The 108,657-nt window shown below is 70.9% G+C and carries 114 protein-coding genes, 1 pseudogene and 1 riboswitch (1 of these 116 only partly in view); of the genes and pseudogenes, 65 read left to right on the top strand and 50 right to left on the bottom strand.

Features of this window, described 5'->3' with window-relative positions; all coding sequences use genetic code 11:
- The 7 genes from H976_RS29880 to H976_RS0108215 all read right to left on the bottom strand — a co-directional run.
- A partial coding sequence (locus H976_RS29880; RefSeq protein ID WP_155918072.1) for an FAD-dependent oxidoreductase occupies positions 1-147 on the bottom strand: 147 nt, incomplete at its 3' end.
- 88 nt (positions 148-235) lie between these two features.
- Positions 236-1,063, bottom strand: coding sequence for a transglutaminase family protein (locus H976_RS0108240; RefSeq protein ID WP_051276464.1), 828 nt, complete (start codon positions 1,061-1,063; stop codon positions 236-238).
- Between the two features lie 10 nt (positions 1,064-1,073).
- The gene (locus H976_RS0108235) at positions 1,074-1,835 is read right to left on the bottom strand and encodes a hypothetical protein (RefSeq protein WP_027861154.1); all 762 of its coding nucleotides are present in this window, start codon (positions 1,833-1,835) and stop codon (positions 1,074-1,076) included.
- Positions 1,832-2,560 (bottom strand): RNA polymerase sigma factor SigM, encoded by a 729-nt coding sequence (gene sigM / locus H976_RS25250; RefSeq protein WP_036225257.1) that lies wholly within the window; start codon positions 2,558-2,560, stop codon positions 1,832-1,834. The genes H976_RS0108235 and sigM overlap by 4 nt, the downstream gene beginning before the upstream one ends.
- Positions 2,557-4,482, bottom strand: coding sequence for a protein kinase family protein (locus H976_RS0108225; protein WP_027861153.1), 1,926 nt, complete (start codon positions 4,480-4,482; stop codon positions 2,557-2,559). The genes sigM and H976_RS0108225 overlap by 4 nt, the downstream gene beginning before the upstream one ends.
- A gap of 101 nt (positions 4,483-4,583) precedes the next feature.
- Positions 4,584-6,293: a murein biosynthesis integral membrane protein MurJ gene (gene murJ, locus H976_RS0108220; RefSeq protein ID WP_027861152.1), complete on the bottom strand. Its 1,710-nt coding sequence runs from the start codon at positions 6,291-6,293 to the stop codon at positions 4,584-4,586.
- On the bottom strand, positions 6,290-8,449 hold the full coding sequence (locus H976_RS0108215; protein WP_027861151.1) for a DUF6049 family protein: 2,160 nt from the start codon (positions 8,447-8,449) through the stop codon (positions 6,290-6,292). The genes murJ and H976_RS0108215 overlap by 4 nt, the downstream gene beginning before the upstream one ends.
- 96 nt (positions 8,450-8,545) lie before the next feature.
- Here H976_RS0108215 and H976_RS0108210 point away from each other — a divergent pair, with 96 nt between their 5' ends.
- On the top strand, positions 8,546-9,982 hold the full coding sequence (locus H976_RS0108210) for a CCA tRNA nucleotidyltransferase (RefSeq protein ID WP_036225253.1): 1,437 nt from the start codon (positions 8,546-8,548) through the stop codon (positions 9,980-9,982).
- A gap of 103 nt (positions 9,983-10,085) precedes the next feature.
- On the opposite strand, the gene H976_RS0108205 is transcribed toward H976_RS0108210, so the two are convergent.
- Together H976_RS0108205 and H976_RS0108200 are read right to left on the bottom strand one after the other, a co-directional pair.
- Positions 10,086-10,784, bottom strand: coding sequence for a Type 1 glutamine amidotransferase-like domain-containing protein (locus H976_RS0108205; protein WP_036225249.1), 699 nt, complete (start codon positions 10,782-10,784; stop codon positions 10,086-10,088).
- Positions 10,785-10,804: 20 nt separating this feature from the next.
- Positions 10,805-14,200 (bottom strand): BREX system ATP-binding domain-containing protein, encoded by a 3,396-nt coding sequence (locus tag H976_RS0108200; RefSeq protein WP_027861148.1) that lies wholly within the window; start codon positions 14,198-14,200, stop codon positions 10,805-10,807.
- A gap of 107 nt (positions 14,201-14,307) precedes the next feature.
- On the opposite strand from H976_RS0108200, the gene H976_RS25245 reads away from it, so the two are divergent.
- From H976_RS25245 to H976_RS0108185, 3 genes are read left to right on the top strand one after another with little or no spacing between them, the layout of a single operon-like run.
- Positions 14,308-15,051 (top strand): hemerythrin domain-containing protein, encoded by a 744-nt coding sequence (locus H976_RS25245; protein ID WP_051276462.1) that lies wholly within the window; start codon positions 14,308-14,310, stop codon positions 15,049-15,051.
- A gap of 23 nt (positions 15,052-15,074) precedes the next feature.
- Positions 15,075-16,061, top strand: coding sequence for a 1-aminocyclopropane-1-carboxylate deaminase/D-cysteine desulfhydrase (locus tag H976_RS0108190; protein WP_027861147.1), 987 nt, complete (start codon positions 15,075-15,077; stop codon positions 16,059-16,061).
- 32 nt (positions 16,062-16,093) lie between these two features.
- A complete protein-coding gene (locus H976_RS0108185; protein ID WP_231388830.1) occupies positions 16,094-16,573 on the top strand; it encodes an SRPBCC family protein in 480 nt (159 codons plus the stop codon).
- On the opposite strand, the gene H976_RS28630 is transcribed toward H976_RS0108185, so the two are convergent.
- From H976_RS28630 to H976_RS25235, 4 genes are all read right to left on the bottom strand, one after another.
- Positions 16,570-17,184 carry a histidine phosphatase family protein gene (locus tag H976_RS28630; RefSeq protein WP_051276460.1) on the bottom strand — a complete coding sequence of 205 codons (615 nt, stop codon included), beginning with the start codon at positions 17,182-17,184 and terminating at the stop codon, positions 16,570-16,572. The two genes, H976_RS0108185 and H976_RS28630, sit on opposite strands and share 4 nt — an antisense overlap.
- 4 nt (positions 17,185-17,188) lie before the next feature.
- Entirely contained in the window at positions 17,189-18,085 is an 897-nt protein-coding gene (locus H976_RS0108175; RefSeq protein WP_155918070.1) for a hypothetical protein, read from the bottom strand.
- Positions 18,086-18,225: 140 nt separating this feature from the next.
- Positions 18,226-19,317, bottom strand: a complete 1,092-nt coding sequence (locus tag H976_RS0108170; protein WP_027861144.1) for an inositol-3-phosphate synthase — start codon at positions 19,315-19,317, stop codon at positions 18,226-18,228.
- A gap of 8 nt (positions 19,318-19,325) precedes the next feature.
- The gene (locus H976_RS25235) at positions 19,326-19,982 is read right to left on the bottom strand and encodes a PadR family transcriptional regulator (protein WP_081682748.1); all 657 of its coding nucleotides are present in this window, start codon (positions 19,980-19,982) and stop codon (positions 19,326-19,328) included.
- Between the two features lie 176 nt (positions 19,983-20,158).
- On the opposite strand from H976_RS25235, the gene H976_RS25230 reads away from it, so the two are divergent.
- Both H976_RS25230 and H976_RS25225 read left to right on the top strand, forming a co-directional pair.
- Positions 20,159-22,438, top strand: a complete 2,280-nt coding sequence (locus H976_RS25230; protein WP_051276458.1) for a transglycosylase domain-containing protein — start codon at positions 20,159-20,161, stop codon at positions 22,436-22,438.
- Positions 22,439-22,485: 47 nt separating this feature from the next.
- A complete protein-coding gene (locus H976_RS25225; RefSeq protein WP_231388829.1) occupies positions 22,486-23,868 on the top strand; it encodes a glycosyltransferase family 87 protein in 1,383 nt (460 codons plus the stop codon).
- Here H976_RS25225 and H976_RS0108150 read toward each other — a convergent pair.
- From H976_RS0108150 to H976_RS0108135, 4 genes are all read right to left on the bottom strand, one after another.
- Positions 23,861-24,928 carry an alanine racemase gene (locus tag H976_RS0108150; RefSeq protein WP_027861143.1) on the bottom strand — a complete coding sequence of 356 codons (1,068 nt, stop codon included), beginning with the start codon at positions 24,926-24,928 and terminating at the stop codon, positions 23,861-23,863. The genes H976_RS25225 and H976_RS0108150 overlap by 8 nt on opposite strands.
- A 9-nt stretch (positions 24,929-24,937) precedes the next feature.
- Positions 24,938-26,113: a peptidoglycan bridge formation glycyltransferase FemA/FemB family protein gene (locus H976_RS0108145; protein WP_051276454.1), complete on the bottom strand. Its 1,176-nt coding sequence runs from the start codon at positions 26,111-26,113 to the stop codon at positions 24,938-24,940.
- A gap of 34 nt (positions 26,114-26,147) precedes the next feature.
- Positions 26,148-26,873, bottom strand: coding sequence for a S9 family peptidase (locus tag H976_RS0108140; RefSeq protein ID WP_036225245.1), 726 nt, complete (start codon positions 26,871-26,873; stop codon positions 26,148-26,150).
- Positions 26,874-26,965: 92 nt separating this feature from the next.
- The gene (locus tag H976_RS0108135) at positions 26,966-27,769 is read right to left on the bottom strand and encodes a deoxyribonuclease IV (RefSeq protein ID WP_036225242.1); all 804 of its coding nucleotides are present in this window, start codon (positions 27,767-27,769) and stop codon (positions 26,966-26,968) included.
- Positions 27,770-27,883: 114 nt separating this feature from the next.
- On the opposite strand from H976_RS0108135, the gene H976_RS25220 reads away from it, so the two are divergent.
- The 6 genes from H976_RS25220 to rplI all read left to right on the top strand — a co-directional run bounded on the left by H976_RS25220 (position 27,884) and on the right by rplI (position 30,876).
- Positions 27,884-28,546 (top strand): TetR/AcrR family transcriptional regulator, encoded by a 663-nt coding sequence (locus H976_RS25220; RefSeq protein ID WP_036225240.1) that lies wholly within the window; start codon positions 27,884-27,886, stop codon positions 28,544-28,546.
- Positions 28,543-29,013, top strand: coding sequence for a hypothetical protein (locus H976_RS0108125; RefSeq protein ID WP_027861139.1), 471 nt, complete (start codon positions 28,543-28,545; stop codon positions 29,011-29,013). The genes H976_RS25220 and H976_RS0108125 overlap by 4 nt, the downstream gene beginning before the upstream one ends.
- Before the next feature lie 102 nt (positions 29,014-29,115).
- On the top strand, positions 29,116-29,406 hold the full coding sequence (gene rpsF, locus H976_RS0108120; protein ID WP_027861138.1) for a 30S ribosomal protein S6: 291 nt from the start codon (positions 29,116-29,118) through the stop codon (positions 29,404-29,406).
- A 47-nt stretch (positions 29,407-29,453) separates the two neighbouring features.
- Positions 29,454-30,086 (top strand): single-stranded DNA-binding protein, encoded by a 633-nt coding sequence (locus H976_RS0108115; RefSeq protein WP_027861137.1) that lies wholly within the window; start codon positions 29,454-29,456, stop codon positions 30,084-30,086.
- A 95-nt stretch (positions 30,087-30,181) separates the two neighbouring features.
- Positions 30,182-30,418, top strand: a complete 237-nt coding sequence (gene rpsR / locus H976_RS0108110; protein WP_027861136.1) for a 30S ribosomal protein S18 — start codon at positions 30,182-30,184, stop codon at positions 30,416-30,418.
- A 14-nt stretch (positions 30,419-30,432) separates the two neighbouring features.
- Entirely contained in the window at positions 30,433-30,876 is a 444-nt protein-coding gene (rplI, locus tag H976_RS0108105; RefSeq protein WP_027861135.1) for a 50S ribosomal protein L9, read from the top strand.
- A gap of 85 nt (positions 30,877-30,961) precedes the next feature.
- Here rplI and H976_RS0108100 read toward each other — a convergent pair whose 3' ends face one another.
- On the bottom strand, positions 30,962-31,579 hold the full coding sequence (locus H976_RS0108100) for a hypothetical protein (RefSeq protein WP_155918068.1): 618 nt from the start codon (positions 31,577-31,579) through the stop codon (positions 30,962-30,964).
- Here H976_RS0108100 and H976_RS0108095 point away from each other — a divergent pair.
- Positions 31,578-32,285: an MBL fold metallo-hydrolase gene (locus tag H976_RS0108095; protein WP_027861133.1), complete on the top strand. Its 708-nt coding sequence runs from the start codon at positions 31,578-31,580 to the stop codon at positions 32,283-32,285. The two genes, H976_RS0108100 and H976_RS0108095, sit on opposite strands and share 2 nt — an antisense overlap.
- A gap of 9 nt (positions 32,286-32,294) precedes the next feature.
- On the opposite strand, the gene H976_RS0108090 is transcribed toward H976_RS0108095, so the two are convergent.
- The gene (locus H976_RS0108090) at positions 32,295-33,632 is read right to left on the bottom strand and encodes an MATE family efflux transporter (protein WP_036225236.1); all 1,338 of its coding nucleotides are present in this window, start codon (positions 33,630-33,632) and stop codon (positions 32,295-32,297) included.
- Positions 33,633-34,249: 617 nt separating this feature from the next.
- Here H976_RS0108090 and dnaB point away from each other — a divergent pair.
- Positions 34,250-35,554 (top strand): replicative DNA helicase, encoded by a 1,305-nt coding sequence (dnaB, locus tag H976_RS0108085; RefSeq protein WP_231388834.1) that lies wholly within the window; start codon positions 34,250-34,252, stop codon positions 35,552-35,554.
- Between the two features lie 34 nt (positions 35,555-35,588).
- On the opposite strand, the gene H976_RS0108080 is transcribed toward dnaB, so the two are convergent.
- Positions 35,589-36,611, bottom strand: coding sequence for an NADPH:quinone reductase (locus H976_RS0108080; protein ID WP_027861130.1), 1,023 nt, complete (start codon positions 36,609-36,611; stop codon positions 35,589-35,591).
- Between the two features lie 125 nt (positions 36,612-36,736).
- Here H976_RS0108080 and H976_RS25215 point away from each other — a divergent pair, with 125 nt between their 5' ends.
- From H976_RS25215 to H976_RS28625, 4 genes are all read left to right on the top strand, one after another.
- Positions 36,737-37,165, top strand: a complete 429-nt coding sequence (locus H976_RS25215; protein WP_051276452.1) for a DUF6069 family protein — start codon at positions 36,737-36,739, stop codon at positions 37,163-37,165.
- Between the two features lie 5 nt (positions 37,166-37,170).
- The gene (locus H976_RS25210; RefSeq protein ID WP_155918066.1) at positions 37,171-38,289 is read left to right on the top strand and encodes a sensor histidine kinase; all 1,119 of its coding nucleotides are present in this window, start codon (positions 37,171-37,173) and stop codon (positions 38,287-38,289) included.
- Positions 38,286-38,891 carry a response regulator transcription factor gene (locus H976_RS0108065; protein WP_027861129.1) on the top strand — a complete coding sequence of 202 codons (606 nt, stop codon included), beginning with the start codon at positions 38,286-38,288 and terminating at the stop codon, positions 38,889-38,891. The genes H976_RS25210 and H976_RS0108065 overlap by 4 nt, the downstream gene beginning before the upstream one ends.
- Before the next feature lie 102 nt (positions 38,892-38,993).
- A complete protein-coding gene (locus H976_RS28625; protein ID WP_051276448.1) occupies positions 38,994-41,174 on the top strand; it encodes a M1 family metallopeptidase in 2,181 nt (726 codons plus the stop codon).
- A gap of 189 nt (positions 41,175-41,363) precedes the next feature.
- Here H976_RS28625 and H976_RS0108050 read toward each other — a convergent pair whose 3' ends face one another.
- Positions 41,364-42,362: a heme-binding protein gene (locus H976_RS0108050; RefSeq protein WP_027861128.1), complete on the bottom strand. Its 999-nt coding sequence runs from the start codon at positions 42,360-42,362 to the stop codon at positions 41,364-41,366.
- Between the two features lie 117 nt (positions 42,363-42,479).
- On the opposite strand from H976_RS0108050, the gene H976_RS0108045 reads away from it, so the two are divergent.
- On the top strand, positions 42,480-43,481 hold the full coding sequence (locus tag H976_RS0108045; RefSeq protein WP_051276446.1) for a YncE family protein: 1,002 nt from the start codon (positions 42,480-42,482) through the stop codon (positions 43,479-43,481).
- A 91-nt stretch (positions 43,482-43,572) separates the two neighbouring features.
- Positions 43,573-43,974, top strand: coding sequence for a CoxG family protein (locus H976_RS0108040; RefSeq protein ID WP_196804002.1), 402 nt, complete (start codon positions 43,573-43,575; stop codon positions 43,972-43,974).
- On the opposite strand, the gene H976_RS0108035 is transcribed toward H976_RS0108040, so the two are convergent.
- Together H976_RS0108035 and H976_RS0108030 are read right to left on the bottom strand one after the other, a co-directional pair.
- Positions 43,902-45,782 carry a Na+/H+ antiporter NhaA gene (locus H976_RS0108035; RefSeq protein WP_081682747.1) on the bottom strand — a complete coding sequence of 627 codons (1,881 nt, stop codon included), beginning with the start codon at positions 45,780-45,782 and terminating at the stop codon, positions 43,902-43,904. The two genes, H976_RS0108040 and H976_RS0108035, sit on opposite strands and share 73 nt — an antisense overlap.
- 47 nt (positions 45,783-45,829) lie before the next feature.
- The gene (locus H976_RS0108030; RefSeq protein ID WP_027861124.1) at positions 45,830-46,654 is read right to left on the bottom strand and encodes a hypothetical protein; all 825 of its coding nucleotides are present in this window, start codon (positions 46,652-46,654) and stop codon (positions 45,830-45,832) included.
- 205 nt (positions 46,655-46,859) lie between these two features.
- On the opposite strand from H976_RS0108030, the gene H976_RS0108025 reads away from it, so the two are divergent.
- Entirely contained in the window at positions 46,860-47,708 is an 849-nt protein-coding gene (locus H976_RS0108025; RefSeq protein ID WP_027861123.1) for a patatin-like phospholipase family protein, read from the top strand.
- A gap of 72 nt (positions 47,709-47,780) precedes the next feature.
- A complete protein-coding gene (locus H976_RS0108020) occupies positions 47,781-48,173 on the top strand; it encodes a hypothetical protein (protein WP_027861122.1) in 393 nt (130 codons plus the stop codon).
- 93 nt (positions 48,174-48,266) lie between these two features.
- On the opposite strand, the gene H976_RS0108015 is transcribed toward H976_RS0108020, so the two are convergent.
- Both H976_RS0108015 and H976_RS25195 read right to left on the bottom strand, forming a co-directional pair.
- Positions 48,267-48,917: a response regulator transcription factor gene (locus tag H976_RS0108015; RefSeq protein WP_196804001.1), complete on the bottom strand. Its 651-nt coding sequence runs from the start codon at positions 48,915-48,917 to the stop codon at positions 48,267-48,269.
- Positions 48,908-50,047 carry a sensor histidine kinase gene (locus H976_RS25195; RefSeq protein ID WP_051276444.1) on the bottom strand — a complete coding sequence of 380 codons (1,140 nt, stop codon included), beginning with the start codon at positions 50,045-50,047 and terminating at the stop codon, positions 48,908-48,910. The genes H976_RS0108015 and H976_RS25195 overlap by 10 nt, the downstream gene beginning before the upstream one ends.
- Positions 50,048-50,177: 130 nt before the next feature.
- Between H976_RS25195 and H976_RS0108005 the strand changes: the two genes are divergently transcribed.
- Genes H976_RS0108005 through H976_RS0107985 form a run of 5 tightly spaced genes read left to right on the top strand, consistent with a single transcriptional unit; the run spans position 50,178 to position 52,468 of the window.
- A complete protein-coding gene (locus H976_RS0108005) occupies positions 50,178-50,537 on the top strand; it encodes a hypothetical protein (RefSeq protein ID WP_027861120.1) in 360 nt (119 codons plus the stop codon).
- Positions 50,534-51,214: a hypothetical protein gene (locus H976_RS0108000; protein WP_027861119.1), complete on the top strand. Its 681-nt coding sequence runs from the start codon at positions 50,534-50,536 to the stop codon at positions 51,212-51,214. Before H976_RS0108005 ends, H976_RS0108000 begins: the two co-directional genes overlap by 4 nt.
- A complete protein-coding gene (locus tag H976_RS0107995) occupies positions 51,211-51,414 on the top strand; it encodes a hypothetical protein (protein WP_027861118.1) in 204 nt (67 codons plus the stop codon). The genes H976_RS0108000 and H976_RS0107995 overlap by 4 nt, the downstream gene beginning before the upstream one ends.
- Before the next feature lie 45 nt (positions 51,415-51,459).
- The gene (locus H976_RS0107990; protein WP_027861117.1) at positions 51,460-52,050 is read left to right on the top strand and encodes a dihydrofolate reductase family protein; all 591 of its coding nucleotides are present in this window, start codon (positions 51,460-51,462) and stop codon (positions 52,048-52,050) included.
- Between the two features lie 55 nt (positions 52,051-52,105).
- Positions 52,106-52,468 (top strand): VOC family protein, encoded by a 363-nt coding sequence (locus H976_RS0107985; RefSeq protein WP_027861116.1) that lies wholly within the window; start codon positions 52,106-52,108, stop codon positions 52,466-52,468.
- Positions 52,469-52,481: 13 nt separating this feature from the next.
- Here the strand turns inward: H976_RS0107985 and H976_RS0107980 are convergent, their stop codons facing one another.
- Entirely contained in the window at positions 52,482-52,754 is a 273-nt protein-coding gene (locus tag H976_RS0107980) for a GlsB/YeaQ/YmgE family stress response membrane protein (protein WP_027861115.1), read from the bottom strand.
- A gap of 88 nt (positions 52,755-52,842) precedes the next feature.
- Between H976_RS0107980 and H976_RS25190 the strand changes: the two genes are divergently transcribed.
- Positions 52,843-53,595 (top strand): hypothetical protein, encoded by a 753-nt coding sequence (locus H976_RS25190; RefSeq protein ID WP_051276442.1) that lies wholly within the window; start codon positions 52,843-52,845, stop codon positions 53,593-53,595.
- Between the two features lie 3 nt (positions 53,596-53,598).
- Here H976_RS25190 and H976_RS0107970 read toward each other — a convergent pair whose 3' ends face one another.
- Positions 53,599-55,365, bottom strand: coding sequence for a DUF429 domain-containing protein (locus H976_RS0107970; RefSeq protein WP_027861114.1), 1,767 nt, complete (start codon positions 55,363-55,365; stop codon positions 53,599-53,601).
- Positions 55,366-55,412: 47 nt separating this feature from the next.
- Positions 55,413-55,970 carry a DinB family protein gene (locus tag H976_RS0107965; RefSeq protein ID WP_027861113.1) on the bottom strand — a complete coding sequence of 186 codons (558 nt, stop codon included), beginning with the start codon at positions 55,968-55,970 and terminating at the stop codon, positions 55,413-55,415.
- Between the two features lie 88 nt (positions 55,971-56,058).
- Between H976_RS0107965 and H976_RS0107960 the strand changes: the two genes are divergently transcribed.
- A complete protein-coding gene (locus tag H976_RS0107960) occupies positions 56,059-56,481 on the top strand; it encodes an organic hydroperoxide resistance protein (protein WP_027861112.1) in 423 nt (140 codons plus the stop codon).
- Between the two features lie 37 nt (positions 56,482-56,518).
- Here H976_RS0107960 and H976_RS0107955 read toward each other — a convergent pair whose 3' ends face one another.
- A complete protein-coding gene (locus tag H976_RS0107955; protein WP_027861111.1) occupies positions 56,519-57,433 on the bottom strand; it encodes a LysR family transcriptional regulator in 915 nt (304 codons plus the stop codon).
- 63 nt (positions 57,434-57,496) lie between these two features.
- Here H976_RS0107955 and H976_RS28620 point away from each other — a divergent pair, with 63 nt between their 5' ends.
- On the top strand, positions 57,497-57,853 hold the full coding sequence (locus H976_RS28620) for a hypothetical protein (RefSeq protein ID WP_155918064.1): 357 nt from the start codon (positions 57,497-57,499) through the stop codon (positions 57,851-57,853).
- A 9-nt stretch (positions 57,854-57,862) separates the two neighbouring features.
- Here H976_RS28620 and H976_RS0107945 read toward each other — a convergent pair whose 3' ends face one another.
- The 7 genes and pseudogenes from H976_RS0107945 to H976_RS25175 form a co-directional block, all read right to left on the bottom strand.
- Entirely contained in the window at positions 57,863-59,401 is a 1,539-nt protein-coding gene (locus H976_RS0107945) for an LLM class flavin-dependent oxidoreductase (protein WP_027861110.1), read from the bottom strand.
- A gap of 11 nt (positions 59,402-59,412) precedes the next feature.
- On the bottom strand, positions 59,413-59,640 hold the full coding sequence (locus tag H976_RS0107940) for a hypothetical protein (RefSeq protein ID WP_027861109.1): 228 nt from the start codon (positions 59,638-59,640) through the stop codon (positions 59,413-59,415).
- Between the two features lie 70 nt (positions 59,641-59,710).
- A pseudogene (locus tag H976_RS31100) lies at positions 59,711-59,935 on the bottom strand (DUF1697 domain-containing protein); the annotation flags it as partial.
- Positions 59,936-59,939: 4 nt separating this feature from the next.
- Entirely contained in the window at positions 59,940-60,494 is a 555-nt protein-coding gene (locus tag H976_RS0107935) for a CGNR zinc finger domain-containing protein (RefSeq protein ID WP_051276439.1), read from the bottom strand.
- A gap of 354 nt (positions 60,495-60,848) precedes the next feature.
- Positions 60,849-61,883: a serine hydrolase gene (locus tag H976_RS25180; protein WP_051276437.1), complete on the bottom strand. Its 1,035-nt coding sequence runs from the start codon at positions 61,881-61,883 to the stop codon at positions 60,849-60,851.
- Between the two features lie 185 nt (positions 61,884-62,068).
- On the bottom strand, positions 62,069-62,470 hold the full coding sequence (locus H976_RS0107920; RefSeq protein WP_027861107.1) for a hypothetical protein: 402 nt from the start codon (positions 62,468-62,470) through the stop codon (positions 62,069-62,071).
- A 66-nt stretch (positions 62,471-62,536) separates the two neighbouring features.
- On the bottom strand, positions 62,537-63,046 hold the full coding sequence (locus H976_RS25175; RefSeq protein WP_051276435.1) for a C40 family peptidase: 510 nt from the start codon (positions 63,044-63,046) through the stop codon (positions 62,537-62,539).
- A gap of 3 nt (positions 63,047-63,049) precedes the next feature.
- Positions 63,050-63,250, bottom strand: a riboswitch (cyclic di-AMP (ydaO/yuaA leader).
- Between the two features lie 74 nt (positions 63,251-63,324).
- On the opposite strand from H976_RS25175, the gene H976_RS0107910 reads away from it, so the two are divergent.
- Positions 63,325-63,864 carry a hypothetical protein gene (locus tag H976_RS0107910; RefSeq protein ID WP_036225228.1) on the top strand — a complete coding sequence of 180 codons (540 nt, stop codon included), beginning with the start codon at positions 63,325-63,327 and terminating at the stop codon, positions 63,862-63,864.
- Positions 63,865-63,867: 3 nt separating this feature from the next.
- On the opposite strand, the gene H976_RS0107905 is transcribed toward H976_RS0107910, so the two are convergent.
- Together H976_RS0107905 and H976_RS0107900 are read right to left on the bottom strand one after the other, a co-directional pair.
- Positions 63,868-64,380 carry a pyridoxamine 5'-phosphate oxidase family protein gene (locus H976_RS0107905; RefSeq protein ID WP_051276433.1) on the bottom strand — a complete coding sequence of 171 codons (513 nt, stop codon included), beginning with the start codon at positions 64,378-64,380 and terminating at the stop codon, positions 63,868-63,870.
- Positions 64,381-64,429: 49 nt separating this feature from the next.
- A complete protein-coding gene (locus H976_RS0107900) occupies positions 64,430-64,729 on the bottom strand; it encodes a DUF1905 domain-containing protein (RefSeq protein WP_027861104.1) in 300 nt (99 codons plus the stop codon).
- Positions 64,730-64,897: 168 nt separating this feature from the next.
- Between H976_RS0107900 and H976_RS0107895 the strand changes: the two genes are divergently transcribed.
- The 8 genes from H976_RS0107895 to H976_RS30990 all read left to right on the top strand — a co-directional run bounded on the left by H976_RS0107895 (position 64,898) and on the right by H976_RS30990 (position 72,096).
- A complete protein-coding gene (locus tag H976_RS0107895) occupies positions 64,898-66,376 on the top strand; it encodes an FAD-dependent oxidoreductase (protein ID WP_027861103.1) in 1,479 nt (492 codons plus the stop codon).
- A gap of 69 nt (positions 66,377-66,445) precedes the next feature.
- Positions 66,446-67,609 (top strand): aromatic acid exporter family protein, encoded by a 1,164-nt coding sequence (locus H976_RS0107890; RefSeq protein WP_027861102.1) that lies wholly within the window; start codon positions 66,446-66,448, stop codon positions 67,607-67,609.
- 33 nt (positions 67,610-67,642) lie between these two features.
- Positions 67,643-68,059, top strand: coding sequence for a VOC family protein (locus H976_RS0107885; RefSeq protein WP_027861101.1), 417 nt, complete (start codon positions 67,643-67,645; stop codon positions 68,057-68,059).
- 40 nt (positions 68,060-68,099) lie between these two features.
- A complete protein-coding gene (locus H976_RS0107880) occupies positions 68,100-68,564 on the top strand; it encodes a hypothetical protein (RefSeq protein WP_027861100.1) in 465 nt (154 codons plus the stop codon).
- Positions 68,561-68,989 carry an SRPBCC family protein gene (locus tag H976_RS0107875; protein ID WP_027861099.1) on the top strand — a complete coding sequence of 143 codons (429 nt, stop codon included), beginning with the start codon at positions 68,561-68,563 and terminating at the stop codon, positions 68,987-68,989. Before H976_RS0107880 ends, H976_RS0107875 begins: the two co-directional genes overlap by 4 nt.
- Positions 68,990-69,045: 56 nt before the next feature.
- Positions 69,046-70,017 carry an SDR family NAD(P)-dependent oxidoreductase gene (locus tag H976_RS0107870; protein ID WP_027861098.1) on the top strand — a complete coding sequence of 324 codons (972 nt, stop codon included), beginning with the start codon at positions 69,046-69,048 and terminating at the stop codon, positions 70,015-70,017.
- 16 nt (positions 70,018-70,033) lie between these two features.
- Positions 70,034-70,501, top strand: coding sequence for a DUF6328 family protein (locus H976_RS0107865; protein WP_196804000.1), 468 nt, complete (start codon positions 70,034-70,036; stop codon positions 70,499-70,501).
- Complete coding sequence (locus tag H976_RS30990; protein ID WP_027861096.1) at positions 70,498-72,096, top strand: phospholipase D-like domain-containing protein; 1,599 nt, start codon at positions 70,498-70,500, stop codon at positions 72,094-72,096. Before H976_RS0107865 ends, H976_RS30990 begins: the two co-directional genes overlap by 4 nt.
- Before the next feature lie 124 nt (positions 72,097-72,220).
- On the opposite strand, the gene H976_RS0107855 is transcribed toward H976_RS30990, so the two are convergent.
- Positions 72,221-72,805, bottom strand: a complete 585-nt coding sequence (locus H976_RS0107855) for a CGNR zinc finger domain-containing protein (protein WP_081682743.1) — start codon at positions 72,803-72,805, stop codon at positions 72,221-72,223.
- 67 nt (positions 72,806-72,872) lie between these two features.
- Between H976_RS0107855 and H976_RS0107850 the strand changes: the two genes are divergently transcribed.
- The 6 genes from H976_RS0107850 (at position 72,873) to H976_RS0107825 (ending at position 78,562) form a co-directional block, all read left to right on the top strand.
- Positions 72,873-73,529: an AzlC family ABC transporter permease gene (locus tag H976_RS0107850; protein ID WP_027861094.1), complete on the top strand. Its 657-nt coding sequence runs from the start codon at positions 72,873-72,875 to the stop codon at positions 73,527-73,529.
- Complete coding sequence (locus tag H976_RS0107845; protein ID WP_027861093.1) at positions 73,526-73,828, top strand: AzlD domain-containing protein; 303 nt, start codon at positions 73,526-73,528, stop codon at positions 73,826-73,828. Before H976_RS0107850 ends, H976_RS0107845 begins: the two co-directional genes overlap by 4 nt.
- A 56-nt stretch (positions 73,829-73,884) precedes the next feature.
- Positions 73,885-74,196, top strand: coding sequence for a GNAT family N-acetyltransferase (locus tag H976_RS0107840; RefSeq protein ID WP_027861092.1), 312 nt, complete (start codon positions 73,885-73,887; stop codon positions 74,194-74,196).
- 4 nt (positions 74,197-74,200) lie between these two features.
- Entirely contained in the window at positions 74,201-75,667 is a 1,467-nt protein-coding gene (locus tag H976_RS0107835) for an NAD(P)/FAD-dependent oxidoreductase (protein ID WP_027861091.1), read from the top strand.
- Positions 75,668-75,775: 108 nt separating this feature from the next.
- Positions 75,776-76,057 carry a hypothetical protein gene (locus H976_RS0107830; protein WP_155918062.1) on the top strand — a complete coding sequence of 94 codons (282 nt, stop codon included), beginning with the start codon at positions 75,776-75,778 and terminating at the stop codon, positions 76,055-76,057.
- Positions 76,058-76,114: 57 nt separating this feature from the next.
- A complete protein-coding gene (locus H976_RS0107825; RefSeq protein ID WP_027861089.1) occupies positions 76,115-78,562 on the top strand; it encodes a penicillin acylase family protein in 2,448 nt (815 codons plus the stop codon).
- On the opposite strand, the gene H976_RS0107820 is transcribed toward H976_RS0107825, so the two are convergent.
- Genes H976_RS0107820 through H976_RS0107810 form a run of 3 tightly spaced genes read right to left on the bottom strand, consistent with a single transcriptional unit; the run spans position 78,559 to position 79,981 of the window.
- Positions 78,559-78,951, bottom strand: coding sequence for an arsenate reductase ArsC (locus H976_RS0107820; RefSeq protein ID WP_027861088.1), 393 nt, complete (start codon positions 78,949-78,951; stop codon positions 78,559-78,561). The two genes, H976_RS0107825 and H976_RS0107820, sit on opposite strands and share 4 nt — an antisense overlap.
- Positions 78,948-79,625: an aquaporin gene (locus tag H976_RS25170; protein ID WP_036225223.1), complete on the bottom strand. Its 678-nt coding sequence runs from the start codon at positions 79,623-79,625 to the stop codon at positions 78,948-78,950. The genes H976_RS0107820 and H976_RS25170 overlap by 4 nt, the downstream gene beginning before the upstream one ends.
- Entirely contained in the window at positions 79,622-79,981 is a 360-nt protein-coding gene (locus H976_RS0107810) for a metalloregulator ArsR/SmtB family transcription factor (RefSeq protein ID WP_027861087.1), read from the bottom strand. Before H976_RS0107810 ends, H976_RS25170 begins: the two co-directional genes overlap by 4 nt.
- 79 nt (positions 79,982-80,060) lie before the next feature.
- Here H976_RS0107810 and H976_RS0107805 point away from each other — a divergent pair, with 79 nt between their 5' ends.
- The gene (locus H976_RS0107805; protein ID WP_027861086.1) at positions 80,061-80,528 is read left to right on the top strand and encodes an ArsI/CadI family heavy metal resistance metalloenzyme; all 468 of its coding nucleotides are present in this window, start codon (positions 80,061-80,063) and stop codon (positions 80,526-80,528) included.
- Positions 80,529-80,649: 121 nt separating this feature from the next.
- On the opposite strand, the gene H976_RS0107800 is transcribed toward H976_RS0107805, so the two are convergent.
- Positions 80,650-81,354 (bottom strand): hypothetical protein, encoded by a 705-nt coding sequence (locus H976_RS0107800; protein WP_027861085.1) that lies wholly within the window; start codon positions 81,352-81,354, stop codon positions 80,650-80,652.
- Between the two features lie 178 nt (positions 81,355-81,532).
- On the opposite strand from H976_RS0107800, the gene H976_RS25165 reads away from it, so the two are divergent.
- Positions 81,533-82,711: a sensor histidine kinase gene (locus H976_RS25165; RefSeq protein WP_051276430.1), complete on the top strand. Its 1,179-nt coding sequence runs from the start codon at positions 81,533-81,535 to the stop codon at positions 82,709-82,711.
- Entirely contained in the window at positions 82,708-83,373 is a 666-nt protein-coding gene (locus H976_RS0107790; protein WP_027861084.1) for a response regulator transcription factor, read from the top strand. The genes H976_RS25165 and H976_RS0107790 overlap by 4 nt, the downstream gene beginning before the upstream one ends.
- Position 83,374: 1 nt before the next feature.
- Here the strand turns inward: H976_RS0107790 and H976_RS0107785 are convergent, their stop codons facing one another.
- Both H976_RS0107785 and H976_RS0107780 read right to left on the bottom strand, forming a co-directional pair.
- Positions 83,375-84,643, bottom strand: a complete 1,269-nt coding sequence (locus tag H976_RS0107785; RefSeq protein WP_027861083.1) for an MFS transporter — start codon at positions 84,641-84,643, stop codon at positions 83,375-83,377.
- Positions 84,640-85,161 carry a hemerythrin domain-containing protein gene (locus tag H976_RS0107780; protein WP_051276427.1) on the bottom strand — a complete coding sequence of 174 codons (522 nt, stop codon included), beginning with the start codon at positions 85,159-85,161 and terminating at the stop codon, positions 84,640-84,642. Before H976_RS0107780 ends, H976_RS0107785 begins: the two co-directional genes overlap by 4 nt.
- A gap of 77 nt (positions 85,162-85,238) precedes the next feature.
- Here H976_RS0107780 and H976_RS0107775 point away from each other — a divergent pair, with 77 nt between their 5' ends.
- From H976_RS0107775 to H976_RS0107720, 12 genes are all read left to right on the top strand, one after another.
- Positions 85,239-85,592 carry an MmcQ/YjbR family DNA-binding protein gene (locus H976_RS0107775; RefSeq protein WP_027861081.1) on the top strand — a complete coding sequence of 118 codons (354 nt, stop codon included), beginning with the start codon at positions 85,239-85,241 and terminating at the stop codon, positions 85,590-85,592.
- A 61-nt stretch (positions 85,593-85,653) separates the two neighbouring features.
- On the top strand, positions 85,654-86,061 hold the full coding sequence (locus H976_RS0107770; protein ID WP_027861080.1) for a molybdopterin-binding protein: 408 nt from the start codon (positions 85,654-85,656) through the stop codon (positions 86,059-86,061).
- On the top strand, positions 86,058-86,831 hold the full coding sequence (gene modA / locus H976_RS0107765; protein WP_027861079.1) for a molybdate ABC transporter substrate-binding protein: 774 nt from the start codon (positions 86,058-86,060) through the stop codon (positions 86,829-86,831). The genes H976_RS0107770 and modA overlap by 4 nt, the downstream gene beginning before the upstream one ends.
- A 29-nt stretch (positions 86,832-86,860) precedes the next feature.
- Entirely contained in the window at positions 86,861-87,661 is an 801-nt protein-coding gene (locus H976_RS25160) for an ABC transporter permease (protein WP_036225220.1), read from the top strand.
- Entirely contained in the window at positions 87,658-88,785 is a 1,128-nt protein-coding gene (locus tag H976_RS25155; protein ID WP_081682741.1) for a sulfate/molybdate ABC transporter ATP-binding protein, read from the top strand. Before H976_RS25160 ends, H976_RS25155 begins: the two co-directional genes overlap by 4 nt.
- 179 nt (positions 88,786-88,964) lie before the next feature.
- Complete coding sequence (locus tag H976_RS0107750; RefSeq protein WP_196803999.1) at positions 88,965-89,630, top strand: GAF and ANTAR domain-containing protein; 666 nt, start codon at positions 88,965-88,967, stop codon at positions 89,628-89,630.
- A 300-nt stretch (positions 89,631-89,930) separates the two neighbouring features.
- A complete protein-coding gene (locus tag H976_RS0107745) occupies positions 89,931-91,844 on the top strand; it encodes a penicillin-binding transpeptidase domain-containing protein (RefSeq protein ID WP_027861077.1) in 1,914 nt (637 codons plus the stop codon).
- Positions 91,841-92,422, top strand: a complete 582-nt coding sequence (locus H976_RS25150) for an NUDIX hydrolase (RefSeq protein WP_051276423.1) — start codon at positions 91,841-91,843, stop codon at positions 92,420-92,422. The genes H976_RS0107745 and H976_RS25150 overlap by 4 nt, the downstream gene beginning before the upstream one ends.
- A 45-nt stretch (positions 92,423-92,467) precedes the next feature.
- Entirely contained in the window at positions 92,468-93,382 is a 915-nt protein-coding gene (locus tag H976_RS0107735) for an oxygenase MpaB family protein (RefSeq protein ID WP_027861076.1), read from the top strand.
- Entirely contained in the window at positions 93,351-94,571 is a 1,221-nt protein-coding gene (locus tag H976_RS25145) for an MFS transporter (protein WP_231388828.1), read from the top strand. The genes H976_RS0107735 and H976_RS25145 overlap by 32 nt, the downstream gene beginning before the upstream one ends.
- A 37-nt stretch (positions 94,572-94,608) precedes the next feature.
- Complete coding sequence (locus H976_RS25140; protein ID WP_051276422.1) at positions 94,609-95,532, top strand: alpha/beta hydrolase fold domain-containing protein; 924 nt, start codon at positions 94,609-94,611, stop codon at positions 95,530-95,532.
- 108 nt (positions 95,533-95,640) lie between these two features.
- Positions 95,641-96,900: an NAD(P)/FAD-dependent oxidoreductase gene (locus tag H976_RS0107720; protein WP_027861075.1), complete on the top strand. Its 1,260-nt coding sequence runs from the start codon at positions 95,641-95,643 to the stop codon at positions 96,898-96,900.
- Here the strand turns inward: H976_RS0107720 and H976_RS0107715 are convergent.
- Complete coding sequence (locus H976_RS0107715; RefSeq protein WP_027861074.1) at positions 96,897-98,411, bottom strand: glycerol-3-phosphate dehydrogenase/oxidase; 1,515 nt, start codon at positions 98,409-98,411, stop codon at positions 96,897-96,899. The genes H976_RS0107720 and H976_RS0107715 overlap by 4 nt on opposite strands.
- On the bottom strand, positions 98,408-99,013 hold the full coding sequence (locus tag H976_RS0107710; protein WP_027861073.1) for a TetR/AcrR family transcriptional regulator: 606 nt from the start codon (positions 99,011-99,013) through the stop codon (positions 98,408-98,410). Before H976_RS0107710 ends, H976_RS0107715 begins: the two co-directional genes overlap by 4 nt.
- A gap of 17 nt (positions 99,014-99,030) precedes the next feature.
- Here H976_RS0107710 and H976_RS0107705 point away from each other — a divergent pair, with 17 nt between their 5' ends.
- On the top strand, positions 99,031-100,605 hold the full coding sequence (locus H976_RS0107705) for an FAD-binding oxidoreductase (protein ID WP_036225216.1): 1,575 nt from the start codon (positions 99,031-99,033) through the stop codon (positions 100,603-100,605).
- A gap of 3 nt (positions 100,606-100,608) precedes the next feature.
- Here H976_RS0107705 and H976_RS0107700 read toward each other — a convergent pair whose 3' ends face one another.
- Entirely contained in the window at positions 100,609-101,280 is a 672-nt protein-coding gene (locus tag H976_RS0107700) for a pirin family protein (RefSeq protein WP_027861071.1), read from the bottom strand.
- 114 nt (positions 101,281-101,394) lie between these two features.
- On the opposite strand from H976_RS0107700, the gene H976_RS0107695 reads away from it, so the two are divergent.
- The gene (locus tag H976_RS0107695; protein ID WP_027861070.1) at positions 101,395-102,723 is read left to right on the top strand and encodes a GH1 family beta-glucosidase; all 1,329 of its coding nucleotides are present in this window, start codon (positions 101,395-101,397) and stop codon (positions 102,721-102,723) included.
- Positions 102,720-103,967, top strand: coding sequence for an MFS transporter (locus H976_RS0107690; RefSeq protein ID WP_027861069.1), 1,248 nt, complete (start codon positions 102,720-102,722; stop codon positions 103,965-103,967). The genes H976_RS0107695 and H976_RS0107690 overlap by 4 nt, the downstream gene beginning before the upstream one ends.
- A 28-nt stretch (positions 103,968-103,995) precedes the next feature.
- Here H976_RS0107690 and H976_RS28615 read toward each other — a convergent pair whose 3' ends face one another.
- On the bottom strand, positions 103,996-104,451 hold the full coding sequence (locus tag H976_RS28615; protein ID WP_196803998.1) for a 2'-5' RNA ligase family protein: 456 nt from the start codon (positions 104,449-104,451) through the stop codon (positions 103,996-103,998).
- 35 nt (positions 104,452-104,486) lie between these two features.
- On the opposite strand from H976_RS28615, the gene H976_RS0107680 reads away from it, so the two are divergent.
- Complete coding sequence (locus H976_RS0107680) at positions 104,487-105,407, top strand: cation diffusion facilitator family transporter (RefSeq protein WP_027861067.1); 921 nt, start codon at positions 104,487-104,489, stop codon at positions 105,405-105,407.
- Between the two features lie 48 nt (positions 105,408-105,455).
- Positions 105,456-106,463 carry a hypothetical protein gene (locus H976_RS0107675; protein WP_155918060.1) on the top strand — a complete coding sequence of 336 codons (1,008 nt, stop codon included), beginning with the start codon at positions 105,456-105,458 and terminating at the stop codon, positions 106,461-106,463.
- A gap of 345 nt (positions 106,464-106,808) precedes the next feature.
- Here the strand turns inward: H976_RS0107675 and H976_RS0107670 are convergent, their stop codons facing one another.
- Positions 106,809-108,657, bottom strand: the 3' portion of a protein-coding gene (locus H976_RS0107670) for an NADPH-dependent 2,4-dienoyl-CoA reductase (RefSeq protein WP_027861065.1). 170 nt of this gene lie beyond the right edge of the window; the window shows 1,849 of its 2,019 coding nt (coding positions 171-2,019); its start codon lies off the right edge, out of view; the stop codon is at positions 106,809-106,811.

Below are 108,657 nucleotides of genomic sequence, written 5' to 3'. Positions count from 1 at the left end.
CGTGTTCATCAGGGCACCACCGGCGGTGACGGAGCCCTCGAACATGAGGGGCGCGAGGTTGGCTCGCGCGGCGTACACCGCGGCGGTGTAGCCAGCGGGTCCGGACCCCACGATGATCACGTTGCGGGTCTCTGAACTCTCAGTCACTGCTACTCCTTGATTGCTGTGAGTCACGCCAGTGGAACAGATCCTAGGCACCCGACATTCCTGTCCGCGGTGTGACGCGGCCCCTGTGTCACGTGAGGGAGACGAGGCGGGTGAGGTCGTCCACGGGCAGGTCGGGGGAGGCGGTGGCATCGACCTTCATGCTCACCAGGTCGGCCCGGCCGGACTGGACGGTGAGGAACGCGGTGTCGGAGGCGTCGCGGCCGGTGGCGATCCGGACCAGCGACTGGCGGGGTGCGAGCGTGGTGGCGTCGACAGCCCGCCACTCCCCGTCGATGGCGGCCTCGACGACGGCGTGGAAGTCCATCGGCTGCAGCCCGGGCGCGTAGACCGCGACCAGCCGGGCCGGCACGTTGCGGGCACGCAGCAGGGCGATCACCAGGTGCGCGTAGTCGCGGCACACGCCTTGGCGGGCCAGCAGGGTCTGGGTGGCGCCGTCGGTGTGCCGGCTGGAGCCGCTGACGTAGAACAGCTGGGTGCCGACCCACGAGCTGACGGCGTCGAGCAGGTCCTTGCCCTCGAGGGTGGAGAACTCCGCCCAGGCGGTGGGGCCGAGCTCGTCGGACTCGGCGTAGCGGCTTGGGCGCCGGTAGACGATCTCCTCGACCGGGTCGACCTTCGCGGGGGCGGCGGTGCCGGTGACCTCGGCGGAGTAGGTCAGCCGCAGTGAGCCGGGCGGTGCGCTGCACAGGTGCAGCCGGCCACCGTCGTCGACCCGGAGCTCCTCGACCGGCACCGGCGAGCCGTCGACGGTGACGGTCAGGTCCTCCGAGGCGAGCTCGGGTCCGTCGGCCACGGCCACCGACCAGACGAGCTCGGCCTGCTGGCGTACGTCGAGCGCCACCTCGCACGAGACCGAGCGGGTGCGGGCGGGGGAGTCCCCGGCTGAGAAGGCCATGGGGCCAGTCTTACGGCGTCGGGCTGGGGCTGGCTAATCCGGGGTCCGGGCTGCTCGGGTCGACGCCGGCCGCTGTCGCCGGGACCCGGGCCCTGTCGAGTACGCGGCCACCGCCGCAGGACCACGCCTCGACGAGGCGCTCGCCTGCGCGGGCGGGGTGGACGACCAGGACGGCTGGGGTGCCGTCGTACAGCACGGGCGTGGTGGTGGAGCCGTGGCTGGTGCGCGGCCCGGGACAGGTGGCGGCCGCCTCGCCGGATCCACTGCCCAGCTCGCTCTTGCGCTGGTTGGGCGCGTCGTCCCGAGCCGGAGCGCGCCGCTGGAGCAGCCGCGCGACGTCGGCGTCGAACGACGCGGCCCTGACCCGCGGCAGCTGCGCGGACAACGCGTTGGGTGCGGTCGTCGGCTCGGGAGCCGTGGTGGTGGTGCCGTCCAGCGACTCCGCGCTGCTGCCGCCGGCCGAGGTGTCGGCGCTGCTGGTGTCCCTGGCGGTGCCGTCGAACACGCCGAGGTTGGCCGCGGCGACCCCACCCGCGCCGAGCACGATGACCGCGGCCGCTGCTGCCGCCGCTCGGGGTGCCCACCGTCGCCGAAGGGGTACGACGTTCGCCGGCGTCTGCTCGCGCTCGGCCACCAGCCCGGCGAGGGTCTCGTCGAGCCGGGCCGCCACGTCGGGCGGCACGGCCGCTGCGTCCGGAGCCGCACCGAGGTCGGCGAGCAGGGCACGGACGCGCTCCTCCTGCTCGCGGTCGGGCTCGGGCTCGTCGGTCATGGCTGCTCACCTCCTTCGATGGCACGTTCGGACGTTCGGACAGCTGGGCTGGCAGACGGGCTGGCAGACGGACTGGGGGGCGGGTCACCGGGTGGACCTCCCGAATGGGACGCACCCGGCGGCTCACGGGTTCCGGGGGGACCGAGGTCGGCGAGGAGTACGGCGAGCCGGGCCCGTCCGCGCGCACAGCGGCTCTTCACCGTCCCGGTGGGCACCTCGAGGATCTCGGCGGCCTCGGCGACGGGGTAGCCCTCCATGTCGACGAGCACCAGCGCCGCCTTCTGGTCGGGCGGGAGCTGCTCGAGAGCGGCGAGGACCTGCCGCCGTCTCTCGGAGGCGACCGCGTGGGCTTCAGGACCGGGGTCGGGACCGTCGTCGGGTCCGGCCAGGACCGCTCCGCGGGCGGCGGCGTCGTCGAGGTCGTCGGGCAGCGGATCGGCGGCACGCACCTTGCGCCGACGCAGCCGGTCGAGGCTGGCGTTGACCACGATCCGGTGCAGCCACGTGGTCACCGCTGCGTCGCCGCGGTAGGAGTCGGCGCGGCGGAAGGCCGAGATCAAGGCGTCCTGGAGGGCGTCCGCGGCATCCTCCGGGTTGCCCGTCGTGCGCAGCGCCACCGCCCACAGTCGGTCGCGGTGGCGGCGGAACAGCTCGCCGAACGCCTCCGGGTCGCCGGCCAGGTGTGCCTCGACGAGGGAGGCGTCGCTGTCCTCACGGGTCGTCACGACCTGGCCGTGATGTCGATGATCTCCCCGCGGTAGCCGCCCGCGACCTGCGGCAGGCGGGTCAGCCACACGAGCAGGTAGCGCGTCGACGGCTTGGACTCGAGGGTGATGCTGCTCTTCTCGGGAGCCGACTGCTGGCCGCCGACCTTGTCGAGCTGGTCCACCGTGTCGGGGGCCTCGGTCACGCCGGCCGGAGCGGCGTACACGTCGTAGGACGTGGGGGCGCCCTTGAAGCGCACCGTCAGTGAGGAGACCCGCTGCTCCTTGCCGAGGTCGAGCATCAGTCCGACGCCTGGCTTGAGCCCGCCCAGCGCGGGGGTGCCGCGATAGGTCACCGTCGTCCACGACGTGCTGGGGTCGCCGTCGATGGCGTTCTTCGCGGTGTCGGGGTTCTCCTCGGGCGGGTCGCCGTCGGGATCGAAGTCGCGTACGCCGGCGAAGGTGACCGCGGCGCCGCCGGTGGTACCCGCGGCCTGCGACGGGGTGCTGCCCGGCGAGCCGGAGGTGGGTCCGCCGTCCTGGCGGCCCCGGTTGAACGCGATCGCCATCGCCACGACGACGATGATCAGGATCCCGACCACGATCGCCATCCGCATCCAGCCCCGGCCCTCCTTGCCGGTGTGGACGTCGTTCTTGGCCTCGTCCTCGTCGGTGAAGGGCCAGAAGCCGGAGCCGGTGTCGCCGGTGCCCCCTGAGGTGGAGTCGACGCCGGCGCGAGCGGCGGTCGCCGTGGCGCCGGCCGGGCTGTGCCCGAGCTCGGCCGCACGTGCTGCCTCGGCCGCCTGGGCAGCCTGCGCCGCGGCCGGGACCCGCCGCTCGGTGCTGGCGAACAGCGGCCGCTCGGGGATGTCCTCGAAGGGCGGCGGGGGAGTGGCCGCCTCGGGCGGTGCCTGGAGCGGGGTCATCGAGTCCGGGCCCTGCCGGGCCTCCTGGTAGATCTGGGTGTCCTCGGGGTCCGGCTCCTCGGCCGCGGGCGGCGCGGACTGCACGGTGGCCTCCGCCGCCTCGTCCGTCGAGGACGTCCCGGCCGCCAGCGCCTCCGCGTGCAGGTCGGCGACGCCCGTCGCCAGCGCGTCGCGATGGATGGAGACGGTGGGCTCGGAGTGCATCCCGGCGAGGTCGAGGGGAGCGGCGCTCCCGGAGTCGCCGAGGAAGTCGGCCAGGGCGGCCGCGATCTCCTGGGCCGTCTCGATGGGCATGGCGTGCTGGGAGGCCTCCTTGTGCAGCACCCGCTCGCAGATGACGTCGAGGGTGCGGGGGACACCGGCGCGCACCTGGCGCGGGCGCAGCGGCCGCCGGCCCTCGCGGGGCGCCTTGGGTACGGCGGACGGGGCGACTCCCGGCCACCGACCGGTCAGCCCGGCGTAGAGGACCCCGGCGAGGTTGATGACGTCGGCCTCCCGCTCGTCGAGCTCGCCGTACAGCGGGTCCGGTGGCCGTCCACGCTGGAGGCTGGCGTCGACGACGTAGCCGATCAGCTTGACCGCGCCGGCCTGCGTGACCAGCACGGCCTCCGGGTTCAGCCGACCGTGGGCGACACCCTGGGCGTGGCCGGCAGCGATCGCGTCGGCGACCTCGCGGGTCAGCCAGGCGGCACGGGACGGGGGCAGGGTGCCCTGCTGGAGCATCAGGTCGAGCGAGACGCCGTCGCCCCACTCGTTGACGACCCAGGTGATGCCGCCCGCGTCGTCGCAGTCGAGCACCCGGAGCAGGTGGGGGTCGGTGACGGTGGCGGAGACCCGGGCGGCGTCGAGGAGGCCGGGGGCACGCTCGTCGTCGCTCGGCACCGCGTGCACGGCGACGCTGCGGGCCAGGATGGTGTCGGTCGCCCGCCAGAACCGGGCTCCCTCGCTCTCGGTGAGCAGGTCGTCGAGGCGGTAGCGGCCGGCGAGGACGGTGCCGGGTCCGATGGAATTGCTCATCACGTCACTCCCCTCACCTCGAGCCCCCACGAGGGCGCCTCTCCGGCTTCCCAGCCCATCGTAGGGCCGGTCCTGGGGTCCTCGGGCAGCACCGGGCGGGCTCAGCGCCTGCCACGCAGCCGCCGTGTGACCAGTGCCATCACGTCGTTGACCTCGGAGATCCGCAGCAGGCGGGCGATGACGAGGTAGCAGGCGAGATAGACCACACCGACGACGGCCAGGTCGAGCACGGCGTGCCAGGTGCTGGTGCCGGGGACGAGGTCGGTCAGCAGCTCACGCAGTCCCCAGGCGACCGCGGCGCTGATGCCGACGGCGATGACGATCCGGACCAGGAAGCGGACCAGACGACGCCCGGCGAGGCCGCCGACCTCGCGGGCGAGCAGGGTGTACGACGTGACGGCGCCGACCAGGTAGGAGCAGGCATAGGCCAGCACCAGCCGGGGCGCGATCTGCGCGGGCGGGGCGTCGTGGGTGAGCAGGATCGCCGCGACGATGTTGGTGGCCCCGATGCCGCACTGGATCAGGAACACCCGGCGGTTCTGCTCGAGGGCGTAGAAGCCGCGGAGCACCAGGTAGTGCGCGGTGAACAGCACCAGGCCGATGCCGAAGAGGGCGAGCGAGGGCGCGAAGTTGCCGTAGTCGTCGGCGCCACCGCCGTAGCCCCAGATCACGTGGGCGGTGTCCATCGCCATGATCGCGAGCAGTGCCGCCGCCGGCACCACGAGCGAGTAGGCCGAGCGCAGGGTGGCGGAGACCGATCGACCGATCGCGGGGAGATCCCCCGCCGCGGCGTACGACGAGAGCAGCGGCAGCATCGCCGTGGCCAGCGAGACGGTGATGATCGCGTGGGGGACCATCGTCAGCAGGAACGAGTTGGAGTAGACCGTGTAACCGGTGCCCTCGCCTCCGCCACCGGTCGGGTCGACGGTGCCGCTGCTCGCGATCCGCACCACCACGGTGTAGGCGACCTGGTTGACCACGACGAACAGCACCGTCCACACGCCGAGCCGCAGCGTGTGCCCGAGGCCGGTGCCGCGGAAGTCGAAGCGTGGCCGATAGTGGAACCCGGCCGACCTCAGGTAGGGGACCAGCACCAGGAACTGCACCACGATCCCGAGCGTCGAACCGAGTCCGAGCAGCGCCTCGGCACCGGCGGTGAAGCCACCCTGCTTCTCGGGGCCGGTGGCCGGTCCGATGGTGATCAGGTAGGTCGTCAGGATGACCACCGAGACGACGTTGTTCGCGATCGGCGCCCACATCATCGGGCCGAACCGGCCGCGGGAGTTCAGCACCTGCCCGACCAGCACGAACATCCCGTAGAAGAAGACCTGCGGCAGGCAGTAGCGCGCAAAGGCGATGACCGAGTCGCGCTGGGCGGCCAGCTCGGGGGTGAAGAACTTCGGGTCGAGGAACAGCCGCATCAGCAGGGGCGCGGCCACCACCAGCAGCACCGTCACGATGGCCAGGAACAGGCCGGCCAGCGTGATCACGCGGTTGGTGTAGGCGTCGCCGCCATCGGGGTCCTTGCGCATCGCCCGCACGAGCTGGGGCACCAGGACGGCGTTCACCACGCCTCCGGCCAGCAGGATGTAGAGCATGTTCGGCACCGTGTTGGCGATGTTGAACACGTCGGCGTGCAGGCTGGCGCCGAGGGCGGCGACCAACAACGTGCTGCGGACGAAGCCGCTGAGCCGGGACACGATCGTCCCGGCGGCCATCACCGCGCTGGCGGAGAGCAGCGAGCTCTGGGTCGAGGGCAACCGAGAGTCGGAGCTGTCCTGCGGCACCTCGGGCGCGACGTCGTCGCTCATTGCTCGTCCACCCGCCACCGGTTGAGCCGGATCCGGAGCACGATCCGGCGCACGATCATCACGGCGAGGAGCACTCCGCCGGCGATGATGACGTACCAGATCAGGCGGCCGACCTGGCTGGTGCGCAGCCCGAACGTCAGCGGGGTGCCGGCGTTCTCACCCTGGGTGGTGACGGGGGAGAGCGTCACCTCGTGCACCCCGACCCCGCTGCTCACCCGCAGCCGCAGCGTGGTGCGCTCGCCGGCCTGCATGCTGACCGGTTTCGGGGTCTGCACCTTCACCTCGGAACTGTCGCTGCGGGCGCGCAGTCCGACGGTGATGGGCTGCTTGAGCCCGTTGACCAGGGTGACCGTCAACGAACCGGATCCCCCGGAGAGCGTCACGAAGTCGGTGCCGGTGACCTGCACCTGGTCGATCTGGGTGCGGGTGGTGGCGTCGAGGGCACGCACCTGGTCGGCGGCCAGCCCGAGCGTCGGCTTGGCGCTGTACGCCGAGGCCTGCAGCGCGGCGCCGTCCAGCTGGTCGGTGACGTCGTTGTCGTTGGCGAGCAGGTGGCCGAGCACGGTGCTGGTGTGCACGAGGCCGCGTGTCGCAGCGACGTTGGTGGGACCGATCTCGTCGGCCAGCTGGGTGCGACCGTAGGGCAGCTTTCCGGAGAAGGTCGCGGACGCGCCGCGGGGCAGGGAGGCGAGCCGCAGCCACGGCACGTCGAGCCCACCGAAGAAGTCGGCGTCGCGCCAGTAGCGGCCGGGGTTCCACCCGGCCGGGAAGCTGAACACCATCGGCTGGATCGGCGCCTCGCCCTGGGTGACCTCCAGGGCGGCCTCGGCCAGGAGCCGCTGGCGCAGTGCCAGGGGAGACCGGGGCGGGTTGGGCAACGGACCGCCGGCCACCGCGCGCTCGTCGGTCAGCACGAGGTCCTGGCCGGTGGGCAGCTTGGACAGCGTCGGCTCGTCGAGCTCGCCGTGGTCGCTGAGCAGCATCAGCGTGCTCGAGGGGAGGCTCCCGAGGAGGTCGGGGTCGAAGTAGCCCTCGGGTGGGGACACCACCGCCGAGCCGATGAGGTTGTGGGCCTGCATGCTCTTCGCGGAGAGGTCCTCGGAGCGGCGCAGCAGCTTGGGTCCGCGTCGGGCGAGCGAGGCGACGTCTGGGTCGGCGTACCCGAGGGCGAGCGCGGGGTGTGATCGGACCGCGGCCTGCAGCGTGTTCAGCACGACGTTGGCCCGATCGCGCTCCTCGTTGCTCGGAGTGCCCGACTCGGCGGGCGGCGACGGGCTCGGCGACGGGCTGCTGTCGGGCCGCTGGTCGTCGTCCTTCTGGTCGTCGCCCTGGCCCGCGTGACGGTCCGGACCCAGCGACAGGGGTGGGTTGCCCCGCCCGAAGTCCTTCAGGGCATCCAGCACCGCCGGGTCGACCATCCAGGTGAGCGGTGCGTCCCCGGCCGAGGAGCCGAAGTCGGCGAGGCGGGCCAGGCGACCCTCGGGCTCGGTGAGGTGCACCCAGCGGGTGGGGCCGTTGAGACTTCCGTCGGCCGTCCGGCGGGCACGGTCGCGCACCGGGAGTACGACGGAGAGCGGGACCGTCCGCAGCCGGGCGAGCGACTTCGGCACGAGCGGGATGAAGGTGCGTGCGCGGCCGTCGGCCTCCAGGTCGCGGCCCTCGGGGCTGGTCCCCAGGGCGTGCACGCCGATCCAGTAGACGCCGGGATCGCCGCTGATCTCCAGCTCGTCGACCCGCACCCGCACCGTGAACGAGGTGGCCTGGCCGGGCCGGAGGTCACCGACGAGGACCTGGGTGCTGGGTGCGGTGAGCCGGTTCCCGACGAAGACGTCGGGGGCCGAGGCCGCCGCCTCCGCGAGCTCGTCGCGGGTGGTGATCGGCTCGCTGGAGATGAACGGTGACACGTTGATGTCGGTCCAGTCCTCCTTGGAGTCGTTCTTCACGAGCCCGCTGATCGTGAGCACGCCGTGCGCCGGGATCGTCGACGGGCTGAGCAGCGTCATGGTCACCGAGAGCGGGGTCGGCGTGGCCTCCTCGGCCGTGCGCACACGCGACGGGGTCGCGGCGCCGGCCACCGCCAGTCCGGGGCCGGTGAGAGCAGTCACCGCCAGGGTCACCACCGCCAGCGCACGCGTCGCCAGCCCGGTGCCTCTCACGCGGCGATGCTATCCAGCAGGTGACCCGCTCCCGGCGAGGCCGGGCCGGGCCACCGGGGCGGGCTGAGCCCCCGCCCGCCACTAGAGTTGTCTCCCGTGTCCGAAGAGCCCCTGCTGATCACCGACGTCCAGGCGCGCGTGGTCGCGGAGCTGGCCCGGATCGCTCCGGTCACCGAGGAGCTGGGCCGGCGCTTCGCCGCTGCCGGCGAGGAGATCGCGCTGGTCGGGGGGCCGGTGCGCGACGCGATGCTGGGGCGGCTGCACAACGACCTCGACTTCACCACCTCGGCCCGTCCCGAGGTCACCGAGCGCCTGCTCAAGGGGTGGGCCGAGGCCATCTGGGACATCGGTCGCGAGTTCGGCACGATCGGCTGCCGCCGGGGCGAGTGGCAGGTCGAGATCACGACGTACCGCTCCGAGGCCTACGACCCGGAGAGCCGCAAGCCGGCCGTCCAGTACGGCGACTCGCTGGTCGGCGACCTCGCCCGGCGCGACTTCACGGTGAACTCGATGGCGCTGGTGCTGCCCGAGCAGCGGCTCGAGGACCCGTTCACCGGCGTGGTGGACCTCGCTCACCGGGTGCTGCGCACGCCCGGGCGGCCGGAGGACTCGTTCTCCGACGACCCGCTGCGGATGATGCGCGCTGCCCGATTCGCGGCGCAGCTCGGCTTCACGGTGGCCCCCGAGGTGGTGGCGGCGATGACCGGCATGGCCGAGCGGATCAGCATCGTGTCCGCCGAACGCGTCCGCGACGAGCTGGTCAAGCTGCTGGTCGCGCCCGACCCTGTTCGCGGGCTGCGCCTGCTCGTGGAGACCGGACTGGCCGAGCAGGTGCTTCCCGAGCTGCCAGCCCTGGCGCTGGAGCGCGACGAGCACTTCCGCCACAAGGACGTCTACGAGCACACCCTGACGGTGCTCGAGCAGTCCATCGACCTCGAGGACCGCCTCGGCGGCGGACCCGACTTCGTCTCGCGGTTCGCAGCCCTGATGCACGACGTCGGCAAGCCGCGCACCCGCCGCTTCGCCGACGACGGCGTGGTCACCTTCCACCACCACGACGTGGTCGGGGCCAAGCTGACGCGCAAGCGGATGCAGGCGCTGAAGTTCCCCAAGGACCAGATCGACGCGGTGAGCATGCTGGTCGAGCTGCACCTGCGTTTCCACGGCTACGGCTCCGGGGAGTGGACCGACTCCGCCGTACGCCGCTACGTGCGCGATGCCGGCGACCAGCTCGAGCGGCTGCACATCCTGACCAGGGCGGACTGCACCACCCGCAACCAGCGCAAGGCCGACCGGCTGCGACGTACCTACGACGACCTCGAGGAGCGCATCGCCCGGCTCTCGGAGGCCGAGGAGCTCGCCTCGATCCGCCCCGACCTCGACGGCAACCAGATCATGGAGATCCTCGGGATCGGTCCGGGGCGTGAGGTCGGCGAGGCCTACCGGTTCCTGCTCGAGCTGCGTCTCGACAACGGCCCGATGAGCGAGGAGGACGCCACCCGGGCGCTGCTCGACTGGTCCGCCGCAAGATGACCAGGTCCAGGGGGAGCACGCTGCGCCCCACTCACTACGCACCCGGAAGAGCGAACGCACGCATTGAGCGGCGCTCGCTTGCACACCCCCTGGACCTACCCATCTAGGACCGGCTGACCACGACGCCGTCGGGTGCCGGGCTGACCCGCCAGGCGCGTCCGGCACCGGCGACGCTGCCGCCGGGACCGAGCGTCGTGCACTCGTCGATCGCCACGCCGTGCGGGACCAGCCCGGCCTCGACCGCCGCCACGAGGCGGGAGAGGTTGCCCCACTGGGAGGCGTGCACGTCGACGGCTCCGCCGACCAGGCCGATTCCGTCCACGACGGTCACGGGGTCGAGCTCCTCGTTGCTGTCCTCGGGACACACGGGCGTGCCGTCGATCCTCCAGCCGCCGACGATGGCGGTGGTGGCGGCGATGGCTGCACCCGCGGAGAAGCCGGCGTAGGGCACCCCGTCGGCGACCAGCTCCCTGATCACGTCGTACGACGGGGACAGCGAGGCGTGGTACTCGGGAGTCGGTCCGCCTCCGACGAACAAGCCGTCGATGTCGTCGAGCACGGCCGGGTCGAGCGCATCGCCCTCGGCCACCAGCGCGATCAGCAGCTCGTGGCCCTGGACCAGGCCGAGGGCGTGGACGTACTTCTCGTGGTACTCCAGCGACTCCTCGTCGGTGCCCATCACGACCAGCGCGACCCGAGGCAGCCGACCTTCGACGCGAGCTGCCGCCGCGGCTATGAACCCACCGAACATGTCCGTCGCGCGTTCGTCGGACCAGCCCCCGCCGATCAGGAAGACGTTCATCCCACCGACACTATTCGCTCTCAGAACCCGAGCTGCTGGCGCCGCGCCTCGAGCCACGCGGCGTACGCCGGCAGCTGCCACTCCGCGGCCTGGGCGAGCGCCCGGTCGGCCGCGGCGCTCGCCTCGGCTACCTGGCCGCAGCCGACCAGCGCGAGTGAGAGGTAGCCGTCCACCGGCCCCATGACCACGGAGATCCCGCTCATGGAGAGTCGACCGGAGAGGGGGCGCAGGTGGCCGGCCACCTCCTCGGCGAGCGCGATGTCGCCGGCCACCGCCGCCGCCTCGGCCTGCCCGCACCAGGTGTCGGTCGAGGCCCAGGTCTCTACGGCGTACCGCGGCGGGTCGTCGAGCAGGCCGCGCAGCAGGTCGCGCCGGTCGCCGCGCGCGAGGCCGAGGGTGGCGATGCCGCGGCTCATGTCGTCCCCGCCGAGGAACCCGCCGACGACGAGTGGCTCGACCATCGCGCTGATCTGGCCGTTCCAGAGGTTCGCGATCAGCTGGGCGGCCGCGACCTGCACGGTCTCCATCACCGGGTTCAGCCGGGGCCGGTACTCGACGACGTCGGCCACGTAGCGGGCGGCGGCCGCATCATCGGCGGCCATCGCGGCCAGGCTCATGTGCACCCACGCGACAGCCATCAGGGCATAGGAGTTCCGGCGCCGCCGGGCCGCCCGCTCGCCCTGGTCCAGCTGGTCCAGGAAGGTCGCGCGGTCGCCGGACTCGAGCGCCGTGGCCGCCACCAGGAGATGGGCGATCGCCAGGGAGTCCTCGTCCCCCGACGCCCGGGCGGCCGCCAGGCCCTCGCGTCCGAGCTCGACACGACGCTCGAGGTGCGTCGGTGACCACAGCGCCTTCCACGCGGTGTGGCAGGCCCACCAGCGCAGCTCTGCGTCGTCGATGCGTCGGGCCATGGCGTGCCCCTCGTCGGCCAGGGCGATGGTCTCGGCGCGGGCGGACGGGTCGTAGTAGAGCTGCATCGCCAGCGCGAGCATCAGCCGGCAGCGCTGCGGAGAGTCGCCCGGGGGCACCTGCGCGAGACCCCAGCGCAGGTCGTCGACCAGGTCCTCGAGCACCTCGTTCCACTGCTGGGAGAGCCAGACCAGGTTGTCGCTCGCCGCGGAGGCCGCGGCGGTCAGGCGCTCGAGGTCGCCGCTGCGCCGGGCCAGGGAGACTGCTTCCGCGGCAGCGGGCAGCACCTGGTTCCACTCCGCGTTGGGGCGGAAGTCGCGGGCCAGGGTCAGCAGCAGGTCGATGCGCTCCTCCGGAGTACCCGACGGGTCGCGGCGATGGGCCTCGATCGCGGCCGACATCAGGTTGGCCGCCTCGACCCAGGAGAAGGAACGGCGGGCCTGGGCGGCCGCGTCGACGGCGGCCCGCCAGGCGCGTCCGGCGTACGACGGTCCGGCGGCCAGCCAGTGCCGGGCCAGTTCGGCCACCCGCTCCTCGGGCGGCACCAACGCTGCCAGCTCAGCACCGTCGGAGAGGGCATGAGCCACTCGCGCGTGCTGGCGGGCGAGGCCGGTGGCCGTGGCGGTGGCCGCGACTGCGTCCCGGGTGAGGGCGTGCGCGAAGGCGAGGACACCGGCCCCGGGCTCGCGGACCAGTCCGGCCTCGCGGGCGGGCGCCAGGGCTTCGTCGACCTGGTCCGGCTCCTGACCCGCGATCGCGGCCAGCACGTCGAGCGAGCACACGCGTCCCAGCACGGCCGCCAGCAGCAGGGCCGCGCGGGTCTCCTCGGGCAGTCCCTCGAGCCGGCGGGTGACCACGTCGCGCACGGTGGCGGGTACGGCATCGGTGCCGCCGCCGAGGCGGGCGAGCTCGATGACGAAGAACGGATTGCCCTCGGAGCGGGCGTGCCAGTGGGTCACCACGTCCTCGTCGGTGTCGCCGGCCAGCTCGCTCACCAGGGCCTGCGTGGCTTCCTCGTCGAGTCCGGTGAGGTCGACCCGGGTCACGTGGTGGCGCGCCAGCTCCTCGCCGACGTCGGCCAGCGACCCGGTGGGCTCGGGGAACGGCCGTCTGGTGAGCAACACCGCGAGCCGCTGCCCCGAGGCGCTGGAGGCGATCAGGCGCCGCAGCACCCGCAGGCTGCCGGTGTCGGCCCAGTGCAGGTCCTCCAGGACCAGGAGCAGCGGCTGCCCCTCCGAGCGGGTCAGCACCTCGCGGGCGATGCTCTCCCATGCCCGGAAGCCTTGGCGCTCGTCGCCTCCCGGGTCGGCGGCCTCGGCGGAGAGGAGCCGTTCGAGCTCGACGTCGAGGACCCGGCCGTCGTGCCGGCCGAGGTCGTCGAGGGCCTGGCTCCACGGCCACAGCGGCGGGGCACCGTCGTCCTGGGCGCACCGGCCGGTCGCCACCACGAACCCCCGCGCCGCAGCGGTCTCCTGGGTGGCCTCGGCGAGCCGGGACTTGCCGATGCCGGGCTCGCCGACGAGCAGGGAGAAGGCGGGTTCGCCGGCCGCTGCCCGGTCGAGGACCGTGCCCAGCTCGGCCAGCTCGCGGTCTCGCCCCACCGTGTCCCACCCGGTCCGGACAGCGACGCCCACGGCTGGCGCAGATGCCGAGGCGGCCGCGGGGACGGCCTCCGGCCGCAGCCACTGCTGGAGGACGGGGTCCTGGGCCAGCACGGCCTGTTCGAGGTCGCGCAGCTCCTGGCCCGGGTCGAGTCCCAGCTCGTCGGCCAGGGTCCGCCGGATCCGGCGCAGCGCCGCCAACGCGTCGGCCTGACGCCCCGAGCGGGCCAGGGCCAGCGCGTGCAGCGCCCAGACCCGTTCCTGGAGCGGGTACCTGGCGGTCGCCTGCTCGGTGGCCGCGACGACGACGGCGTGGTCGCCGAGGGCGAGCAGGCCGAGCACGCGGTCCTCCTCGGCGCCGCGGCGCAGCTGGTCGAGCGAGGATCGCTCCAGGACCACGTCGGGGTGGTCCGGCAGGTCGGCGTACGCCTCGCCGCTCCACAGGCCGAGGAGCCCCTCGAGGCGGTCGACGTGGTCGGAGACCGCGGCCCGGTCCGGCCAGTCCGTTGCCGGCCCGGTCGAGAACTGCGTCGCGAGCGGGGCCAGCACGCGGCGGGACGCACGCACCTCGTCGGCGAAGCGGTGGGCGTCGATCTGGTGCCGGGGGAGGTCCAGCCGGTACCCGTGGTCGCTGGTCAGCAGCACGGTCGGCTTCTGGCGGGGACCGAGGCCGGGCTCGAGCACCCGTCGTACGCCGGAGAGGTAGGAGTGCAGCGTCCCGTGGGCACCCCGTGGTGGCTCCGCGCCCCAGACGAGGTCCACGAGCAGGTCCGGGGAGACGTCACTGCCCAGGCGGAGGGCGAGCGCGGCCACCACCGACCGGGGCTTGCGCGCGCCGAGGCCGGTGACGCTCGCCGGATCGTCACCGAGCGCCACCTGGCTGGGACCGAGGACGCGCACCCACACGGGCCAAACCGTAGTCGGACGAGGGCGTCCTCGTGGCCCAAGTCACGCTCCAGCCCGTCCCAAGAGCCGGGCGGGAACGTGGGGGCCACCACGAGAAGGAGCCCGACATGAGCCACAGGACCACCGCCGTCACCGACGATCCCGCCACCTGGCCACAGCAGCTGACCTTCCCGGGCCAGAGCCACACCGCCGAGGGTCCGCACGACCAGACCGGCATGTACGTCATGCACTTCGCCTTCCGCCGCGACCTGCACAACCTCGTCGCCGCCGTCGAGCACACGCCGGTCTCCGAGGTCGAGGTGTGGGCGGCCCTGCGCGAGCGGTGGGCGAAGTTCGCCGACGTGCTGCACCACCACCACAGCGTCGAGGACGAGCACCTGTGGCCGGCGCTGCGCCGGCACGCCGAGGCGCGTGGACAGGCACAGGACGTCACCCTCCTGGAGGACATGGAGGCCGAGCACGAGGTCATCGATCCTGCGCTGGCCGCCGTACGAGCCGCCTTCGACGAGATGTGCGCACACCCGTGCGCCGACCACCGCAACGCCCTCGACATCCGCCTCGCGGCGGTGCACGACAGCCTCCAGGAGCACCTCGCCCACGAGGAGGGTCAGGCACTGCCCATGTTGCAACGCACGCTGAGCGTGGAGGAGAACCAGAGCTTCGAGGAGGCGGTCGCCCAGGCCTACCCGCTCCGGGTGGTCCCCTTCGTCATGTGCTGGGCGCTGCACGAGCTGCCCGAGGAGGGCCGGCAACGGCTCCTGGCGCAGACTCCTCCCGGCTACGGCCTCGTCCATCGGATGCTGCGGGGCCGCTTCGAGCGGCGTGAGCGCCTGGCGTTCCGCTACGTGTGACCAGGCCCGGGCAGGATGGGCGCATGGCTCTGTTGCACGACCACCTGCCCGGGCTGACGCTCGAGCACCTGCCGTTGGGCAGCACCCCCACGCCGGTGCGCCGTCTCGAGGCCGACCTGGTGCCGGGTGTCGAGGTGTGGCTCAAGGACGAGAGCCGGTTCGGTGACGGCGGCTGGGGCGGCAACAAGGTCCGCAAGCTGGAGTGGATCATCCCGGAGGCCCACCGGCGCGGCGTACGCACCCTCTTCACGGTGGGCGGCATCGGCACCCACTGGGGGCTGGCGGCCGCGCTCTACGGACGCGAGCACGGTCTGCGCACCTTGCTCGGCCTGGTCGACCAGCCGATCGACGACCACGTGCGCGAGCAGCTCGCGCGGCTCCAGGCGAGCGGCGCCGAGCTGCACCGCTACCGCGACCAGCGCCGCCTCAAGCTGGCCGCACCCTGGCTGGTGGCGAGGACGACCCTCCGCGACCGGCGGATGCCGTGGTACCTCCCGGCCGGCGGCTCCAACCCGTTCGGGGCTACGGCGTACGTGGACGCGGCGCTCGAGATCGCCGGCCAGGTCCGCGCCGGGCTCCTCCCCGAGCCGGCCAGCGTCGTGACCGCCGTCGGGTCCGGCGGCACGGCAGCAGGTCTGGCCCTGGGACTGCGGCTGGCCGGACTGCGCACCCGGGTCTTCGGAGTGGTCGTCAACGACTCCTTCCCGCTCGACGCACCGGTGATCGTCGGCCTCGCCAACCGCACCGCCGACCTGCTGCGCGAGCGCGGTGCGTCGATCGACCTGGGACCCCTGGAGTCCGTCAACGTGACGATGCGCACGGACTGGCTCGGCCAGACCTACGGGGACCCCACTCCCGCCTCGATGGAGGCCGTCGCGGCGGCCGAACGTGACCAACTCCTCCTCGAACCGGTCTACACGGGGAAGTCGTTGGCCGCGATGCGAGACGTGGGCGGAAGGTCGGAGATGCCGGAACCTATCCTCTGGCTCAACACCCACGGCCCGCGCTGACCGCGTCGGCTGCCGACCGCCAGGAGAAGCCCGTGCCCTTGACCGATGTCGCGCCCATCGAGGTCTCCACCGAGATCGCTGCGCCTCCTGCTGCGGTGTGGGAGCTGGTCTCGGACCTGCGCAACATGTCGCGCTGGAGCCCCCAGTGCCGCAAGACCGTCGTCCGGGGCGGCGTCATGCAGGAGGGCGCCAAGCTGATCAACATCAACCGGCAGGGTCTGCTGGTCTGGCCGACCCAGGCGATGGTCACCGAGTTCGTGCCCGAGCAGAAGGTCGCCTTCAAGATCCGGGAGAACTGGACGGTCTGGAGCTTCACGCTGGTCCCGACCACCGACGGCGGCACCCGGCTCGTGCAGCGGCGCGAGGCGCCCAAGGGTATCTCCGACCTCTCGGTCAGGCTCACCAACGCCGTGCTCGGCGGCGTCGACGACTTCACCGCCGGGCTCGAGCAGGGCATGACCCAGACCCTGGCGCGGATCAAGGCCGAGGCCGAGGGCCGCGCGGCCGCCTAGCGCCCGAGCTCCAGCCCGCCCCAGCGGCGCAGCACCCAGCCGTCGGCGTCGTGCTCGAGCTCGATCGACTCGGTGTTCGCGAGCTCGTGGCTGCGCGTCCAGTCGAAGCTCAGGCCCGGCACCAGGGTGGGTACGACGAGGCCGAGCGCGGTCTGGTGGCCGATCACGAGCACTGTCTCGCCCCGGTGGAGGTCAGCGATCTCCTCGAGCTCCGCACGGTGCCGGGCCACCACGTCGGCGCCTGACTCGCCGTGCTCGAAGCGTGCGTCCAGCGACCCGGCGTACCACTGCTCGCAGACGGCCTCGATCCGGCTGTAGTCGAACGACTGGCCCATCAGGTCGCCGATGAAGACCTCGCGCAGGGACTTGCGTGCCGTCACGGCGACGCCGAGACGAGCCGCGGCGATCTCCGCGGTCTGCACGGACCGGGAGGCGTCGCTGCACCAGACCGCGGCCACCCGGCGCCCGTGCAGCGAATCGGCCAGCGCAGCTGCCTGCGTCCTGCCCTCAGACGTCAGCGAGCCGCCTTCGTCGGAGAACCAGGTCTCGACGAAGGCGGCTTTCGCATGACGTGCGACGACGAGCGTCGCGGGGCAGTGCAGGTCGGACACTCGCTCAGGCTACGGGCGACACCTGCTGCCCGTTGAGCTTGCGGAAGGTGTACGCCGCACCGATCAGCACGACCGGGGCTGCAACAAGGAGTCCGACCAGGCAGAGGATGGCACCCACGACGAAGGCCACGATGCCCAGCAGGTAGAAGACGACCGTGTTGCCGAGGTTGTCGACGGCGAACTTCACGCTGGCCTTGACTGCATCCATCGGCTCCATGCCCTGGTCGACGACGTAGAACATCGTCCAGTTCAGCAAGAAGCCGACGATGATCCCGGGCAGGTAGCACAGCAGTGTCCCGATGAAGGTCGCCACCGAGACGATCAGCGCAGCGGTGATCACCTTGCCGTTGCCGGCGTACTTCCCGATCTCGCCCATCGAGGCCGGCTGGCCGTCGGCGATGTGCAGCGCGTTCTTGATCAGGCCGGCGCCCAGTGCCTGGGTGATCAGGCTGATGACGAGCCCGGCCAGGCCGGCGCCGAGCAACGAGACGAAGAAGCTGGGCCCGCACTGCGTCTGCACCGTGGTGCCGAGGACCGTCTTCGTGCAGTCGTGGGTCCCGAGCAGGGACGCTCGCAGGATGATCTGCACGATCACCTCGAGCACGATGACGATGACGAGGACCACGAGCATCGGGACGAGCAGCTCGCCCGGCTTGGCCTTGAACTTGGCCCATCCGTAGCTGAACGCGTCGGTGGGGCTGTAGTCCCCGCTGCCGAGCGGTGGCGCGGGAGGAGGTGGCGGGGCGGCGCCGTACCCACCGGGTCCGCCGGGTGGTGGAGGCGGTGGCGCGGCGCCGTAGCCGCCGCCCGGTGGAGGCGGTGGTGTCTGGCCGTACGGCGGAGGCGCTCCGCCTTCCGGGTTCTCAGGAGGGGGTGGAGGAGGAGGCGTGCCTTCGCTCATGGCCGAACCCTAGGAACCCCACCGACCGTTGTCGATGACCCGATCGGGTTCAAATTTCGTGTCTGTGCATTATCAGCGCACAAATGCACAAAAGACCGGCGCGGCCACGAACCAGGTCGTGACCGCGCCGGACAGGTGGATCAGCGCTCGACGTCTCCGCGAATGAAGGCCTCGACCGAGTCGCGGCCCTCGTCGTCGGGGCGCTGCACCGGCGGGCTCTTCATGAGGTAGGACGACGCCGAGAGGATCGGGCCACCGATGCCGCGGTCCTTGGCGATCTTCGCCGCCCGGATCGCGTCGATGATGATGCCGGCCGAGTTGGGGGAGTCCCATACCTCGAGCTTGTACTCCAGGTTCAGCGGCACGTCACCGAAGGCACGACCCTCGAGGCGGACGTAGGCCCACTTGCGGTCGTCGAGCCACTGCACGTAGTCGGACGGGCCGATGTGCACGTTGCGGTCGGAGATCTTGTTGGCCAGCGCGCCGGTCAGGTTCGAGGTGACGGACTGGGTCTTGGAGACCTTCTTGGACTCCAGGCGGTCACGCTCGAGCATGTTCTTGAAGTCCATGTTGCCGCCGACGTTGAGCTGGTAGGTGCGGTCCAGCGTGACGCCGCGGTCCTCGAACAGGCGAGCCATCACGCGGTGGGTGATGGTGGCGCCGACCTGGCTCTTGATGTCATCGCCGATGATCGGGACGCCGGCGTCCTCGAACTTCTTGGCCCACACCGGGTCGGAGGCGATGAACACCGGGAGCGCGTTGACGAAGGCCACGCCGGCGTCGATCGCGCACTGGGCGTAGAACTTGTCGGCCTCCTCCGAGCCCACGGGCAGGTAGGAGACGAGTACGTCGGCCTCGGACTCGCGCAGCGCGCGGACGATGTCGACCGGGTCGGCCCCCGACTCCTCGATCGTCTCGCGGTAGTACTTGCCGAGCCCGTCGAGGGTGTGGCCGCGCTGGACCTCGATGCCGAGGGTCGGCACCTCGCAGATCTTGATGGTGTTGTTCTCCGAGGCGTTGATGGCCTCGGAGAGGTCCTTGCCGACCTTCTTGTCGTCGACGTCGAAGGCAGCGACGAACTCGACGTCAGAGACGTGGTAGTCGCCGAAGGTGACGTGCATCAGGCCGGGTACGGCCCCCGACGGGTCGGCGTCCTTGTAGTACTCGACGCCCTGGACCAGGGAGCTGGCGCAGTTGCCGACTCCCACGATGGCTACTCGAACCGATGACATGGTTTCCCTCACTTCACGCTCTTGTGCTGGGTGCGCTGATCTGGTGTGCGACTGGATGGTGTGCGACTGGCTGGTGTCGGCGTTGCCGGCGTCTTCGCCGGCCGGGGCGACCTGGCACCGGGCCGTGGCTCGGGTCCGGCGCGTTCTGCGGCGATGAGGTCGGTCAGCCACCGGACCTCCCGCTCCACCGACTCGATGGAGTGGCGCTGCAGCTCACTGATGTAGCGGTCGGTGCCCGCGGGACCCCGGTTGGTGCGGGCTCGGTCGAGCCGCTCCTGGAGGCGCGAGCGCCGGCCCTCGAGGATGCGCAGGCGCACCTCGGAGTCGGTGCGGGAGAAGAACGCGAACCTCATGTTGAAATCCTCGTCCTCCCAGGCGGACGGGCCGACGTCGGTGATCTTGCCGGCGAAGTACTCCGACCCGGCGGCCGTGATCTGGTAGACGATCCGCTGCCGGCGCGACACGCCGGGTGAGTCCGTGGCGACCTCGGTGACCAACCCGGCGCGGAGCATGCGCTTGAGGGCCGGGTAGAGCGAGCCGTAGGACAGGAGGCGGGTCCAGCCGAGCAGCAGGTTGAGCCGCTTGCGCAGCTCGTAGCCGTGCAGCGGGGAGTCGTGCAGCAGTCCGAGGACTGCCAGCTCGAGGGTCGCCCCCTTGCTCGCCACGTGTTGCCTGCTTCCTGGATGGTCCTCGCCCGTCGCGGGGCTTCCTATCGGTTCAACCTATCGCATCGATATATCGTGTGCGAATCGCCACTCCCGCAGCGGACGACGCATTCCGGGCGTTCACCAACCCCGTAACCTCGGTGCAGACCACCGTGACCCGACAGGAAGAGTGATCCGTGAGCGGCAACCGCAGCAGCGCCTCGCCCGGCAAAAGGGCGACGTCAGGGTCCGGAAAGGGCTCGACGACAGGCGCCGGAGGTTCCGGCAGCGGGCCGCGCAAGGCCACGAACGGGTCCGGGGGCGGCGGCAGCGGCAAGAAGAAGGGCGGCCGGTACCGCCGTCTCAAGCAGGTCCTGACCTGGCTGACGATCGTCGGGCTCGCCGGCCTCCTCGTGCTGATCGGCGTCTTCTACTTCGCCTACCAGAACACCGAGATCCCTGACGCCAACAAGGCCTTCGAGGCCCAGTCGACCTACGTCTACTACTCGGGCGGTCACTCCAAGGTCGGCCGGTTCGCCGAGCAGAACCGCGAGTCGATCCCGCTCGCCGACATCCCGCAGTCGATGCAGAACGCCGCGATCGCCGCGGAGGACCGCACCTTCTACACCAACAGCGGCATCGACCCGAAGGGCATCCTCCGGGCCGCGTTCTCCAACGCGAAGGGCAACGCCACCCAGGGCGCCTCCACGATCACCCAGCAGTACGTGAAGATCCTCTACCTCAGCCAGGAGCGCACCCTCTCCCGCAAGGTCAAGGAGGCGTTCCTCTCGCTGAAGGTGCAGCAGGAGAAGTCGAAGTCGACCATCCTCGAGGGCTACCTGAACACGATCTACTTCGGGCGCGGCGCCTACGGCGTACAGGCCGCCTCGAACGCCTACTTCGGCAAGCCGGCCAAGAAGCTGACCGTGCCCGAGTCGGCCATGCTGGCGGCGGTGCTGAACTCACCGAACTACCTCAGCCCCGACCGTGGTGCCGCGGGCCGGGACGCGCTCATCGAGCGCTACGACTACGTGCTGCGCGGCATGGTCTCGATGGGCAACCTCGACGCCACCGAGGCCGACAAGTACTACGGGAAGCTGCCGGCCACCGCGAAGGCCAAGGCCGACAACCAGTACGGCGGACAGCGCGGCTTCATGCTGACCATGGTGAAGAAGGAGCTGCAACGCCTCGGCTTCGACGAGAACCAGATCGAGTCCGGTGGGCTCCGGGTCGAGACCACCTTCACCAAGAAGGCGATGAAGGCCGCCCAGGACGCCGTCGCCGCGCAGCGGCCCGAAGGGCTGAACAAGCTCCACGTCGCCACCGCCTCGGTGAACGTCAAGACCGGAGCCCTGATGGGCTTCTACGCCGGCCAGGACTACCTCGACAGCCAGCTGAACTGGGCGGCGCTCGGCGGATCGCCCGGCTCGGCGTTCAAGCCGTTCGCGCTCGCGGCCGGTCTGAAGGCCGGGTTCAGCCTGAAGGACACCTTCGACGGCAACTCGCCGTACACGTTCGAGAACGGCAGCAAGGTCGTCAACGAGGGCGAGGGCGGCGGCACCAACTACGGGTCGGCGATCAGCCTGCTCACCGCGACCGAGGAGTCGGTCAACACGGCGTACTCCGACCTGACGGAGTCGCTGCCCAACGGACCGGAGGACATCCTCAAGACGGCCGTGGCCATGGGCATCCCGCGCAACACCCCCGGCCTCGAGGCCAACAACGCGATCGCGCTGGGGTCCGCCACGGTCAGCCCGATCACGATGGCCAACGCCTACGCGACCATCGCGAACGGCGGGGTGCACCACGACATGTTCATGGTCAAGAAGGTCTCTCGCGCCTCCGACGGCAAGGTCCTCTACCGCGCCCCGAGGAAGACCGACCGCGCGCTCCCGGACGACATCGACCGCGACGTCAGCTACGCGCTCCAGCAGGTGGTCAAGGCCGGCACCGGCGCCAACGCGCAGGCGCTCGATCGGCCGGCGGCCGGCAAGACGGGAACGGCCACCAACGACGACGGCGACGTCTCCTCGTCGTGGTTCGTCGGGTACACCCCCCAGGTCTCGACCGCCGTGATGTACGTGCGCGGCAAGGGCAACGGTGCGCTGAACGGCTACATGCCCAGCTATTTCGGCGCTGACTACCCGACCCGCACGTGGACCGCCCTGATGGAGGGCGTGCTGGCCGGCATCGACCCCGAGGACTTCCCACCGGCAGCGTTCGTGGACGGCGAGGCCCCGGCCGACGGGCACGCGCCGTACACCCCGCCGCCGAAGCCGACCAACAAGCCCAAGCCGAAGAACAAGCCGACGCCGAAGAACACCCCGGCGCCGCCGCCCTCGCAGCCTCCGCCGAGCCAGCCCGGCAACGGCGGCGGCAACGGCGGCGGAACCGGCGGCGGTAACGGCGGCGGCACCGGTGGCGGAACCGGCGGCGGCCAGTGCGACCCGACGGACCCCACCTGCACGACCCCATGAGCAAGGTCGGGCCGGAGCCGCGGCCCGGTGTACAGGTAGGGGACGTCGTGGCGCCCACCCGCACCGACCCGTTCGCGCGCTCGATGAGCGAGGTCGTGGGTGGCCCGCTCGGGCGCCACGCCCGCCCGCACCGCTGGTGGGTGCCGGTGCGGATCCTGCTGGCGCTGTTCGCCGTGGTGTTCGCGCTCTCGGTGGTGCAGCACCAGCCCTGCCTGAAGACCAACTGGGCCAACAACGAGGCCCGCTACGGCAAGGCCTGCTACTCCGACATCCCCTACCTCTACACCGGCCGCGGCTTCGTGGAGGGGCTGTGGCCCTACGCCGACAGCCACGGCCGCTACGAGGTGATGGAGTACCCCGTCGGCATCTCCTACCTCGCCTGGGTGACTGCGAAGATCACCCAGGTCGACCCGTCCGGCCCGCCGGTCGCGGAGCGCCACCACCAGGACCCGGGCTCGTTGTGGTTCCTGCCGGGGATGCCCAGGGAGGTCAACACCTACTTCCTGGTGACCGCGATCGTGCTGGGAGGGTTCGGGCTGCTCGCGACGTGGTTCCTGGCGGGAGTGGATCCACGACGGCCCTGGGATGCGCTGCCGTTCGTGCTCTCGCCCGTCCTGCTGATGAGCGGGCTGATCAACTGGGACCTGATGGCGGTGGCGTTCGTGGCCGGTGCGCTGTGGGCCTGGTCCCGCGACCGACCCGTGCTGACCGGCGTGATGATCGGTCTCGGCACTGCCGCCAAGCTCTACCCGCTGTTCCTGCTCGGCCCGATCCTCGTGCTGGCCTGGCGACGACGCCGGCTGCGCGACGGCCTCGTCGCGGCCGCGGCCGCCGCCGGCTCGTGGGCGGTGGTGAACCTCCCCGGCTGGCTGAGCGGCCCCGACCAGTGGAGGCAGTTCTGGACGTTCAACTCCGAGCGCGGTGCCGACCTCGGGTCGGTGTGGCTCGCGCTGACCCACCACGGGCACACCTTCTCGGTGCACACCATCAACCTGTGGTCGTGGGTCCTGTTCGGTGCCGTCTGCGTGCTGGTGGCACTGCTCGGCCTGCGCGCTCCGCGTACGCCGCGGCTGGCGCAGCTGGGGTTCCTGGTCGTGGCCGGTTTCCTGCTGGTCAACAAGGTGTACTCGCCGCAGTACGTGCTCTGGCTGCTGCCACTCGCCGTGCTCGCGCGGCCGCGGTGGCGCGACCTGCTGATCTGGCAGGCCGGTGAGCTCGTCTACCTCGCCGCCGTGTGGATGTACCTCGGCGGCTGGCTGGAGGAGGCCGTCGGCGGAGGAGCCCCGGTCTACGACATCGCGATCTGGGTGCGGGTCGCGGCCCAGCTCTACCTCGTCGCGGTGGTGGTGCGCGACGTCGTACGCCCCGAGCACGATCCGGTGGTCGCGGAGCAGCCTCTGGTCGAGGACCGGCGGCTCGCGGTCAGCTGAGCTCGACGGCGTCGAAGGTCGTTGCGGTGAACCGCACGCGGCACTCGACCTCGTCGCCGACCGCCGGTACGGCGGACCCGGCCGGGATGAACAGCATCGAGGCCTGCATGTGCGGTGGCTCGGCGAACAGCCGCTGCTTGCCACCCACGGTGTACGGCGACCGCACGAATCCCGCCGCGTCGAGGCCACCGCGCGCGATGGAGGCGGCCCGGGCCTTCAGGGTCGCGTCACCCGTCGGAGCCTCGAGCCCGATGCCGTGGGAGGTGCCACCCGACACCACGAGGATGGTGCCGGCCCGCGGGGCCGACCGGCCGCGGTAGCCGTAGGTGTCGCCGCGCTCGACCGGGTGGGAGTCGAGCACGGTCGAGCGGACGGACAGCGCCCCCCGGTCGCCGAGCCACAGGGAGGTGCCGATGCGCGGGCGAAAGGTGAAGTCGGGGTAGCGGGCCGCCAGGGTGGCCAGCTCGGCGTCGGTCAGGTGCGAGACCCAGATGGTGCGGCTGGCCTCGCCGCGCTTGTCGAGGCCGGCCGCCACGACGTCAGTCATCAGTCGGTCCACCTCGCTGAGGTGGGAGATCTTGGCCAACGGCAGGTGCAGGGCCACCCCCTCCACCTCGACGCCGTGGCCGTCGGCCGTCGCGCGGCCGGCCTCGCGCAGGCCCTTGGCGCTGAAACCGTGCCGCAGCATCGACGTCATCCGCTCCAGGACGACGCGAGGACGCTGTCCGGTCGACCGGCCCTGCTCGGAGAGCGCCTCGAGGTCCTCGAGTCGGCCGACGGTGTGGATCACCCGTGGATCGGCGGGCGCACCGGCGAACGGCCGCCACGGCGTGAGCACGAGCAGTGATCCGTCGTAGCGCCGGTCGACCTGGGCGAGCTCGTCGTACGTGCCGACCGCGAGGGTGTCCACACCGAGCCACGCGGCCTTGCGGGCGAGCCGGTGCAGGCCGAAGCCGTAGCCGTTGCCCTTGACGACCGGGACCAGCCCCGGGTTGCGAGCCAGGACGTCGGTCAGGTGGGACCGCCAACGATCACCGTTGACGTGGAGGGTCAGCGCCACGAGTCACCGTCACCCCCGCCGCTTCATGTAGAGGTCGAAGGCCTTGTAGATCGGCTTGTTCAGGGGCAGGTCCCACTCCCCGGCGTACTCCACGGCCTCGCCGCCGGTGCCGACCTTGAACTGGATCAGCCCGACGTGGCTGTCGTCGGAGTCGAGGGTGTCGGTGATGCCGCGCAGGTCGTAGACGTGGGCCCCCGCCGCGAGCGAGTCGCGGATCATCTGCCACTGGACGGCGTTGGAACCGCGTACGTCGCGCTTCTCGGTGGAGGAGGCGCCGTAGGAGTACCAGGTGTGTACGCCGACCCGGATCCAGATCGTGGCCGCCACGAGGTCGCCCTCGTGTCGGGCGAGGTAGAGGCGGATGCGGTCCGGCTCCTCGGCGCCGAGGGCGTCGAACATGGTCTCGAAGTAGCTCAGCGGCCGCGGCGTGAAGTGGTCGCGGGTAGCGGTGTGGGCGTAGAGCTCGTGGAAGGCCTTGAGGTCGGCGCGGGTGCCGTGCTCGACCTCGACGCCGGCCTTGGCGGCCTTCTTGATGTTGCGACGCCACTGCTGGTTCATGGCTCGTAGGACGTCGTCCTCCGAGCGGGGGTTCCCCATTGGGTCCACGAGCGGGATCCAGAAGTTGTACTGCGGTTGGCCGGCAGCGAACCCGCCCGCGACCGACTGCGGCCTCCACCCTGCCTCGGTGAGCTGGGAGACGACACCGGCGCCGACCTGGTCGCGCTCGGTCGGCGGCAGGCTGGTCAGGGAGTGCACGTCGTCGTCGGCGATGCCTTCCTTGATCTGGGCGGCGCTCCAGCGACGCGTGACCACCGGTGGTCCGATGCGGATGCCGAAGGCGCCCTTGGCCTTCAGGTGGGCGGCCATCGGGTCGAGCCAGGCCGGCAGGTCCTCGCTGGACCAGTCGACGAGCGGCCCCTCGGGCAGGTAGGCGAGGTAGCGCTTGACCCGCGGGAGCTGGCGGTAGAGCACGAGCGCGGCGCCGACGATCGCGTCTCCGCCCACCCAGCCGATCGACTCGGCGGTCCACTCGGGCTTCACCGCGGCCCACGCCGGGGTCTGCAGGAAGCTGGCCGAGCCGCCGTCGCGAGCAGTGAGCGACCGGATGAAGGCGAGGTGCTCCTCGGCCGTGATCGTGCGCACGGTGAGGGCACCGGCAGCGGGGTCGACGACTGGGGAGGTCACGTCGCGAGCCTAACGGGAGCCCTACCCGCGGGTTTCAGGCGCGTGCGCGGGTCACCAGCTTCTGGATGGTCGGGAACGAAGGTGCCTGAGGGTCGATGAGCGTGAAGTGGTCGCCGGGCACGCTCACCGTCTCTGCGCGAGCCCCGGCTGCCCTGGCACGGGCGACGTACGACGTCGCCTGGACGAGCGGGACGACCTGGTCGTCCGCGGCGTGCACGGCCCACACCGGGCAGGTGGCCGGGACCAGCAGGGTGGGGTCGGACACAGCGAAGCGCGCGGGCTGCTGCTCGGGCCCCCCGCCGGCGAACTCGTCGACCGGGACGCTCGAGCCGGGTGCGTCGGCCGCGCGGGTGAGGTCGAGCACGCCCGACAACGAGACGACCCCCGCCGGCCGGACCCGGGGCGCACCGCCGGGCGTGTGCCCGGTGCGCGACGCCGCCCACACCGCGAGGTGGCCGCCGGCGGAGTGGCCGAGGAGGACCACACCCGAGGCGAGGCGCTCGCGGTGGAGCCGGTCGACGGCCAGCGCCACGTCGCTCATCGGGTCGGGCCACGCGCTGCCGTCCCCGATGGGGCGGTACTCGACGTTCCAGGTGGCCCAGCCGGCCCGCGTCATCACCTCGGCGATCGGGTCGAGCTGGGTCAGGTCGTAGCCCGGCCGCCAGTAGCCACCGTGCAGCAGCACCAGGGTGCCGAGCGGGTCGCCGTCGGGCAGGCGCAGGTCGGCGAACTGGTGGGCGTGGTCGTCGCCGTACCGCACGCGTCTCGACCCAGTCGCACGTGGAGGCTCACTGCCGCAACCGGCGACGAGCGCGCCCGCCGACGCGGCCAGCAGGCCGCGACGGGTGAGCGTCAGACGCCGTGCTCGCGCAGCCACGCGAAGTCGGCACGGTGCTCCTCGGCACCGCCGGGCGTCTCACAGACCACCGGAGCGCCCGCGTCGCGGACGACACCGGCGAACTCGTCGGCGTCGAGCTGCCCGGCGCCGAAGTTGGCGTGCCGGTCGGCGCCGGAGTCGAAGGCGTCACGGCTGTCGTTGGCGTGCACCAGGTCGATGCGGCCGGTGATCGACCGCACCTTCTCCACCGCAGAGGCCAGCTCGATGCCACCTGCCCAAGCGTGGCAGGTGTCCAGCACGAAGCCGACGTCCTCGAAGCCCTCGGCCGCGGAGATCGCCTCCCACACCCCGCCGATCCGGTCGAGTTGCCGGGTCATGGCGTTGTCACCACCGGCCGTGTTCTCGATCAGCAGCGGGATCTTGATGTCGGTCGCCTCGACCGCCTTGCGCCAGTTGTCGAAGCCGGTCGCCGGGTCGTCGTCCTTGTTCACGTGGCCGCCGTGCACGATCAGGCCCTTGGCGCCGATCGAGGCGGCGGCGTCCATGTGCTGCTGGAGCAGCTTGCGGCTCGGGATGCGGATCCGGTTGTTGGTGGTCGCCACGTTGACGATGTACGGCGCATGCACGTAGAGGTCGACCCCCGCCTTCTCGGCATCGGCCCTGAGCCCCTCGGGACCGCCCGAGTAGCGGACCTCCGGCCCCTTGTAGCCCTGCGGATCCCCCAGGAAGAACTGCACCAGGGTGGTCTCGCGTGCCGTCGCCTCGGCGACGGGGTCGGTCTGCTCGACGTGGGCTCCGATGACGATGTTGCTGGCCATGCGCCCAGACTAGGCGGCCCCCCTGACAAGCGGCACCGCGCCCGGGGTGCTCGTCGGGACTGGCGGATTTGAACACGTTCAACTAGGATTTGAACATGTTCAAAGGACCACGCCATGCCGGTTGACACCCGCCAGCACATCCTCGACACCGCGATCAAGCTCTTCGAGCAGCGGGGGTACGCCGGAACGACGATGCGCGCAATCGCGACCGAGGCCGGGGTGGCCCCGAGCAATGCGTACTACTGGTTCGCCAGCAAGGACCAGCTCGTCCAGGAGTTCTACCGCCGCATCCAGGTCGCCCATCGCGAGCGCAGTGCCGAGGTCCTCGCCGGTGGCGGCTCCCTGACCGAGCGGCTGCTCGCCGTGGAGCGGGCCGGCATCGAGGTGATGGCGCCCTACCACGGGTTCGGCTCGGCCTTCGTCGGCACCGCGATCGTCCCGGGGGCGACGGTGAGCCCGTTCAGCGAGGAGTCCGCCGGCGCGCGCGAGCTGTCCATGCAGATCTACCGCGACGTCGTGGCGGGTGCCTCGCCCGCCGTACCCCCCAAGCTGGCACCGGTCCTGCCCGACATGCTCTGGCTGGCCCACCTCAGCGTGACCCTCTACTGGGTGATCGACACCAGCCCCGCCCAGGAGCGCACCACCCAGCTCATCGAGCGCTCCGTGGCCATGCTCGGCAGCGCGATCCGGGTGGCGCGTCTCCCGGGCGCGTCCTCGCTGGTCAAGCAGCTGGGCGCCGTGCTCGACGTGGTGGTGCCCGAGCGGCGGCCGTCGTGAGCCGCGCCCCGTCGTACACACCGGGGTGGGACGGCTACGTGGTCGCGGTGCTGGTCAGCATGGGCCTGACGATCCTCGCCCTCGCCGCCAGCATTCTCTCCGAGGGACTCGGCCAGGCGCTGGCCGCGCTCCTGGTCGGCACGATCTACGTGACCTTGTTCGCATTCCCGACCGCACCGGTCGGCGTGCTGCTGGTCCACCTCGCCTGTCGGGGCGTGCGGGCGCAGTGGGTGCACGTGCTCGCGGCCGGCCTGGCCGGCTTGCTGACCGGCCTGGCGTTCCAGCAGCTGGTCGTCGAACGGGGTTCGGGGCCACTGGAGGGATGGTTCCTCACGCTTCTCCTGGGGTCCGCCACCGCCGCAGGGCGGGCGGCGGTGATCCCGCTGGTGCCCGCGGTCCGCGCACGGCGTCGATCCTCGAAGGAGCTTGTGGACGACGATTTCGCGAGGACGCCGCCCGGTTGGTAGCCTTGCGCGTCGCGCTCCCCCGATGGGAGCTGCAACACCGCATCAGCCCTCCTGCCACGGAAACGCCGTGGCCGCCTGAGTCCGAAGGAGGTGGAGAACGCTATGCGTACCTATGAACTCATGGTCATCCTCGATCCCAACCTCGAGGAGCGCACCGTTCAGCCCTCGCTCGAGGCCTACCTCAACGTCGTACGCAACGACGGAGGCACTGTCGACAACGTCGAGGTCTGGGGTCGCCGTCGTCTCGCCTACGAGATCGACAAGAACGCCGAAGGCATCTACGCCGTCGTGAACCTGCAGGCCGAGCCTGCCACCGTCAAGGAGCTCGACCGTCAGCTCACCCTGAACGAGTCGGTGCTGCGCACTAAGGTCATCCGTCCCGACGCTCACTGACCCCAGAAGCGTCCGTCCAGCTCAGGCAGAACCAGGGAGACCCACACATGGCAGGCGAGACAGTCATCACCGTCGTCGGCAACCTCGTCGACGACCCCGAGCTCCGCTTCACCCCCTCGGGTGCGGCCGTGGCCAACTTCCGGATCGCGTCGACGCCGCGGACCTTCGACAAGCAGTCCAACGAGTGGAAGGACGGCGACGCGCTGTTCCTGTCCTGCTCGGTGTGGCGGCAGGCCGCGGAGAACGTCGCCGAGTCGCTCCAGAAGGGCATGCGCGTCGTGGTCCAGGGGCGGCTCAAGCAGCGGTCCTACGAGACCCGCGAGGGTGAGAAGCGCACCGTCGTCGAGCTCGACGTCGAGGAGGTCGGCCCCAGCCTGAAGTACGCCACCGCCAAGGTCGCGCGCGTCCAGCGCAGCGGCGGAGGCGGCGGCTACGGCAGCCAGGGTGGCGGCGGGGACGACCCGTGGGCCTCCAGCCCGGCTCAGGGCGGCGGCCAGGGCGGCGGCCAGGGCGGTGGCCAGTCCGGTGCCGCCCAGTCCGGCGGCGGCCAGCCGCAGGGCGGCGGTCAGGGCGGCTCCTGGGGCGGCAACCAGGGTGGCGCTCCGCAGGGCGGCGGCCAGCCGGCTCAGCAGAACGATCCGTGGGCCAGCGGCGGCGGCTCCGACGAGCCCCCCTTCTGATCCACAGCAAGCACACAACTGAACAGTCCATCACCCCCCAACCAATTCAGCCCGTCATTCCGGCGACAGCCGGGCTCTGAGAGGAGAGCACCACAATGGCAAAGGCAGTCATCCGCAAGCCCAAGAAGAAGGTTTGCCAGTTCTGCAAGGAGAAGGCGACCGGTGTCGACTACAAGGACACCAACCTGCTCCGCAAGTTCATCTCCGACCGCGGCAAGATCCGCGCGCGTCGGGTCACCGGCAACTGCGTGCAGCACCAGCGCGACGTCGCCACGGCCGTGAAGAACGCCCGTGAGGTCGCCCTGCTGCCCTACACGTCCACGGCTCGCTGAGAAGGGGTGACGAGATGAAGCTCATCCTGACCCAGGAGGTCACCGGGCTCGGTGGCGCCGGCGACGTGGTCGAGGTCAAGGACGGCTACGGCCGCAACTACCTCATCCCCCGTGGCTTCGGCATCCGCTGGACCCGCGGTGGCGAGAAGACCATCGACTCGATCAAGAAGTCGCGGGACGCCCGTTCGGTGCGCGACGCCGACCACGCCGCCGAGGTGAAGGCCAAGCTCGAGGGCTCGACCTTCAACGTCAAGGTGCGTGCGGGCGAGGGCGGTCGCCTGTTCGGCGCCGTCACCGCTGCCGACATCGCGACCGCGATCACCGAGGCCGGCGCCGAGGTCGACAAGCGCACCATCGTGCTGGGCAACCCGATCAAGTCGCTCGGCGCGCACACGGTCACCGTCAAGGTGCACGACGAGGTCGAGGCGCAGGTCAACCTCAACGTCGTCTCCGCCTGAGGCGCATCGACGTACAAGAACTGGCGTGGTGTTCGGGAAGCTTTCCGAGCACCACGCCAGTTTCACAACCGGAGTCGTGAAACCGTCACGGCGCCGCCTTCCGCGCCGGATGGATCTCCAGTGGTCCCGGGCCGCCGAGCCACTCGCGCCGGTGGACCCGGAAGAGCGAGTAGATGAACAGCACGCTGACCAGCAGGGAGACCAGCTGGGTCGGGCCGGCGAGCTGGTCGACGCCGCCGCCGAGAGTGACCACGGGGAGTACGGCGACGAGCCCGAACCCCCACACCAGCAGCCCGAACCGCTTGGCGGCGTAGTGGTCCCGTGGTGTCTGCGCGGCACCCAGCAGCCCGATCTCCCGCGACAGCAGCAGGCAGAACACGATCTGCGGGAGCGAGGCGAACCACTCGCCCGACGCGTCGAGGCGGTGGTTGAGCTGGGGGAACCACATCGGGATGCTGACGGCACCGGCCAGGACGGCCAGCCAGCGGCTGGTGGCGAAGGCGTCGTCGGCCCGGGCGAGGGGCACCATCCCGAGGACCACGAGCAGCCAGCCCACCGGGTCGGCGAGGGCGTCGTAGTGCTGCCAGTCCGGCGACGGGCGGGCTGGGAAGTAGGCGAAGAGCACCACGATCACCATGCCCATGGCGACCTTCTGAAGTGGTGAGCCCAGCCGCATGGCCGCAAGCGTAGGCTCCGCGTTCATGGCCAAGCCTCCTGCCGTCCAGCTCGCGCCCGGGGTCTGGCGGATCCCGCTGATCGGCGACTACGTCAACGGCTTCATGCTGCGCGACGACGACGGCCAGGTGACGCTGATCGACATGGGCGTCGCCTCCTCCGGCAAGAAGGTGATCGCCGCGCTGCGCTCGGTCGGTTCCGACCCGAGCGACGTGACGCGGCTGATGCTGACCCACTGCCATCCCGACCACGCCGGCGGTGCGGCGTACCTCGCGCAGGAGACCGGCCGTCCGGTGGACGTGCACGCCGACGATGCCGAATACGTCCGCTCCGGGACCCAGCCGCCGCACGACCCGAACATCGCCCTGGCGAGGCTGTTCCGCCGGTTCCCCGACCCGAAGGTGACACCCGTGACGGTGGGCGAGGAGCTCGCCGACGGCCAGGTGGTCCCCTTCGCCGGCGGCATCCGGGTGATCCACACGCCGGGCCACTCACCGGGGCACGCGTCGTACCTCCACGAGGAGTCCGGGACCCTGATCACCGGCGACGCGATCTTCAACGTGCTCGGGCGCCGCTGGCCGATGAAGTTCCTGTGCACCGACTTCGCGATGACCAAGGAGACGGCGCACAAGCTCGGCGAGGTGGAGTACGCCGTCGCGGCGTTCACCCATGGCCCGGAGATCACCGACCGACCGCGTGAGGCGATCCGGACGTTCCTCGCGGAGCATCGTTAGCTCCCCGGGTCACGCACCCAGGCGCATCCACCGGTCGCCGCGAGCGCGCAGGATCAGCGTCACCGCGCGCCCGCCCATGAAGCAGACCGCGAATGCCACCCACAGCCAGACCAAGCCCTGGCCCCCGACCAGCCAGGCCACCGGAGCGAACAGCAGCAGGGTGGCCAGCTGCGCCCAGGCGAGGTAGACGGCGTCGCCGGCTCCGATCAGCACGCCGTCGAGGACGAACACGATGCCCGCCACCGGCTGCGCGACCGCGGCGACGAGGAGCACCGGCACCAGGAGGTCCTGCACGACCTGGTCGCCGGTGAACAGCGGGCCGAGGAACGGCGCCAGGGCGGCGAGACCGAGCCCGGTGACGATGCCGCTGAGCCACCCCCAGCGCTCCATCCGGCTGGTCCCGGCGCGGGTGCCTGGGGCATCGCCGGCCCCGAGGTAGCGGCCGGTGATCGCCTGCGCGGCGATCGCCACCGCGTCCAGGGTGAAGGCGAGGAAGGTCCAGATGGTCAAGGCCAGCTGCATGGCGGCGAGGTCGGCGTCGCCGAGGGTGGCGGCGTCGTACGTCATCACGAGCAGGGAGGCGCGCAGCATCAGCGTCCGCATGATCAGGGGTACGCCGGCCCGCCCCGCCTGCCGGATGCCGGGCAGGTCCGGCCGCAACGGTGCCCGTTCACGGCGAGCCGCGCGGACCACCACGGCGACCAGGGCCGCCGCCGAGCCGAGCTGGGCGATGAGCGTGCCGAGCGCCGACCCGGCGATGCCCAGCCCGTCGAGCCCGCCGACGCCGTACACGAGCACCAGGTTGAGCACGATGTTGGCGAGGTTGCCCACCACCGCCACCACCAGCGGCGTGCGGGTGTCCTGCAGGCCGCGCAGCACGCCGGTGGCGGCCAGCATCAGCAGGAGCGGCACGGCGCCGAGCAGGGCCAGGTGGAGGTACGTCGCCGCCAGCTCGGCCACCCGGTCGCTCGGACCGAACAGCGCGACGAGCGGCCCGGTCAGGGGCAGCGCCACGAGTGTCGCCAGGGCGCCGATCAGCGTGGCCAGCCACAGGCCGTCGACCCCCTGGGCGAGCGCGCCACTGGTGTTGCCGGCACCCACCTGACGGGCGACGGAGGCCGTGGTGCCGTAGGCGAGGAAGATGCACAGACTCACCAGGGTGCCGAGCACGGCCGAGGCGATGCCGAGGGCCGCCAGCTGCGGCGTGCCGAGGTGACCGACGATCGCGGAGTCGGCGAGCAGGAACAGGGGCTCGGCGACCAGGGCGAGGAACGCGGGAACCGCCAGGCGCAGGATCTCGCGGTCCTGGGCCCGCCGACCCCCTGCAGGGCGACCGGTCACTATCACGGAGGTGAGGCTAGGCGCCAGCAAAACCTGTGCAAAACCCGGGTTTGGTTGTGGGTATCCCTCGCCGGACGGCCTTTGTCGACAAACAAACACGGCGATCCCAGATGACGAGCCGGTGAATACCAGCAGGCCGGAAAACTTTCCTCCACAGGCCGGGAAACGACAAACCCGCAGGTCAGAGGGGGTTTGTCGAACAGAAGTATTTCTGTGTCCACAGGGCGGCCAACAGGCCACGCACCTCGGTGGCGGCGTGTTCCACACGATCAACAGGGTTATCCACAGATGCCTGTGGATGAAGGGCTTGGTGACCGCCCCTCGGCGCGCTTAGTGTCAGCCGATCGGGGTCACCCGGGACCGGTTCTGGCGGATCCACGGCAGGTCCCGACCGTCGCCCCGGGTGACTTCTGGGTGGCCTGCTGGGTGCGCCAGGAATTGTGGGTGGCGGGTCCTAGCCTGCTGGTACGGATGTGAGGGAAGGGGCCAGTGGGATGAGCAACACCGATCCGGGCGGTTCGGAGGGCGGCGCCGCCGTCGCGATGAGCGAGTCGTGGACCGACACCTACCCCACCTACCTCAGCGACGACGTGAGCGGCAACCAGGAGCACTGGTCGGGCCGGATGCCGCCGCAGGACTCCGACGCCGAGCAGAGCGTGCTCGGCTCGATGCTCATCTCCAAGGACGCGATCGCCGACGTCAACGAGCAGATCGGTGGCGCCGACTTCTACCGCCCGGCCCACGAGACCATCTACGACGCCATCGTCGACCTCTACGGCCGGGGCGAGCCGGCCGACCCGGTCACCGTGTCGGCCGAGCTCAACCGTCGCGGCGAGCTGGGTCGGGTCGGCGGGGCGCCGTACCTCCACACGCTCTCGGCCAGCGTCCCGATCGCCGCCAACGCGGGCTACTACGCGACCATCGTGCGCGAGAAGGCCATCCTGCGGCGGCTGGTCGACGCCGGCACCAAGATCGCGCAGATGGGGTACGCCGGCGAGGGCGATGTCGACCAGACCGTCGACGTGGCCCAGCAGGAGATCTACGCGATCGGCGAGAAGCGCCAGCAGGAGGACTATGCCCCTCTCTCCGCGATCATGGAGGGCACCCTCGACGAGATCGAGGCGATCTCCAACAAGGACGGTTCGGGCGGTGGGGTGCCCACCGGCTTCGCCGACCTCGACGAGCTGACCAACGGCTTCACCGGCGGCCAGATGATCATCGTCGCGGCCCGGCCCGCGGTCGGTAAGTCGACGCTCGCCCTCGACTTCTGTCGGGCCGCCTCGATCCACAACAACCTGACCAGCGTGATCTTCAGCCTGGAGATGTCCAAGACCGAGATCACCATGCGCCTGCTCTCGGCCGAGGCCAAGATCCCGCTGAACAACATGCGCAAGGGCGAGATGAACGACGACGACTGGAACAAGCTCGGTCCCAAGATGGGCCAGGTCTCCAGCGCTCCGATGTTCATCGACGACAGCCCCAACATGACGATGATGGAGATCCGGGCCAAGGCCCGTCGGCTCAAGCAGCGCCACGACCTCAAGCTGATCGTGATCGACTACCTCCAGCTGATGAGCAGCGGCAAGAAGGTCGAGTCCCGCCAGGTCGAGGTCTCGGAGTTCTCCCGCCAGATCAAGCTGCTGGCCAAGGAGCTCGACGTCCCCATCGTGGCGCTCTCGCAGCTCAACCGTGGTCCCGAGCAACGCTCCGACAAGCGCCCGATGATGAGCGACCTGCGTGAGTCCGGCTCGATCGAGCAGGACGCCGACATCGTGATGCTGCTCCACCGCGAGGACGTCTACGAGCGCGAGTCACCCCGTGCCGGCGAGGCCGACATCATCGTCGCCAAGCACCGCAACGGCCCCACCCGCGATGTCGTGGTCAGCTTCCAGGGCCACTACTCCCGCTTCGTCGACATGGCCCACTAGTCAACCGGGTCCGGGCCAACCTGGGTCCGGGCCGCTAGTCCGCGACGTCGACGAGCACCTTGCCGATCGCGCCGCCCTCGACGGCGGCGTGTGCGTCGGCAGTGTGCTCGAGCGGGAAGTGATGCAGGGGGAGGCCCGCCTCCTCGCCGACCCCCACCGCGCCGTCGAGCACGGCGGCCGAGACGTCGTCGACCGCGCGTCGCTTCCAGTCGTGGGGAGCGGTGTAGACGAGCACGAACTGCCAGCGTGCGTTGGGCATCATCAGCGGACGGACGGGGAGTGACAGTGGCGCGCCACCGTCGTCGGCGTACACCGCGACCGACCCGTGCAGGCCGATGACCTGTGCGTCGATCTCCGCATTGGCCGCGGCGGCCACCTCGACGATCGTGTCGACGCCGTCGGGCGCGATCTTGCGCACCTCGGCCACGACGTCCTGCTGCCGGTAGTCGATGACGTGGTCGGCCCCCGCCTGTGCCGCCAGGTTGGCCTTCTCGGGACTGCTCACCGTGGTGATGACCAGTGCGTCGGACCAGCGGGCGAGCTGGATCGCGGCGTTGCCCACTGCACCTGCACCACCGGAGACCAGGACGGTCCGGCCCTGGAGGGTGCCGGGGCCCAGGCGCAGCGGGCCTTCCTCGGTCACGGTCAGAGTCCGGTGCGCGGTGAGGAACGGCACGCCCAGCGAGGCACCGAGGTCGAAGGAGGCCGCGTCGGGAAGCAGGTCGAGGTTGCGTCGCGGCACCAGGGCGTACTCCTGCGCCGTGCCCTCAGGACGCTGGTACGCCGCCTCCCAGATCCACACCCGCAGGCCGACCAGTGCCTCCTCCACTCCGGGACCGACGGCATCGACGACACCGGACCCGTCCTGGTTGGGCACCTGCGGCGGATCGACCGGGCTGCCGGACGTGCTGCCCTGGCGGGACTTCCAGTCGGTCGGGTTGACGCCCGAGCGGTGGATCCGCACGCGGACCTCTCCGGGCCCGGGCTCGGCCACCGGCCGGTCGACGAGCGTGAGGACGTCGGGATCGCCGTTGTGCGTGTAGGTGATGGCGCGCATGACTTCGACCGTACCGGTACGAATGTCACTGCCGGATCGGCACGCAACTCCCTGCCCTCCGCCGCCGCGCCTTCCTAGCGTGGACACGTCGCCCGATCCACGGGCGTAGGCGAGGAGAAGGAACCATGACGCACACCGACGCCCACCCGACGACGACCGGACCGGCCCGGAGCCGGCACGGCGCCGACCACACCATCGCCGTGCTCGCGAGCGCCCTGGCCGGGCTCACCTGGCTCGGCTGGCGTGCGCTCGGCTCCGACCTGGCCGTCCGCAGTGGCCAGGACACGCACCAGGTGGGCCTGGTCAGCGCGTTGGTGACCGCCGCTGTCGTGTCCGTCGCCGGGCTCGGGCTGCTCCGCTTCCTGGAGCGGCGGCAACCACGAGCCCTGCGGACGTGGACCGCGATCGCCGGCGCCGTGTGGCTGGTCTCGTTGCTCGGCCCGCTGGGTGCCGCCGACCTCGGGTCGGGGCTCGCGCTCGTCAGCCTCCACCTCGTCGTCGGCGCCGTCGTGCTCATCGGTGCACGCTGGACGCGTCAGCGCGGCGTAGCGTGAGCGCCGTGTGGAGGGCCGCCGACTCGTCGTGGCAGCGCAACATCTCCGTCTTCGTCTGGACCATCCCGCTCCTGCTCGGGCCGCTGCTCACGCTCGGCGACGGCTGGCAGGCCGCCTTCAACCTCGCCCTGATCGTGGTGATCGCGGGCTGCGCGCTCGTGATCGGACTGCTCGCCTCGCCGCAGGGCACGGACCTGCGGCCCTACCTCGCCTTCAGCACGATGCTCGGCGCGTGCTTCGCCGGCGCCACGCACGCCAACGTCGAGTGGCTGGGGACCTGGATCCTGATCGCCAACGCTGCTCCGGTGGTGCTGCGCGGCCGCTGGCTGGCCCTGGCCGGCGCCGTCGTGGTGCCGCTCTCGGGTTGGGCCGCGTGGCGGGTCGAGCCCCACGAGGGGTCCCGCGTGTGGACGGAGGTCTTCGTGGTGCTGCTGGCTCTGCTGGCCAGCACCGCGTTCACCCGGTTGCTCGAGACCGTGGACGAGCTCCGGCGTACTCGTGCGGAGCTGGCCCGGGTCGCCGTCGCCGAGGAGCGCGAGCGGTTCTCCCGCGACCTGCACGACCTGCTCGGGCACACCCTGTCGGTGATGGTGGTCAAGGCCCAGGCCGTACGCCGCCTGGTCGCGACCGATCCCGACGCGGCCGCCGAGCACGCCGCCGACATCGAGCGGGTCGGCCGTACGGCGCTGCTCGACGTACGTCAGGCGGTCGATGCGATGCGCGCGCCCTCCCTCCCGGAGGAGCTGCTCGGCGCCCGGGACGCTCTCGAGGCGGCCGGGATCCGCGCCACCATCGACGTAGGGGACGCCGACCTGCCGGAAGACACCGGAGCGGTGCTGGCGTGGGCGCTGCGTGAGGGCATCACCAACGTGCTGCGGCACTCCGGGGCCGACAGCTGCTCCATCGAGGTGACCCGGCGCGGCGACCGCACCGAGCTCGTCGTCGTCGACAACGGTGTCGGCACCCCGACCCGGCCGGCCGAGGGCACCTCGGTCCGGGCGGGCGGCCTGGACGGTCTGCGCGACCGGCTGCGCGCGGCAGGCGGACAGGTGCAGACGTCCTCCACCGGGACCGGGTTCCGCCTCGTCGCCAGTGTCCCCTCCCGCGTCGGAGCGCGGCCGTGATCCGCATCCTGCTGGCCGAGGACCAGGCCATGATGCGTGGCGCCCTGGCCGTCCTGCTCGGGCTCGAGCCCGATCTCGAGGTGGTGGCCGAGGTGGCCGACGGTGCCGACATCGTCCCGACCGCGCTGCGTGAGCGCCCGGACATCGCGCTGCTGGACATCGAGATGCCCCACGTCTCCGGCCTCGATGCGGCCGACGAGCTCTCGCGGTCGCTGCCGACCTGCCAGGTGGTCATCGTGACCACCTTCGGCCGATCGGGCTACCTGCAGAGGGCGATGGCCAGCGGGGTCAGGGGGTTCCTGGTCAAGGACCAGCCCGCCGAGGGCCTCGCCGAGTCCATCCGGCGGGTCGCCTCGGGCGCCACCGTGATCGACCCGGAGCTGGCCGGCTCGGCGCTGCGCTCGGCCGTCAACCCGCTGACCATCCGCGAGCGCGACGTGCTGGCGGCAGCGGAGGACGGATCGACCATCGCCGACATCGCCGGGCGGCTGTTCCTCAGCGAGAGCACGGTGCGCAACTACCTCTCGGCCGCCATCGGCAAGACCGGTACCCGCAACAAGACCGAGGCCGCGCTCATCGCCCGTGACCACGGCTGGCTGTAGTCCGCAAGGGCTCTTCGAGGACTGTCCAGACCACGACTCGTCCGCCCGTTGACCAGTCTGCGGACGCGGTGGCAGGTTCGAAGGCGAAGAGGGGATCTCGCCATGCGCAGTGCCACCACCGCTGTCCTTGCCTCACTCGTCCTCCTGGCCGTGCCGGCCACCGGAGCCGTTGCCGCGCCCGGGGCTCCACCGAGTCCGGGGTCGCCGGGCGTCGGTGACCCGTACTTCCCGCTGGACGGCAACGGTGGCTACGACGTCGCGCACTACGCCCTGCACATCAGCTACCGGCCAGGTCCCCACACGTTGACGGGGCTGGCCGTCATCACGGCGCGGGCCACCAAGGCGCTCTCGCGCTTCGACCTCGACCTCGTCGGGCTGCACGTCGACGCGGTGCGGGTCAACGGCAAGGCCGCGACGTGGAGCCGGAGCAACCACGAGCTCAGGATCACGCCCAGGAAAGCCATCAAGAAGCGTCACCGCTTCATCGTCAGGGTGCGCTACCACGGCACCCCCGAGGTCATCGAGGAGGAAGGGCAGGTCCCGGGCGGTGTCTTCCCGACCTCCGACGGAGCAGTGGTGATCGGCGAGCCCCACGTCGCCGCATCCTGGTTCCCGGTCAAAGACCACCCGCGCGACAAGGCGAGGTACGCCGTCTCCATCACGGTTCCACGCGGACTGCAGGCGGTCTCGAACGGCGCCCTGGTGAGGAGGCGCACCCACGGTGGCCGCACGACGTTCCAGTGGCGCGAGACCGAGCCGATGGCCTCCTACCTCGCCACGGCCACGACCGGTCACTTCGCGATCACGTCGTACCGACGCAACGGCATCTCGTTCTACGACGCCATCGACTCCTCGCTCCTGCACAAGCCGACTCCCCGCACCGGTTCGAGGTTCGCCGTCTCCGGTGGCGACGACTCGAGCTACAAGCGGTTGACGCGCCGATTCAACGTGCCCGCGTCCGGTGGCAAGCTGACCTTCCACGTCGTACGCAACAACGAGCCCGACTGGGACTTCTTCACGGTGGAAGCGCACCGGGTCGGCACGTCCAGCTGGACGACGCTGCCCGACCTCAACGGACACACGACCACCAGCACCGGCAACAGCTGCCCCTACTGGATGACCATCCACCCCTTCCTGTCCCACTACCAGAGCGATGACGGCAACGGCGGTTGCACGCCGACCGGCAGCACCGGTGCCTGGAACGCGGCGACCGGCAAGAGCGACGGCTACGAGACGTGGACCGTGGACCTCGCGCCGTACGCCGGGCAGCAGGTGGACCTGTCACTGAGCAACATCACCGACGACGTCTACTCGTTCCCGGGTGCGTACGTCGACGACGTCGCCGGGCCGGGCGGTCAGGGGACGACCTCCTTCGAGAACGACGGCAACACCCTCGACGGCTGGACCGTGCCCGGTGCACCGGCGGGCAGCCCCGGCAACCCGGCCGACTGGCGTCTGGTGAGCGCGGACCCGACTCCGAGCCTCGGCGAGAGGGCGCGAGCCGCGTTCGCGCACGAGCCGGAGATGCTGCGGTTCCTCTCGAGAGTGCTCGGGCCCTACCCGTTCAAGCAGGCCGGCGGCATCGTCGACGACGACCCCGACCTCGGCTACGCCCTCGAGAACCAGACCCGGCCGATCTACAGCCAGGTCATCTTCCTCGGGGAACCGGCCGGCTACCTCGGCGTGGTGGCGCACGAGCTCGCCCACCAGTGGACGGGAGACAGCCTGTCGGTGGCGAAGTGGCGCGAGACGTGGCTCAACGAGGGGTTCGCGACCTACCTGCAGTGGCTCTGGTCGGCGCACCACGGGGACGGCACGGTGCAGGAGTTCTTCGATGCCGACGCGTCCATTCCGGCCAACGACCCGTTCTGGCAGCTCGTCATCGGTGACCCCGGGCCGGACCACTTCTTCGACGGACCGGTCTACGAGCGGGGCGCGATGACCCTGCACGCCCTACGTCACCGGATCGGTGACCGGGACTTCTTCCACCTGCTCAGGCGCTGGACCGCACGGCACGCGGGCGGGAACGTCAGCACCGCACAGTTCATCGCCCTGGCACAGCACGTGTCGGGCCAGAACCTCCGTGGGTTCTTCAAGACCTGGCTGTTCACGCCGTCCAAGCCTGCTGGTCTGGCCGGAGACGGCAGCCAGGCGCAGCGCCAGTCACGTCCCCACGCCGGGGGCGCGCATCAGGGCGCACCGCGGCTACTGACGGATCAGGCGGCCCGCAGCGTGATGCCGCAGCGGGGGCAGTGCGTGGTGTGGCAGCAGTCGAGCGCCTGACCGCACGCGCAGTCCTGCGCAGGCGACAGTGCCGTCGTACGTCGCAGCACGGTGACGTCGGTGACCGGACCGGTCATCTCACACCTCCTCGGGTCGAGCGGATGGTCAACAGGGATTCGTAGCCGGTGCCCCGGGCGGATCGGCGACGACCGGGTGGGACCGGACCGTGCCGGTCCCACGCCAGGTCGTTCAGCCGGTGACGAGCTCGCGGGGTGTGGCGGGCTCGTCGGCGACCTTGGTCAGCGTGTTGATGCTGACGTGCGGCCAGCTGATCCGGCCGGGAAGGCCGTCGCGGCGGGGGAAGAAGTCGAGCATCACGATCTGCAGGTACTGCAGCTGGAGCTCGACGTTGCCGTCGCCGTCCGGAGCCAGCTCGTTGATCCAGAAGGTCGACTTCATCGACGCGGCGTCGGCCTGCTTGACCACGAACGGGATGTTCTTGATCCCGCCGGTGGGGTTGGAGGTGTCCAGGTCGAGCACCGTCGTCCTGGTGATGGTGAGCCCGTTGTTGGCGAGCTGCAGCAACAGGTGCGGGGCCGTCGGGTCGAAGCCGGGGAAGCCCGGGAAGCCGACGTTGCCCTTGAACGGGTTGTCGTGGAAGTGCTTGTACGGCGCCAGGTAGGGGTTGTTGACCAGGTCCTGGTTCACCCCGACCGGGAGCCCGTCGACGGCCCTGATCTGCGGAGGACCGGTGACGTGCGCGCTGTTCCCGAGGGCCAGCACCGCATCGCCGTGGGGGATGGTCGCCAGCCGGGCGATGTCGAAGCCGTCGGGGATCCGGTTGAGCATGTTCAGGAACAGCCCCGGCTCGTGGTGGATCGCGGCACCGGGAGCGCCGGTCACCGTGCTGGCCGGCTCGTCGACGACGGCCACCTGGTGGATCACCTGCTCGTAGTCGAGGGTCACCACGAACTGGTCGTGCTGCTGGGCGTGGTTCGCGGAGACTCCACGGTTGGGCACGCCCTTGTCGACGAGCGTGAAGCTCAGCTCCTCGTCGTACTGGTTCAGCAGCAGCCGGTAGTCCAGCGGGCCGGCCGCGAACGGCAGCGCGATCATGTTCCAGCCGCGGCCCTGGCCGACCCACCTCCCCGGCAGCTTGGCGAGCGGTCCCAGGTCCGGATCGAGCGGTCGCGCGACTTCGATGCGTCGCTGCTGGCCTTCCATCGTTTCCAAACGTCTGTCGGTCATGAGCACTCCTCGTGAGGTGTCTGACGCGCCCGGACGGACGTGCCCCTGGTCCATGCGAGGAGGAGGGGCCATGGCGTTGCACAGATACCGCTGGGTAGGGATGCCTAGGTTGGGCGCATGCCTCGGCCCTTCCCCTCCGTCGCCCTGGCCGTGACCGCGGGGCTGGTGGCACTGGCCGGCTGTGGTTCCGGGACCGCGGCCAGGGACGACGGCAGGCACGCCGCGGAGCCGGCGACCTCACCGGCCCTGACGACCACCCCGGCTGGTACGACGCGAAAGGTGGCGCCGCTGCCGCAGGGGATCGCGTACGACGCGAGGACCGACTCGCTCGCCGTGGCGGTGCGCGATCCCTACCGGCTGCTCGTGCTCGACCCCGACACGCTGCGGGTACGCCGCTCGCTCGGCCTTCCCGGCAAGGTCCGCCACCTCCAGGTCACGCCGCAGGGCGGCACGATGCTGGTGCCGAGCGAGACGGCCGACAAGGTCTTCGAGGTCGACCTGGCCACCGGACGGACGCGGGCCACCGACGTACAACGCCATCCGCACGACGCGACGGGCACCGACGACGGGGACGTGCTGGTCGGCAACGAGTTCAGCGGCTCGCTGTCCGTCGTACGACGGGGGCGGGTGGTGCACACCTTCACCGACCTGCGACAGCCCGGCGGTGTGCTCGCCTCGGGCCGTCTCGCGGTGGCGGTCGACGTCGGCGACTACACGGTCACGACGTACGACCTCGACACCGACAAGCGGGTCGCGCGCGTGGCTGCCGGCAAGGGCCCGACCTACGGGGTGCTGGTCGGCGCCGGCCGGGTCGCGGTGACCGACACCCGCGGCGACCGGGTGCTGCTCTTCACCCTCGACCCGCTGAAGCAGGTCGGGTCCATCGCCCTGAGCGGCAGCCCGTACGACGTGGCCGGTGACCCCACCACCGGGACCGCCTGGGTGACCCTCACCGGCGGCAACCGGCTCGTCGGACTGGACGTCAGCGGGGACCAGCCGAAGGTGATCGCCAGCTACCCGACCGTGCGACAACCCGACACCGTCGCAGTGGCGCCCGGAGCGCGGACCCTCTGGGTGACCGGCACCGAGGACGGCGTGGTGGAGCGCATCACCCGGTGACCTGACCGTACGTATCTGGGTCGGCCACTGCGCCTCCTGTTCCTCGGAGCCGGCGAAGGGACCGAGGATGCGATACACCGAGGAGCACCATGTGGCAGGCAGGCCGGACGACGTCTGGCAGGCGTTGCACGATCCCGAGGTGCTCAGCGCGTCGATCCCGGGGTGCGAGCGCCTGATCCCGCTCGGTGACCAGGAGTACGTCGCGATCCTCACCGCCGGCTCCGACACCTACCGCGGCCTGCTCACGGTCACGGACACCGCTCCCGGCTCGCGGCTGACGGTGTCGCTCGACGGACGCGGGCGCCAGCACACGCTCGAGGTCGGGCTCGAGATGCGGATCGGGCACGGGCCGGCTTCGGGCACGACGTCGCTCGCCTACGACGCGCGCGTCCACGTCGGCGGCCCGGCCGGCGCCACCGATCACCTGATGCGCAGCTGCTCCCGGGCGGTCCTGATGACGGCGGAGAGCGTGTCGAGGTCGAAGGCGCCGTAGTGGCGCTGACCGTTGACGAAGAACGTGGGTGTCCCGGAGACACCGCTGAGGTCGGCGGACTCGACGTCCTGCGCCACCCGGTTCTGGTGGGCACTGGCCTTGAGCTCGTCGTGGAAGCGCTCGGTGTCCAGGCCCAGCTGCTCGGCGTACCGCATCAGGTGCTTGCCCTCCAGCTCGTCCTGGTGGGCGAGCAGCACGTCGTGCATCTCCCAGAAGGCGCCCTGGGCTGCCGCGGCCTCGGCTGCTTCGGCGGCCAGCTGCGCCTGAGGGTGTACGTCGGTCAGCGGCAGGTGTCGCCACACGTAGCGGACGTCGGTGTCCACGAGCAGGTCGCGTACGACGGGCTCGGCCCGGCCGCAGTGAGGGCACTCGAAGTCGCCGAACTCGATGACCGTGATCGGCGCCTCGACGGGTCCGCGGACGTGGTCGCACTTGGGGTCGATCTCGGGGATGAGGTCCTGGATCAGGGTGGTGTCGCCGAGCAGGGCCCTGGCCTTGCGGTCGGGGGAGAGCAACGCGGCGAGGCGGTAGACGATCCCGGTCAGCAGCGCCGAGACGACTACGGCCGTCAGCGCGCCGAGCTTGGCCTGGTCGAGCTCGACGCCGCGCAGCGCCCGACTGGCGATCAGCAGGGCCACGGTGAAGCCGATCCCGGAGATGGTGCCGCTGCCGATGACGGCTGCCCAGCCGACCGGCGGACGGACCCGGCCGCCGCTGAGCCGCGTGACGGCCCACGACGTCGTCACGACGGCGATCGGCTTGCCGACGACGTAGCCGACGAGGACCCCGAGGGTGACCGGGGCGGCGTAGGCATCCCGCAGGAAGTCCAGGTCGAGCCCGATCCCGGCGTTCGACAGCGCGAACAGCGGGACGATCACATAGCTGGTCCACGGGTGGTAGAAGGCCTGCAGCCGTGCGTTCGGCGAGATCGTCGAGGTGAGCCCGACGGTGGCGGTGCGCGCGAGCTCGGGCGTCGGCTCCTCGCGGAACTGCCGCACGCGTCCGGTCGCCTCCTCGAGCTCACCACGGCTCGGGGTGTACGCCGGCGCGGCCAGCCCGATCGCCAGCCCGGCCACCAGCGGGTCGACCCCGCTGGTCATCAGGGCCGACCAGATCAGGATGCCGAGGAGGAGGAACAGCCAGCGTTGCTGCATCCGCAGCCGCACGGCGACCAGCAGGGCGGCGTACAGCAGGACCGCGAGCGCGATCGGCCAGACCGTGATGTCGTCGCTGTACACGAACGCGATCACCGCCAGCGCCGCCAGGTCGTCGACCACGAAGACCGTCACCAGGAAGACCCGTGCCCGGTCAGGGACCTCGCGGCCGATCAGGGCGAGCAGCCCGAGGGCCAGGGCGGTGTCGGTCGACATCGCGATGCCCCACGCCTGCTCATTTCCGTGGCCGGCGTTGAAGGCCAGGAAGACAGCGGCCGGCACCGCCATGCCCACCAGTCCGACCGCGAACGGCAGCAGGAAGCGTCGTCGCTCGCGGAGGTCGCCGAGGTCGAACTCACGCCGGGTCTCCAGCCCGACGACGAGGAAGAAGAACGTCATCAGGCCGCTGTTGACCCACTCCCTCAGGTCGTACGACGGACCATGGGAGCCGAGCTTGATGGACAGCTCGGTGTCCCAGAAGGAGTGGTAGGACGAGGAGTCGACATTGGCCCAGACGAGGGCGACCAGCACCGCCGCCACGAGCACGCCGGCGCTCCCGGACTCGGTCTGCAGGAACGAGCGCAGCGGCGCCGAGCGTCCTCGTTGCCACAAGGTGATGTCCCGCCAGGACGCGGAGTAGGACGCGTCAGCCATTGCGGACCACGGACAGAGGCTACCCAGCCGGCCCGCACCGTGGTGGATCAGTGCACGTAGGCGTCGATGTCGATGCGCGGACGACCCGCGGTCGCGAGGTTGACCACCTTGATGGTGTGGTTCGCACTACCGGTCAGGCCCCTGTCCCACATGATCACCCGGTTGGTGTTGACCGAGGCGTAGGTGTCGATCGTCGTGACCTTGACGTTGTCGACGTAGATGGCGGCCTTGCCGCGACCAGGTCCCTTGGCCATCACGAGGGCCACGTGCTTGTTGGTGCCCTGTCCGTTGACCACCGTGCTCAACGACGCGTTGGCGGTCGACGTACGCAGCATGCTGTCGCCGATGGCACAGGTGCACGAGGTCCGCGCCCAGCCACTGGGAATCGTCGGACCGTAGTCCTTCTCGACGTCGATGTGGCTGGTCGGGCGCACGACCGAGGTCTTGTTGCCGGCGCAGTCGAAGACGTTGATGCGCACCTGGTCGAGGTCGTCGGAGTTCTCGTAGGAGTCGGCGAAGTAGGTGAACTGCGCCGACGTCACATGGGTCTGGTGGTTCTCGGCGGTGAGGGTCCAGCCTTCGGCGCTGAAGTGCTCGTCGAGCGTGTACCGACAGATGCCGGACGCGTCCGTCATGGTCCACGTGAACCGCCGGTTGGCGCCGCCGTCCGCGAACCACGGCTGTCCCCCGTCGTCGATGATCGTGTCGTCGGTCTGTTCGCCGACGATGAAGGAGGAGATGGCCGGGACCGTGACGGTCGGCCTGGTGGTGTCGGTGGCGGCCCCGGCTCTGCCCGTCGCGGTGAGCGCGAGCAGCGAGAGCAGGACGGCGCCCAGGATCGCGAGGATCCGGCGCGGAAGCGTGGTCGTCATGTCGGCAGTCTGCGGGCGAACCGCGGGTCCGACGACCCGTGCTCCCGATACGTTGGCCTTTGTCCGGGCTCGGGGTCTAGACCCTCGACTGCCTTCCTCGCCACCAGCCGAGATTCGCTGGTCGGGATGCACGATCCGTGTCACCCAGCGATACACCGCCCGGACCGGCGCCGCCACATGGAGGAGCAATCAGTAGGTTGCAGCCATGACGCAGCGCAACGCGAACGGCCGGGCACTCGTCCTCGGTGGCGGCGGAGTGACCGGCATCGCCTGGGAGCTCGGGATCCTCAAGGGACTGGCGGACGCCGGCGTCGACCTCACCACGGCCGACCTCGTCGTCGGTACGTCGGCCGGGTCGGTGGTCGGTGCGCAGATCACCACCGGGCGCACGATCGACGACCTCTACAAGACCCAGCTCGAGCCGGCGGACCAGGAGATCGGGGCCAAGCTGTCCCGGTTGACGATGCTGCGGATGGTGCCGCCCCTGCTGATCCCGGGCAGCGGCAACGCCAAGCGCGCCCGTATCGGCGCGATGTCGATGAAGGCCCATGCACCCGGTGGGGAGAGGCGGGTCGAGGTGATCCGGTCGCGCATCGGGGTGGAGCAGTGGGGCGACCGCGACTTCAAGGTGACGGCCGTCGAGGCCGAGACCGGGAAGTTCGTGGTCTTCGACAAGGACAGCGGGGTGGACATCGTGCACGCGGTGGCCGCCAGCTGCGCCGTACCTCTCGTGTGGCCGGCGGTGACCATCGACGGCAAGCACTACGTCGACGGCGGCATGCGCTCGACCGCCAACGTCGACCTCGCCGAGGGTGCCGACACGGTGATCGTGATCGCGCCGCTCCCGCAGGCGTTCAGCAAGGCAACCTCGATCCGGGCCCAGCTCGAGCGAACTGGCGCCACCCACACCGCGGTGGTGACGCCGGACAAGGAGGCGCTCGTCGACATCGGCAAGAACGTGCTCGACCCCGCCAAGCGGGCCGACGCGGCGCGAGCGGGCCTGCGACAGGCGGCGTCCGTCCTCGACCAGGTCCGCGCTGCCTGGAACGGCTGACCGTCGAGCAGTCACATCCGTGGGGCGTCGTACGTCATAGGTTCGAGGACACCCTGACGAGAGGAGCCGGCGATGCTCGGCCGCAACAGCTATGAACCCGAGGAGCTCGAGAACGCCCGGGCCACCGTGAAGAAGCAGCTCGCCGACTGGCGCTCGTCAGGCGCCGGCGGCGACCTGGAGACGTCGTACTTCAACGGACTGGTGCTCGCGCTCGACCGACCGTTCGTGCACCGCATCCGCAAGATGACCGGCAAGGACACCAACCCGCTCAGCGAGGTGGAGCTGGTCGTCGACTCGCTGATCGGCAACGGCGGCCGGTTCGACGCGGGCACGGTGGTGAAGTACCAGCCCGAGAAGTCCGTGCTCGGCCTCGCGCCCGGCGACCAGATCCGGCTGACGGCCGACGACTACGAGCGGCTGGCGGCGGCGTTCATCGACGAGCTCGAGAAGCGCAGCGCCGGCTAACTGGGTGTTGTGCCTGGCGAGCGCAGGACGTCATACGGACAGAGCGCTCGAGGCCACGATTCGTATGACGTCCCGCGGCTGCGCTCGGACGGTTCAGCTCCGGGCCTGGTAGACCAGCAGGGCGATCTGCACGCGGTTCGACGACCCCGTCTTGGTGAGGACGCGAGAGACGTGGGTCTTCACCGTCGCCTCGCCGAGGAACAGGGAGGCGGCGATGGCCGCGTTGGACAGGCCGTCGGCGACCGCCTCGGCGACGGCTCGCTCGCGATCGGTGAGAGCCGCCAGCCGCTCACGAGCGGTCAGCGCCACCGGGTCGTCGGCTCCACGACCCAGCTGCTGGACGAGCCGCTCGGTCACCGGTGCCGAGAACACCGACTCGCCGCCGGCGAGGACGTGGATCGCGCGGGTCAGCTCGCGGGGTGCGGTCTCCTTGAGCAGGTAGCCACGCGCCCCCGCCTCCAGCGCGTCGAGGACGTAGGAGTCGAGATGGAAGGTGGTCAGGATCAGCACCGCCGGCGCGTCGTCGAGCGCGGCGATCTGCCGGGTCGCAGCGACGCCGTCGAGGACGGGCATCTGCAGGTCCATCAGTACGACGTCGGGACGCAGGTCTCGGCAGCGGGCCACCGCCTCGGCACCGTCACCGGCCTCGGCGACGAGATCCAGCTCCTGGTCGCTGGCCAGCACCATCCGCAGACCGGCCCGGACGAACACGTCGTCGTCGACCACCAGCACCTTCACGGCCACGGCAACCACGCCCTCAGCACGAACTCGCCGTCCGCGGTGGTGCCGTGGGTGAGGCGCCCACCGGCCAGGGTGGCTCGCTCCACCAGGCCGATCAGGCCGCTGCTCGAGCCGGGTACGCCGAGTGAGACGGTGGCGCAGCGGTTGACCACGTCGACCTCGATGTCCTCGCCCGTGCGAGCAACGCTGACCCGCACAGACTCCCCTGGGGCGTGCTTGCGGGCATTGGTCAGACCCTCCTGCACGATGCGGTAGACATCGCGACCGAGCGTGCCGGACGCGGCCGGACCCGAGGAGTCCAGCGCCGGGTCGAGGTCGAGCACGACCTGTTGACCGGCGCTTCGGGCCTGTTCGACCAGGTCGTCGAGACGATCGAGCCCTGGCTGCTCCAGAGTTCGCGGCTCGCCCTCACGCAGCACGCCGATCGCCGCGCGCAGCTCGTCGAGGGCCTGCACCGCCGAGCTGCGGATGAGAGCGGCTGCCTCACCGATGCCGTCCTGGTCGTGCCCCGGCGAGACCTCGAGCCCGCCCGCGTGCAGCGCGACGAGCGAGATCCGGTGCGCCACCACGTCGTGCATCTCCCTGGCGATGCGGGTGCGCTCGGTGGCTCGGATGTGCTCCTCGCGGAGGTTCCGTTCCGCCTCGGCCTGCTCGGCGCGTTCCCGGTAGGCAGCCACCAGGGCGTCCCGTGACTGGAGCAGGGCTCCCCAGGCGGTGACCGCTGCGGCGATCGCCACGTTCACGGTCAGGGTGACCGAGAGCCCCATGTTGTCGGGATACACCAGCCAGAACACGCAGCCGGCCAGCACGTTCGCCACGGCCAGGCTCACCGCGATCGGCAGGGAGCGGTACCTCGCGACGAAGTACAGCGCCACCATGTTCGCCACGCCTGCCGTCGCGACGAACGCAGCGGCGACGGCGAGCGTCACTCCTACGGCAAGGGGTGCGCGATGTCGCGCCACGAGGAGCAGGCAGGCGGCTGCACCGACGAGCACGTCGACGGTGCGCCAGATCCCGGTTGGCCCCTGCTCGAGCACGGTGTAGAGCAGCAGCAGCCCGCCCGCATAGGCGGCCAGGACGACGACCGCCGAACGAGCCGCGCGTCGCCAGTCCGCACCGCTCGCAGCACTCACCCGGGCGACTCTACGTGCGTGGGACGGTTCGCGAGTCCCCCGAATGGTTGACCTCCGTCCGACGAAGGTCGCGGGAAAATGGCAGGTCGGGCGACGCGGACGGGGTGCTCGCGGCAGTTGTCTTGGAGCCATGAATCCCACCACACAACCCGTCAACAGCTACGGCGTACGAGGCAGCACGCCTCGGCCGTCCGCTGTCCGTTCCCGTCCACTGCTCGAGGAGATCTTCGGTCCGGTCGACCCGGCGGCCGACGTGCTCGAGCGCCGGCTCCTGGTCGCCCGCTCGGTCGTCGCGTACCTCGGGCTCGTCCTCACCCTCGTGCAGGTCGTCGTCTGGCTGATGATCGGCCTGGTCACGACTCATCTCGACTCGCCGTGGTGGCTCTGGACCACGGCGCCGGCCGCCGCCGCAGTCGCGGGGCTGACCGCTGTGCAGCACTGGCACCGCTGGTGGACCCGAGCCCACGCGGAGCCGGAGGCCGGCCGATGAGCGCCGAGCGTCGCGTCACCGGATGGGCTGCCCTCGGCGGCGGCCTGCTCTCGGTGGTCATGGTCGGGCTCTACTTCGTCTACTCCGGCCCACCACCCTCGTCGAACGTCCTGCTGCGCAACCTGCTCCTGCTCGCGACCTTCACCGCGCTGCTGGCCTTCTCGGTCGGCCTCGGGCGGCTCCTGCGCGGCCCGAACGGCGATGCCGGGCTGGCCGGCGAGCTGGCGGTCACCGCTCTGAACATCTACGTCACCGTCACGCTGGTGGCCGCGTCCCTGGAGGTCGGCACGATCCTGCAGCACCCCGACGCCGGGCTCGACCCGACTCTCGACGGCCCGCTGGCCGCCGGCATGGTCATGCTGCACGGCCCGATCGCCCGGGTCCTGGTCGCGGTGTTCCTGCTCGGACTGGCGGCGGCCCCGAATGCCCGGCAGCTCTTCTCGAGCCGGGTGCTCACCGGGAGCATGGTGCTCGCCCTGCTCAACCTGGCGCTGGTGCCGTCGCTCTTCTTCGGCATGGATGCCGCACGGTTCTATGCCGCCAACGGTTGGGGCGCCGTCGCCTCCATCGGTGCCGTCAACGTGATCTGGTTCGCCGTGCTCGGCCGGTCGATCCTGCGCGCGACGCAGCAGCACCACTCCGAGATGGCCCCGACACCGACCTGGAGGAACTCATGAGCGACGCGACCGCGTGGACCGCGGTGGTGGTGAAGAAGTCCCGCGCCCTGCTGGACGGGTCGAACCTCTACCGGCGCGTGACGATCCGGCACGATGACGGCCACGAGGACAAGATCCGCGTGAGCCGTGATCTCTTCAAGCAGCTCGAGCCCGGCGACCGGCTCGTCAAGGAAGCAGGACAGGACCCGCGACGTGTCTGAGAGACACGCACCTGGTCCGAACGACCCTTCACCGAGGAGAACACCATGACCGCCACCTACACCGCCGACCTCTTCTCCACCGTCGACGGCTTCGGCGCCCCGCGACCCGGCACCTGGGGCGGGTACTGGGACAAGCAGAGCGCCGAGCTGCTCGACCACCGCCTCGCGTTGTACGACGAGGAGCAGCGGATGGTCTTCGGCGCCAACACCTACCGACTGTTCCTCCAGCTCGAACGCATGCTGGGGTCGAGTGCCGAGGCCGACAAGGCGGGGGACCCCTGGCTGGCCCAGATGCGTCGGCTGCCGGCAACCGTGGTGTCGGCCAGCCTGGAGGCGCCTCTCGACTGGTCCCACGCGACCTTGGCGGCGGGTGACGCCGTCGACGTCGTCGCCCGGCTCAAGGAGGAGTCCGACGTACCGTTGCGGTCGCACGGCAGCGTGTCGATGAACCGGTCACTGCTGGACGCCGGCCTGGTCGACCGCCTCCAGCTCACCGTCTTCCCGGTGATCACCGGCCAGACCGGAGCCCACCCGCTCTTCCGGGACGCCGCCGACTTCGACCTGGAGCTCATCGAGACCCACACGTTCGACGGCGGGATCCAGGAGCTCGTCTACCGGCCCTGGTTGCACCCCTGAGCTGCGCGGTCACATCGGGCGGCACGCTGCCGCCGGGATGTGGCAGCGTGCGCTCATGGGAATCCGGCTGGGGAGCACCGTGGTCAACTGCGCCGACATCGAGGTGATGACGGACTTCTGGAGCGCTGCGTTGGGGTTGGTGCCCAGCCGCCGCGAGCCGGGCGACGACTTCCGGGTCCTGCGCGGCGAGCGGGTCAACCTCTCGCTCCAGGTTGCGTCGTCCCCGGTGTCGGCGCGTGACCAGATGCACCTCGACCTCTACAGCGACGACGTGGACGCGCAGGTCGAACGGCTGCGCGCCCTCGGCGCCGAGTGGGTACGCCGCGACGACGACCCCGAGGACACCTACGTCGTGCTGCGCGACCCCGAGGGCAACGAGTTCTGCGTCTGCCTCGTCGACCTCGTCGACGGGGGTTGAGGTCAGCCTGAGGTCAGCCTGAGGTCAGCCGCTTGTGCCGGTCCCCACCGGTGACGGCCTCAGCGGTGCCGACGAGCAGCACGGAGGCGACCACGGCGAGCACGAAGCCGAGCACGTTGAGCTCCCAGATGCTGCCGGTGCCGATCAGCCAGGCGATGGTGCCGCCGATGAGGGAGCCGACGAGTCCGAGACCGAGCGTGGCCAGCAGGCCGAGGTTCTGCCGACCCGGCTTGAAGAGACGTGCGAGCGCTCCGATGATGAGTCCCGCGACAAGGAAACCGATCATGACCGCTGACCTCCTGTGAGTGGTGTGCCTCAACGGTAACGGTGGGGTGGTTGGGGCGAGCCTTGGTCGCGGTCCGGAGACTGATCCGATGGACCTGCGGCACGACCCACGACGGCGCCCGGCACTCGTCGCGGCAGCCCTGGCGCTGGTGGCGGTCGCCCTGCTCGTGGTCGTGGCTGTCCGCGGCCTCACCGGTGCGCCGGAGTGTGAGGTGACCGTGGGTGACCGGACGGTCGACCTCACGACCGCGCAGGCCGAGTCGGCGGCCGGCGTCTCGGCCCGCTCCGTGCGGTCGGGGCTGTCGTTGCCGGCGACCTCGACGGCCGTGGCCCGTGGGGCAGGGCTCTCCGCCGCCGACGCCGGGGCGGTCGCCTCGGCCCTCACCGGCCGGGCGAGGCACGCCTTGACCTGCACCCACGGTGGCGCCGACGAGACCGAGTCGGATCGTCTGGATCGCCACGGCCTGACCCACCGGGCGGAGCGCGTGCGGCTGGACCTCGACCAGGCCTTCGGTCACCTGCCGGACGGAGGCTTCGCGCCGGGTGGCGTCCGATCGGGGCACATGCCGGGATCGGCGCACTACGAGGGCCGCGCCGTCGACGTGTTCGTGCGCCCGATCTCGCCGCGCAACAAGGCCAGGGGCTGGGCGATCGCGCAGTACCTCGTCGCCAACGCCGAACGGCTCGAGATCAACACCGTCATCTTCGACGCGCGCATCTGGACGGCACGACGGGCCGGGGAGGGGTGGCGTGACTACCGGGTGAGCACGTCGGGGCGGTCCAGGGCCACCGTGCGCATCCTCGAGCACCGCGACCACGTCCACGTCGACGTGGCCGACTGAGAGTCACCCGCCGTTCAGCTTCTCCAGCCGAGCCTCGAGCGCACCGCGGCGGTGGGCGTTCCCACTCAGTCCGACGTACGACGATCCGTACGCCGCGAGCAGGGCGTCGTCGAGCCGGCGTACCGCCCCTGGCGGGTAGTGGTAGCCCATCCGGTCGCGGATCCGCTCCTCGTCGCCGCTGCGCAGCACCTCGCCGAGCTCGTCCAGCCCGGTGATCCCGAGCTCGAGCAGGAGACCGGAGATCCAGGCGTAGTGGTCGGTGCGCGACCAGCCGGCCTCGGCGTACTGCCCGGCCAGGAAGGCCGCCAGCTCGCGCGGGTCGATGCGCGGGTCCTCGTCGGCGAGGTCCGGCTCGGCCGGGCTGGCCGAGGCGCGCAGGGTGTCCCGGATGGTGGAGAACTCCTGGTCGGCGAGCTCGAGCAGCCCGGCCGCCAGGGTGAACCGCCGGTCGAAGTCGCGAGCGTGCTCGTCGGGCATGGTGCCCTTGTAGCGGATGTCGTGCTCGAACTCCGCCCACGCGTGCTGGAGCACGGTGCGCACCTGCACCTGCGCGCTCCGGCCCCGCAGCAGCTCGTACGACGCGTGCCCCTCGCGGGCGGCGTCGAGGCCGATCAGCAGGTGCCGGCTGGCGTAGCCGAAGCGTCCTTCCTGCGCCGTCTCGCGGCCCATGTCGCGGTCGTCGTGCACGACGACCTGGTCGTGCAGCAGGTCGGCCACCGCCGAGACATCGCTGTGCACGTAGGTGATCACGCGGATCCCGATGGTGTCGGTGATCTCCTTGCGAGGATCGGAGTAGAGCGGCACACCGTCCTTGGTACGGCGCACCTTCTCGGCGTACGACGCCACCGTCTTGGTGCGACCCGTGACCGAGAGGTAGTTGATGCCGGCGTCGTCGAGGATGCCCGTCACCAGCGCGAGGAACTGCTCGCCGGCGGCGACGCGTGCCGGGTGGTCGAGGGCGTACTCACGCACCGGGTCGACCGGCTCGACCGGCTCGACCGGCACCACCGCAGGCCTCGGCGCCCGAGGGCTGGGTGTCAGCCCTGGCGGCAGCGTGGGCGTGACGATGTAGCCGGTCTCGAGGTCGCCGTAGGTCGTGGTCGCCTCCGGGCGCCTGGCAGCGAACATCGCGACGTACGCGCAGATGACGGCATCGACCTGGTCCTCCGCGACCCGCAGCTCGCTCTTGCGGGTCGCGGTCTCGACCTGGCGGCGCAGCTCGAGCCAGCTCTCACCGTCGAGCACCATGGCGGGGTCGGCGTTCCCCAGTCCCTCGAGGAACCCCATCAGCGCGAGCAGCTCGGTGCGCAGCAGGTCGAGGTCGCGACCGGTCTTGTGCTTGTACTTCAGCGTCCGGCCGAGGCCGAACAGCGCCACCGTCGCCGGGTGCGGGTAGACCTCGATCGCGCGCCGGGCGCGACCCGAACGAGGGTTCATGTCGAGCCCGAGGGCCTGGCACAGCGCAGCGCCTCGCGGGGTGCCGCTGAACTCCGGCTTGCCGGTGTTGGACGGGTGGGCGCCGGCGTCGAACTTCGCGAAGTCCTTGTTCAGGGCGGCCTCGGCTGGCCGGTTGCCGGTCTCGTTGCGCACGATCAGCGGGGCGTCGATGGCGACGAGGCAGTCGCCCTCGACGTACGGCGACAGGGCGGTCTCGATCTCCTCGTCGGTGTGCACGGTCGAGACGTGCACCAGCCGACCGGACTCGTCGAGCACGGCCAGCCCGGTGGGTCGCTTGGTCCCCCAGGCGAGGTCGACTCCGATGTGGAACACCCGCCCAGCCTGCCGTATCCCGCTGCTGCGCGTTGCCACTGCGCGGTCTACTGGCCGATCCGGCCGTCGATCCGCTCGCGGAGGAGGTCGGCGTGGCCGCAGTGCCGGGCGTACTCCTCGATCATGTGCAGCAGCACCTCGCGCAGCGTGTCGCCCTCGGGCCCGGTGGTGTCGAGGTCGTGGCTGTCGACGTAGTCGTCGGCGTTCGCGATCTCGGCTCGCCAGTGCGTCCAGGCGGCGTCGACGCAGGCCGGGTCGCCGACCGCGTCGTCGAACTCGTCGTTCCCCTCGCCGCGGTAGAGGCGCTCGACCTCCTCGCCGGCCAGGGCGACGCGGAACCAGTACTGCTCGACGGTCGCCAGGTGTCGCACCAGTCCGAGGAGCGACATGCTCGACGGCGGCACCGAGCGTCGGGCGAGCTGGTCGGCGTCGAGCCCGGAGCACTTCAGCTCCAGGGTGAGCCGGTAGTTGGCCAGGTAGCGCAGGAGCAGCGAACGTTCGTCCGTGGGCCCGCCCTCGCTGCGGGGGTCCTCCTCCGGCGAGGCCCACATGTCCGACCAGCCGAACGTGGGAGTGGGCAGGTCGGCCTCGGGGTCAGCGCTCATGGGACGTCATGCTCCGAGGAATAGCCGCGCGGGGCAACCGAGTTGTCGGTTGAGGAAGGCAACGATCCCGCACCGACCCAGGAGCACCATGGAAACCCTGTACACCGCCGAGGCCCTGTCCACCGGAGCGGGCCGCAACGGCCACGTGCGTACGTCGGACGGCCGGGTCGACCTCGACCTCGCCGCCCCGAAGGACATGGGTGGCAGCGGCGAAGGCTCGAACCCGGAGCAGCTGTTCGCCGCCGGGTACGCCGCGTGCTTCCACTCCGCGCTGCAGACGATTGCCCGCAAGGACAAGGTCGAGCTCGGTGACTCCTCGGTCGGTGCCCTGGTCGGCATCGGCCCCAACGGCGAGGGCGGCTACCAGCTCGAGGTCACCCTGGAGGTCGTCGTACCGAACCTCCCGCACGACCAGGCACTCGCGCTGGCCGAGCAGGCCCACCAGGTGTGCCCCTACTCCAACGCGACGCGGGGAAACATCGAGGTCACGGTCACGGTCACCGACGACTGAGCCGGACGACTGAGCCAGACGACTGAGCCGGCCAGGCTCACACGGCGCTGAGGTCGAGCTCACCGGCCGCCTCGACGATCTCGTTGAGCACGGTGAGGACCTCGCGCCTCGGCTCGGCTCGAGAACGACGGTGTCGCGCGATCACCGACCGCGTGCCCAGCCCGGGCATCGAGACCGCCTGGATGCCCTCACGTCGCAGCGCACCGAGCAGGGCGAGCGAGGGGAGCAGGGCGACGCCCATGCCGCCGGAGACCATCGAGATAGCGACGTCGCTGTCGCTGTAGACGTGGGCGACCGGTGGCGCCTTCGCGAAGGTGGCGTGCAGGCGGGCGGTGGCGCTGTGTGCGGCGGCCGCGGGATCGACGCCCAGCCAGGTGACCTGGGCCAGCTCGTCGAGGTTGGCCGGAGCGGGTGCGTTCGCGGGCACCGCGACCACCCACGGCTCGTCCAGCACGGCCACGTCGTGGGTGCCGCGCGGCGAGGTACGTCCGATGGGGCTGTCGGCCTCGAGCATGAGCACGTCGATGGCACCCTCGCGCAGCCCCCGAGCCCCCTCCTCGGCGCCGATCTCGTGCACCAGCAGGTCGAGCCCGGGCAGCCGCTCCTTGAGGTCCTCCACCAGCGGGACGAGCAGGGCCTGGATGACGCTCTGGAAGGCGGCGATCACCACTGTTCCGGTGACGTCCTCCTGGAGCGCGGCCAGGGCACGACGGGCGTCGGTCAGCTCGGACTCGATGCGCTCCGCGGCCTCGACGAGGATGCGGCCGGCCGTGGTGAGCACGGCACCCGCCGGCTGCCGGTCGAGGACTGTGATCCCGGTCTCGTCCTCGAGCCTCGCGACCTGTTGGGAGATCGCCGATGGAGTCACCCCCGCGACGTCCGCGGCAGCGAGAACCCCGCCTGCACGGTGGATGTTGAGCAGCACAGCCAGTCGTCGCGGGTCGAGATACATGTAGAGAAACTTAATCCGGAGTCGAACTTAGTTCAATTGCGCTAAGCCAATTCGAGGTTCACGATGGGGCTTGTGAACGAGATGGTCGTGGTGGCAGCCACGGGAGGTTGGATCGGCGCGATCGGGACGGTCGGCGCCTACGCGATGGTGTCGCAGCGGCGGATGGAAGCTCATTCCCTGCGCTTCCAGACGATCAACGTGGCCTGCGCGGCCTTGCTGTCGGTGAGTGCACTGAGCGTGCACAACTGGCCCTCGATGGCGAGCAACCTGGTGTGGATGGCCATCGGCGTGCACGCCCTCCTCGGTGCCCGGCAGGCACTGCGCGCGGCCGTGGCCAACCGTCTCCGCCTGGTGCGGCTGCACGGTGACGAGCAGCCGCCGACATCCGGTCCTGCCGACGACGTCATCCTCGCCGCCTGAGCCGACTCCTCAGCCCAGGCCGTACGTCGCCAGCGGGTGGAGCAGCTCGCGCTCCTCGTAGGACAGGTGCGAGAGCAGGGTGTCGCTGAGCAGGTCCACCGCACTCGAGAGCTGCTCGAGGCGTTCGCTGGCTTCGCGCGGCTCGGCACCGACGAGTCCGACCAGGGCCCGGTCGACCTGTTCGAGCACCTCGGCAATCACCTCGTGCTCCTCGGCCAGCCGGTCGACGACCGGGGCGGCGTCGGCGTCGCGTTGGCGCAGGAACGCGAACATGCTGCGGTCCTCCAGGGTGTGGTGCCCGGTGACGATGCGGCAGTAGGACTCGCAGTAGGCGCCGAGGGTCCAGTTGTTCTGGCGCATCGTCATCGTGTTGATGACCGATCGTGCCTGGCCGACCTGGAGCAGCCCGCGGCGTACCTGGTCGACGACGTCGCGCAGCTGGGTCAGCTCGGCCCGCAAGGCGTCGTGGATGTCGATGAGGTGCTGGGGGTAGGCCTGCTGCGCCTCGGAGTACGACGCGTCGGCCGGCGCCGGATAGCGGGGACGGGTGGACTCGTTCCAGGGGAGCTCGGTGCCGAACCGGCTGCGCGGTGGCGGCGTCGGGGTGACCGTGATGGCGTCGGGCTCCTCGGACTGACGTCTTCGCGTCGGAGCAGCGCCGCTCACCCGCAGGCCGCGCTCCTCCTCGACCTGGTCGCGCACCGCCGGGGCCACCTCGAGGGCGAACCGGCGGACGAGGTCCGCGTCGTCGGTGCCGAGGATGAACGTCGAGATGCCCTCGTCGATCGCGAGCCCGGCCAGCTGCTCGGCCCAGTCGCGCGGCGTGCCCTGAAGGAAGCCGGCGCCGGACCCGAACCGGCCGAACACGTTGTACATCCGCCGGATCGCCTGCGGTCCACGCCCGTTGGCCTCGGCCCGCTCGTCCATCGCCGCGTTCATGGCGGCGAGCTGGTGCGGCTCGGCGTAGCCCATGGAGGGGATCCATGCGTCGGCGAGGTCGGCCGTCACCCGCAGCATCCGCGGCTTGTAGGCCCCCAGCCAGACCGGGATGTCGTGAGCCGGTCGCGGACCGCCGTGCAGACCCTTGACCTGGTAGTGCTCACCGTCGGCGTGCACGGTGTCGCCCGACCAGACCTGGCGGATGACGTCGATCGCCTCGATGAGCGCATCGACCGCCTCCTTCGGCGTACGACGTGGCCCGCCGGCCGCCACGATCGCGTCCCAGAACGCGCCTGCTCCGAGGCCGAGCTCGACCCGGCCGGCGCTGAGCAGGTCGAGGGTGGCGGCGCTCCGCGCCAGGATCACGGGCGAGCGCAACGGCACGTTCGCGACGTTGGGGGCCACCCGGATCGCGCTGGTGCGTGCGGCGATCACCGAGAGCAGCGTCCAGGTGTCGAGGTGGCGGCCCTGGTAGGGGTGGTCCTGGACGGAGACGAGGTCGAGCCCGCTGACCTCGGCCAGCTGGGCCAGCTCGAGGGTGTGCTCCGCGGCGGTGGCGTCGGGACTGGGAAAGATCCCGAACTGCAGGTAGTGGCCGTAGTCGGGCATCGCTCTCCTCGTCAGTCCGCGATCGTGTTCAGCCGCGCCTGGAGACGCAGCATGGTGGGAACTCCGCGGGAGGTGACCGGCATTCCCAGGCGTCGCTCCAGTGCATAGGTGGCGCCGCTGGTCCGTTCGATGTCGTTGAGGCTCACGGCATGCAGCGCGTCGGCGCGTACGACGGTCAGCCCTGCGCCCGGCACCTCCCAGGGGAGTGGCTCGGGGAACGGGTCGGGTCCGTCGAACAACGAGACCTCGGCCTGCGTACCTGTCTCCAGCTCGAGGTCGAGGGATCCACGGGACCGGTCGCACGATCACCGCGTCGTCGTACCCGCAGACGGGGGTGAGCAACCGGACCGCCTCGTCGGCGAGTGCCTGCGCGTCGCCGTCGTGCTCGAAGACGATCGTGCCGTTGACCTGGAAGTTGGTGGCGCTCGTCGCCCCGGCTCGCTCGAAGGCGTCGAGCAGCTCCGGCCGGGTGGGACTGTTGCTGCGTCGTTGTCCGAGGTTGAGGTTGCGGAAGAAGGCGACGGAGCGACTCACGAGGTCATGGTGCCGCAGCTCGCTGACGGGCACGGTAGGCCCGGGTCTTGACGACGTTGCCGCAGCCGTACTCGCACCAGGCGCGCGACCTGTTCTTGGAGTGGTCGTAGTAGGCCCACTGGCACTCGTCGTAGGCACAGATCTTCAGCCGCCACCAGATGCCCTCGCTGGTGGCCTCCTGGGCGGCGAGGCCGATCCGGGTCAGCGCGCCCCGGACGCCACCCGCGGTCGTGCGCAGCGCCGGTCCGGCCTCGGTCCAGTCGAGCGCGATGGGCAGCTCACGCAGCGCTCTCGCGAGCTCGGGCAGCGCGTCGGTCGCACCGTCGTGGTTCGCCGCCAACGCCGTGCGGAGCCCGGCGCGGAGACGTCGGGCCAGCGCGAGGTCGGCCTCGGTGGCGCGGGCGTTGCTGTCCAGCAGCCCGGCACGCAGCAGGTGGCGCGAGAGCTCCGCGCGGGTGGTCAGCTCGTCGACGCCGGTCTCATGGTCGGTCGTGTTCACGAAGTCACGCACGACCGCGATCGGAGCAGGTACCTCAGGTCGGGGCAGGTCCTCGGTCACGACACCAATATAAGGCTTTTACCGGTCACAGCGAGCACGACACCGGCGTAGCGTCATTGCTGGTGTTGGAGTCGAGAGGAGGGATGTCATGTACTACGTGACCACAGTGATCCAGAAGCTGTTCACGCCCGACAGTGAGATGCGTCGGGCCGAGCGGTACCACGCGCGCCAGCGCGCCGCAAGGAAGCAGCCACGGGACCGGACGTAGCGGGGGATGGTCCAGGTCACACACCGTTCTCCGAGAGGACATCGGCCACGATCACCCACCCCGGGGGCGACTCATGTACTCGGGGGGCGGTGCAACACCCGAATCGACCATGAGTACCCGGCTCACCGGGTATCCCGTCAGCCCTCTCAGGAACGCCAGGTGTCCACGACCTCGTCGCGGACCTCGACCGCCATGTCCTCCATGTTGCACAGGACCACGACGTGCAGCTCGTCGTCGGGCCAGCGGTTGACGATCACGGTCACCCCCGGGTCGCCGCCGCCGTGCCCGTAGCGCCCGTCGGGGTAGAGGTGCACGCCGTAGCCCTCGAAGAAGCCGTCGCCGGCGTCGGCGTGCGGGGCCAGGACGCGGTCGAGCTGGTCACCCAGCAGGGTGCCGTCGGCGTACCTGTGGAGGAAGCGGTCGAGGTCGCCGGTGGTGCTGAAAGCGCCTCCGTCGGCGCCACCGACGACCGGGATGCGGTAGACGTTCGTGCGCCACGGCTCGTCGGGGCCTGAGCGCGGCAGGTAGCCGACGGCGACGTCGGGGAGCGCCTCGTCGAGGCGGAGGAAACCGCTGGCGGTCATCCCGGCACGGTCGAACACGCGCTCCTGCACGACGTCGGTGAACGGCCGTCCGGAGAGCTCCTCGATGACGAGGCCGAGCACGATGTAGCCGGCGTTGCAGTACTGGAACTGCGTGCCGGGCTGGCGGTACGGCGGCAGGTCGCCGAAGAGCGGCAGGAAGTCGGCCGGCCGTTCGATGGAGTACGACGGGATCCGCTCCCACAACGAGCCGTAGTCCTCGAGGTAGGCCGGTGAGTCCTCGTCCTCCTCGCAGTAGTCGGCGATCCCCGAGGTGTGGCACAGCAGGTGGTGCACGGTGACCTCGGGCAGCAGGGTCGCCGGCCGGCGACCCGGAGGCAGCACGTCCACGACTGGGGTCTCGAAGCGCACCGCTCCGGCCGAGACGAGGTCCACGACCGCGACGGCGGTGAACATCTTGGTGACCGAGGCGAGCCCGAACCGGGTGGCCGGGGTGACCGGGGTCGAGGTCGCTCGGTCGGCCATGCCGTAGCTGCCCTCGAACACGACCTCGCCGGCCTGGGTCATCAGCACGCTGCCCGAGAAGTCACGCGCGTCCACCCAGGAGCGCAGCAGCGCGTCGAGCTCGGCGTAGGACATCAGGCGATCCGGGGAACGTCGGCGAAGGAGCCTTGCCCGTGCTCCCGACGGACAGGACAGAGCTGGGCGTAGCTGGACATCGCACCCTCCCCAGGTGAGTCGGCCTCCAGTAGACGCCGGATCGGGGACGGCGGCCAGTGCATATTCAGATCCGCCCGTGGCACCCGTCTGTCACTGGCCGGACCCTAGGGCTTGGGCAGCAGACCGTTCAGCCAGTCCAGCCCGTCGCGGATGGTCGCCTCGGAGCCGTCACCGAACGCGGTGTCGATGCCGAGGTACCTCAGCCCGACCAGCGCCAGCGTCCCGAGCGCGAGCACCAGTCCGAGAGAGGCGAGCAGGCCGCCTGCGACATCCGGCCTGCTCGCGCGGGCCAGCCCGATGATCGAGGCCACCAGAGCGACAGCCGCCAGACCGGCACTGAACGTCATCCACAACGAGAACGGCACGGCCAGGATGGCGGCAAGCCCCAGCACGAAGGCGGTCACGGCTGCGCCCGAGGTCTGCACGGCCCGCGCGGGCGAGCGGTCGAACAACGTCGCCAGCTCGCCGGAAGAGAGGATGTCCTCCCCGAGATCCTGCTGCGTCATGGGCGAATCGTAGGTCCGCCGTCCCCGGTTCTCCGGTCAAGCGAGCGTGTCGTGCAGGCGCCGGTTTCAGCCGCGCATGGTGCCGGCGAACCAGCGTTTGGTCCAGGGGTGGTCGCGGCGGACGTGCTGACCGCTGCCGGGGGAGTGCACCATCACGGCGCGCCCGTGGTTCCACTTCAGGAACATCGCGGCGTGGTAGACGCCTCCGCCGTCGGTGAAGAACATCAGGTCGCCCCGGCGCAGCTTGCCCTTGGGGATCCGGTGGGCGCGCTTGGACTGGGCCGACGCGGTGCGCGGCAGCTTGATCCCGGCCTTCTGGTAGCTGTACTTCATCAACCCGGAGCAGTCGAAGGATCCCGGTCCGGCAGCGCCGTAGCGGTAAGGGTCGCCGATCTGCCGCAGCGCGACGGACGCGGCTCGCAGCACCTTCTGCTGGCGGGCCGACGACGGCTTGCTCGTGGCCGTGGCCGCGGAGGCGTCGGTGGCCGGGGCGAAGGCACTGGCCGCGGCCAGGATCGCGAAGGCCAGGAGCGGGACGGTGAGGAGGGTGCGCAAGGGCCGAGCCAGTGCGGGCATGGGTGCTGTCCTTTCCCACGCCTGTGAGGTGAGCTGTCGGGTTGGAGCGAGAAAGTGCTCCGTCATCCGCGGATGACTTCACCCCGAGCACGTCCAGGTCAGCGGACCGACCTGGCCGAGCGTGGAACCTGTGGGTCCCCCACTCCTGCCCGAACCTGTTCGTGGGGACACCCCGGATCGGGCAGGACTCGGCGTTCCCGGGGTGGCTGTTCGACCCCGGCAGGCTATGACACGGGGTGCCCACCCCGTCCAGCACCCCGGTGGAGCACCATCGCGCAGTGAGGAGACCGTTCGCCACCGTCGCGGCCACCGCCGAGGAGATCCGGGCGCCCCGAGCGGGTGACGACGTGGTGCCGGACGCCGACGTCGTGATGGACCGCGGCTTCGAGGCGCGCGGGACACCGGAGCAGGTGTGGCCGTGGCTGGTGCAGCTGGGCAAGGGCCGCGGCGGGTGGTACCTCCCCCGGTCCGTCGAACGGTTCGTGCCCCGCTCTCGTCGCGCCGCGCGAACCGTGCAGCCGCAGTGGCAGGGACTGCAGGTCGGCGACGTGATCCCCGACTACGGCGGTCCCGAGGAGTACTTCGAGGCGGTCGACGTCGAGCCCGCCCGGCACCTCGTATACCGGTCCGAGCGGGGCCGGATGCGGCTGTCGTGGTCGATCACGCTGACGGCGTACGACGGCAGGACCCGGGTGCACCTGCGCCTCCGGCTCGGTCCCGTACGACGGGTCTGGCTGGCCGAGACGGTGGGGGAGCTCTTCGATGCGATCACCATCGCGGGGATGGCCGCCGGCCTGCGCGAACGACTGCGGAGCTGAGCCTCAGAGGTCGACGGACTCGCTGTGCCCGCTCGGGCGCTCCCCGGTGATCTTGGTCTTGGCGAACGCCAGTGCCGATGCCACCCGGCCGCCGGGGGTGTCCCAGTACTCGGCGGAGTCCGGGTCGATGCGGAGCAGCGCCAGGTCGGGTGAGTCCTTGCCCTCGGGGAACCACGCTTCGACCATGGAGTTCCACAGCTCGTCGGTCTTGGCACGGTCGTGGACGACGGTGCCGTGACCCGCGACCGACAGCCAGGTGGAGCCGTCGCTGAAGGCCAGGTTGACGCGCTTCTCGGCGTTGATGTTGCCGGCCTGCTCGCTGGTGGAGTCGATGAAGAACCAGGCCTGACCGGTGTCGGTGACCTCCTGCGGGGTCATCGGGTGGGAGTGCAGCCGGCCCTGGTCGCCCACCCCGATCGAGGTGAGCATGCAGAAGCGGTCGCTGCGCATCATCTCCACGACCTTCTGCTGTGCCCGGTCGGTGTCGGTCCGGTCGGTGGCTGCTTCGTCGCTCATGCCTGCGTCGTACCCAGCACACCGACCGGCACACGGTCAGGGGCCCCGCTCAAGAACTGAGGCGCTCCTCGAGGCGGACGAGCACCGAGTCGCCCTCCTCCTTGCCGATCCGCTTGCGGATGGCCGCCTTCACCGGGAGCTTGTGGGTGCCGTCGCCGAGCGCCATGAACGAGCTCTCGAACGGCTCACCGTCGAAGGTGCCACGCACCTTGACCAGCCCGCCGGTGCCGAAGAACTCGGCCGACCCGGGCATCACCACGTAGGTCCACCCACCCTTGGCGGGACTCTTCTGGAGCGGGGCGGTGAACTCCTCGTCGAGCCGTCCCTGTGGGTGCGCTGCTTCGCTCATGACAGAACTCTCCTCCGGCGCCCGCGCGGGCGCCACACCCAGACAGACCCGCGCTGGACCGCCCACTCATCGGCGTGTCGACGGCGTGTCGGCACCTCACGGTCCACCGGGATGTCAATCCTCCGGAAACCCGGCGGTAGTCCGCCATTTGGACTAGTTTCCAACGTCATGACCCTTTCCCGCCGCCATGTTCTGCGCGGGGCTGTCGCCCTCGGTGCCGCCGGAGCTGTCGCCCCCTTCATCGCCGAGAGTGCCGACGCAGCAGCGTTGTCCGCGCCGGGCGTCGTCCATGACTGCATCATCGTGGGGGCCGGCCTCTCCGGCCTCGCCGCCGCCCGCCAGCTGACCGCGGCCGGGCGCAAGGTCATGGTGCTCGAGGCGCGCGAACGCCCCGGTGGGCGTGTGGTCAACGTCAAGACGATCAGCGGCAACCTGCACTTCGACGGGGGTGCCGAGTTCGTCGGCCCGACCCAGGACCACATCCGTGCGCTGGCCAGCGAGTTCCACGTCGACGAGCAGGTCACCTACAACGAGGGCAACAACCTGTTCTCGGTGGACGGCACCGTCACGCCGTACCCCGCCGCCATCGGTATCCCGGTCGACCAGACCGCCCCCGAGGTCGTGGCCGGCATCACCAAGCTGACCACCATCTGCCTCAGCATCACGCCCGGCAAGCCGTGGGAGCACCCGCTGGCGGTGTACTGGGACTCGATCACCTTCAAGCAGTGGATCGACCGGACGGTCATCACCGCGGAGGCGAGGCTGCTCTTCGGGCTGATCTGCTCCTCGACGCTCTCGGTCGGGCCCGACGAGATCTCGGCGCTGTTCATGTTCAGCTACATCGCCTCGGCCGGCAACGCCGCCAACCCCGGCGACATGTTCCGCCTGCTCAACACCGACGGTGGCGCCCAGGAGCGCTTCCTCGACGGCGGGGCCTACCGGATCCCCGAGGCGATGGCCAACACGCTGGCCGGGAAGATCGTCTACAACGCGCCGGTCAGCACCATCGACACGCGCAGCGGACGGGCGGTGGTCAGGACCGAGGCCGGGACGTTCACCGGCAAGCGCGTCATCGTGGCGATGAGCCCGGCGATCGCCGGCCGGATCAGCTACCCGGGTGGGCTGAGCGTCGCCCGGAACCGGCTGCACGCGGGCACCAGGATGGGCTACGAGGGCAAGTTCCAGGCGGCGTACGACACGGCCTTCTGGCGCGATGCCGGACTCTCCGGCCAGGTCATCGGCAACGGCAGCCCGATCGACATCACCTTCGAGACCTACAGCCAGGGCAAGCACTGGCTGATGGGGTTCATCTCCGGCGACAACATGCGGCGCCTCGACGGTGCACCGCCCGCAGTCCTGATGAAGCAGTGCATGGACAGCTTCGTGGACTACTTCGGACCGCAGGCGCGGAGCCTGGCCGTCGACCGTGGCTTCAAGCGCTGGGACTACGACGAGTACTCGTGGGGTGGCCCGACCGGGCTTCCGGCACCAGGTCTGCTCATCCGTGCCGGCACCGCCCTGCGCCAGCCCAACGGGCTGATCCACTGGGGCGGCACCGAGGCGGCGTTCTACTGGCAGGGCTACATGGACGGCGCCGTCACCTCCGGGTACCGGACCGCCGACGAGGTCCACGCCGCGCTCAGCTGACCGCGCTCCACCGGGTCTGCTGATCCCCGGGTCGTTTGAGAACGCCCGGGATGTGGGTACGAGCAGCAGATGACGTTCTGGGAGGGGCGTCGGCCCCGGTGGTCACGGCTGCGCAAGCCTGATGCCGTCGAGGTGGCCGACTGGGCGCAGCATGCCAAGACCGCACTGGCCGGGGTGATCGCCTGGGTCGTCGCGATCGACGTGCTGGGGCTCGACCAACCCTTCCTCGCACCCTGGGCAGCCGTGCTGGTCGTGCACGCCACGGTCTACCGGACGGTCTCGCGCGGCGGACAGCAGATTGTCGCGACGTTCCTCGGCGTCCTGCTCGCCTGGGCGTCCGGCAGCCTGTTCGGCGTCGGGCCCCTCGGCATGGGCGTGATGCTGGCCGTGGCGTTCCTGCTCGGGCGGCACCGGTGGCTGGAGGAGGAGTCCACGACGGTCGCGACCACCGGGATCGTCGTACTCGCCACCAACGTGATCGGTGAGTCGCACCTGCTGGCAGGTCGACTGCTGGACACCTCGGTCGGCGTGGTCGTCGGCCTGGCCGTCAACCTCGTGGTGTGGCCACCGCTGCGCGACCGGGCGGCGCGGACCTACGCCCACCACCTGCCGCAGCACCTCGCCGACACACTCGGCTTGATGGCCACGGGGCTGGGCGACCCGGGCCGCGACCTCGACCAGGACGACGTCGAGGCCTGGATGCGCAGCTGCCGCGAGGTCGACCTCGACATCGACCACGCCTGGGGGCTGCTGCGGCAGGCCCATGAGAGCAGTCGGCTCAACCCGCGGCGCAGCCAGCCCGACGACCTCGAGGAGATGCGCCGCGCACTGCAGCTCCTGGAGGAGGCGGTGGCCGAGGCGATCAGCCTGGCGCGCACGATCGGCACGAGTGCGAAGGACGCCAATGTCTGGGACGACTCGTTCCGCACCGAGGTGCAAGGGCTGCTCACCACGTCGGCGACGGCCATCGCGGCCGGCGACGAGACGGCCCTCGTGGAGGTACGGGACCAGCTCGGCCGGCTGGTGGGCGACCTCGCCACCGATGCCCTGGCGCAGTCTCACTGGCACGAGTACGGCGGGGTCGTGGTGAGCCTGCGCAACATCGTCGACGCCGGCATCGAGCTCGCCCCGTGGACTCGTCAGGCCGGGAGCTCGCTGCGGCGTCGCGCGCGCTACGACCTGCCCGGCCCCGTACGCCGTCGCCCGCACCTGACTGTCAGTCGCCGGGACTAGTCTCCGAAGACAGTCACCGAGAGGAGCCCTGTCATGGGCAGCACGCTCAACCCCTACCTCAACTTCAAGGACAACGCGCGCCAGGCGCTGGAGTTCTACCGCGAAGCCCTCGGTGGAGAGCTCCACGTGAACACGTTCGGCGACTTCGGCGACGACTCCGGGCCCGAGGCCGACCTGATCATGCACGGGCAGCTCGAGACTCCTGCGGGCTTCACCCTGATGGCCTCCGACACCCCGCCCGGCATGGAGGCCGGCGAGTCCGGCGGCTTCGCGGTCAGCCTCAGCGGGGACGACGAGGCCGAGCTCCGCGGCTACTGGGACAAGCTCTCCGAAGGCGGGGAGGTCACCGTGCCTCTGGAGAAGCAGATGTGGGGCGACACCTTCGGGATGGTGACCGACAAGTTCGGGGTCGGCTGGATGGTCAACATCGCCGGCGAGGGCCAGGGCTGAGCCTCGTTTGGCGACCACCGCGCCGGGTACGTCCCGAGCAATGACGCCCGCCGACCGACCTTCCCCCGAGCACCAGCGACCCGACGGCACGGACGATGCCACGGTGGCCGCGCTCGGGAAGCTGTCCGAGGCGTTCGAGGTGGTCGAGGAGGCGCGTGGGCTGCTCTACGCGTTCCACCGTCGCTGCGGCACCGCCGACCTGACGCTCGGTGAAGCGGTCGACCAGCTGCGCGAGGCCGGTCACGGAGACCTCGCCGACCGGATCGAGCGCGAGCTGGTCGGGCGCAACGTGCTCGAGGGTCGCTGGAGCTTTCAGATCGTCGAGGAGTACGACGACACCTACTACTCGGCCTTCCGCGACCTCGAGCACTCCGCTCGTCAGGAGCTGGTGTCCGGACGACGCCACCTGTTCGAGGCGGAGATGAAGGAAGACCGCCGTACCCATGGGCGTCGTCACCACGAGGCGACCGCCGTCCCCACGACCGACAACGAAGGAACCAGATGAAGCTCCAGCGCAGTGTCGACACCACGGCCGCACCGGCAGCGGTGTTCGCCTACCTCAGCGACTTCACGACCACCAACGAGTGGGACCCGGGCACGGTCAAGACCGAGCGGGTCTCGGGTGACGGCGGGGTCGGCACCACCTACCACAACACCTCGAAGTTCATGGGTCGCGAGACCGAGCTCACCTACGAGGTGGTCGAGCACCAGCCCGACTCACGGTTCGCCCTGCGTGGCGAGAACTCCTCGGTCATCGCCAACGACACCATGGAGATCGCCCCCGCCGGGGCCGGTTCCCGGGTCACCTACACCGCCGACTTCGAGTTCAAGGGTCTCGGCAAGCTGGTGGCCCCGCTGTTCAAGCCGGCGTTGAAGAAGCTCGGTGACGAGGCCGAGTCCGGCCTGCGCGAGGCCCTCGCCAAGCTCTGAGCAGGCTGGCCGCTACTGACGCCCGGGTCAGTGGAGGCGCTGACTACGGTGGAGCCATGGCCTCCCTCCCCGAGCTGCTGGCGTCCGGCGTCGACACGTTGATGGATCGCACCGTCGCGCCGGGGTTCACGCGGATCGGGCCGGCCGTGCGCAGCCGGCTCCCGGGGTGGCCCGAGGACCCGTCGCCCGGTGCACTGGCCGGGAGGACGGCCGCGGTCACCGGCGCGACCTCCGGCCTCGGCCTGGCCACCGCGGAGGGGTTCGCCCGTCTCGGGGCGGCCGTGCGGCTCGTCGTACGTGACGAGGTGAAGGGTGCCGACGTCCGTCGCCGCCTGGAGTCGGCCGTGCCCGGCGCCGAGGTGCACGTCGACCGCTGTGACGTCTCCGACCTCGAGGACGTACGCCGGTTCGCGACCGCACTCGACGTGGACCGCCTCGACGTGCTCGTGCACAACGCGGGCGCGATGCCCGCGACCCGCACCGAGTCAGCGCAGGGGCACGAGCTGACCATGGCGCTGCACCTGCTCGGCCCGGTGCTGATGACCGAGCTGCTCGTCCCGACCCTCGCCGGCCACGGCGCCCGGACGATCTTCGTGACCTCGGGCGGCATGTACGGACAGGCGCTGCGCGCGGACGACCCGGAGTACCGCCGAGGCGACTACTCCCCGACGACTGCCTACGCCCGCAGCAAACGCGCCCAGGTGGAGCTCCTGCCGCTGCTGGCGCGCCGGTGGTCCGGCGCCGGCATCGGGGTGCACGCCACCCATCCGGGCTGGGCCGACACTCCGGGAGTGGAGGAGTCCCTGCCGCGGTTCCACCGGTTGACCGGGCCGTTGCTCCGGGACGCGGAGGGCGGGGCCGACACCACCGTCTGGCTGGCCGCCACCGCCCCCCAGCCACGCTCGGGCCAGCTCTGGCACGACCGGCGACCCAGGCCCACGCACCTGCTGCGGCGCACGCGGACGGGCGACGCGGAGCGAGGCGCGATGTGGGACTGGGTGCGGCAGCAGGCCGGCCTGGATGCGTGACGGTTAGATTGCCGGTGTGAACGGGCGCGACGAGACCGAGGTCGAACGCGCCGACCGCAATTGGTCCGAGCTCATCCAGGAGCTGCGGGTCGCCCAGACCGGCATCCAGGTGTTGGCCGGGTTCCTGCTGACGCTGCCGTTCAGCCAGCGCTTCGCAGAGATCAGCGACCTGCACCGGGTGGAGTACCTGGTCGCGTTCAGTCTGGCGGTGCTGACCATCGGGCTGATGACCGCACCGGTCTCGCTGCACCGCGTGCTCTTCGCCAAGCACGAGAAGCAGACCCTCGTGCGCGTCGGCGCCTTCTTCGCCAAGACCGGACTGGCTTCCCTCGGGCTGACGCTGGTCTCCGTCGTCGTGCTGATCTTCGGCGTGGTGGTCGACGACACCGCCGGCTTCGTCGCCGGCGGCCTGGTGTTCGTGTTCTACGCCCTCGGCTGGGTGGTCCTGCCGCTCGTGCTGCTGCACCGGTCCGAGCCCTCGTGAGGCACACCGACTGGCTGCTCTCCACGTCGGAGCGCGCCAACGCGCAGACGCGGCTGGACGACCGGCACCCGGGCGAGACGGCCTGGTCGGAGGGCAACCTGGTCCGGACCCTCGTCCACGGCAGCACCTACTTCGCCGAGCTCTACGAGCGGATCGAGGCTGCTCGACCGGGCGACCTCGTGCTGTTCACCGACTGGCAGGGCGACGCCGACGAGCAGCTGACCGGGGAGCCCGGGTCCGAGGTGGTCGAGGTCCTCGGGCGAGCCGACGAGCGGGGGGTCGACGTACGCGGCCTGATCTGGCGTTCCCACATGGAGATGCTCAACTTCAGTGCCGAGGAGAACCGGCTGCTCGGGCGGCAGCTGCAGAGCCGGGGCGCAGAAGCGCTCCTCGACATGCGCGTGCGCACGGGCGGTTCGCACCACCAGAAGCTGGTGGTGATCCGCTACCGCGACCGACCGGAGGACGACATCGCCTACGTCGGCGGGATCGACCTGTGCCACTCGCGGCGCGACGACGCCGAGCACCTCGGCGACCCGCAGGCCCTCGAGATGGCGCCCGAGTACGGCGAGACGCCGCCGTGGCACGACGTGATGGCGGCGATCTCCGGGCCGGCGGTGTACGACGTCGAAACGGTGTTCCGCGAGCGGTGGGAGGACCCGACCCGGCTCACCCGGCACCCGCTCTACTGGACCCAGGACAAGCTGCTCCGCATGGACATGTCGCCCGACCCCCTGCCCGAGCAGGCGCCACCTCCGCCCTCACCCGAGGGAGCCACGCACGTCGTCCAGCTGCTGCGGACCTATCCCAACCTGCGGCGCGGCCGCGACTACCCCTTCGCCCGTGGCGGGGAGCGGAGCGTCGCGCGCGGCTACACCAAGGCCGTCTCGAAGGCGGAGAAGCTGATCTACGTCGAGGACCAGTACCTCTGGGGCCACCACGTCGGGGACCTGTTCACCGAGGCGCTGCACCGACACCCGGACCTGCGCGTGGTCGCGGTGGTGCCGCTGTTCACCGACCAGGCGGGGTTCATGGCCCGGACGCCGCAGCTGCTCGGACGGGTCCGCGCGATGCGCCAGATGCAGCAAGCCGCTCCCGACCGGGTCGCGATGTACGGCATCGAGAACCACCGGAGCACGCCCGTCTACGTGCACGCGAAGGTGTGCCTGATCGACGACACCTGGGCCACGACCGGGTCGGACAACTTCAACCGCCGTTCGTGGACCCACGACTCGGAGCTGACCGCAGCGGTGGTGGACCCGTCGGCGGACGACCACTCTCCGTACGTACGCCGGCTGCGACTCGCCCTCGCGGCCGAGCACCTCGACCGGGAGGTCGATGACGAGTCGTTGCTGGAGGTGATGGGTGACTGTGTCGACGCCGAGGGCATGTTCGCGGCGTACGCCGAGACCGCCCGCCGCCTCGACGACTGGCACGCCAACGGTCAGGTCGGCCAACGACCCCCCGGCCGCCTCCGCCGCCTCCAGGAACCCCAGCTCGGCCCCCTCACCCGGGCCGCCGCCAGGATCCCCTACCTGCTCCTCCACGACCCCGACGGGCGACCGAAGCCGCTGCGGAAGCAGGACGGGTACTGAGGGCCTCGGTTTCCCCGGACGTCCGGGGAAACCGAGGGCTGGCAGGCAGTACTTTGCCCGCCAGCCCCCAGAATCAGCCGCCAGCCCTGACCGATACGTCCGGCCACTGACGGCGCGGGAGGCGCTAGGCCTGACGAGGGCTGTTCACGGAGCGGGCGGCGTGACGCCGCACCCGTTCGCGGTTGCCGCAGTCCTCCGAGCTGCACCAGCGCCGCCGGTGGCCACGGCTGGTGTCGACGTAGGCCCACCCGCAGGCGGGGTCGCCGCAGAGACGGATCGGACCGGGAGGATCGCTCAGCTGGTCGAGCAGGTCCAGCGCGACCCGGCGCGCCGGCGTACGTCGGTCCAGGGCCGTGACCTGCCACGCCACCCGATCACCGATCGGGACCAGGACACTGTGCTGGAGAGCGTCCCTGATGGCAGCCTCGAGCGGGGGCAGCCGCGGCGGGTCGGCGTCGACCAGGTGCGCGGTCAGCGTCTCTCGCAGCGCGACGAGAGGCGTGCGCACGTCGATCCCCGCCAGCGTGCGCGTCTCCGACGCGGTGAGCACGCCCGCCCGCTCGCACCAGACCAGCGCGTCCGACGGGTCGACCAAGTGGTCCTCCAGGCGGGCGGCGTCACCCCTCCAGCTCACCGTGTTGACGAGGTCCAGGCACGGCCGACCGCCGACCAGCCGCACCGTCGCCACGCGAGAACCCACTGTGGACACACGAAGATACTAATGGCTTTACAGGCTGATGGCCATTAGTTAACGTCGATCTCGGAGGTGGTGTCACATGTCGTCGAGCAAGGCCCGGGCGGTGCGCGCGTCTGCGACGCTCGCGCTGCCGACTGCCGCCTTGGGCGTCACGTTCGGGGTGCTGGCCGCTCCTGTCCTCGGCGCGGGTCCTGTCATCGTGATGTCCGCCGTCGTCTGGTCCGGTGCTGCCCAGTTCGGTGCGTTGACCGTGCTCACCGGCGGCGGGGGTGTTGCCCTGGCTGCAGGGACGGCACTGCTGGCCAACGCCCGTTTCCTGCCGATGGGCTTCGCCTTCGCGCCGTCGCTGTCGGGTTCGCCACTTCGTCGAGCACTCGCCGGGATGCTGGTGGTCGATGCCTCCTTCGCCCTCGCGCACCGCGGTGAGGGCAGGTTCGACGCCGAGGTCGTGGTGTGGTCGGCGCCGCTCCAGTACGCCGGCTGGGTGCTCGGCACCGTCGTCGGGGCGCTGGGTGCCTCGACGCTGGCCGATCCGGGTTCGTGGGGACTCGATGTGCTCTTCCCGGTCTTCTACCTCGGGCTGCTGGTCCCGGAGCTGCGCACCGCTGGGCGGCAGCTCGTCGTGGCAGCGACAGCCGCCGTCGTGGCCCTGGCGCTGGTGCCGGTCACGCCCGAGGGTGTGCCGGTCCTCGCGGCCGCGGCGACAGCTCTGCTCGGACTCAAGGATGCGGCATGACCTGGGTGCTGGTGCTGGTGCTGGCGACCGGGACGATCGCCCTGAAGGTGGTGGGCCCGACTCTCGCCGGCGGCGTCGAGCCTCCGCAGGCGCTGACGCGCGTCATCGCGCTGCTGACACCCGCGTTGCTCACCGGACTCGTGGTCACCAGCACCTTCTCCTCCGGCCACGACCTGGTCATCGACGCCCGTGCCGCCGGGGTCGGCCTGGGGCTGGTGCTGCTCCTGATCCGGGTGCCGCTCGTGGTGGCGCTGATCGCCGCGAGCGTCGTCGTCGCGGTGGTCCGGATGCTGACCTGACTCGGGTGCCGGGACCCGCGCACGCGGCCGCTTGACCCGGTCGCGAGGATGGACGCATGGCAGACGTGCAGGTGAAGAAGAACGAGGACGCCCACCGCTACGAGGCGTACATCGACGGCGAGCAGGTCGGCTTCGCCGAGTACCAGCTGACCCACAAGCTCATCGTGTTCACCCACACCGAGGTCGATGACCGGTGCGAGGGGATGGGGGTCGGCTCGACGCTCGCCCGCGAGGCCCTGGACGACGTACGCCGCGAGGGCACGCACGAGGTCGTGCCGCTGTGTCCGTTCATCAAGTCCTGGATCGAGCACCACCCCGACTACCAGGACCTCGTGCACGTCGCACCGCACAGCACCGCCAAGGACTGATCGGGTGGACGTCGACGTGGTGGTCGTCGGAGCCGGGCTGTCCGGGATCGGGGCGGCGTACCGGCTGCAGACCGAGTGCCCCGACCGCACCTTCGCCGTGCTCGAGGCCCGTGACGCGATGGGCGGCACCTGGGACCTGTTCCGCTACCCCGGCGTGCGCTCCGACTCCGACATGTTCACCCTCGGCTACCAGTTCAAGCCCTGGACGGCGGAGAAGTCGATCGCCGACGCCGACACCATCCTCGGCTACATCCACGAGACGGCGGCCGAGTTCGGCATCGAGCAGCACATCCGCTACCGGACGAAGGTGGTCGGCGCCGACTGGTCGAGCGCGGACGCCCAGTGGACCCTCCGGCTCGAGACGCCGGACGGACCACGCACGATGACGTGCGGCTTCCTCTACTCCTGCGCCGGCTACTTCGACTACGACCGGGGCCACACCCCGGAGTTCCCGGGCCTCGAGGACTTCGAGGGCGAAGTGGTCCACCCGCAGTTCTGGCCCGAGGACCTGGCGTACGACGACCAGCGGGTCGTGGTCATCGGCAGCGGCGCGACCGCCGTGACGCTCGTGCCGGCGATGGCCGAGCGGGCCGCGCACGTCACGATGCTGCAGCGCAGCCCGACCTGGATCGGCGCCGTCCCCGGTCGCGACAAGCTGGCCGACACGTTGCGCGAGAAGCTGCCGCCCAAGCTGGCCCACCGGGTCATCCGGGCGAAGAACATCCTGTTCACGCTGGGCTTCTACAACTTCTGCCAACGGTTCCCCGACCGAGCGCGGTCGATGCTGCTCGGACTCACCACCAAGCAGCTGCGCGATCCCGCGATGGTGGAGGAGCACTTCACTCCGACGTACGACCCATGGGACCAGCGGTTCTGCGCCGTACCCGACGCCGACCTGTTCCGCTGCATCCGGCACGGCGACGCCGAGGTGGTCACCGACCACGTCGACTCGTTCGTGCCCTCCGGGATCCGGCTGAAGAGCGGCCGGGTGCTCGAGGCAGACCTGGTCATCACGGCGACCGGCCTGACCCTCAAGCCGTTCGGCGGCATCGCGCCGTCGGTCGACGGGGAGACCGTCGACCTGCACGACCAGTTCGTCTGGCAGGGCGCGATGCTCACGGGCATCCCCAACTTCGCGGTCTGCATCGGCTACACCAACGCGTCCTGGACGCTGCGCGCCGACCTCACCCACCGCCTTGTCTGTCGCGTGCTCAACCACCTGTCGCTCCACGACCTCGCCGCCGCCGAGCCGAAGCCACGCGGCGAGCTCGAGGAGCGCCCCCTCCTCGACCTGACCTCCGGCTACATCCAGCGCGCCATCGACCAGTTCCCGCGGCAAGGAGACCGCGGCCCCTGGCGGGTGCGCCAGAACTACCTGATCGACTCGGTCACCACCCTCAACCGCCGCCTCGCCTCCTCGATGGTGTTCACCCCGCGGAAGACCCAGGACGTCATACGAATTGATGCCTAGAGCGCTCGATTCGTATGACGTACCACAGCTCGCGCCCACTCACCCGACCAAGGGAGACCATCTGTGCGCCGCCGTCGCGACAAGGAACTGACACTGGACCAGCAGATCATGAACCTTGAAGAGCGACTGGAGCTGTATGCCGCCCTGGAGACCGTCCTCGCAGACCCCCACGACCTGCTCGAGGTGATGCTCGCGTCCACGGACCCGGACGCTGCTGTGCCCGCCCTGCGGAGCCGCTTCGGGATCTCGGAGATCGCGGCACGGGCCGTGCTGGACGCGCAGTTCCGCCGGGTGACCTCTCGGGAGCGCGCCCTCATCACAGAGGGGTGCGACGAGCTGAGGGCCCACCTCGAGACGCTGCGACGACAGGTGGCGGACACCCAGCCGTAGCACCCGTCCCGTGAGACAGCCGTGTAACCCGCTCGCGAGGTGACCCGTTGACTGCACATGTCCACGAAGCGACCCTTGATCGCCGCTGCTCTGACGCTCGGGCTGGCGCCGGCGCTGCTCTCCGTCGTGGTGCCGTCGGTCACCGGCGGGGCGGCGGCCGCGACGCCGACGTACCAGGCCACCATCACGCGCACGCAGCACGGCATCCCGCACATCACGGCGCGCGACTTCGGCTCGCTCGGCTTCGGGTCGGGGTACGCCGCCGCGGGCACCTCGATCTGCACGCTGGCCGACACGGTGCTGACGGGGCGTGGTGAGCGGTCGCGCTACCTCGGCCCGTCGGCGACGTACGACGACCAGGTGTCCATGACCGGCACCAACCTCCAGATCGACACGCTGGTCACCGACCTGCACGACCGCAAGGTCGTCGAGAAGCTGCTGGCCTCGAAGGCCGGCCCCAGCGCCCAGGCCCGGCAGATGGTCGACGGGTACGCCGCCGGCGTGAACGCCTGGTTGAAGAAGGTCGGTGGCGCGTCGAAGATCACCGACCCGAGCTGCCGCGGTGCGGCGTACATCAAGCCCAACGCCACGGGCCTCGACATCTGGTACGGCGTCTACCTGGCCAACCTGATCGCCTCGACCGGCCACTTCGTCCCGCAGATCACGAGCGCGACGCCGCCGAGCGCCAGCGACCCGGGCATCCCGCAGCTGCCGGTGAACGCCTCCTTCCAGCAGGCGCCCCGACAGCTGCCCGACAAGGACAAGCTGATGGCCGCGCTGGGCAAGGACCCGCACTCGCCGTTCGGCTCCAACGCGACGGCCATCGGTGGGGACGACACCACGACCGGACGCGGCGAGCTGCTCGGCAACCCGCACTTCCCGTGGCGCGGCCGCTACCGGTTCACCCAGCAGCAGCTGACCATCCCGGGGCAGTACGACGTCGCCGGTGCCAGCCTGATCGGCTCTCCGGTGGTGAACATCGGCTGGAACAAGGACGTCGCCTGGAGTCACACCGTCTCGACGGCCTACCGGTTCACGCCGTACGAGTACCAGACGCTGCCTACATCTCTGGGGGGCACCCCGACCTCGTACCTCACCACCGACGGCGTCAAGCAGCTCGACAAGCGCGACGTGCACGTCACGGTGAAGAACGCCGACGGCTCGCTGTCGACGGTGACCAAGAACCTCTACCGCACCGACCAGGGCTACGTCGTCGACGACCCGGACACGTTGATGAACTGGACGCCGACCAGCTTCTTCGCGATTCGTGACGCCAACGGTGAGCAGCTGCGCACGATCGACACCTTCCTCGACATGGGCAGGGCCACCGGCGTACGCGACCTGTTGGCCCGGCAGGACAAGGGAGGCGGGATGCCGTGGGTGAACACCACCGCCGCCGACCGTGCCGGCAACGCGTTGTACGCCGACCACTCCGTCGTACCCAACGTCTCCAACGCCGTCGCCCAGAAGTGCATGACGCCGATCGGCCGTGTCCTCTTCCAGGTCGCCGGACTACCCGCCCTCGACGGCACCCGCGCGACCTCGGACTGCAGCTGGGGCACCGACTCCGACGCGCAGCGGCCCGGCATCTTCGGACCGAAGAACCTGCCGGCCACGGTGCGTCGCGACTGGACGATGAACGCCAACGACTCCTACTGGCTGCCCAACCCGGCCCAGAAGCTCGAGGGGTACGCCCGGATCATCGGCTGTGAGAAGTGCCAGCGCACCCTGCGCACGAGGATGGTCGACCACTACGTGATCGACGCGCTCGCCACGGGCAAGATCAGCCCGACCACGCTGCGCGGCTTCGAGCACCAGAACCGCGTGATGGGCGCGGAGGTGATGAGCCAGAACGACGACCTGGTCAAGGTCTGCGAGGCCGCCGACGGAGGGGACGCCTGCCCGGTGCTCGCGGCCTGGGACAAGCACTCGAACATCGACAGCCGTGGCAACCAGATCTTCGAGGAGTTCGTGACCCGGCTGCCGACGGTGTCGCTGCTCGGCACCGAGGCCTACTGGCAGGTGCCGTTCGACCCGAACGACCCGGTGAACACGCCGCGCGACCTCGACGAGAACAACCCGCAGGTGATCCAGGCGATGAAGGACGCGATCGCCTACCTGCGCAACAAGTTCGTGCCGATGAACGCCACCTGGGGCTCGCTCCAGGTCGCCGGTGACACCGGTGCCCCGCCGATCCCGCTCGGTGGTGGGCTCGGCGACGAGGCCGGCAACGCCAACGCGCTGGCCTCGCGCAACCCGGTGACGAACAGTGCGAAGTACAAGCCGATCACCTACGGCTCCTCGCACATCCAGGCCATCTCGTTCCTCGACAACGGCGGCCTCGACACGAAGACGATCCTCACCTACGGCCAGTCCGAGGACCCGACGTCGCCGTGGTCGAAGGACCAGACCGAGCTGTTCGGCAAGAAGCAGTGGGTCAGCTTCCCGTTCACCCCCGCGCAGATCAGCAGCCAGCAGATCTCGAAGCAGACGGTCACCGGCTAGGCGAGCTCCTCCACCAGCCGCTCGACCCGACGGCGGATCTCGTCCCGGACCCGTCGTACGACGTCGAGGGGCTGGCCGGCGGGGTCGTCGAGGACCCAGTCCTCGTAGCGCTTGCCGGGGAAGTAGGGACACTCGTCGCCACAGCCCATCGTGACGACCACGTCGGCCGCCTGCACCGAGTCGGGGGTGAGCACCTTGGGCTGCTCGCCGGTGAGGTCGATGCCCTCCTCGGCCATCGCCTCGACCGCGACCTGGTTGACCTGGTCGGCGGGCTGGGAGCCGGCGGAGCGTACGTCGATCCGGTCACCGGCCAGGTGCTGGAGGTAGCCGGCCGCCATCTGTGAACGGCCGGCGTTGTGGACGCACACGAACAGCACCGTCGGCCTCATCGGACGACCTCCGGGACATGGGCGGCGAACAGGAACCGCACCAGACCGAGGGCGAGCACCCCGCCGATCAGCTGCATCAGCACGAACATCGGCACCGACGACGGAGCGATGCCGGCGAAGGTGTCCGAGAACATCCGGGCCACCGTGACGGCCGGGTTGGCGAAGCTGGTGGAGCTGGTGAACCAGTAGGCCGCCGCGATGTAGCCGCCCACGACCAGCGCGACCGACTCGGGTCGTCCGCCACGCAGACTGCCGAAGACCAGCAGCACCAGTCCGACCGTCGCCACGACCTCGCCCAGCCAGATCCCGCCACCGGATCGCTCGTGGCCGGACCAGCTGACCGCGTCGAGGTCGAACATCAGGTTGGCCAGCACGGCACCGATTGCTCCGCCCACGAACTGGGCGGTGACGAGAGCGCCGGCCTCGCGGCTGCCGATGAGGCCGAGGGCCCGCTCGACCAGCGTGACCACCGGGTTGAAGGAGGCGGAGACCGGTTGCAGGGCCAGGATCAGCGCCACCAGCACGGCTCCGGTGGCCAGGCTATTCTCGAGCAGCTGCAGGCCGGTGTCGTGCGGACTGAGCCGTTGGGCGGCGATCCCGGATCCCACGACCGCCATCACCAGGAAGGCGGTGCCGACCAGCTCGGCGACCGCTCGACGCGCGAGTGGGTTCACGCCGTCACGCCGCCGAGGAGGGTGCTCAGGTCGGCCAGCGCTTCGGAGCGCACGCGGTAGTAGACCCAGACGCCGCGCTTGCTCCGGTCGAGCAGCCCGACCTCGTGGAGCACCTTGAGATGGTGGCTGATGGTCGGCTGCGAAAGGTCGAAGGCGTCGTTCAGGTCGCACACGCAGGCCTCCTGGTCGGCGTACGACGCGACGAGTGAGAGCAACCGCAGACGCACCGGATCGGCCAGCGCCTTGAGCAGCGGCGTGATCCGCGACGCCTCGTCGGCGCCGAGGGGCTGCTTGAGCAAAGGGGAGCAGCAGGCCACCTGCTCGGTCGGGGTGAGCAGCAGGGATGACTTCGACATGCATCTATATTGACAGATGTCTATGTCAGGTGCCACTCTCCCACACATAGACATCCATCTATTTGTTCAGGAGCAGCCCATGTCCCGTCTCCAGCTCGCCCTCAACGTCGACGACCTCGAGCAGTCGATCGCCTTCTACACCAGCCTCTTCGGCACCGAGCCCGCGAAGGTCAAGCCCGGCTACGCCAACTTCGCGGTCGCCGAGCCGGCCCTCAAGCTGGTGCTGATCGAGAACCCCGGTCGCGGCGGCTCGTTGAACCACCTCGGTGTCGAGGTCCCCGACACCGACACCGTCGACACCGAGCAGCGGCGCCTCGCCGGAGCCGGGCTCGCCTCGGTCGACGAGCGCGACACCACCTGTTGCTACGCCAAGCAGGACAAGTTCTGGGTGGAGGGCGCCCCGGACGGCGAGCGCTGGGAGATCTACACCGTCCTCGAGGACACCCAGGAGTTCGGCCAGCACGCCGGCGAGAACGAGATGACCGAGCCCTCGTCCGACAGCTCCACCTCCTCGACCTCCTCGACCTCCCCCGTCTGCTGCGCTTAGCTCGCCGACCGGGCACTTCTGGTTGCGGCGAGTACGCCGAGAGGGCACTTCTGGTTGGTCGTGCCAACCAGAAGTGCCCTCTCGAGGCGATGTCGCCAACCATTACTGCCCGGTCGGGGGGCTAGCGGCGGCCGATTCCGAACCGGACCCCTGCCCGCTGGAAGAGGCGGAGGCCGATCATCGCGAAGGGGGAGAAGCCGACCAGCACGGCGAGGGCGGAGAGCTTCGGCAGGTCCCAGGGGACGAAGATCAGGCCCGCGAACCCGGCCACGAAGATGGCCGGGTTCCACCAGGCCAGCACGCCGGCTCGGGCCAGGCCGACCAGCAGCAGGATGGTGCCGAGCAACGAGGCCATCTCGAAGCCGTTCCACAACGGCAGCAGCGAGGAGTCCTTGAACCCGGCGAACACCCTCGCGGCCTGGTCGATCGGGACGTGCTGGGCCAGGGAGAGGTTCCACCAGTCGCTGAGCAGCATGCCGGAGACGTTGGTGAACCCGAGCGCGGTGAGGATCGCGCCGAGCACGGTCAGCCGGCTGCCCTTCGGCCCGCGCACCAGCGAGGCGGCGGCGAGCACGCCGAGGCCGATGAGCAGGTTGCCGTAGTGCAGGAACAGGGCCGAGACCTGTGTGATCGTGCCGTCGCGGCCGAGCGAGGTGATGTAGTCGACGTCAGTGGTCCCGACCGCGGGCGGCGAGGTCCACATCCCGGCGGCCCAGAGGATCGGTCCGGCGACGAGGGCGGCGCCGGCGGCGATCCGCAGGGTGCGGCTGCCGGTGGCGCGCTCCTCGGTCGTGGTGGCGGTGGGGGCGAGAACCGTTGCGGTCATGGTGGTGATCCTGTTCGTGAGGTGGTGCGTGACGATCAGGACTCTTCCGCCGCCCGGGGTCGTCCCGGATCCGTCGTGACGGACCGATCGAGCTCCTCCTCACGGGGGAGCACGCCACCGGCAGGTCTCCTTCGCGAGAAGGATCCGCGAGCGGCGTACCCCTTCTAGGCTCTGCGGCATGCTCGATCGCATCCGTAGCAGCCGGCGCGTCTTCCCACTCCTCGCCGCGCCGGTGTTGGGTGTCCTCGGAGTGGTCGAGGCCTCGGCCGACCCCGAGTTCCGCGAGACCTTCTGGCAGCTCGCGGCGGTCGCCGCGTGGCTGGCCGGTTCCTTCGTGGTCGCCGCCTGGTGGCCGTCGGTGGGTGCCGTGCTGGTCTCCTGCTTCTACCCGCTCACCGCCCTCCTCGACGCGCCCGGCCCCGGCGGCACCGGACTGATCGCGGTGATGCTGGCCATGGGCTACGTCGGGTACGCCGCTCCGCCCCGTCGTTCGCTCGTCGCCGTCACGGTCGGAGTGGTGATCTTCGTGGTGACCAGCTGGACGGTGGAGGGCTTCTCCTGGGACACGGTCTTCTTCCCGGCCGTCTTCTACCCCGCTCGCTGGGCCGGCCGCCTGGTCAGCCGCGAGCGCGAACGCAGCGCCCAGCTGGTCGAGCTGACGGCCCTGCTCGACGCCCAGCGCGAGACCGCCGCGCAGGCCGCGGCGCAGGAGGAGCGCACCCGGATCGCCCGCGAGGTCCACGACGCCGTCGCCCACTCAGTCAGCGTGATGACCCTCCAGATCGGGGGCCTTCGTCGTCAGCTCGGCGACGTCCTGACCGACCGTCCCCAGGAGTACGACGTGCTGCTCGGCCTCGAACGACTCGGCCGCGAGACCGTCGAGGAGCTGCGTTCGCTCGTCGGCATCCTGCGCGAGCCCGGCCACACCGACGCCTCGACCGCACCGGTGCCGTCGCTCTCTCGGGCCCAGGACCTCGTCGCCGATGTGCGGGCGGCCGGTCTCGAGGTCGACCTCGAGGTGGGCGGCACCCCGCGCGAGCTGCCCCGCGCCCTCGACCTCTCCGCCTATCGGATCCTCCAGGAGGCGTTGACCAACGTGCTCCGGCACGCCCCCGGCAGCCGAGTGCGGGTGGTCGTCGATTACGCCCGCGACGGGGTGCAGCTCAGCGTCCGGGACGACGGCCCCCGCGCCTCTGGACAGCCGCGGCTGGCCACCGAGGCGGCCGGTGGCCACGGGATCGTCAGCATGCGCGAGCGGGCACAGATGTTCGGCGGCACCCTCGAGGCCGGACCGGTCGACGGAGGCTTCGAGGTGCAGGCTCAGCTGCCGACCGCGCGGATGGCGGCGGGACGATGAGCGACCCGATCCGGATCGTGCTGGTCGACGACGAGGCGATGGTGCGTGTCGGCCTGCGGATGGTGCTCTCCGGCGAGCCCGATCTCGAGGTGGTCGGCGAGGCGGGTGACGGTGCCGAGGCGGTCGACGTCGTGCTCGAGAGTCGACCCGACGTCGTACTCATGGACGTGCGGATGCCCCGGGTCGACGGCATCGAGGGATCGCGCCGCGTGCTGGCTGCGGCTCCGGACGTGAAGGTCGTCGTGCTCACCACCTTCGACGAGGACGAGTACGTCGAGGCGGCGCTGCGCTCCGGGGTGAGTGGGTTCCTGCTCAAGGTCGCGCCGCCCGAGCGACTGATCGACGGCGTCCGCACGGTCGCCGCGGGGGGCGGCCTGCTCGATCCGGCCGTGACGGTGAGAGTGATCGAGTCCTTCGCCTCGACGTCACCGACACGTACCCGTCGCGCCGGGGTGCTGGAGACGCTCACCGAGCGCGAGCGCGACGTGCTGCGGCTGATCGGTCGCGGCATGTCCAACGCCGAGATCGCCGCCGAGCTCTACCTCGGCGAGACCACGGTGAAGACCCACGTCTCCAGCCTGCTCGGCAAGCTCGGCCTCCGCGACCGGGTGCAGGCGGTGGTCGCGGCGTACGAGACCGGCCACGTGCGCCCGGGCGAGTGACTCACGACCTCGCGGCCGCCACCACCTTGTAGCGGACGAAGGCCGGGAAGGCGACGGCGGCCAGCACGGTGGCGATCACCACGAGCACGCCGCCTCCGGCAGCCGTGGCCGCGGCGCCGATCGATGCTGCGACCGCGCCGTGTGCGACGTCCGCGATCCGCGGGCCGCCGACGACCACGACGGTGAAGACGCCCTGGAGCCGACCGCGCACCGCGTCGGAGGCCGCACTCTGCAGCATGCTGGTGCGGAAGGCAGCCGACGCCATGTCGGCCGCGCCGCCGATCACGAGCATCAGCACCGCCGCCACCAGCATCGGCCACTTCCAGGTGTCGGCGAACATCACGGCGACGCCGAAGCCGACCATGGCCAGGCCCCACACGATGACGGCGGCGAGTACGGCGACCCCCTGGCGCTCGACGCGGGAGACCCAGCCCGAGAAGACTCCGCCGATCACCGCTCCGATGGGGATGCCGGCGAACAGCAGGGCGAACACGATGCCGCCGCTGTCGGGACCGCCGAAGTTGACGTGGGCGATCTCGGGGAACAGCGCCCGCGGCATGCCGAAGACCATCGCGATGATGTCGACCAGGAACGACATCAGCAGCACCGGTTGGTCGCGCAGGTAGCGCAGCCCGTCCAGCACCGCCCCGATGCCGAGGCTGCCGGTCGTGCCCTCGATCGGCAGCGGCGGCAACGACAGCACCGCGAACAGCGTCGGGATCAGCGTGAGCGTGTCGATCAGGTAGAGCCACGGGAAGCCGAAGACGGGGATGAGCGCGCCGGCGATCAGTGGTCCGCCGATGGCCCCGGCCTGCATCACCGTCATGTTCAGCGAGTTGGCGGCCGGTAGCAGGTTGAGCGGCAGCAACCGGGGGAGTACGGCGCTGCGGGTCGGCTGGTTGACCGCAAAGAACGCCTGCTGCACCGAGAACAGGCACAGCAGCAGCCAGACGTTGGTGGCCCCCGACCAGGCCTGCAGCCAGAACAGGGCACTCGTCGTGATCAGCCCGATCGTCGTACAGACCAGCAGCGTGCGCCGGTCGAAGACATCAGCGAGCGCGCCGCCCCAGAGTCCGAAGACCACGAGCGGGACGAGCCCGAAGACACCGGTCAGCCCGACGTACGCCGAGGAGTTGGTCTGCGCGTAGATCTGGGCCGGGACCGCCACCACCGTGAGCTGGGCACCGACGACCGTGACGATGTTGGCGGTCCACAGGCGACGGAAATGCCGATCACGCAGTGGTCGGGTGTCGGCGAGGAAGGACCTCAAGACTTGGCGACGAGCGCGCGCACCTGCTCGACGCTGCCGCAGCCTTCATCGAGCATCCGGTTGCGCTCGGCCAGCCAGGCGGCGCCGAGCGCCGCGCGGTCGTCGGCGGAGACCTCGTCGCGCGCGGGGTTCAGGATGTCGCGCTCCTCCTCGTCGAGGTGGTGGAGCAGGGTCTCGCTGAACTCGTGGATGTGGTCGCTGAAGTCCTCGTCGTAGAGGTCGTCGGCCTCGAGCAGCGGGAGCAGGGTCTCGTAGCCCTCGTCGTGCTCCTTCTTGCCGTGCTCGGCCTCCTCCTCGTCGATCGCGTCCTTGCGCTCGAGCTGGGGGTAGACCTCGCTCTCCTCGGCCTCGCCGTGCGCGACGAGGAGCTCGGCGATCTGCCGGCGGAGGGCGTCGCGGTCGTTCTGGTCGTTGCGGAGGTCGCGCAGCAGGGACTCGAAGCGCCGGTGGTCGTCGAGGATCAGCTCGACGACGTCGCCCTGCTCGGGGCGCGGGATCGAGGAGGAGGGGTTCGCCATGGCTTGAAACTATCCAGATCCGATCACCTCAACCCGACCGGCCATCGGAACCGGGAGGGCGTCCTAGAGTCGGCTCCATGACGCCGGAGGAGATGCTGGAGCACTGCCTCGCCAAGCCCGGTGCGTGGCCCGACAACCCCTGGGACCACGAGCACCCGGTGGTCAAGGTCCACGACAAGATCTTCGCGTTCATCGGCGGCGACCGCGTCGGCGTGAAGTCCGGGCCGAACCGCGAGGTGGCCGACGAGTGGCTGGACCGCTACCCCGACGAGGCCAGCGTGATGGCCTACATCGGCCGGTCGGGGTGGAACAACCTGGCGTTCGGCGGCGCGATCGACGACGACGAGCTCTGCGAGGCGGTCGACGAGTCCTACCGGCTCGTGGTCGGCAAGCTGGCGAGGAAGCACCGACCCCCGGGCTGGGACGGCTGACCTTTCCGCATCTGCGGGACCAGCGCTGGTAGCGGACCGCAGATGCGGCTACAGTCCGGCTGTGACGACGTACCGGGTCAAACAGGCAGCCGAGCTGCTCGGCGTCAGTGACGACACCGTCCGACGCTGGGCGGAGTCCGGTCGGCTGAGTACGACGACCGAGAACTCCCGCCAGGTCGTCGACGGCCAGGACCTGGCCCGACTCGCCCAGGAGCTGGCCCTCACCGGTGAGCACCACGATCCCGGACCGGTCGTCCAGGCCTCCGCGCGCAACCGGTTCGTCGGCCTGGTCACCCGGGTCGTCCGCGACACCGTGATGGCGCAGGTCGAGATCCAGGCCGGACCACATCGCGTCGTCTCACTGATGAGCCGGGAGGCCGCCGACGAGCTCGCGCTCGAGCCGGGCGTCCTCGCCATCGCGTCGGTCAAGTCCACCAACGTCGTCGTCGAGCTGCCGGAGAAGCAATGAGGCTCCGTCCTGCCATCGGCGTGGCCGCGGTCGTGCTCACGCTCTCCTGCCTCGCCGCTTGCGGCGGCGGTGACGACGGTGACGGCGGCGAGGACCACGTGACGCTGCACGTGTTCGCCGCCGCCTCGCTGACCGAGACCTTCACCACCCTCGGCCAGCAGTTCGAGAAGGAGCACCCGAACACCAAGGTCGAGTTCAACTTCGGCCCGAGCTCGGGTCTGGCGGAGCAGATCACCGGCGGCGCCCCGGCCGACGTCTTCGCCTCGGCCAGTCCCAGCAACATGGACACCCTCGTGCAGAGCGGCGACGCCAGCGACCCGAAGGATTTCGCGAAGAACAGTGGTGAGGTCGCCGTGCCGCCGGACAATCCGGCCGGGATCGTCGCCGTGGGGGACCTCGTCGGTCAGGGGGTCAAGGTTGCGGTCTGCCAGCCACAGGTGCCGTGCGGCAAGCTGGCCGACGCGATCTTCCTCGACAAGCTCGGACTCGACCTGAAGCCCGCGACCGAGGAGGTCGACGTGAAGTCGGTGCTCACCAAGGTCGAGCTCGGTGAGGTCGATGCCGGCGTGGTCTACGTGACCGACGTGAAGGCGGCCGGCGGGAAGGTCAAGGGAATCGAGATCCCCGACCACCAGAACGCCTCGACCGCCTACCCGATCGCCACCCTCGGGAACTCCACGCACGAGAAGCAGGCGCAGGAGTTCGTCGACCTCGTGCTCTCCGACGACGGCTCGAAGGTGCTCACCGAGGCCGGCTTCGCCCGGCCGTGACGCGCCCGTGACCCGACCGTGACGCGCCCGTGACGACCCGGCAGCAGCGCACTCCGTGGCCCTTGGGGCTCCCCGCCCTGGTCGGCGCCGTGCTGCTCGTCGTGCCACTGGTCGGGCTGCTCGTCCGCGCGCCCTGGGACGGGCTGACCCGGATCCTCGGGACCGAGGAGGTCCTCGACGCCCTCTGGCTCTCGCTGTTCTCGGCCACCCTGGCCATGCTGATCTCGCTCGTGCTCGGCGTACCCCTGGCCTGGGTGCTGGCGCGCTCGACGATGCCGGGCCTGAGGTTGCTGCGGGCACTGGTGACGCTGCCGCTGGTGCTGCCCCCGGTGGTGGGTGGCGTGGCACTCCTGCTCGTCCTGGGTCGCAACGGGCTGGTCGGCCAGTACCTCGACTCCTGGTTCGGCATCACCCTGCCGTTCACGACCGCAGCCGTCGTCATCGCCGAGACCTTCGTGGCGATGCCGTTCCTGGTCATCGCGGTCGAGGGCGCGTTCCGTTCCGCCGACCAGGGGTACGACGAGGCCGCCGCGACTCTCGGGGCCAACCGGCTGACCGTGTTCCGCCGGGTGACGTTGCCGCTGATCCGGCCGGCGCTGGTCGCCGGGGCGGTGCTGTGCTGGGCCCGGGCACTGGGGGAGTTCGGGGCGACGATCACCTTCGCCGGAAACCTGCAGGGGGTCACGCGCACCATGCCGCTCGAGGTCTACCTGGCCATGGAGACCGATCCCGACGCCGCCGTGGCGCTCTCGCTCGTGCTGCTGGCGGTCTCGGTCGCCGTGCTGTTCGCGCTGCGCGGCCGCTGGGTCGGCGGGGGAGGGGCCGCATGAGCGCCACGGGACAGAGCTTCGCGGACCTCCGCGCCGACGGCCTCTACGTCGAGGGCGGGGTGCGCCGTGGGAGCTTCGAGCTCGACCTCTCCCTCGAGGTCCGGCCCGGGGAGGTCCTCGGGGTGCTCGGCCCCAACGGCGCCGGCAAGTCGACGCTGCTCCGGGTGGTGGCCGGGCTCGAGGAGCTCAGCCGGGGCGCGGTCGGGGTCGGCGTCCAGGCCTGGCAGCAGCCCGGCCTGTTCGTCCCGGCCGAGCAGCGCCGCGTCGGGGTCGTCTTCCAGGACTATCGGCTCTTCCCGCACCTCGACGTCCGCGACAACGTGGCCTTCGCTGCCCGGTCGAGGGGCAGCGGACGGGCGGCGTCGAGGGCGCACGCGCAGCAGTGGCTGGAGCGGCTCGGTCTGGCCGAGCTGGCCGGTCGACGCCCGCACCAGCTCTCGGGGGGCCAGTCCCAGCGGGTCGCACTGGCACGGGCGCTCGCCCTCGAGCCGGAGGTGCTGCTGCTCGACGAGCCGATGGCCGCGCTCGACGCCGGAGCGCGGATCGACGTACGCACCTTCCTGCGGGCGCACCTGGCCGACTTCGCCGGGCCCGTCGTGCTGGTCACCCACGACCCGCTCGAGGCGATGGTGCTGGCCGACCGGGTGCTGGTGCTCGAGGCCGGACGGGTGGTCCAGCAGGGGACGCCGGCCGAGGTGGCCCGTCGACCGGCATCGGCGTACGTCGCCCGGCTGGTCGGGCTCAACCTCTGGATCGGCACCCTCGGCGCCGACGGACTGGTGGGTCTCGACGACGGCGGTGAGCTCGCGGTCGCCACCGAGGCGCCCCAGGGCAGGGTGCTGGTCTCGCTGCGGCCGAGCGCGATCACGGTGCACACCGAGCATCCCGAGCACACCAGCACGCGCAACGTCTGGCCCGGCCGGGTGACCTCGATGGAGGTGCTCGCCGACCGCGTGCGGTTGCAGCTCACCGGGGCCCCGGACGCCCTGGCCGACGTCACCCCGGCGGCAGTTGCGGAGCTCGACCTCGAGGTCGGCCGCGAGGTCTGGCTCTCGGCCAAGGCCACCGAGGTCGAGGCGTACGCCGACCACGCTCAGCCCAGACGTGCAGGTCAGCTGGACTAGTGCCATCTGGTGCGGGGTCCGGGTATCGACCAACCGTATGACGCCGATTCCGGCCGCCATGCGATCATTCGGTGTCCGTCGGACTCAAGAACCTGGGAACGACCTCTGGCACGACAAAGAGGGACTGCTCGAAAATGCCCACCCCGATTCCGCCTGAACTCCTCACCGCGTTCCGGTCCATGGCCGAGATCGTCTACTCGGGTGAGTCCTACGACTCCGTCTACGAAGCCGTCTGCGCCACGGCGGTCGAGCTCGTCGACGGCTGCGACCACGCCTCGCTGATGCTCCGCCGCGGGGGTCGCATCGAGACCGTCGCCGCGTCCGACGACGTCGCCCGCCGCATCGACGAGCTCGAGAAGGAGCTCGGTCAGGGCCCCTGCCTCGACGCCATCGACGAGGACGAACCCGACCAGCACATCTGCCCAGACCTGACCGAGGGCAGCAACTGGCCCGAGCTCGCAAGCAGGATCAAGGGCGAGACGAACGTCGAGGGGATGGCGGGCTTCCGCCTGCGCCAGGACGGCAAGCGGGTCGGCGCCCTCAACGTCTTCAGCGATGATGCCGGTTCCCTGACCGAGCACTCGCTGGACCAGGCGATCATGCTGACCGCGTTCGCCTCGGTCACGCTCGCCGCTCTCGAGCGCGGCGAGGAGGCCACCACCCTGCGTCGCGGCCTCGAGAGCAACCGTGAGATCGGCAAGGCCGTCGGCCTGCTGATGGCCATGCACGACATCGACGACGACCGTGCCTTCGAGATGCTGGCCAAGGTCTCCCAGGAGATGAACGTGAAGGTCGCCGAGGTTGCGGCCCAGGTCGTCGCGCACCACCGGCGCAAGGAGAACTGACCCAGTCAAAACTCGTGCGTGTCATTTCCCCGCGCACGGGGTACACACTGGCTCGGAGGTCGAGACGACGGCCGTTCGCGACTGTGCGGCGTACGTCGGCCCCGCTCTCGGACACGCTCCGCGCGAGCCCTGCGTCCGCCGCACGACCGCGACAGCACGGACCTGGCATCCGCTGAGACCTGTGTCGCGCCGGCGGCCCCATTCCGCCGTCGGCCGACCGGCGCGGCACAGACCACAGGACGCAGCGACGTGGCCGGAACCGATTTGTCTCGCTCGATCGCGCGTGGTCGGATCGACCGCATGCGTCCCACCGTCGTACGACGAACCGCTGCGTCCGCGTGTGCCGTGCTGCTGACCGCCGGGCTCACCGGTTGCAGCGTCCCCGGCTTCGGCGGCCCCGATGCCGACAGTGCCATGGACACGCTCGCCAAGGCCATGGCGTCGGGAGATCTCGGGGCGGTCGACTTCACCGGCGGTCGGGCCGGGGCCAAGCAAGCCGCCTCGGCGTACGACGACCTCACCCGGGGCATCCGTGGTGACTCCGAGGCCAAGGTCTCGGTCGGTCGAGTCTCCACCGACGGGGACTCCGCCACCGGTCAGCTCGACTGGAGCTGGCAGGTCGGCCCGAAGACCTGGTCCTACGACACCACCGTGCGGCTCAGCAAGGGTTCGACCCCCGACGGCGACGCCTGGCTGGTGAAGTGGCAGCCCACCATCGTCGAGCCGTCGCTCGAGGACGGCGAGCGCCTCGTCGAGACCACCGTCCGGGGCGAGCGCGGCCCCATCCTCGGCTCCCGCGACCAGCCCCTCGTCACTCCCCGGCCGGTGCGGCACGTCGGGCTCGACAAGACCGGGTTGACGGCGGCCCAGGCCACCGACTCGGCCGAGCGGCTGGCCACGCTGCTGGACATCGACGCCAAGGACTTCCTCAAGCGGGTCAAGGCATCGGGACCCAAGGCCTTCGTCGAGGGCATCGTCTATCGCGAGCAGGACGCTCCGGCTGCGGTGATGGGTGCCCTCTCCGACATCAAGGGCGCGGGCGTGGTCTCCGGGACCCTTCCGCTCGCACCCTCCAAGGACTTCGCGGCCGCGATCCTCGGCACCGTCGGTCCGGCCACCGCGGAGCTGGTCAAGGACAGCAAGGGACGGATCAAGGCCGGCGACGAGGTCGGGCTGTCCGGCCTGCAGAAGAGGTACGACGAGCAGCTGTCCGGGACTCGCGGCGCGACCGTCGTGGCGCTGGACGAGAAGTCCCAGCGTCGTACCCTCTTCACCGCCGACGCCCAGGCCGGTCGGCCCCTGCACACCACCCTCGACCTGAAGACGCAGAACGCCGCCCAGCGAGCGCTCGCGAACGTCGGACCGGCCAGCGCCCTGGTCGCCATCCGGCCCTCCACCGGCGACCTCGTCGCGATTGCGAGCGGACCGGGCTCGAAGGGCTACAACACCGCGACCTACGGCCAGTACGCGCCGGGCTCGACCTTCAAGGTGGTCAGCGCGCTCGCCCTGCTGCGCGCCGGCCTGACCCCGCAGTCGCGGGTCGAGTGCCCACCGACGACCGTCGTGGACGGCAAGCGGTTCAAGAACTACGACGACTACCCGTCCTCGGGCTTCGGGTCGATCACCTTCGAGGACGCGCTCGCGAACTCCTGCAACACCGCCTTCATCGGCCAGCGCGGCAAGCTGGGGCAGACCTCGCTCGCCGACGCCGCGGCAGCGCTGGGCTTCGGGGTCGACCACGACACCGGGTTCCCGACCTTCTTCGGCAAGGTCGGGCCGCCGGCCAGCGAGACCCAGGCGGCGGCCAGCATGATCGGCCAGGGCACCGTGCTGGCCTCGCCGATGGCGATGGCCACCGTGGTGGCCTCGGTGCTCAAGGGTTCCGCCGTGCTCCCGCGGCTGCTGCCCGACGTCGAGGTCCAGTCGACGCAGCCGGCCAAGCCGTTGACGGCCGAGGAGGCCGGCCAGCTGCGGACCATGATGCGCGCCGTCGTCGAGCGCGGCAGCGGTGTCGCCCTCAAGGACCTCCCCGGAGGGCCCGTGATCGCCAAGACCGGCACGGCCGAGTTCGGCGACAAGCCGCCGCTCCCGACGCACGCCTGGATGGTCGCCGGCCGGGACGACCTCGCCGTCGCTGTCTTCGTCGAGCGCGGCGCCTCCGGGTCGGGGACCGCGGGGCCGGTGCTCGAGCAGTTCCTGCGCGAGGTCAGGTGAGCCAGTCGGAGCCGGAGTCCACGCCCGAGGGGGAGGTCCGCACCTTCCGCCCGGTCGACCCGCCCAGCCGGCCACGGCGCCGGCGTCGGACGGCGCGGGTGCTGGTCGTCGACGACCTCGGCCGGATGCTGCTGTTCTCCGACTCCGACCCGGGTCTTCCGGGGCTGCGCTGGTGGATCACCCCGGGCGGCGGTGTCGAGCCCGCCGAGTCCGACCTCGAGGCCGCCGTGCGGGAGCTCCGCGAGGAGACCGGGCTGACGGTCGCCGCCGAGGACCTGATCGGTCCGCTGGCCCACCGGCACGTGGTGCACGGTTACACCGACGTCATCGTGGAGCAGGACGAGGTCTTCCTCGGGGTGGTCGTGGCGCCCTTCGACGTCGACGTCGCGGGCCACACCGAGGAGGAGCGGCTCACCATGACCGAGCACCGGTGGTGGACCCGTGAGGAGCTGGCGTCCACCAGTGAGTCGGTCTGGCCGACGGTCGTCGGGGACCTCTGGGACCGGATGGAGACCGGCGGCGAGGCCGTCGACCTCGGTCGGCAGGAGGAGTCGACGGTTCCGGTGGTGACGCCGTAAGGTGACGTTGACAGATTCACTGTCAACGTCAGACGAGGTGTTCCCGTGCGGCGACGCAACCACTGGGCCGAGCGCAGTGAGCAGCTCGACCCCGTGCGCGACTGCCACGAGATCAGCCTGCACGTCTCGGCCTACGACTTCCCGTGGGACAACCTTCAGGCGCTGTCGTTCGCGCTGTTCCGCACCTACGCCGTGCCCTCGATCGGCCGGCTGCTCGACGAGACCGGCGAGTTCACCGATCGCGTGCAGAAGAGGTACGACGACACCGGGCTGCTGCTCGAGGAGGTCCAACGGCACGGGCTCGGCAGCGGCCGCGGCCGTTCCGCCGTACGCCGGATCAACCAGATGCACGCCATGTACGGCATCAGCAACGAGGACTTCCGCTACGTGCTGTCCACCTTCGTGGTGGTGCCCAAGCGCTGGATGGACGACCACGGCTTCCGATCGATGACGCCGAACGAGATCGCGGCGACCACCAACTACTACTCCGACCTCGGCCGGCACATGAACATCAAGGACCTGCCTGCGGACTTCGACGGCTTCGAGAGGCTGCTCGACGACTACGAGCGCGAGCACTTCGCCTTCGACGAGGGCGGGCGACGGGTGGCCGACAGCACCCTCGACCTGATGACCACGTTCTGGCCCAACAGCTGGGCGCCGAAGTGGGCGGTGCGCCGGTTCGCCTTCTCGCTGATGGACGAGCCGCTGCTGCGCGCCTTCCGCTACCCGGTCCCGGGAGGCCTGGAGCGCGGCTTCTTCCGCGGCGCGATGCGGCTGCGGGCCCGGCTGCTCCGGCTGTTCCCGGCCAGGTCGAAGCCCAAGTGGGTCAGCACGTACGGTTACTACCGCACCTATCCCGCGGGCTACGAGATCGGCGACCTCGGCACCTTCCACTCCCGTGGGCCGCACGCCACCACGTCGGAGAGCCGTGAACAACAACCCGGTGAAGCGGTCTCCTGACGACCTCGCCGTCCCGAAGGTCACCAGCGGCTCCACCCGCGACTTCCTGGCCGTGGCCGTCCTCTTCCTGGGCAACGGCCTCGTCGTCGGCACCTTCGGCGGCTCGCTGCCCGGACTCCGCTCGCTGCTCGACCTCGGCCCCGGCCAGATCGTCGGCGTCCTCGTCGCCGCCGGCATCTTCGCCGTCGCGTCGATGAACCTGAGCGGACCGCTGTCGGACCGCTTCGGTGCGCGCGTCCCGAGCATGGTCGGTGGCGGCACGATGACCGCAGCCGGGGTGGTGATGGGTCTGGCACCGAACTACCCCGTGCTGGTGCTCGGAGCCGCGCTCTTCGGGCTCGGCAACGGGGCGATGGACGTCTCCATGAACACACTCGGCGTGAGTGTCGAGCAGGCCAGGCGGCGACCGGTCATGAGCCGGCTGCACGCCTGCTTCTCGATCGGCGGCTTCGTCGGCGCCCTCGTCGTGGTGGTGCTCGGCCGGCTGCTCAGCGACGACGTCACGAAGTGGTCGCTGTGGACGGGGTCCGCGCTGATGCTGGTCCTGCTGGTGGGGGTCTACCCGATCACGCCGCAGTCCCCGAGGCGGCGCTCCGAGGACGGCGCCTCCGGCGAGATCCCCAAGGTGGCCTGGCTGCTGGCGGCGATGGCAGTCTGCTTCGGGCTCACCGAGGGCACCGCGGTCGACTGGTCCTCACTACACGTGACCGACGTCGGCAACGTCAGCCCGTCCACCGGGGCCTGGGGTCTGGCCTGCGTGAGCGGGTTCATGGTGGTGATCCGGCTGTGCGGCGACTACGTGGTCGAGCGACTCGGCCGGCCCTTCGTCGTACGGACCGGGTCGGCGTGTGCCCTCGTCGGCTACCTGTTCACCGTCTTCGGCAGCGGGCTCGCGGTCATCCTGGTCGGCTGGTGCCTCGTCGGTCTCGGTGTCGGACTGGTCGCCCCCCAGATCTACGGCCTGGCCGGGCACGTCGGCGGAGGTCGAGGACTGGCCGTGGTGGTCAGCTTCGGGTACGCCGCCTTCCTGATCGGTCCGGCGATCATCGGCTTCGTGGTCTCGCACTCCGACCTGCAGCGCGCCATGCTCGTGCCGGTGGTGACGGCGGTCGGACTGATCGTGATGTCGGCCCGGTTGCCGGCCGATCCCACCGAATCCCCCACCGAATCCACGGCCGACGCTGCCTGAAGCGCTGGCCGGAACACACCTGCCCTAGCATCTGCAGATGCCGAGCCTGCAGCACGCGATCGCCACCAGGATCGTTCCCTGGCTGCGGCGCAACCCTCCTGTCGACGACCTGGCGGCGCTGCGCGAGGCACTCATCACGCGCAACCGGACGGCCCAGGAGGGACCACCCTCCTCGGTGGGCCACGGCCACGAGGTGCAGATCAACAACGGGCACGGCTTCCCGGTCTTCACCCTCTGGAAGCCGGGAGGACCCAGCGGGATCCTGGACTCGCCCCGACGCAGCGTGGTCTACCTCCACGGTGGTGCCTACGTGCGCGGCATGTCGGCCTGGCACTGGAAGTTCACCACCCGCCTGGCCGACGCTCTCGGCGCGCAGGCGGTGCTCCCGGCGTACCCGGTGGCACCCGAGTTCACCGTCGAGGACTCCTTCGCCCAGATGCTGGCGCTCGTCGAGGAGGTGCTGGCAGCGTCCCCCGACGGCGTCGTGCTCGCCGGTGACTCGGCCGGGGGCGGCTACGCACTGGCGGTCGCCGAGGCCCTGCGCGACCGGGGTGGGCCACAACCCGAGCACCTCGTGCTCATCGCGCCCTGGGTCGACCTGACCGGTGCGGCGCCCGGCACCCGCGAGGCGGCAGCGCGTGACCCGTGGCTGTCCTTCGAGCACCTGTCGGTCTACGCCTCGTTCTGGGCCGGGTCGGAGGATCCGGAGGCGATCGCGGACCCGCGGGTGAGCCCGGGGCTGGGCGACCTGCAGGGGCTGCCGTCGGCCCTGATGTTCTGCGGCACCCGTGACCTGCTGCAGCCCGGGTGCGACGCGTTGTTCGAGCGGGCCGAGGCGGCCGACTGGCCGTTGGAGTACGTCCTCACGCCGGGACTGATGCACGTCTACCCGCTGTTGCCCATCCCGGAGGCCCGCGCGGCATTCGAGCACATCGTGGAGTTCTGTACGCGCGAAACGTGACCTTTTTGGGGCATTCGCGCCGCGGAGGTCGGGCGTGGTCCATACCAAGCGGGGCCGCAGGTGACGCGCGTGTGTGCCGGCCTCCCCACTGGGCGATACTCACCCTCCATGGACGCCACGGACGTGGCCGTGATCGGCGCGGGAGTCGCCGGACTCGCTTGCGCACGGGCGTTGGAGCAGTCCGGTCTACACGTGCGCGTCCTGGAGCGGTCCGCGCGCGTCGGCGGCCGGGTCGGCACCGACCTGATCGACGGCTTCCGATGTGACCGGGGCTTCCAGTGGATCAACGCCGGCCACCCCGACGTACGCGCCGCCGTGGACGTCGCCGCCCTCAACCCGAGGCCGGTCGAACCCGGCATGGTGCTGGCCCACCCGGACGGCTACCGGATCCTCCACGGGTCGCAGGCCGCCCTGATCGCGACCATCCGCTCCGGGCTGGGCCAACCCCAGGACATCGCGCGCCTGCTGCGGTGGACCGAGCCGCTGCGCAAGCCTCCGGCGCGGATGCTGGCCGGCGCCGACATGACCCTGGCGGAGTCCCTCGACCGGCACGGCATCTCGGGACGGATCCGCGAGGAGGTGCTGCGTCCGTTCTTCCGGCTGGTGTTCGCCGACGAGGACCTGCGCACCTCCTACCAGTTCGCCATGCTCGGGATGCAGGCACTGCGGATGGGCATGCCCGCCCTGCCGGCGCTGGGCATGCAGGCGGTGCCCAACCAGCTGGCCCTGGGCCTCGACCATCCCGTCGAGCACGGCATCGACGTGCTCGGGGTGACCCGCAGCACCGGCGAGGGGGTCCGGATCCTCACCGACGGCGGGAAGATCTCCGCCCGCGCGGCTGTCGTCGCAACCGATCCGACCACCGCCTCGAGCCTGCTCGGCCTGGGCATCCCGACGATGCGCGGGCTCTCGACGTGGTGGTTCGCCACCGAGGTGCCGCCGACCACGATGAAGATGCCGTTCGTGAACCCGATGGGCCCTGCCACCGGCCCGATCTCGCACGCGCTCGTCGTCTCCAACATCGCGCCGCGCTATGCGCCGACCGGCCAGCACCTGGTGTCGGCCTGCTCGGTGCCCACCCCGGGCAAGGACGTCGGCACCGAGACCGAGGCCGAGGTGCGCGCCCAGCTGGCACAGATCTTCCGCACCGACACCAGCCGCTGGGGCCTGGTCAACCGCAACGCCCACTCGGCGGCCTGGCCGACTGCCCGCCCGCCCCTGATCCTCGGCCGCGAGGTCGACCTCGGCGACGGGCTGTTCGTCGCCGGCGACCACCGCGAGACGCCGAGCATCCCCGGCGCGATGCGTTCGGGCCAACGGGCCGCCGCTGCCGTGCTCGAGGAGCTGGGCGAGCCGGCCAAGCCCTAGCCCCCCACCAGCCCGAGCACCTTCTCGGCCGCGGGTACGGCGAGCTCGCGGTCGGCCGGCACCAGCCCGATGCGGGTGCGTCGGTCGAGCAGGTCCTCCACGGTGGCTGCGCCCTCGTGGGTCACCCCGAAGACCAGCTCGGCCAGGGTGGCATGCAGCCCCGGTGCGATCGGCGCCAGCAGCTCGGCCTCCGGCAGGCCGGTGACCTCGACGGCGTTCGCCAGCACGGCGGGCGCCTCGGTGCCGAAGCGGCGCACCAGTCGCGCCGGTGCGTCGAGCGCCGCGAGCTCGGTGGGCGAGCCGGCGCCGAGGAGCGGCAACGACGCCGTGCGGCACGAGCCTGCTGTGAGCCCGGCCTCCGTGACCGCCCGGTCGACCGCGTCCTGGGCCATCCGCCGGTAGGCGGTCAGCTTGCCCCCGACCACCGTGACGACTCCGGTGCGCGAGACCAGCACGGCGTGCTTGCGCGAGATGTCGGCCGTGGTGCTCCCGGAGTCGAGTAGGGGGCGCAGCCCGGCGTAGGCGCCGATCACCTGGTCGCGGCGTACGTCCTGCCTCAGGGTGGTGTTGAGCACGCGCAGCAGGAACTCGATGTCCTCCTCCGGCGGCTCGGGCACGTCGGGGATCTCGTCGACCTCCTCGTCGGTGAGGCCGACGTAGAAGGTCTCGTCGGGCTGCGGCAGGGCGAACACGAAGCGGTTGCTCGCGCCCGGCACCGGCGCCATGATCGCGCACCGGACTCCGGGCAGGGTGTCCTTGCGCAGCACCAGGTGGGTGCCGCGGCTCGGTCGCAGGCGGATCTCCTCGACGAGGTCACCGGCCCACACGCCGGCGGCGTTGATGACGGTCCTGGCGCGCACGGTGCGGCTCTCACCGGTGCGGGTGTCGGTCAGCACGGCACCGGTGCCGGTCGGCTCGCTGACCCGGACGCGGGTGTGCACGTGGGCGCCGTGGGCGACGGCGGTGCGGGCGACGGCGAGCACGAGTCGGGCGTCGTCCTCGAGCTGGCCGTCCCAGGAGAGCAGTCCGCCCCGCAGCCCGTCCGGACGTACGACGGAGGCGAGCGTGAGCGTCTCGGTGACCCCGATCCTCCGCGGACGCGGCAGCGTCTCGCGGCCGGTGCGGGCGCCCAGTCGCAGCAGGTCGCCCAACCGCAGGCCGACCCGGGCCAGCCCGCCCTGCACCCGGGTGACCTCCGGGGTGAGGGGCATCAGCATCGGCAGGGCGCGGATCAGGTGCGGCGCAGTCGTCTGCATCAGGATGCCGCGCTCGACGGCGCTCTCGTGGGCGACGTCGACCTGCCCGCGCGCGAGGTAGCGCAGCCCGCCGTGCACCAGCTTGGAGCTCCAGCGGCTGGTGCCGAAGGCGACGTCGTGTGCGTCGACTGCCACCACCGACAGCCCCCTGCTGGCGGCGTCGAGGGCGACGCCGGCTCCGGTGATGCCCAGGCCGATGACGAGGACGTCGGCGGACTCCGGGAGGTCGGCCAGGCCGACGTTGATGGTGGTCATCGGGCGAGGTACCTCCGGACGAGCGTGTCCAGCTCGCTGTCGAGATGGGAGACGTCGGCGTCACGCGAGCTGTCGTCGGACATGGTGTGCGCCGACAGGGTGAACCCGTGGCACGCCAGCACCAGGCTGCGCGCCAGCACGACGGGGTCGCCGTTCCGGATCGTCTTGTCCCGTTGACCCTGGGCGATCAGTCCGGCGAGGGCGTCGGCGACCATCTCCTGGCTGCGGCCGCGGCGGTCGAGCAGGTAGGGGAGCAGCACCTCGGGGTCGACGTCGACGATGCGGCGCAGCAGGGCGTTGGCCCGCAGCGCCTGGACGGTCGCGACGATCCCTCGGGCGATCCGGTCGAGGGAGTCGCCGTCGCTGTTGTCGCCCGCTGCAGCGACGACGTGTCCCCACTCGCGGGTCATCAGGTCGGCGAGCAGGGTCTGGGTGTCGGGCCATCGGCGGTAGAGGGTCATCCGACTGACACCCGCCCGGCGAGCGATGTCGGTCAGCGTCGTACGGCTCCAGCCGACGGCGAGGATCGCGTCGCGCGCGGCGTCGAGGTAGGTGTCGTCCGGGGAGGTGGACCTCTCGGGGTTGTGACGAATGGACGTCATGTGTCACACTGTAACACATGAGCACACCACCGCCTGAGATGCACTGGTCCCGCTGGGGCGACCCGGCCGAGGCCGGCCCCCTGTCCGAGAGCGCGTTCGCACTGGTCGACGCCTTCATCGGTACGGCGGACACCCCTGCGGTCGACCCAGCCAGCGTCCGGCTCTCGGCGGTGCTGGGACAGGAGCTGCTCGACGAGCTCGCCGGGATCGTCGGCGTCGAGCACGTGCTCACCGACCACGACAGCCGGTTGCACCGCACCCGCGGCAAGTCCACCCCCGACATGCTCAAGCTGCGGGCCGGCGACGGGTCGGACTCACCGGACGCCGTCGTACGACCCGGCACCCACGACGAGGTCGCGGCCCTCATCGCCTGGGCGGTGGAGCGGCACGTGGCCGTGGTCCCGTTCGGGGGCGGCACGTCGGTTGTCGGCGGGCTGGTGGCGCGTCGTGAGGGGTACGCCGGTGTCGTCTCGCTCGACCTGGTCCGGTTCGACAAGCTGCTCGCGGTGGACACCGACTCGATGACGGCCACCCTGGAGCCGGGGCTGCGCGGTCCGGCGGCCGAGGCGCTGCTGGCCGAGCACGGCCTCACTCTCGGTCACTTCCCGCAGTCCTTCGAGTACGCCTCCATCGGCGGGTTCGCGGTCACCCGCTCCTCGGGCCAGTCCTCGGCCGGCTACGGCCGCTTCGACTCGCTCGTCGTCGGCCTGCGGGTCGCGACGCCGCAGGGCGGGCTGGTGCTCGGCAACTCGCCGGCCAACGCCGCCGGTCCCGACCTGCGCGAGGTGGTGATGGGCTCGGAGGGCGCCTTCGGCGTGGTCACCGCCGTCACCGTGCGCGTGCGGCGCCTGCCGGCCGTGAAGGTCTACGAGAGCTGGCGCTGGGACTCCTTCGCCGGCGGCGCCACGGCGATGCGCACCCTCGCCCAGGCCGGCGTGCTGCCGACCGTGCTGCGCCTCTCCGACGAGAACGAGACCCAGATCAACCTCGCCAAGCCGGCCGAGGTCGGCGGCGACTCCGGCGGTGGCTGCCTGATGATCACCGGCTTCGAGGGCACCCAGGAGGCGGTCGACGCCAAGCGGGCTGCGGTCACCGCGCTGCTCACCGGTCTCGGTGGCGCCGGTCTCGGTGAGGACGAGGGGTGGTCGTCGGGTCGCTTCCACGGGCCCTACCTGCGCGACTCGCTGCTCGACGTCGGCGTCCTCGTGGAGACGCTGGAGACGGTGACCTTCTGGTCCAACCTGCACCGGGTGTACGACGCCGTGAAGTCCGCGCTCACCTCCGCCCTCGGCGAGGGCACGCTCGTGCTGTGCCACATCTCGCACGTCTACGAGACCGGTGCCTCGCTCTACTTCACGGTCGCCGCGAAGCAGGCCGACGACCCGATCGCCCAGTGGATGGGCGCCAAGGCGGCAGCCTCCGACGCGATCATCGACAACGGCGCCTCGATCACCCACCACCACGCCGTCGGCCAGGACCACAAGCCGTGGCTGGCCCGCGAGATCGGGCCGGTCGGGGTGCAGATGCTGCGTGCGCTCAAGCAGGAGCTCGACCCCAGCGGGGTGCTGAACCCCGGCGTGCTCATTCCTTGATCGCTAGACGCTGAACGACCAGACGACCAGCTGGCTGTCGGTCTCAGCGGTCACCGGCCGTCCGGGTTCGTCCCGCAGCAGGGCCGCGTCGTCCTCCTCGAGCAGTCGCTCGCCGAGCATGACGTCGCCTCCCGCGACGAACACGTGCAGCAGTGGCGCCTCCGGCAGGGCGAGGCGGCGTCCGGCCGGCAGGTCGGCGACGTGCAGCGTCGTACCCGACGAGGCGAGGGGTACGCCGTCGCCACCCGCGACCGTCGTCCAGCTGTCCCCGATGGCCACGTCGCTGCTCAGGTACGACGGCTCCAGTCCCGCCTCGTCGGGTCGCACCCACGCCTGGAGGAAGCGGGTCCCCTCGGAGGCGTCGGCCACCTCCGAGTGCACCACCCCGCTGCCCGCCGAGAGCCGCTGCACCTGACCGGGTCCGATCACTCCCGACCCGACCGTCGAGGTGTGCCGCAGCGAGCCGGTGAGGACCCAGGTGACGATCTCGAGGTCGGCGTGCGGGTGGTCGGCGTACCCCGTCCCCGGCGGGAGCCGCTCGTCGTTGTGCGCGACCAGCCGGGCGAACCCGACGTTGCCCGGCTCGTAGTGCGCTCCGAACGAGAACGAGTGCCACGTCGTACGCCCCTCGGCGCGGGTGAGGAACCTGTCCGCGCCCGGCCGGTACTCGATCACCTGCTGATCGTGACAGACGGATAGTCCCGAGTGCTGCGACCCTTCCTCCTCGCGAATGAGGGTCCACTCGCTCGGGACTATCCGGGTGGTGGCCTGACCCGGTTTACTGCGGGGATGGGAGAGAGCTATCCGCAACTGCCGGCCGGGTTCGTGTTCGGGGCGAGTACGGCGTCCTACCAGATCGAGGGCGCCTGGGACGAGGACGGGAAGGGCCCGAGCATCTGGGACACCTTCACCGCCGAGCCCGGGCGGATCATCGACGGGAGTGACGGCAAGGTCGCCTGCGACCACTACCACCGCTACGTCGACGACGTCGCCCTGATGAAGCGGCTGGGCATCGGCGCCTACCGCTTCTCCATCGGGTGGCCACGCATCCAGCCCGACGGCACCGGCCCGGCCAACAGCCCGGGTCTCGACTTCTACGATCGGCTGGTCGACGAGCTGGTCGGCGCCGGCATCGAGCCGATGGCGACGCTCTACCACTGGGACCTGCCACAGGCTCTCCAGGACAAGGGTGGCTGGGAGAACCGCGCCACCGCCGAGGCGTTCGGGGAGTACGCCGCCCTCTGCGCCGAGCGACTCGGCGACCGGGTCGGCAAGTGGGCGCCGGTCAACGAGCCCAACGTGGTGATGCTGCTCGGGCACGGCATCGGTGACCACGCCCCCGGCAAGAAGCTCGGCTTCGACGCCGTACCCGTCGCCCACCACCTCAACCTCGGGCACGGTCTCGCCGTCCAGGCGCTGCGTGCCAACGGCGCCAAGGAGGTCGGCTCCGCCACCAACCACCTGCCGGTCTGGGAGGCCTCGGACGCCGCGCAGGACGTGGCCGCTCGCGACCTCTTCGACGCGCTGTGGAACCGGATCTTCGCCGACCCGATGCTGCTGGGCGAGTACCCCGAAGGCTTCGCCGAGGTGATGCCCATCGAGGAGGGCGACCTCGCCACGATCCGGCAGCCGCTCGACTTCTACGGGTTCAACTACTACAACCCGATGCGCATCTCGGCCGCCGAGGAGGGCGCCGAGGTGCCGTTCGTGATGGAGGACATCCCCGGCTACCCCAAGACCGGGTTCGGCTGGCCGATCGTGCCCGAGGGCATGCGTCAGGTGATCGGGCAGCTCGTCGAGCGCTACCCCGACATCCCGCCGATCTACATCACCGAGAACGGCTGCGCCTACCCGACCGGTCCCGACGAGAACGGCGTCGTCGACGACCACGAGCGCATCGACTACCTCGACGCCCACCTGCGCGCCGTCGCGCACGCCATCGACGACGGCGCCGACGTACGCGGCTACTACTCGTGGTCGCTGATGGACAACTTCGAGTGGGCACACGGCTACACCCAGCGGTTCGGCCTGGTGCACATCGACTACGACACCCTGGTGCGTACGCCGAAGCGCTCCTTCGACTGGTACTCCGAGGTCATCGCGGCCAACCGCGGATGAGCCACCAGCTCGACCGCGCCCTCGCGGAGCCGACGGGCGCGGTCAGCAGGGTGTGGGTGCTCTGGCTGGCGCTGATCAGCATCGGGGTCTGGTCGGGCTTCTTCGGCCCCATCCAGGTGCTGCTGGCGCAGCAGGCCGAGGCGATCGACCCGGCGCACAAGGAGACCTCGCTCGCGCTGGTGCTCTTCGGCGGGGCCCTGGTCTCGACGGTGCTCAACCCGGTCTGGGGCGCCTTCTCCGACCGGACCGTGCTCCGCATCGGGCGCCGGCTGCCGTGGGTGCTGGGCGGACTGGCCGGCGGGGTCGTCGCGATGCTGGTGCTCTCGCAGGCGCAGTCGATCCTGGTGATGGCACTCGGCTGGGCCCTCGCCCAGGGCGCCCTGAACGCCATGCTGGCCGCGATCACCGCGACCGTGCCCGACCAGGTGCCGAGCCGACAGCGGGGTGCGGTCGGCGGATGGCTGGCCATCGCGCAGACGGTGGGCGTGGTGGCCGGGTCGGGGATCGCGGACGCGACCGGCAGCATCGCGGCCGGTTACCTCGCCACCGCGGCCGTCCTGGTCGTGCTGTCGCTGCCGTACTGCTTCGACAGCCGGGACATCCCGCTCTCCCCCGAGGATCGCGAGCCGTTCGACCTCGGCCGGTTCGTCCGCTCGTTCTGGGTCTCCCCGCGCCAGCACCCCGACTTCGCCTGGGCATGGATCACCCGTTTCCTGATGAACCTCGGCAACGCGCTGGTGATCCTCTACCTCCTCTACTACCTGCAGGAGCGCATCGACCTCACCGACGACGAGGCCGAGCACGGCGTACTCCTGCTCACCGCGGCCTACGGCCTGTGCACCGTGCTGACCGCCGTGGTCGGTGGCATCTGGTCCGACCGCCTCGGCCGGCGCAAGGTGTTCGTGATCGCCTCCGGTCTCGTCGCCGCTGCCGCGCTGCTGCTGCTCGCCTTCGTCACCACCTGGGTCGGCGCCTTCGCCGGCGCGGTCGTCCTCGGCATCGGCTTCGGCATCTACACCGCCGTCGACTTCGCGATGATCACCCAGGTGCTCCCCTCGGCCGGCGACCGCGCCAAGGACCTCGGCGTCATCAACATCGCCAACGCCCTGCCGCAGGTGCTCGCGCCCGGCATCGCGGCGATCGTGCTCGGCATCGGGTTCGGCTACTCGACCCTCTACGTGCTCGCGGCCGGCGTCAGCGTGCTCGGCTCCGTGCTGGTCGTGAACATCAAGTCCCTGGCCTGACGAGTCGGGTCTTGGCCCCGGCGTACCGTCACGCCGCCGACGTCCCGAACCGAAAGCTCGCCAGCACGGTCTCGTTCTCGCCCCGGCCGACGAGCAGCACGGCCTCGCGGGCGTGCACCTCCAGCGGGGTCGGTACGTCGCACGCCTCCGGCACCGAGAGGTGGGGAACCACGGTGTCGAGCGAGGTGGCGGGGCCGACCGACTCGGGGAAGGCCCGGCGGAGGCTGTGCGTGATCCGGCGGAAGACGGTGACCGGCTGCGGCGGGAGGTACCGCTCCCCGTCGGGGAACCGCGCCGGCTCCCCCAGGACGTAGGCGAACGGCACCAGCTCGGAGAACAGCTCGCGCAGCTCCGCGACCACCCCGTCGTCCACGTCGTCGACCGGCAGGAACGGGTCGAGCAGCGCGATGTGTGCCCCGGACACCCGGGCGACGATCTCGTCGACCGGGACCACCAGCCGGGTCCACGCTGTGCCCTGACTCACGGCGGACACGCTAGTGCCTTCTCTACGCTGGCGGCATGGGTGCGGGCCACGATCACGGACACGCAGCCGGCAGAGCGCACGACCGCTCCCGGCTGCGACTCGTGCTGGTCGTCACGGCCGGCGTCGCCGTCCTCGAGCTGGTCGGAGCAGTCCTCTCCGGATCGCTGGCCCTGTTCGCGGATGCCGGGCACATGTTCACCGACACCGCGGCGATCGTGCTGGCCCTGTCGGCGTCGTACGTCGCCACCCTGCCCGCCACGTCGCGCAGGACCTTCGGCTACCACCGGGCCGAGATCCTCGCCGCCCTGATCAACGCCGTCGTGCTGCTGGGCGTCTGCGGCTACCTCGCCTATGCCGGAGTACGTCGACTGCTGGACCCCGTCGGTGTCGACGCCGGCCAGATGCTGGCCTTCGCGGTGGTCGGGCTGGTGGCCAACCTGGTCTCGATCTCCCTGCTCGCGGCGAGGCGCGACCAGTCGCTGAACATGCGCGGGGCGTTCCTCGAGGTGCTGGGTGACGCCTTCGGGTCGGCGGCCGCGATCGTCGCCGCGCTGGTGGTGCTGGCGACCGGCTTCGACCGCGCCGACTCCATCGCCTCCCTGCTGATCGCGGTGCTGATCCTGCCGCGGGCGTGGTCCCTGCTGCGCGACTGCCTGCACGTGCTGCTCGAGTCGGCACCGCCCGGCGTCGACATGGAGGTCGTCCGCCAGCACCTCGTCGGTGCCGAGGGCGTGACCGACGTGCACGACCTGCACGCCTGGTCGATCACGAGCGGCATGCCCGCCCTGTCCGCACACGTGACGGTGACCGACGAGGCGCTGCGGAGCCGAGGCGTCGGCCGCATCCTCGACGAGCTGGGCGAGTGCGTGGCCACCCACTTCGGCATCGACCACGCCACCTTCCAGGTCGAGCCGGAGAGCCACCAGGAACATGAGCCCGGCGACGTGCACCGCTGAGTAGCCATGCTCACGCCGGAGAGCCTTCCGATCCGGCACGATCACCGCATGACCACTGCCCCCGCCGAACGCGTCGTCGACGCGCTCATCGGCGCTCACCTCGTCGACCCGTCCACCCGGGCGGAGTCGTTGTCCGTCGTGCTCGATGCCCTCGACGGCCGTGCCCGGCCGACGGGGACGGGACGGAGGGCACTGCCCCAGCTGGTCGAGGTCGTCGCCTACCTCGGCGGAGCGCTGGTGCTCGCGGCCGGCGCGCTGTTCCTGTTCGAGCAGTGGGGGGAGCTCGGCTTCGGGGCTCGCGTCGCCTGGCTCGCGGTGTCGACGGTCGTCCTGCTGGTGGCGGGATTCGTCGCTGCCCAGGTCCCGGGTGACGGTCCGGGTCTCCGCGAGCCGGCCAACGACGTACGCCGCAGGCTGGCCGGCTCTTTGCTCACCTTCGGCGGTCTCGGCGCGGCCATCCTGGTCGGACACCTCGTCGACCATGCGACGACCGACGACCTGTCCGCGGTCTACTGGCCGGGAGTGATCGGTGCGCTCGTCGGGGTGCTGGTGGGAGCGATCGGCTACCGAGTCGCCCCGACCGCAGTCGGGCTGGTCGGGACCATCACCGGTGCCATCACGGCGACGATGACCCTCGTCGATGGTGTCGACCGGTTCGAGGGCGATGCTGCCGGTGTCGCCCTGTTCCTGCTCGGCGTGCTGGGGCTCGCCCTCACCGAGCTGCACTGGTTCCGAGAGTCGACGGTGGCCCGCTCGCTGGGCGTCACCGTGGCCCTGGTGGGCGCGCAGGTGCCGGTGATGGACGGCACCCACTCCTGGCTCGGCTACCTGCTGACGCTGGTCGTCGTGGTGGCCGGGATCGCGCTGTACCTGAGCCGGCTCGCCTGGCCCTACCTGGCGGTGGCCGTGATCGGGGTGACGCTCCTCGTCCCGGAGGTCGTGGCCGACTGGACGGGCGGCTCCCTGGGTGCGGTGGGCGGCGTACTCGTCGCGGGCATCACCTTGCTGGCGGCGTCGTTCGCCGGCTACCGCCTGCGGGCCGAGGCGACCGACTGACGAACCGCGCGGGGCCGGCCAGGGCTCCCGGGAGCACCTGGTGCTCCCGCTGGCCGGCGCCGCGGCGTCTGGGCACGGGATGGGTGGGCGAGGTTCCTGCCGGGCATCCGGACCCAGGATCGCGGTCCGGACACCCGGTCTTCCCGTCGTCACCGTGGGCGAGGACCGCTCCGGTCGCGACTTGTCCCAGCTCTGTCGCGACCCCCCCTGCCAGGAAGCCTGTCACTCGCCGAGCCATCGATCTTTCCCCCCGTGCTAGCTCGTTCGGAGCCTATGCACCCGGCGTGTCGCGGCGCTCCGGCCCGGACGGGGCATTGACAGACCACCCGGACGGGCTAGGCCGACCTAGGCGCCGGCCGCCACGCGCATGCCCTGCTCGATGGCCCGCTTGGCGTCCAGCTCGGCGGCGACATCGGCGCCACCGATCAGGTGCACCTTCCGGTGCGGGTCGCGGGCGACGAGCTCGTCGTAGAGGTTGCGCACCGACTCCTGTCCGGCGCAGATCACGACGTCGTCGACCTCGAGGAGCCGACGCTCGCCGTCGACCGTCAGGTGCAGGCCGGACTCGTCGATCAGGTCGTACGTCGCGCCGCTGACCTGCTCGACTCCGGACTGCTTGAGCACGGCCCGGTGGGCCCATCCCGAGGTCTTGCCCAGGTCCTTGCCGATCATCGAGGTCTTGCGCTGGACGAGGTACACCTCGCGCGCCGGTGTCCGCTGCTTGCGCTCGGTCAGCCCGCCGACGTGCAGACTCGGGTCGCCGACACCCCAGTGGGACAGCCACTCCTCGAGGGTCTCCTCGGTGTGGGTCAGCCAGACCGACACGTCGACGCCGATGCCGCCGGCGCCGATCACGGCGACGCGGCGACCCGGGACGGCGTTGCCACCGAGCACCTCGGCGTAGGACAGCGCGCGCTCGATGCCGGGGATCTCGGGGATGCGCGGCTCGACACCGGTCGCCACCACCACCTCGTCGAACCCGTCGAGACCGTCCACGGTCGCGGCCGTGCCCAGCCGGACCGTGGCGCCGAGGACCTCGAGCCGGCGGCGGTAGTAGCGCATCGTCTCGGCGAACTCCTCCTTGCCGGGGATCTGCTGGGCGAGTCGGAACTGCCCGCCGAGGTCGACGTCCTTCTCGAACAGCGTGACCGCGTAGCCGCGCTCGGTGTACGACGTCGCCGCGCTCAACCCCGCCGGTCCGGCACCCACCACGGCCACCGTCGGTCGCGGCCCGGCCGGCACCGTGCTCGGGAGCGGCAGCAGCACCAGCTCGGTCTCGCGGCAGGCGCGTGGGTTGACCAGGCAGCTGGCCCGCTTGTTGGCGAACGCGTGGTCGAGGCAGGCCTGGTTGCAGGCGATGCAGGTGTTGATCTCGTCGGCGCGCCCGGCCGCTGCCTTGGCGACGAACTCGGGGTCGGCCAGCAACGGTCGGGCCAGGGAGACCAGGTCGGCGGTGCCGTCGGCGACCAGCTGGTCGGCGACCTCGGGGGTGTTGATCCGGTTGGAGGCGCACACCGGCACCGAGACCTCCTGGCGCAGCCGCTTCGTCGTCCACGTCCACGCACCCCGCGGGACCTGCGTGATGATCGTCGGCACCCTCGCCTCGTGCCAGCCGATGCCGGTGTTGATCACGGTCGCCCCGGCCTGCTCGACGAGCAGGGCCAGCTCGACGACCTCGTCCCAGGTCTGGCCGTCCTCGACCAGGTCGAGCAGCGACATGCGGTAGATGATCGGGAAGCCGTCGCCGACCACCTCACGGGTACGACGCACCACCTCGACCGAGAAGCGCATCCGGCGGGTCGGCGTACCACCCCACTCGTCGTCGCGGTCGTTGGTGCGGGCGGCGAGGAACTGGTTGATCAGGTAGCCCTCCGAGCCCATGATCTCGACCGCGTCGTACCCCGCCCGCTGCGCGAGGCCGGCGCTGTGTGCGAACGCCGTCGCGGTCCTGTCGACGGCCCTGGTGGACATCGCACTCGGTCGGAACGGGGTGATGGGCGACTTGGTGTCGCTGGCGCTCTGCGAGAACGGGGTGTACCCGTAACGTCCGGCGTGCAGCACCTGGAGCGCGATCGCGCCGCCCTCGTCGTGCACCGCGCCGGTGACCTGCCTGTGCCGCTCGGCCTGCAGCCGCGTGGTCAGCTCGCTGGCGAACGGCTTCAGCCAGCCGCGCTTGGTGGGCGCGTAGCCGCCG

Origin of the sequence: Marmoricola sp. URHB0036, from assembly GCF_000426045.1 — a bacterium.
GTDB lineage: Bacteria > Actinomycetota > Actinomycetes > Propionibacteriales > Nocardioidaceae > Marmoricola.
Note: the sequence above shows the minus strand (reverse complement) of the source record. Positions and strands in the feature narration are given on the sequence as shown.

Coding starts and splice junctions, on each gene's coding strand:
- H976_RS0108240 (WP_051276464.1), bottom strand. CDS start 1,063: ATGGCCTTCTCAGCCGGGGACTCCCCCGCCCGCACCCGCTCGGTCTCG.
- H976_RS0108235 (WP_027861154.1), bottom strand. CDS start 1,835: ATGACCGACGAGCCCGAGCCCGACCGCGAGCAGGAGGAGCGCGTCCGT.
- H976_RS0108225 (WP_027861153.1), bottom strand. CDS start 4,482: ATGAGCAATTCCATCGGACCCGGCACCGTCCTCGCCGGCCGCTACCGC.
- murJ (WP_027861152.1), bottom strand. CDS start 6,293: ATGAGCGACGACGTCGCGCCCGAGGTGCCGCAGGACAGCTCCGACTCT.
- H976_RS0108205 (WP_036225249.1), bottom strand. CDS start 10,784: ATGAACGTCTTCCTGATCGGCGGGGGCTGGTCCGACGAACGCGCGACG.
- H976_RS25245 (WP_051276462.1), top strand. CDS start 14,308: ATGAGCCACAGGACCACCGCCGTCACCGACGATCCCGCCACCTGGCCA.
- H976_RS0108190 (WP_027861147.1), top strand. CDS start 15,075: ATGGCTCTGTTGCACGACCACCTGCCCGGGCTGACGCTCGAGCACCTG.
- H976_RS0108175 (WP_155918070.1), bottom strand. CDS start 18,085: ATGAGCGAAGGCACGCCTCCTCCTCCACCCCCTCCTGAGAACCCGGAA.
- H976_RS0108170 (WP_027861144.1), bottom strand. CDS start 19,317: ATGTCATCGGTTCGAGTAGCCATCGTGGGAGTCGGCAACTGCGCCAGC.
- H976_RS0108135 (WP_036225242.1), bottom strand. CDS start 27,769: ATGGCCAGCAACATCGTCATCGGAGCCCACGTCGAGCAGACCGACCCC.
- H976_RS25220 (WP_036225240.1), top strand. CDS start 27,884: ATGCCGGTTGACACCCGCCAGCACATCCTCGACACCGCGATCAAGCTC.
- rpsF (WP_027861138.1), top strand. CDS start 29,116: ATGCGTACCTATGAACTCATGGTCATCCTCGATCCCAACCTCGAGGAG.
- H976_RS0108115 (WP_027861137.1), top strand. CDS start 29,454: ATGGCAGGCGAGACAGTCATCACCGTCGTCGGCAACCTCGTCGACGAC.
- rpsR (WP_027861136.1), top strand. CDS start 30,182: ATGGCAAAGGCAGTCATCCGCAAGCCCAAGAAGAAGGTTTGCCAGTTC.
- rplI (WP_027861135.1), top strand. CDS start 30,433: ATGAAGCTCATCCTGACCCAGGAGGTCACCGGGCTCGGTGGCGCCGGC.
- H976_RS0108095 (WP_027861133.1), top strand. CDS start 31,578: ATGGCCAAGCCTCCTGCCGTCCAGCTCGCGCCCGGGGTCTGGCGGATC.
- H976_RS0108100 (WP_155918068.1), bottom strand. CDS start 31,579: ATGAACGCGGAGCCTACGCTTGCGGCCATGCGGCTGGGCTCACCACTT.
- dnaB (WP_231388834.1), top strand. CDS start 34,250: ATGCCGCCGCAGGACTCCGACGCCGAGCAGAGCGTGCTCGGCTCGATG.
- H976_RS0108080 (WP_027861130.1), bottom strand. CDS start 36,611: ATGCGCGCCATCACCTACACGCACAACGGCGATCCCGACGTCCTCACG.
- H976_RS25215 (WP_051276452.1), top strand. CDS start 36,737: ATGACGCACACCGACGCCCACCCGACGACGACCGGACCGGCCCGGAGC.
- H976_RS28625 (WP_051276448.1), top strand. CDS start 38,994: ATGCGCAGTGCCACCACCGCTGTCCTTGCCTCACTCGTCCTCCTGGCC.
- H976_RS0108050 (WP_027861128.1), bottom strand. CDS start 42,362: ATGACCGACAGACGTTTGGAAACGATGGAAGGCCAGCAGCGACGCATC.
- H976_RS0108045 (WP_051276446.1), top strand. CDS start 42,480: ATGCCTCGGCCCTTCCCCTCCGTCGCCCTGGCCGTGACCGCGGGGCTG.
- H976_RS0108035 (WP_081682747.1), bottom strand. CDS start 45,782: ATGGCTGACGCGTCCTACTCCGCGTCCTGGCGGGACATCACCTTGTGG.
- H976_RS0108030 (WP_027861124.1), bottom strand. CDS start 46,654: ATGACGACCACGCTTCCGCGCCGGATCCTCGCGATCCTGGGCGCCGTC.
- H976_RS0108025 (WP_027861123.1), top strand. CDS start 46,860: ATGACGCAGCGCAACGCGAACGGCCGGGCACTCGTCCTCGGTGGCGGC.
- H976_RS0108020 (WP_027861122.1), top strand. CDS start 47,781: ATGCTCGGCCGCAACAGCTATGAACCCGAGGAGCTCGAGAACGCCCGG.
- H976_RS0108005 (WP_027861120.1), top strand. CDS start 50,178: ATGAATCCCACCACACAACCCGTCAACAGCTACGGCGTACGAGGCAGC.
- H976_RS0108000 (WP_027861119.1), top strand. CDS start 50,534: ATGAGCGCCGAGCGTCGCGTCACCGGATGGGCTGCCCTCGGCGGCGGC.
- H976_RS0107995 (WP_027861118.1), top strand. CDS start 51,211: ATGAGCGACGCGACCGCGTGGACCGCGGTGGTGGTGAAGAAGTCCCGC.
- H976_RS0107990 (WP_027861117.1), top strand. CDS start 51,460: ATGACCGCCACCTACACCGCCGACCTCTTCTCCACCGTCGACGGCTTC.
- H976_RS0107985 (WP_027861116.1), top strand. CDS start 52,106: ATGGGAATCCGGCTGGGGAGCACCGTGGTCAACTGCGCCGACATCGAG.
- H976_RS0107980 (WP_027861115.1), bottom strand. CDS start 52,754: ATGATCGGTTTCCTTGTCGCGGGACTCATCATCGGAGCGCTCGCACGT.
- H976_RS25190 (WP_051276442.1), top strand. CDS start 52,843: ATGGACCTGCGGCACGACCCACGACGGCGCCCGGCACTCGTCGCGGCA.
- H976_RS0107965 (WP_027861113.1), bottom strand. CDS start 55,970: ATGAGCGCTGACCCCGAGGCCGACCTGCCCACTCCCACGTTCGGCTGG.
- H976_RS0107960 (WP_027861112.1), top strand. CDS start 56,059: ATGGAAACCCTGTACACCGCCGAGGCCCTGTCCACCGGAGCGGGCCGC.
- H976_RS0107955 (WP_027861111.1), bottom strand. CDS start 57,433: ATGTATCTCGACCCGCGACGACTGGCTGTGCTGCTCAACATCCACCGT.
- H976_RS28620 (WP_155918064.1), top strand. CDS start 57,497: ATGGGGCTTGTGAACGAGATGGTCGTGGTGGCAGCCACGGGAGGTTGG.
- H976_RS0107945 (WP_027861110.1), bottom strand. CDS start 59,401: ATGCCCGACTACGGCCACTACCTGCAGTTCGGGATCTTTCCCAGTCCC.
- H976_RS25180 (WP_051276437.1), bottom strand. CDS start 61,883: ATGTCCTACGCCGAGCTCGACGCGCTGCTGCGCTCCTGGGTGGACGCG.
- H976_RS0107920 (WP_027861107.1), bottom strand. CDS start 62,470: ATGACGCAGCAGGATCTCGGGGAGGACATCCTCTCTTCCGGCGAGCTG.
- H976_RS25175 (WP_051276435.1), bottom strand. CDS start 63,046: ATGCCCGCACTGGCTCGGCCCTTGCGCACCCTCCTCACCGTCCCGCTC.
- H976_RS0107905 (WP_051276433.1), bottom strand. CDS start 64,380: ATGAGCGACGAAGCAGCCACCGACCGGACCGACACCGACCGGGCACAG.
- H976_RS0107900 (WP_027861104.1), bottom strand. CDS start 64,729: ATGAGCGAAGCAGCGCACCCACAGGGACGGCTCGACGAGGAGTTCACC.
- H976_RS0107895 (WP_027861103.1), top strand. CDS start 64,898: ATGACCCTTTCCCGCCGCCATGTTCTGCGCGGGGCTGTCGCCCTCGGT.
- H976_RS0107890 (WP_027861102.1), top strand. CDS start 66,446: ATGACGTTCTGGGAGGGGCGTCGGCCCCGGTGGTCACGGCTGCGCAAG.
- H976_RS0107885 (WP_027861101.1), top strand. CDS start 67,643: ATGGGCAGCACGCTCAACCCCTACCTCAACTTCAAGGACAACGCGCGC.
- H976_RS0107880 (WP_027861100.1), top strand. CDS start 68,100: ATGACGCCCGCCGACCGACCTTCCCCCGAGCACCAGCGACCCGACGGC.
- H976_RS0107875 (WP_027861099.1), top strand. CDS start 68,561: ATGAAGCTCCAGCGCAGTGTCGACACCACGGCCGCACCGGCAGCGGTG.
- H976_RS0107870 (WP_027861098.1), top strand. CDS start 69,046: ATGGCCTCCCTCCCCGAGCTGCTGGCGTCCGGCGTCGACACGTTGATG.
- H976_RS0107850 (WP_027861094.1), top strand. CDS start 72,873: ATGTCGTCGAGCAAGGCCCGGGCGGTGCGCGCGTCTGCGACGCTCGCG.
- H976_RS0107845 (WP_027861093.1), top strand. CDS start 73,526: ATGACCTGGGTGCTGGTGCTGGTGCTGGCGACCGGGACGATCGCCCTG.
- H976_RS0107840 (WP_027861092.1), top strand. CDS start 73,885: ATGGCAGACGTGCAGGTGAAGAAGAACGAGGACGCCCACCGCTACGAG.
- H976_RS0107830 (WP_155918062.1), top strand. CDS start 75,776: ATGAACCTTGAAGAGCGACTGGAGCTGTATGCCGCCCTGGAGACCGTC.
- H976_RS0107825 (WP_027861089.1), top strand. CDS start 76,115: ATGTCCACGAAGCGACCCTTGATCGCCGCTGCTCTGACGCTCGGGCTG.
- H976_RS0107820 (WP_027861088.1), bottom strand. CDS start 78,951: ATGAGGCCGACGGTGCTGTTCGTGTGCGTCCACAACGCCGGCCGTTCA.
- H976_RS0107810 (WP_027861087.1), bottom strand. CDS start 79,981: ATGTCGAAGTCATCCCTGCTGCTCACCCCGACCGAGCAGGTGGCCTGC.
- H976_RS0107805 (WP_027861086.1), top strand. CDS start 80,061: ATGTCCCGTCTCCAGCTCGCCCTCAACGTCGACGACCTCGAGCAGTCG.
- H976_RS0107800 (WP_027861085.1), bottom strand. CDS start 81,354: ATGACCGCAACGGTTCTCGCCCCCACCGCCACCACGACCGAGGAGCGC.
- H976_RS25165 (WP_051276430.1), top strand. CDS start 81,533: ATGCTCGATCGCATCCGTAGCAGCCGGCGCGTCTTCCCACTCCTCGCC.
- H976_RS0107790 (WP_027861084.1), top strand. CDS start 82,708: ATGAGCGACCCGATCCGGATCGTGCTGGTCGACGACGAGGCGATGGTG.
- H976_RS0107780 (WP_051276427.1), bottom strand. CDS start 85,161: ATGGCGAACCCCTCCTCCTCGATCCCGCGCCCCGAGCAGGGCGACGTC.
- H976_RS0107775 (WP_027861081.1), top strand. CDS start 85,239: ATGACGCCGGAGGAGATGCTGGAGCACTGCCTCGCCAAGCCCGGTGCG.
- modA (WP_027861079.1), top strand. CDS start 86,058: ATGAGGCTCCGTCCTGCCATCGGCGTGGCCGCGGTCGTGCTCACGCTC.
- H976_RS25155 (WP_081682741.1), top strand. CDS start 87,658: ATGAGCGCCACGGGACAGAGCTTCGCGGACCTCCGCGCCGACGGCCTC.
- H976_RS0107750 (WP_196803999.1), top strand. CDS start 88,965: ATGGCCGAGATCGTCTACTCGGGTGAGTCCTACGACTCCGTCTACGAA.
- H976_RS0107745 (WP_027861077.1), top strand. CDS start 89,931: ATGCGTCCCACCGTCGTACGACGAACCGCTGCGTCCGCGTGTGCCGTG.
- H976_RS25140 (WP_051276422.1), top strand. CDS start 94,609: ATGCCGAGCCTGCAGCACGCGATCGCCACCAGGATCGTTCCCTGGCTG.
- H976_RS0107720 (WP_027861075.1), top strand. CDS start 95,641: ATGGACGCCACGGACGTGGCCGTGATCGGCGCGGGAGTCGCCGGACTC.
- H976_RS0107715 (WP_027861074.1), bottom strand. CDS start 98,411: ATGACCACCATCAACGTCGGCCTGGCCGACCTCCCGGAGTCCGCCGAC.
- H976_RS0107710 (WP_027861073.1), bottom strand. CDS start 99,013: ATGACGTCCATTCGTCACAACCCCGAGAGGTCCACCTCCCCGGACGAC.
- H976_RS0107705 (WP_036225216.1), top strand. CDS start 99,031: ATGAGCACACCACCGCCTGAGATGCACTGGTCCCGCTGGGGCGACCCG.
- H976_RS0107695 (WP_027861070.1), top strand. CDS start 101,395: ATGGGAGAGAGCTATCCGCAACTGCCGGCCGGGTTCGTGTTCGGGGCG.
- H976_RS0107690 (WP_027861069.1), top strand. CDS start 102,720: ATGAGCCACCAGCTCGACCGCGCCCTCGCGGAGCCGACGGGCGCGGTC.
- H976_RS0107680 (WP_027861067.1), top strand. CDS start 104,487: ATGGGTGCGGGCCACGATCACGGACACGCAGCCGGCAGAGCGCACGAC.
- H976_RS0107675 (WP_155918060.1), top strand. CDS start 105,456: ATGACCACTGCCCCCGCCGAACGCGTCGTCGACGCGCTCATCGGCGCT.